Genomic DNA, 114,022 nt, shown 5'->3' on the forward strand with positions numbered 1-114,022 from the left:
CCGACGTCATCGAGACCAGCAGCACCTGGCTGGCGCTGCGCGAGCAGGAGGATGCCCGTGCCCGCTCGGCAGACTTGGCTGCTGCCGCCGTGCGTCTGGTCACCGCACCGCTGACGGTGCACGACCTGGGGAGCGGCACGGGCTCGATGATGCGCTGGCTGGCACCGCGTCTGCCAGGGCCGCAGACCTGGGTGCTCCACGACTGGAATGAGCAGTTGGTGCAGCGCGCGGGCGAGGCGGGCATCCCCGACGATGCCGACGGCCGGCCGGTCGCAATCCGAACGCGCGTTGCTGAGTTGGTAGAGGTGGGCGCAGGCGAGCTGCGGGGCGCGTCTCTGGTCACGGCATCCGCTCTGCTCGACGTGCTGACATCTCGCGAGCTCCACGCCATGGCGGCGGCCTGTCTGCAGGCAAGAGCACCTGTGCTGCTGAGTCTCAGCGTGACGGGAAGGGTCGACCTGCGGCCGTGGCATCGTCTCGACGAGGCGTTCCAGAACGCGTTCAACGCTCACCAGCGCCGCAGCACCGACGGCAGGAGGTTGCTCGGTCCTCATGCCGTGGCCGTCGCTCGCGGCATCTTCCTCCAGGCGGACTGGCACGTGCGTCCGGAAGAGACGCCGTGGCGACTTGGGCCGCACGACGCGGAGCTCCTGACCGAGTGGTTCGAAGGCTGGGTGCACGCCGCGTTCGAGCAGGACACCGCGTTGCGATCCGAGGCCCGTGCCTATCTGAAGATGCGACGAGAGCAGATGCGGGACGGCATCCTCTCGGTCGCCGTGCACCACAAGGACCTACTGGCATGGCCGAGATGAGGACGGCGGCCCACGGCACGGCGCGAGGCTGGAGAACCCTCGTCGCCCCGAGGCGCGTGCGCGCATGGGCGAGGCCGTTGATCGGACTTGTGGTACTGGTCGCCGTGGTGGTGCGCGTCGGACCCGCTCCGTTCGCCGAAGGACTGCTCGGCATCGACCCCGTGACGGTGTCATCCGCGGTGGCGATCTGCGCCGTGTCCACCGCGGCTTCGGCGTGGCGGTGGCGCGTCGTGGCCAACCGTCTCGGCGTGCGCATCGGGTTTCGGAACGCGATCGCGATGTACTACCGATCGCAGTTCCTCAACGCCGTGCTTCCTGGCGGAGTGCTCGGCGACGTGCACAGGGCCGTCGCTCATGGGGTCGACGTGCACGATGTGCCACAGGCGTCACGTGCGGTCGCGATCGAACGCGTTGCTGGACAGGCGGTGCAGGCCGTAGTGACGCTCGTCGTGCTCGGCTGGGCCGGAGCGGAGTTCGCCGGCTGGGCGCTCGCGCAATTGGGCATCGGGCTCGCTCTCCTCCTGGCAGCGCTGGCGGCGGCCGCGGCGAGCCGCAAGCTGCGGCGCATCGTCGTTCGGGAACTCGTCGAGCTGCGGGTCGGCCTCGGCGCTCCACGTGCCGCCGTTCAGGTGCTGGCGGCGTCGCTGGTCGCCGTGAGCTGCCACGTCGCACTCTTCGCCATCGCCGTCGCGGGCATCGGCGTGCACCTGCCGCCCCTGCGCCTCGTCGCTCTTGCCCTCGTGGTACTGCTCGGCGCCTCGATCCCGGTGAACGTCGGCGGATGGGGGCCAAGGGAAGGCGTTGCAGCATGGGCATTTGCAATGGCCGGCCTCGGTTCGGCCGCCGGTGTCGCGGCATCCACGGCCTTCGGGGTGCTGGTGATGATCGCTGTGCTTCCCGGAGCGGTCGTCGCCCTCGTGGCGGCCATCCGGCCGGCATCCGTCCGCCCGTCCGTCGTCTCCGTCTCGCATGCCGTTGTACCGGTCACCGGAACTATCGCTTCGATCCCAGCGACCGTGCCGGCCGGCCCGACAGGAGGCCGACCGTGACGACGCCACAACGAGAACTGCCGTATGTGACCGTCAGCTGCGCCATGTCCATCGACGGCTACCTCGACTCGGCATTGCCCCCGCGGCTCGCGCTGTCCAACACCGCCGATCTCGACCGTGTCGACGAACTGCGCGCCGCGCACGACGCGATCCTGGTCGGTGCCGGCACCGTACGCAAGGATGACCCGCGCCTGCTCGTGCGCAGCGAGCGCAGGTGCGCGGCCAGGGTGGCCGCCGGCCTGCCCCGTCAGCCCTGGAAGGTGACGCTCACGCAGACCGGCGATCTCGATGCCGGAGCCCGGTTCTTCACGACCGGTGACACATGCCGGCTGGTCTACTGCCCGGCCGGAGTGCGAACGCCGCTGGCGGAGCGGCTCGGCTCGCTCTCCACGGTGGTGGGACTGGGCGAGCGGGTGGACATCGGCGCCGTTCTGGCCGATCTGGGCGCCCGCGGCGCACGCACCGTCATGGTCGAGGGCGGCCGAGCAGTACTCACCCAGCTGCTGGCATCCGGTCTCGCCGACGAACTGCAGCTCGTGGTCGCCCCGCTGTTCGTGGGCGACGGGCGCGCTCCCCGTCTCGTGCACGACGCGGTGTTCCCCTGGACGGCCGATCATCGCGCCCGGCTGCTCGACGTGCGGCCGATCGGCGACGTGGCCCTGTTGCGGTACGGCCTGTCCGAACGCTGCCGCGGCGACGCACCTGCGCCGTCGGCCGGCACGTCACCTGCTGCAGACCGGGGGAGCACAGAATGACCGACCAGGTGAACGCCCGACGCACGACGCGTGGTGCGGTCGCGACCGGCGTGACCACGCTTGCAGCCCTCGTGCTCGTCGCGACCGCGCTGGCACCCGGTCTCATCGCCTCGGGCTCCGGAGGCGCACTGCTACGGGTGCCGGCCGAGGCCGTCATCGGGCTGCTCGTGCTCGCGCTGCTGCCTTCGCGGCTCGCTCGACGCATCGTCGCCGCGCCGGTGGCCGTGCTGCTCGTCGCCGCGACGGCGCTGGCGGCGCTCGACAGGGGCTTCGAGACCACCCTCTCGCGCGCCTTCAACGTCGTCACCGACTGGTCGGAACTGGGGGATGCCTACGGCGTGCTCCGCGATTCCGCGGGCACGGTCGGGGCTGCGGCACTGCTTGTCCTGCTGCTGATCGCCGCGTGCGGAGCCCTGCTCGCGGTGTACTGGGCGCTGTTGCGGCTCGACCGGGCGCTGCGTGCGCACCGCCGCGCCGCCCTCGCCGCGGGATCGACCGTGACGGCCGTCTGGCTCGTCGCCGCGCTCGTCGGCGTGCAACTCGTACCGGGGGAGCCGGTCGCGGCATCCGATGCGATCGGCCTCGCGGTCTCGACGGCGTCGCAGGTGCGTGTGACCGAAGAGGAACAGGCGGCGTTCGCGAAGGCATCCGCGGGTGATGCGTACGCCCAACTGCCGGCATCCGATTTGCTGAACGGCCTCAAGGGCAAAGACGTGATCGTCGCGTTCATCGAGAGCTACGGCCAGGTCGCCGTGCAGAACACCTCGTTCTCGTCCGGCGTCGACACCGTGCTGCGCGACGGCAACACTGCGCTGGCACGTGCCGGATACACCGAGCGCAGCGCGTTCCTCACCTCGCCGACCTTCGGCGGCGTCAGCTGGCTGGCGCATTCCACCCTGCAGTCCGGGCTGTGGATCGACTCGCAGCAGAAGTACGACAGGGTGACCGCGGGCGATCGCTTCACGCTGAGCGGCGCCTTCAAGAAGGCCGGGTGGCGCACCGTTTCCGACGTGCCATCGGATTCAGGCCCGTGGCCGGTCGGCACGTCGTTCTACCACTACGACACTCTGCTGAACTCGCAGAACGTCGGCTATCACGGTCCGAGGTTCAGCTATGCGCGCATTCCCGATCAGTACACCTGGAACTATCTGCAGCAGCACGAGCTGAGCGCACCGCACAAGCCCGTCATGGCCGAGATCGACTTCGTCTCATCCCACACTCCCTGGACTCCGCTGCCGCACCTCGTGCCGTGGCCATCGCTCGGAGACGGCTCGGTCTACGCGCCGCAGCCTGGCCAGGGGCTGCCTCCGAGCGTGGTCTGGCAGGACCCTCGCCGCGTGCAACAGCTCTACGGGGAATCCGTGCAGTACTCGATGGGCGCCTTGTTCTCCTTCCTGACCACCTTCGGCGATCCGAACCTGGTGCTCGTCGTGCTCGGCGATCACCAGCCGGCCTCCGTCGTCAGCGGTCCGGCCGCGAACCACGACGTGCCGGTGAGCATCATCTCGAAGGACCGCGGCGTCATGTCGCGAATCGACGACTGGCACTGGCAATCGGGAATGCTTCCCTCGCCGTCCGCGCCCGTCTGGCGAATGGATGCCTTCCGCAACCGGTTCCTCTCGGCCTACGGCCCGCAATGAGCCAGCAGTGAAGCGATCGAACGCGGTGGGTTGCGACCCGACGTGAACGTTTGGCTCGGCTGAGCCGTGTCATCCATGAGGGTCTCCGTGCGGGAGACCGTATCGGAAAGCGGGTGAGACCGAATGGCAGCCAGCAACCCAGGCATCCTGAGGGTCGTGCGTATCGTCAGCGCGATAGTCCTGCTCGCGATAGCGGGCATCCATCTGTTCCTCGTCTTCGACGGGGTCCGCGGCCTGCTCGGCGTGATGTTCGTGCTCAACGCCATTGCCGGCGTCGTCCTGGCCATCGCCGTGCTGGCACTGCACGGCACGCTGCTCAAGATCGCGACTGTCCTCGGCCTGCTGTTCATCGCGGCATCGCTGATCGCACTGCTGCTTGCGCTCACTGTCGGGCTGTTCGGCATCCGCGAAGTCTGGACCTTCACGCTCGTGCCAGAGACGGTGATCGTCGAGGTGATCGGCATCGTCGTGCTCGCTGTGGCGAGCGGAGTGGTGCTGCGCAGGCAGGTCGCCGCCTGAACCCACTCGGCTCGTCGAGCCGGAATGAGGTGGCGGCCTCGCAAGAAGCGCGCATCTGACACGAGCCGCCGGTCACCCGAAAAGGGTCACCGGCGGCTCGCAGTGCGTTGCGGTCAGGCCGCTACGGGCATCCTTTGACCGGCGGTGACGCGCAGCTCACCGTCAGCGGCATCCACGTGCACCGTTCCGCCGTCGTCGATCGACCCGTCGACCAGCAGGTCGGCGATGCGGTCATCGACCTCGCGCTGGATGACGCGGCGCAGCGGACGCGCCCCGAACTCCGGCTCGTAGCCGTGCTCGGCGATCCACTCGACGGCCGCATCGGACACGGTGAAGGCGATCTCGCGCTGGGCCAGTCGTGAGCTGGTGGCGGTCAGCAGCAGGCGAACGATGTCACGCAGCTGCTCGCGGTCCAGCTTGCGGAACAGCACGATCTCGTCGATGCGGTTGATGAACTCCGGCCGCATGCTCTCGCGCAGCTTGCCCATCACCCTGTCACGCAGCGCCTTCTCGTCGCCGAAGCCGTCGGCGCCGGGAGCCACGAACCCGAGCGCACCGCTCTTGGACGCCAGGAACTCGCTGCCCAGGTTCGACGTCATGATGACGACGGTGTTGCGGAAGTCCACCGTGCGACCCTGGCCGTCGGTAAGGCGACCGTCGTCGAGCACCTGCAGCAACAGGTTGAAGATGTCGGGATGCGCCTTCTCGATCTCGTCGAACAGCAGCACCGAGTAGGGGTTGCGGCGCACGCGCTCGGTCAGCTGGCCGGCCTCGTCGTAGCCGACGTATCCCGGAGGCGCTCCGACCAGGCGAGCCGCCGTGTGCCGCTCACCGAACTCGCTCATGTCGAAGCGGATCATCGACCGCTCAGACCCGAACAGCGACGCGGCGAGTGCCTTCGCCAGCTCCGTCTTTCCGACGCCGGTCGGACCGAGGAACAGGAAGCTGCCCACCGGCCTGTGCTCGTCGCCCATGCCCGTGCGATTGCGGCGCACCGACTTGGCCACCGCAGTCACGGCGTCATCCTGCCCGATCACGCGCTGGTGCAGCTCGCTCTCCAGCTTTGCCAACCGTTCGCGATCGGCCTCGCCGATGCGAGTGACGGGGATGCCCGTCGCGCGCGAGATCACGTCGGCGATCTGCGTCTCGTCCACCAGTGCGTCTTCGCCGTCACCGCTGCGCACGCCCACTGCCGCCGCCTCGGCCAGTTTGGCCTCCACCGCAGTGATCTCATCGCGCAGCCGCGAGGCTTCCTCGTAACGCTCGGCCGAGACCGCCGCGTTCTTCTCCGCCTCCAGGTCGGCAAGGCGCTGCATGAGCGCCGACGTGTCCACCTGCTTGCCCAGTCGCAGACGCAGCCGAGCGCCCGCCTGGTCGATCAGGTCGATGGCCTTGTCGGGCAGGTAGCGGTCGGCGACATAACGCGCGCTCAACTCGACCGCGGCGCGGATGGCGTCGTCGGTGTACGTCACTCCGTGGTGCTCTTCATACGCATGCCGAAGGCCGGCGAGAATGGCCACAGCGTCGTCGATCGACGGTTCTGCCACGGTCACAGGCTGGAAGCGCCGCTCCAGCGCAGGGTCCTTCTCGATCTGCCGGTACTCCTTGAGCGTGGTCGCACCGACCAGGTGCAACTCGCCCTTCGCGAGCCGCGGCTTCAGGATGTTCGCGGCATCCATTCCGCCGTCGCCGGCGCCACCCGCGCCGATCACGGTGTGCACCTCATCGATGAACACGATGAGCTCGCCCTTCTTGGCCGAGATCTCGTCCATCAGCTTGGTGAGGCGCTCCTCGAAATCGCCACGGTACCGGGTTCCGGCGAGCATGCCTGGCAGGTCGAGCGAGATGACACGCTTGTCGCGCAGCTGCTCGGGAACCACTCCGTCCACGATCGCCTGGGCCAGGCCCTCGACGATCGCGGTCTTGCCGACGCCGGCCTCTCCGACCAGCACAGGGTTGTTCTTGGTGCGCCTGGAGAGGATCTCAACGGTCTGCTCGATCTCATCGACGCGGCCGATCACCGGGTCGAGCCGGCCCTCGTGAGCGGCGAGCGTAAGGTCGGTGCCGAAGCGGTCGAGCATGGGCGTCTCGGATGTCTGCTCACCGGCATCCGTTTCGCTCGCCGCCTCGGCCCCCATGGTCGCAGCCTCACGCATGGCGCCGGCAAGGGCGTCTGGCGTGACGCCTGCCGACTGCAGCACCTGCCCGGCGGGGGAGTCCTGGGCGATGACGAGCGCGTAGAACAGGTGCTCGGGATCGATGTAGGTCGAACCCGACGCGCGGGCGACTTGGTACGCGTGGAACAGCGCGCGCTGTGCGGACGGCGTGAGCGCCGGGGCGTCGGTGTTCGCCTCACCGGTCTGCGGCAGGCGCTGCTCGGCCGCGCGAACGATGCGGGCGGGATCGACGCCGATGCGGCGCATTGCCTCGGCGGCCGGGTCTTCGCCCGACATGACGCGCAGAATGTGCAGCGCGTCCAGCTCGTTGTGGCCGTGCTCGAGCGCGAACCGTCCGGCTCGCTGCAGCACCTCCTGGGTGCGGCGGCTGAGGAAGCGGCTGATGTCGATCGAGCGGGCCGCGCGGGCGCGCTCGCCGGCGAGGTAACGCGCGAGGAACTCGTCGAACGAGCTTCCCTCGTCGCCTGGCTCGGCACCGCCGGGGATGAAGTTCTCAGGCACTGAATCTCCTGTTGTTCCGGTTATATCCGTCTGTCTCACTCGAACTTGAGCCGAGTGTTATCAACTTCAACATTTACCACCGGTGGATATTCCCGGCGAAGCGGAAGACGCGTCAGGATCGAGAATCCAGGCGACACGAAGGGGCGCCGGCACATGCCGACGCCCCTTGTCCTGTGCTCGGGCCGCTAGGGCAGCTTCGCGATCAGATTCAGTACCCGAGTGGTCTGTGATGCGCTGAAATTGTCATCGCTGATGAGCGAGATGCCTGCCGCGTGGCCGGTGGAGAAGGTCACCGCCATGCCCTCGTAGTTGTCGAGCAGCGGGTTGGCCTGCGCCTCCTTGGCTGTCGCGCCAAGGGTCGGGCACTGCACCACGTCGGCAACGAGCGTCTTCTGCAGCGCCAGCCCGGGAGACGCGGCTCCGAGGTTCGTGACGGAGGTCACATCGTGGGCGCCGTGCAGTCCCTTGATGCCGTACAGCTTGACCGAGTTGCCGATGGCGGCGGACCATGCGGCCTCCTCGACCACCAACGAGTCGTTGCCGGTTGCGGCGACCTCGGGGATGCGCATGCCCGGTTCGGTGCGATACTCCACCTGCTTCGACAGCGTCCAGGCCCCCTTCTTGGCCTGCGTGTACACCAGGAGCCGGTGTGCCGTGGCATCCCCGTCGGTCGAGACATCACCGGAGAGGGCAGCCTCCATGGCGGCCACGATGGTCTTGCCGTCAGGGGTGATCGTCAGGCCCTCCAGCGTCGCGTTCGAGGTTGCTTCTCCTGCCTGCGTGCTTCCCGTCACGGCGAATCGGGCGGGCACGGGCAGCGATGCCTTCTGGATGCCGTCGCGCCCGAAGATGCGCACGGATGGCTCCGTCTCGCTGCTGACGACGAAGTCGCCGTTCGGCAGCACTGCCAGACCCTCGTTGTCGCTGTCCTGACCGTTGTACGGGGTGCCGTCAGGTTGCTTGAGCACGAGGGGATCCCTGGTGACGTGGGGATTCGCGACGCCGGAGAGGAACCAGATGCGAGCGGGGTCGGAACCGTGGTTGTCGACGGCAGACACGTAACCCCCGCTGCGCACGTCGCGGGCGAGCGAGGACAAGCCGCCCACCTGGGTGCCGTTGTAGGTGATCTTGTCGAGGGCATCCGAGTAGCCGGCTGCGGCAGCGGACGGTCCGCATCGCCTCGACTCCAGGCCCGGCAGCGCCCACGACCTGGCCCCCGCGGTGATGGCGACCTCCTGCGGGTCGTGATCGCTGACCTGGTTCGCGAACTCGGAGTTGACGTGCACCACCTGGTACTCCGGCTTGCCCACCCCGGCCGTGACCAGTATGTGGTCGAGCACCTGCGAAATCCCGTCGTACACATAGGTGTACTGCTGGCTCTCCGGCAGGGTCGTGATGAGGTCACGCAGGATCGGCTTCCCGGATGCCGCTCCCGTGAGCGTCTGCAGCGCCGGGCTGAACTGGTAGTCGTTCAGGTCGCCGGCCACGACCACCTTCGCCTTCTTGTCCGCCTTCAGCAGGGATGCCACGAAGTCGTGCACCTGAATCGCCTGCTTCGCGCGCTGCACGGCCGAGGACTGTTGCGGGTACTGGAAGCGCCCGTCCGCGTTCTGGTCGCCGAGCTTGGAATCGAAGTGGTTGCCGATGACGAAGACGTTCTCGCCTCGGAACAGGAACTCGCCCACGAGAGGCTTGCGGCTGGAATCCCACGCGTCGCTGCCGGGGTCGATGCGGCCGGGGGAGAGCGTCAGGTCGGGTTCTCCGTGCACCTTCACGACTGACGTTCCTGTGATGGATCGGTCGACGGCCGAGCCGCCGCGATCCACGAACGAGACGCGGGTCGGGTCGAACAGGAAAGCCACCCTGATGTTGCCGCCGGGCTGCCCGCCGTCCTGGTCGTTGACCGGGTCGATCTCGCGCCAGTCGTAGAGCGGGCCGCCGGCCGCACGGATCGCCTGCGTCAACCGGGTGAGCGTCTGATCGGCGGCAACCGTCCCTGAGTCGGCGGCGCCGTCGTTGTCCTGCACCTCCTCGAGCGCCACGATGTCGGGCGATGCGAGGTTCGTCACGACCCCCTGCGCAAGCCGGCTGTACTTGTCGGCCGCGTCGCCGGGAGCGAGGTTCTCGACGTTGTAGGTCGCGACAGAAAGCTGGCCGGCGCCGGCCTTCTTCGCTACGACGGGCTGAAGCCCGCTCGAGACGACCTGGCCGAGCTGGGTCGCCGCAATCAGATAGCCGCCGTACATGGAATAATCCACCGGTCCGACCGTCGCTCCCGTGAAGACGTCGCCGACGGAGACGTTCGGGTTCGAGCCGTCGGCGGGAACAACCTCGAGCCTTCCCGACGGAGTCTCGTTCTCGCCCGTGAGCACGGTGCCGCCTCGGTAGCTGACGTTCTGCGCCGGCTTCGTCGTGACGTACTGCTCGCCGTACTGGTCGCTCGGACCGATCACACGAGCGTCATCCACCTCGACGCGCATTCCCTCCACCGACTCGTAAAAGTCCAGGGCGGAACGAGACGGCGTGATGGGAGTGTTCTCGATGTTCCCGCCACCCAGGTCGGGGGCGTATGCGTCGGGAACCGTGGTGGACCCGAGCACGATGGGAGCCGGAAGAGGGTTGCCGTGCGACACCGTGTAGATCTTCGGACTCTGCAGTTCGGTGATCGAGAGGTTCGACGTGGTGCCGGGGCTATCGCCGCTGGCGAGCGGGTAGTAGTCCTTCACGGTGGCCGACACGAGCACGGAGTCGCCCGCGGTGACCGAGGGTGCGGTGCCGGTGTAGACGAAGACTCCCTCGCTCGTGGCGGGGTTGGAGTCGGCATCCGGGTCCTGCATCCAGAAGCCACGGCTGGATCCGGATGCCCGCACTCCCGTCACCACACCCGGAACCGCCGTCACCTTCTGGCCGTTCAGGGGGGAGACGAAGCTCGTGCCCTGGATGTCGTGGATGCGAGTCGTGCCAGGCGTCGGGGGCGTCGATCCGCCGTCGTCGCCGCCCGCGGTGTTCGCGGCGCCCGGTGTCGGAGGAGCCGCCGCGAAGTCTGCGGCGTTGTCGTCGCTGTCTGCGGCATCCTTGCGCTGCACAGAAGCGGTGTTGGATGCACCAGTTGCCGGCGAGCCCTCAGAGATCGCCGCGGCCCCGAAACCGACCAGGTCGACGGATGCCGTCTCGCACGATGCCGCGTCGGCGCACGTGAGCGCGGCGCTGTTCGAGACGAGTGCGACGGTTCCGTCGGTGGCCGACATTGCGATCGTGCCCGAGGCGTCAGCCTGCGGCAGGGGAGACGTGCCCCCGTTGCCCTTCGCCTCGGCCACCACGTACCGGGCGCCGGGGGCGATGCTGCCGCTCAGCGGCGTGGTCTGCCACGTGCCCGTTGCGGCCTTCGAGTGGTACTGGACCGACCATCCCGTCAGGTCGACGGCGGAGATTCCGCGGTTCGCCACCTCGATGAAGTCGTTCGTGTACGCGGCACCGGAGTTACCACCTCCGCCGTACACCTCGTTGATCACCAAGCCGTTCGACGGCTCGGCTGCAGCCGCCGTTGCTGTGGCGAGTGATGCCGCAAGCATCCCGAGCACGGCCACCGCTGTCGCCGCGCCTCTCCCGATGCGTGCCCGGCCGCTGGGCGCCCCGCCGCTGCCTGCCCCGTCACTGCGTGTGAGCTGTGTGCGCATACCATTCCCCTTCGACACATGTCACCCGATCAGGTGCCAGTGAACCGTGGGTGACGGTCAGGCGAAACCTCATGGCGGTTCTTCGCTCATTCGCGCAGCCTCGGTCGCGGCAGCTCCCTCGTCACCTCCGCCCTCGAGTTCCGTGCGGTGGTCGTGCTCACCGCCGGCAGGGCGCTCCAGGCTCCCGCAGCGGCACCGCAGCTGCACCTCGGCGTGCTTGACCTTCCCCTTAACGGCAACGTTTAGCGTGGGATTACTGCCACCGGGAGGTACGCATGAAGATAGGCGAGGTCGCGCGACTTGCGGGCGTGAGCGTGAAGACGGTTCGGCACTACGAAGCGCTCGGTCTGGTGCGCTCGAGCAGGCTTTCGAACGGCTACCGTGACTACGACGACGACGCGCCGCGTCTGGTCGGCGAGGCTCACGCACTTGGCCGGGCGGGCATCCGTCTCGAGCAGACGAGGCCCTTTCTGGACTGCCTGGCCTCTGGCAGCGACAACGCCGACGATTGCCTGGCGACACGTCCGGCCTATCGCGCGGCCATCGCCGACCTCTCCGAGCGCATCGACGAGCTCGAGCGCAGGCGCACCGCGCTGCAGAATCTGCTCGCCGAGGCGGAGGCGCGAGACGAGCCCGGATGCTCGCTCTCACCGCACACAGGCGAACTCGAGCACGAGAACACGCTGTCCTAGAACCCTGCCAAGCGACACTGCCGCGCACGAGATCGCGGCCGAGACCCAAGGAGCAAGACGATGATCATCGCCGACGAGACGACGTTCGAGAAGACGGTGGACGAGGCAGGCATACCTGTCCTCGTCTACTTCTGGGCCACCTGGTGCGGCCCCTGCCGCGTGCTCGGGCCGCTCCTCGAGCAGATCGAGGCGGACAACGAGGGCGCGTTCACGATCGTCAAGGTCAACGCAGACGACAGCCCCGCCCTCGCCGCAAGGTACTCGGTCATGGCCGTGCCGACCATGAAGCTGCTCGTGGATGGGGAGGTGACGCGAACCATCGTCGGCTCGAAACCGCGAGGTGCCCTCGTCGCGGAACTGGCCCCGGTGCTGGCGGCCTGAACAAAGCGTCTCGGCAGAGGCTAACGCGGCCGCACCACGACGGGACGCCCCGTGAAACGGACCCGAACAACGGAATCCGGAACGGGCCGCTCACCCACGTCGTGCTGAACGGCCATGATCGTGCCGTCGGCAAGACGCACCGTCGTGCGCCGGAACGAGCCGAGGAAGCTCGACCCCACGACGACCGCGGAGAGCCAGCCAGGGGCCCCAGAGGGTTCTTGCGAGTCGTCGAGCTCGATGTCCTCCGGACGAACCGATACGGTCACGTCGCCGCTCGTCGCGTCAGCCGTCGCCGTCTCGGCGAGGACGGGGAGACGGCAGTCGAACACCACGACGTCGGCACCGTCGAACATGCCGGGCAGCCTGTTGCTCTGCCCCACGAAATCGGCGACGAACGCGGTCGCGGGCTGCAGGTAGAGCTGCTCCGGCGTTCCGATCTGCTCGATCCTGCCGCCGTTCATCACCGCGACCCGGTCGGCAACGGCCAGGGCTTCCTCTTGATCGTGCGTCACGAACACGGTCGTGATCCCCAGCTCACGCTGGATACCTCTGATCTGCTCGCGCAACTGCACGCGCACCTTCGCATCCAACGCAGACAGTGGCTCGTCGAGGAGGAGCACGCGAGGTCGTGTGACGAGCGCCCTCGCGAGCGCCACGCGCTGCTGTTGCCCACCTGAGAGTTCGTGCGCGTACCGTTCGCCGTGATCGGCGAGGCCGACGAGTTCAAGCGCTTCGCCCGACCGCGTGGCGCGCCTGCGAGCATCGACCTTGCGCATCCGCAGCCCGAATTCCACGTTCTGCCTCGCCGTCAGGTGCGGGAACAACGAGTACGACTGGAAGACCATTCCGATGTCGCGGCGGTTCACGGGCATGTCGGCGACGTCCGCGCCGTCGATGAGGATGCTGCCGGCATCCACGTGCTCCAGCCCGGACAGGGCCCTCAGCATCGTCGTCTTGCCACACCCGGAAGGGCCGAGCAGCGCGACGAACTCGCCCGGGTGGATCTCGAGGCTGACGCCCCGCAGCGCTTGGTGCGAACCGTAGGACTTCGTGATTCCCACGAGCTCGACGGCGGTTCCTTTGATCGCCAGAGGTCCCGTTGAGTCGTTCGGGGTCGGCCGCTCTGGTGCTTTCGTTGCTGCGATGGTCATCGGCTTGTCCTCCTGGCGCGGCGGAATGAACCGACCCGGCCGATCACGAGCAGCAGCACGAACGCGAACACCAGAGCGAACACGGCGAAGATCGCCGCGACGTACGGGTCGGTCTGCTGCAGCAGGAAGAGTGCGGTCTGGAAGGTCGTCTGGTTGAGGAACGATGCGATCGTGAACTCGCCGAGCACGACCGCGATGGTGAGAAAGCAGGCGGAGAGGATGCCCCGCTTCAGGTTGGGCAGGATGACCCGGCCGAGCACCGACATCCAGCCCGCACCCAACGACCTCGCCGCCTCGCTCAGCACGACGATGTCGAAAGACGCGATGTTCGCCTGGATCGGCCGGTACGCGTATGGCAGCACGATGACGCCGATCGCGAACGACAGGGTCCACGGAACACTTCCGAACGCGCCCGCCACCACTTGGTAGACGGGAACGAATCCGACGACGAGCACCACGGTTGGCACGGTGATGGGCAGAAGACACACGAACTCGATGGCGCGACGAAGACGCGCATAGCGCAGCTCGACGAGCACCATCGTCGGCAGGAGCACCAGCAGCACGATGGCCACCGTGATCAGGCAGATGACGAGCGAGTTGCCGATCCCTTCGAAGAGCTGGTCATACGTGAGTTCCTGGTTGGGGTCGAAGATCGCTTCGTAATGCACCAGCGTGAACGAAGCCGGGTCGCCCGACACCCGGAAGGTGAAGAGCAGCATGGCGCCGATGGGCAGGAGGAACAGAACGGCCGAGACCGCCAGAATGATCGAGCTCGTGGTGCGGCCTGGCATGGCGCCGACACGTCCCCCGCGAGGGGCGCCGCGTCCTCGGCGGGCTCCCGTAGCGGCCCCGGGCTCGGCGAGGATGCCTGTCGTCACCGCTGCCACCTCCGCGCGCGTCGCTGCAACGCCGAGTACGCACTCATGACGACGACCATCACGACGATCATGCCGAGCGCGAGAACGCCGGCCGTGTTGGAGACGCCGACGACCGTTTCGCTGGTGAGTTGTTGCTTGATGGCGAGCGGAACGATGCCGCCCTGGTCGATGAGCGCCGCCGCGGTGGCGAACGACGAGAACGCGTTGGCGAACAACAGGATGGTGCTTCCCCAGAATGCAGGAGCGAGCACCGGGAACGCGATGCGCCACCAGTACGAGAAGCGGGAGGCGCCGAGCGTGGCTGCCGCTTCTCCCCACTCCTTCTTGAGCCCCTCCATCGCCGGCATGAACGTGATGACCATGAGCGGAACGGAGAAGTAGAGGTAGGGGAACACGAGTCCGCCCACCTGGTAGAGGAGTGGCCCGTGCGCGGAGAGGGAGTTCAGGTCGAACCCGAACGTCTGTTTCAGGAAGAGCGTGAGCACGCCCTGGATGCCCATCAGCGCGATGAACGCGAACGCCAGCATGATGCCGCCGAACTGGGCGAGCACGCTGGAGGCGGAGTCGACCACGGTGCGGAGTGCGCCTCCCGGCTTCGCCCCCAGGAGCGCGAAGCAGATGAGAGCACCGACCACGGCCCCGACGAGGGCCACGACCGCCGAGACCCAGAACGAGCCGACGAAGTCCGCGACGATCGTGGGGTTGCCGAAAGCCGCAAGGTTGGCGAGCGTCAGCTGCCCCGAGTCCGTGAAGAATCCGCTCCCGACGGCATAAACCGTCGGTATGGCGAGGAAGAGCAACACGTAGAGCGCAAACGGTGTGAACCCGAGCCACCCTGTGCCGCGGTGCCGGGATCGTACGATCCCGGCACCGCGGGCGGAGGTGGCCGTCGCGATCTCAGTGGAGGCGGCGGTCATGCTGTGCCTTTCGTGGCCGGAGGCCCAGGATCAACCGACGGTCGCCGACCACTTGGAGGCCAGGAGCGCGCCGGCGGCCGTCGCCTGGTCGGCCGTGAGCTGAACGAAGCTCTTCGGCGGCTGTCCCACCGACTTCAGCACGTTCTCATCCACGGTCTTCTTCGTGATCATCGCCTGCAGGGTGGCCGGATACGCGCCGGAGGCCAGATACAGGTTCTGCACCTCGGGGCTGTAGATGTACTCCTCCCACAGGCGTGCGGCCGCCGGGTTGGGCGCGGAGGCGTTGATCGCCTGGTTGTAGTAGCTGCCAAGCGCGGTACCCGGAAGCACGACCGTCTTCCAGTTCGGGTTCCCCGCCGAGCCGCCGGCCGCGCCCCATGCCAGGTTGTTGTAGCTCCACTGGATCACCACCGGCGTCTCGCCCGAGTTCACCGTCGCCTGCGTGGGCAGCACGGAGAGGAAGTTGCCGGCCTGCTTGAGCTTGCCGAAGAAGTCGATCCCGGGCTGGACGTCATCCGCCTTTCCGCCGGACTGGAGGTCAGCCCAGTAGACGGCGCTCGCCGCCTCGTTCGCCTGCGTCGGGTCGCCCTTGATCGCGACCTTGCCCTTGTAGTCGGCTCCGAGCAGGTCGCCGATCTTCTTCGGCGGCGTCTTGATCACCTTCGAGTCGTACCCGATCGACATCAAGCCGGTGTAGTCGTAGTACCACTTACCGGCCGGGTCCTTGTAGTCGGCGGGCAGGTCGGCCCAGTTCTGCACCTTGTAGTCGGCCATCAGGTCGAGGTTCTGGTCGAGCACCGCGGTTCCGATGTCGAAGACGTCGGGGGCGGTGCTCTGGCCCTTCTGCGACTTCGCCGCCGCGACCTCGTCTGCGCTCGATCCGTTCGGATTCTCCGAATTGATCTTGATCTTCGGATACTTCTTCTCGAAGCCGGCGATGATCTTGCCGTAGTTCGCCCACGAGGGCGGAAGTGTGATCACGTTGAGGTGACCCTCTGCGTTGGCTGCGGCCACTAACCCAGCCATGCCGCCGAAGTCCTTGGCACTCGCGGCCTTCTGCGCCTGCGACTGGGTCAGCGACTTGGCGGTGGCGGCGTCTGCAGCTCCGGGGCCGGCAGAGCAAGCGGTCAGCGACACGGCGACGGCCGTGGCCATCGCCGCCGTGACCACAACGCGCCGCAGGGCACGCGAGCCTCTGAGTCGGGCGATCGCGCGTTCTTCCATGGGAATGTCCTTCCAGGTTTCCATTCGGGTTTCTCTTGGTCGTCTGTCGAGCAGCTGGTGGGGCGGCGCGCCGGCCGCGGTTACCGTTCCCGGGTGGCGAGCACAAGCTCGTCGAGCACGGCGCGGGCGAGGCCGAAGCCCGTCGTCATCCCGATCCCGCTCGTGACGGATGCCACGGCCACGCCCGCCTCCGGGCTGGACATCAGGAACGGGGCCGTGTCCGCCGCGGCGTACACGCCTCGCCAGCGTCGTCGCACGCGCAATCGGCTCGCTCCGAGAAGCCGCCGGAACTGCGCGAGCAACAGCTCGTCGAGGTCTTCTTCCTCGAACGGCGACAGCGTGGTCGCGTAGTGGTGAGTGTCGCCGATCACGAGCCGGCCGTTCGGCCGTTGCGTGAACATCAGATTGACGGTGTTCTCGAGCAGTTCAGGTGCGGAGCCTGCAATCTCGGCTCGCAGCGTCGTGGCGGCTGCGGTCGAGGCGAAGCCCTCGTAGCGCAGCAGCGACGTTCCCGTGAACACCGCGGGCGCAGTCCGCATCGAGTTCGGCGGATCGATCTCCATCATCCGGAGGGCGCAGCGCCGAACGCCTGCCTTCTCCGAAACGGCGGGATAGTGCCTGTCCACGTCGTGGCCGACGGCGAGCACGACGGCGTCGGCGGTGTACTCGCCGCGACTGGTGCGCACGAACCCGCCGGTGAGTTCCAGCACGTTCTCGCCGTAGCGGAACACCACGCCGTGGGCCGAAAGCCACCCGGCGATGGCGGGTACCGCATGCGGGGAGTCGATCCGCAGGTCTTGGGGCAGGTGGGCGCCGGCGACGATGCCAGGTGCGCGGAACCCGGTCAGGCCCTCGGCCTCAGCGGCAGTCAGCATCCGCACGGCTTCGCCTCGAGACGAAGCGAACTCCTCGAGCACGGAGACCTCCGCACTCGTCCTCGCAATGACCACCGTTCCGTCGGTGCGCACCGCGAATCCGGCTTGTTCTCCGGCTTCGATCCAGGTCTCCCGTGCGTCGAGCGCGTAGTCCAATGCCACGCCGGATTGCGCCGTCGTGCAGATGTGGCCGAAATTCCGGATGCTCGCCCCGACGGCGCGCTCGTCGCGCTCGATCACGAGCACCGACATCCCTCGTCGTGTCGCATGCCAGGCGTGCGCCAGTCCGACCATTCCCGCGCCGACGACGATGAGGTCGACGTGGGGCGGGACGACGGGGGAGTCAGCAGGGGTCACGCAACCACTGTGCATGGCCGATCGAGCTCAATCCGGCGATTCCATGCACTTGTCATGAGATGTTCACTGAGCAGTGTTGGCGCGGATCTACGGCAGAACACCGGGTGAACATTCGGTGCACAGCGCCCCATGCTCTGGCGTCGCACGAACTTCTATAGTCAAGTTATGAGGGTGCCATTGCATGAACTCGTTCGCACGGCCATCCGGGACCGCATCGTCAGCGGAGAACTCGCAGCCGGTGATCCTCTCCCGAGCGAGGCCGACCTCTGCGCACAGTTCGGTGCGTCTCGAGGGCCGGTGAGGCAAGCATTGTCCGCGTTGAGCGCAGAAGGACTCATCGAGACCAGCCAGGGACGCGTGCCGACGGTCAGTCGAGTCCCTCTAGCGCAGTCCATCGACGACTTCTTCTCGTTCTCGTCCTGGGTCACGGCCATGGGGCATGAGCCTGGCCAGCGCACGGTCGAGATCGTCATGCGCCATGCCGGCGCGGGGCTCGCCACGCTGCTCGGAGTCGAGGAAGCCGATCAGGTCGTTCAGCTGCTGAGGGTGAGATCGATCGACGGCGAACCCGCCATGCTCGAGCGCACTGCTTTCGTCTCTTCCGTCGGCCGCATGCTTTTCGACTTCGACACCGACTCCGGGTCGGTGTTCGACTACCTGATCGCGCACGGTGTGCCCCTCGATTATGGCGACCACGCGATCGACGCGGTGGCTGCCGATGGCGTCGATGCCGAGCACCTCCTCGTGCCCATCGGCACGCCGCTGCTCAGGGTGCGGCGTACGACCAGCTCGAGCACCGGCGAGGTCCTGGAGTACTCCGACGACCGTTATCGCACCGACCGCGCAGACCTCGTCGTTCACAATGCTCGCTCCGGGCGGCGGCCGCGACCGTACGTGGCTCGGCAACTCCCAGGAGCTCCGGCATCAAGGAGAATCACATGACCATCAGACTCGTCTCGCTCGACATGGCGGGAACCACGATCGATGAGGGAGGCATCGTCTACGACGTGTTGGAGAGCACCGTCGCACAGGCGACCGGCCGGGAAGGGGTTCCGGCCGAGGTGCTGGCCCGTTGGACAGGCACCGACAAGCGGGAGGCGATCGCGGGCCTATTGTCGGAACTCGGCGACGACCCGGGCCGAACCGATGATGTTTTCGCCGAGTTCTCGCGCCGCCTCGAGGTCGCCTATTCCGCATCCGCCCCTGCGCTCTTTCCCGGCGTGGCCGGGGCGGTTCGCGAGCTGCGGGCGAATGGTGTGCGCGTGGCCCTTCAGACCGGATACGCGCGCGATGTCGCCGAGTCGCTGCTCGGCGCCGTGGGGTGGAGCGTCGGCCGCGACGTCGATGCGCTCGTGACGGCAGAGGATGTCGTCGCCTCCCGCCCCGCTCCCTATCTGATCTTCCGCACCATGGAGGCAACCGGGGTGTACAGCACGAGGGAGGTGCTCGTTGCCGGCGATACGCCGAACGACCTCGGCGCGGGAACGAACTCGGGTGTTCGCTACGTGGTCGGTGTTCTCACCGGCGCCGCGGATGCCTCAACGCTGGGCAGGCACGAGCACACGAACATCCTCGCCAGCGTTGCTGCCATTCCGGCGATGCTCGGCGAAGCCGACGAGTTCCCGCCCAAAGGATGACGCGGCCCCTGGGCGCGGGTAGCGTGATCGGCATCAGCGTATTTCGCAAGCGGCCGATGGTACATGCCGCGGTTCGGACCTAGTGCGTCGCGGCACGGCGTGGAATCCGGGGGCCGCCGGCTACGAACTACCAGGCGCAATGGGCTGGTCGGCAGACGAAGGAGAACAACGATGTCCGTCATCCTGAACCCTTATCTCAGCTTCTGCGACAATGCGCGCGAGGCCATGGAGTTCTACCAGACCGTCTTCGGCGGCGAGCTCACCGTCAGCACGTTCCGCGACTTCCAGATGACGCAAGACGAGAGCGATCTCGACAAGGTCATGCACTCGCAACTCAACGGGGAAGCCGGCATCGTGCTCATGGCTGCCGACACACCAAGCCACATGGAGTACACGCCCGGCAGCTCGATCACCGTCTCCTTGAGCGGCGACGACGAGTCCACCCTCCGCAGGCACTGGGACGGCCTGTCCGAAGGCGCCAGCATCGTCGAGCCGCTCGAGAAGGCGCCGTGGGGCGATTCGTTCGGCATGCTCGTCGACAGGTTCGGCGTGGGCTGGATGGTCAACATCTCCGGTCAGGGCTGAGACGGGCAGGCATGGCAGACGAAACGACCATCGAGGTCGAGGGGCCGGACGGCACTCGCCCGGTGCGCATCAGTCATCCCGACCGGGTCGTCTTCCCGCAGGACGGCATCACGAAGCTGGATCTCGCTCGCTACCTCCAGGCAGTGGCCGAGCCCTTCCTCAAGGCCAACGGCGACCGCCCGATCTCGCTCCAGAGGTTCAGGGAGACGATCGACGGCGAGCAGTTCTTCTCGAAGAATCCTCCGCGTGGCGCGCCCGAGTACATCCGCACGGTGAAGGTGGTGTACCCGAGCGCGCGTACGCATCCGCAGCTCGTGCTCGACGAGCCCGCATCGGCCGTCTGGGCGGTGCAGATGGGCACCGTGGTGTTCCACCCGTGGCCGTCGAGGGCGGAGAACACCGACAATCCCGACCAGCTGCGCATCGACCTCGACCCACAGCCGGGCACCGATTTCGACGACGCCGTCCCAGCGGCGCTCGAGTTGCGATCGGTGCTTGCGGAGGCCGGCCTGGATGCCTACATCAAGACCTCGGGCAACCGCGGCCTGCACGTGTTCGCACCCATCGCCCCTGACCACGAGTTCCTGGATGTGCGACACGCCGTCATCGCCGCGGCTCGCGAACTGGAGCGCCGCATGCCGGATGCCGTGACGACGGCGTGGTGGAAGGAGGAGCGCGGCCGCAAGGTGTTCGTGGACTTCAACCAGGCCAACCGCGACCGAACGATGGCCGGAGCGTACAGCCCGCGAGCGCTGCCGCACGCTCCCGTGTCGTGTCCGGTGACGTGGGAGGAACTCGAGTCGGTGGACCCGCGGACCTTCACCGTGCTGAGCATGCCGCAGCGGCTCGCCGAGACCGGCGACCCGTGGTCGGACTTCGGTGAGCGGCCCGGCAGCATCGATGTGCTGCTCTCCTGGTGGCAGCGTGACCTCGACAACGGGCTGGGGGAGCTGCCGTTCCCGCCCGACTACCCGAAGATGCCAGGCGAGCCGCCGCGAGTCCAGCCGAGCAAGAAGGTCGCAGAGAACTGGGACGAGGAGGGCAACCGGACGGCTGCCGAATGACGGCTGCCAACGCCACCGGTCAGCGGATGACGTCCGACAGGTCGTAGGCGACGGGGCGCTCCAACTGGTCGAACGTGCACGACCGCGGCTCACGGTCGTCGCGCCACCGTTCGAACTGCACGGTGTGCCTGAAGCGCGCTCCCTCCAGCTGGTCGTACCGCACTTCGATCACGCGCTCGGGGCGCAGGCGCACGAACGAGACATCCTTGCTCGCAGAGAACCGGCTGCGATCGGTCTCGCCCTTGACGATCTCGCCGTTCTCGTCCCGCTCGACGAGCGGCTCGAGCTCGTCCACGAGCTCCAGCCTCCGTTGAGCGGTGAACGCAGAGGCGCCGCCCACGCTCCGGAGCACACCTTCCTCGTCGTAGAGGCCGAGTAACAGCGACCCGACGCCCCTGCCGCTCGTGTGTACTCGGTAGCCGAGCACCACGACGTCCGCGGTGCGATGGTGCTTCACCTTGAGCATCGTGCGTTTTCCGGGTGCGTACGCCGCGTCGAGCGGCTTGGCGACGACGCCGTCCAGGCCGGCGCCCTCGAACTCGACCAGCCACCGGCGGGCGAGCTCGACATCCGTTGTGGTCTGGCACAGATGGAGCGGATGCCGCCAGCCGGCCGCGATCCCTTCCAGCGCGGCCCTGCGCTCGGCGAAGGGTCGATTCATCAGGTCGTCGCCGTCGAGGGAGAGCAGATCGAAGGCCACGAACATCGCGGGCGTGGTCTCCGAGAGCATTGCAATGCGACTCGCCGCGGGGTGGATGCGCTGCGAAAGCGCCTCCCAGTCCAGCCGCTCGGCACCCGGCTTGCCGGTGCGCACGACGATCTCGCCGTCCACCACGCAACGCGGAAGCTGCTGCGCGAACGCAGCCACCAGCTCAGGGAAGTACCTGGTCAGCGGCTTCGACCCCCGGCTGCCGATCTCGACGTCGGCCGTGCCATCGCCCGTAGGCTCGACACCCACGATTCCGCGAAAGCCGTCCCACTTCGGCTCGTACGAAAGACTCCCTGGCACGGCGTCGGGCTCCGGCACGGCGTCGACGGCGCGGGCGAGCATGGGAGCGGGGAGTGAGGCGACCATGCTCCGATCTTGCCCTGATCAGGCCCCGGGCGACAGAGCGGCGCCCGTCGACCCAGCAGCGTCGGCCGTCCAGAGATGCATGGTCGCGTAGGAACGCCATGGCCGCCAGGCCTCACCGAGCGCCAGGGCCTCGGCCGGCGATACCCCGCCGAGCGCGCGGCGGAGCACGAGATCGCCTACCGGGAAGGCGTCGGCATCTCTCAGCACCCGAAGCGCGAGGTAATCCACCGTCCATGGTCCGATACCCGGGAGTGCGAGCAACCGCGCACGTACCTCGGCGTGGTCCGCATCGCGTTCCACTTTCAGGCCGGATGCGAAGGCCTCCGCCAGTGCGATCACCGTTCGAGCCCGTGCGACGGGTATACCCACCGCCGACCTGAGCTCCTCGAGCTCGGCCGCGGCCACGACGGCGGGAGGAGGAAACGCGATCAGGCCGTCCGATCCGGCGCTGCCGTAGGCCGCGGCGAGGCGGCCGGTGAAAGTGCGACAGGCGGCGAGTGAGACCTGCTGACCGAGCACGGTCTGCGCGGCCGCCTCGAAGGCATCCGGATGCCCGATCACGCGCAGGGCCGGACGCTCCCGCACCAGGGCACCCAGCACGGCATCTTCGCGGAAGTCGGAGTTGATCTGGTCGAGATCGGTGTCGAGGTCGAACCATTCGCGGACGGCTTCGACGACGTCGGAAGAAGCCAGACCACGCACCTCGACTCCGTCGTCGCGCACTGCGACGGTGATGGCGGCGGCGGCGTGCTCCGAGCCAATCAACCGCGTGACAGTGCTGTTCTCGGCGTCGACGCGCTCGACGCCCGGCACGCTGTGCCGTACGAGGGAACCGAGCACCACGTCGCGTTCCAGCCGACCCGATAGGAAGACGCCTTCCGGTGCCGCAGCCGTCATGCAGCGGCCTCGAGAGAGAGGAGTGCGCGCTTGGCGTCGAGACCGCCGACGTAACCGCCGAGCGAACCGTCGCCGCGCAACACGCGGTGGCACGGCACGACGAGGGGCAGCGGATTCGTCGCGCACGCCGACCCAACGGCTCTGAACGCCCGGGGCCGGCCGACGGCGTCGGCGAGCCGGGCGTAGCTCGTCGTACGCCCGTACGAGATCGTCGGAAGCATGCGCTGCACCTCCCCGCGGAAGCCGTGGGAGAGTGCGAAGTCGAGCGGAAGATCGAACTCCGTGCGCCGCCGTTCGAAGTATTCGCCCAGCTCGGCGGCCGCCCGCTCGAGGCGAGCCGGGGACTCGAGGATGCGCGGACTCACCCGCTCGGCGAGCACCTGCAGCACATCGTCGAAGCCCTCACGCTCGAATGCGACCCGCACGATACCGCGCTCGGTCGCCGCGATGAGCAACCCGCCGACCGGACTGTCGACGAGCCGGTACGCCACGTCGAGGAGTCCACGCTCGGCCGCGTCGCGCTCGAGCCGGGCATGCAGGGCTCGCAGGTGCTCCCTCGTCGCGTCCGCCCGGGGTGGGGTGGCCCGGTCATCCTGGGCGTTCGTCGGCGTAATGCCCGTTCGTTCGGTGTTCGTCTCGTTCATCGCTCAGCTCCCATCGTGCGCCGCAGGGAACGGATGCCATCCGCCGCTGCCCGCCGCGCCGCCTCCGTCGTTCCACCGATGATGTCTGCGACCTCGCGGTAGCCCAGGCCGCCGAGGTAGTGATAGGTGACCGCCTGGCGCTGTCTCTGAGGCAGCACCGCGACCGCCCGCGCGACCCGGTCGGCATCGGCACGCGTCTCGACGGCCTCCTCAGGAATGCCGAGCGTTCCGGCCTCCTCGGGCAGCCGCTCAACTGTGACGGCCCGCCGCCCCCTCGAACGCAGCAGGTCGAGGCACTTGCGGCGCGCGATCGTGACCAGCCACGCCTCGACGTTCGCGTCGCCCGTGAGGCGAGGGTATGCATCCAGGGCTGCGAGGAAGGTCTCGGACCACGCGTCGTCTGCGTCGTGCACCGCGAGCATCGACCGGCACACGCGCAGCACGACCGAGCCGTGTTCGCGAACGACCGATTCGAAAGGCGCGAGCATCATCACACGGTAGACGCCACGGACGACGGAAACGTGAGATCGAATGGAGTGCTGCCGCGAAGCTACGCCAGCAGCTCGCGCACCATGGGGATCACCCTGGTCGCGTATAGCTCGATGGAGTGCATCAGCAGCTCGTGCGGCATGGGGCCGTTCGCGTACTTCAGATCGAACCGGTCGACGCCCAGCACCTTGATGGCCTCGGCGATCCGCCTGGCCACCGTCTCGGGTGAGCCGACGTAGAGCGAACCGTGCCGCACCTCGCTGATGTACTGTTCCCTGCTCTGCGGGGCCCAGCCGCGCTCCGCGCCGATGCGGTCCATCGTCGTCTTCTGGAACGGGTAGAGCTGCTCCATGGCCAGCTCATCGGTGTCGGCTACGTAGCCGGGTGAGTGCATGGACAACGGCATGTTCTGCCTGCCCATCTGCTCCTGGGCGCGCTTGTAGAGGTCGACGTAAGGGGCGAACCGGCCGGGGTTGCCGCCGATGATCGCCAGTGCCATGGGGATGCCGTACCGCACAGACCGGATGACGCTCTCCGGACTGCCGCCCACGCCCACCCATGCCTTGAGGCGGCCCGATTCCGTCTTCGGGTAGACGTTCTGGTCGGTCAGGGGAGCCCGAACGGTGCCCACCCAGGACACAGGGCCCTCGTCCAGGAGAATGCTGAACAGTTCGAGCTTCTCCTCGAAGAGCTTCTCGTACTGCGACAGGTCGTAGCCGAACAACGGGAACGACTCTGTGAAGGAACCGCGGCCCAGCGTGACCTCGGCTCGTCCGTTCGACACGGCGTCGAGTGTGGCGAAGCGCTCGTACACCCGCACCGGGTCGTCGGAGCTCAGCACCGTGACGGCAGTGCCGAGGGTCATGTGCCTCGTCCTGGAGGCGATGGCCGACAACACGATGTCCGGTGCGCTGACGGCGAAGTCGGCACGATGGTGCTCGCCGATGCCGAAGGCGTCCACGCCCAGCTCGTCGGCGAGCACGGCCTGCTCCACGACGTCGCGGATGGTGGGTGCGGCCGTTCGCTGCGCTCCATCGTCATCGAGCGGGACGTCCCCGAACGTGTCCAATCCGAACTGTACGGCCACAGCAGACCCTTTCGTCATGTATGCAAATGCATGCTTCTCAACACCGTCGCCCAGTTCATCATTCCGCGCTCTTCAGCCGGCGCCGCCAGCGAGGCGGATCCTTCGCACGCGCGCAAGGGGTGGGTGCGCCTGCGCCGAAGTCGTACCTTGGCCGGCATGGACGCGCTCGAACTGGCCAAGAAGCACACCGACCGTGCCGCCAAACGCACCAAGAAGCTCGTCGAAGCGCATGAGGAGCACGAAGACCGGCCGCTCAGCAAGGCGGAGAAGGAGCTCGCGGAGCGTGAGGCGAAGGCTGCGGCGTCCACGCGATACGGGCGCATGCCATGGAAGTACGTGCTGGGGCGCACGATGCGCGAATACGGCAGAGACGGATGCTCCGACATAGCCGCAGCGCTCACCTACTTCTCGATTCTCTCCGCACTGCCGGCCTTGCTGGCGCTCGTGTCGGTGCTCGGCGTCGTGGGTGCGGACCGAACAGGCTCGAAGAAGATGCTCGAGATCGTGGACACGCTGGCGCCCGCACAGGTGCAACCGGCGCTGTCCGGCCTGCTGTCACAGCTCACCTCGTCGACGGCGGCAGGCATCGGGCTCGCCATCGGAATCATCGGTGCGATCTGGTCGGCGTCCGGCTACGTCGGAGCCTTCACGAGGGCCGTGAACCGCATCTACGGCGTGAATGAGGGCCGAACGGCCATCGTGCTGCGGTCGCAACAGGTGCTGATCACCGTCGTCGTGCTGGCCCTGGCCGTGCTCGTCGTGCTGTCCCTTGTGCTGAGCGGACCCTTCGCGCGCACCGTCGGGCAGGCGTTCGGGCTCGGGGATGCGGTTCTGGCCACCTGGGATGTTGTGAAATGGCCCGTCATCGGGGCTGCGGTCATCCTTTCGGTCGCCGTGCTCTTCTTCGGCGCACCGAACCTGCGGCATCAGCGTGTGCGCTATGTCGCGGGCGGGGCAGCCGTCGCAGTCGCGATCATGGTGCTCGGCTCACTCGTCTTCGGCTTCTACGTGTCCAACTTCGCCAGCTACAACCGGGTATACGGCACCGTCGGCGGTCTGCTGGTCGCACTGTTGTGGGTGTGGCTCGCGAACCTCGGGCTCGTCGTGGGGGCCGAGCTCGGATCCGAGCTTGAACGCGGACACGAGCTCTCGCTGGGCGAAGCCGCCGAAGGGCGCGTGAAACTGCGCGTGCGCGGCGACAAGGCATCCCTCAAGGCGAAGGAGAAGCTTCGCGCCGACGAACGCATGGCCGCAGCCATCGCCAGGTCGGCGGCGGCGCAGACCCGATGATGTCGTTCGCGTCGCGGATCGCAATCGCCGTGGCTTCGGTTCCTTCACCATCCGTCCTAGCGGCGATAGCCTGGCAAGGTTCGTCCTGCACCACCCGCCGCACAGGCATCCGCCCACCGGCAAGCTAGAGAGAGGGAGACAGACGATGATCGCGTCCATCCTCGAGAACGACGACGTGCACTTCGAGCACCGCGGCTCCGGTTACGTGGTCCACCGCCTTGGGCCGGCCGATTGGGTCGTGCGTGCCGACGACGGGCGCACGATCGGCTCACTCATCGTTGTCTCGCCCGAGGGCGAGGAACACGAACCGGTGTATGGCGGCATCATCGTCGGCGAGACGGAGACTGACTACGAGGGATCCGACTGGGAGTCGATCGTCAGGGGCCTGGTCAACGAGGTGCTCGACGCCGACGACGGGTCGATGACCGCTATCGGAACGCAGCACTGAGCGCAGCCTTCACCCGGCTAGCTCTCGCGTACGACGTCGTTCGGTTCCTTGTCGGTGCGCCAGCCGCGCCATGAAGGCTGACGCAGCCTTCCGCCACGAGTCCACTCCGCGAATTCCACCTCGCCCACCAGATCGGGCCGCACCCAGCGCACTCCACGTGCATCGACCGAGGGGATATCGGCGAACGGGTTCGCCGAGGCATCCAACTCCTCGAGCCGTCTCCCGATCTCGTCGAGGTCCGCGTCGTCGAAACCGGTGCCCACCTTGCCGACGTACTTGAGCCGCTCGCCGTCCGGGATGCCGAGGAGCAGCGACCCGATGCCGTTGGCACGCCTGCCTTCTCCCGGCTTCCACCCGCCGACCACGACCTCCTGAGTCGAATGGTGCTTGACCTTGATCCATGCCGTGGAGCGCCTGCCAGGGGAGTAGGTGGAGCGTCTGTCCTTCGCGACAATGCCCTCGAGTCCCTCACGCCGACTCTGAGCCATCGCCCTCTCGATAGGGCCATCGACGGCATCCGGCACCTGGAGCACGCCGCGATGACGGTCGGTGACCACGTGCTCGAGGGCGGCGCGGCGCACCTCGTATTCCTCGCCGGTCACCTGGTGTCCGTCGAGTTCCAGGATGTCGAACGCGTAGTACCGAACAGGCACACGTGACGCCGTGCGCGAGATCTCGGACTCGTTCTGCAGGTTCATGCGCTGCTGCAGCAGGCCGAAGTCGGGATGGCCGTCGTTCAGGGCGACGATCTCGCCGTCGAGCACTGCCGGGGAGCGGACGCTCTCCGCGATGGCGGTCAGCTCGGGGTACTGGGCGGTCACGTCGTGACCGTTCCTCGTCATCAGGCGAACCGTGTCGTCCTGCACGTAGGCGATGGCGCGGATGCCGTCCCACTTGCCCTCGAACGCCCACCGCTCGTCGTCGTGCTCGAGCTGCGACTGCTTGCCGAGCGTCGCGAGCATGGGGGAGTAGTCCTTACGGTGGGCGTCAAGGCTCATGCGGTGGATCAGCCAGTTCTTCTCATCGCCCGAGCCCCCGCGCGCGGACTGCCCGGTGTGAATGAGTGCCACCTTCACTGGCTTTCCGCCCAGGCCCCCGTCCTGAGAGGGGTGCAGCGTAACGATGACCTCCTGTCCGTCCCGCCATTTCTCCAGGTCGTACACCCCCGAGTCCCAGATGTCCACGTGGCCGGCGCCGTATTCCCCGCGCGGAATGTCTCCCTCGAACCCCCCGTAGTCCAGTGGGTGGTCTTCCGTCTGCACCGCGAGATGGTTCTCCTTGGCATCGGTGGGCACACCCTTGGGGAGAGCCCAGCTCACCAGCACGCCGTCGCGCTCCAGTCGGAAGTCGTAGTGCAAGCGTCTGGCCGCGTGCTTCTGGATCACGAAAGACCGCCCGTTCGTGGTCTTCGGCGTGCCCTTCGGCACCGGCTCAGGCGTCTTGGCGGCGTCCCGCTTGCTGCGGTAGACCGTGAGGCGATCGCGCTCCCGCGCTGCGTCGCCCTCCTTCGAGGGCTCGCCAGCACGCGTGGAACCGTGCGCGGACGCGTGCTCACCCGTTTCGACGATGTGGTCCACCGTTCCGGACGACGCCTCGGTCAAGGGATCGCCTTTGGTCGCGACCCTCTTCAGCACCTCGTGGAAATCGAGCTGCCTGAGCTTCGGCGAGGCCAGTTCGCGCCAGGTACGCGGAACGGCGACCATCGGATGCGATCGGCCACGCAGCGAATACGGTGCGATCGTCGTCTTGTTGCCGTTGTTCTGACTCCAGTCGATGAAGACCTTGCCCGGCCGGTCCGCACGCTTCATCGTGCTGATCACCTCGTCTTTGTGATCGGCCTCCAGCGCCCGGGCCAATTCATGGGCCACCTGCGAGACCTGGTCGGAGGTCTGCCGCCCGTCGAGCCTGGCGTAGAGATGGATGCCCTTGCTGCCGCTGGTCACGGGAACCGGCTCCAGCCCCATGCCCGTAAGAATGTTCCTCGCCCACCCGGCTACTTCGGCACACTCGGCGAGCCCGACGCCCTCGCCAGGGTCCAGGTCGAGCACGAGTCTGTCGGGGTTCTGTCGTGCTCCACGAGGCCCCGCCTGCCATTGCGGCACGTGGATCTCCAGCGCGGCGACCTGCCCGCACCAGGCGAGAACGGCTGGTTCGTTCACGAGCGGATAGACGTTCGCGTGGTCGCTGTGCTCGATCGTCACGCGCGGTACCCAGTCGGGCGTTCCCTCGTCGAGGTTCTTCTGGAAGAACGGCGGCTCGGGATGCTCGGCTGTGCCGACCCCGTTCGGCCACCTTTTACGCGTGGCCGGCCTGCCATGCGCATGCTCGATCAGGTACGGCGCTATGCGCGCGTAGTAGTCCACCACCTCGCCCTTGATGGTGCCGGTCTCCGGGTACAACACCTTGTCGAGGTTGGTCAGCTTGAGCCGGTGCCCGTCGATCTCGACCATCTGCGAACCACCTGCGCCGCCGGCATCCGTGCCGCGCCGTGCCTTCGTCGTCGCCCTGCTCACCGCCATGCGAGAGACGTTACGCCCGGCTCGCGCGCCAGGCCCACGGCTTGACGGATGCCTCCCTGCAGCCCTGTCCGCCGGGCTCGAGTCGTCCAGCCCTTGTCGTTCCGCGTTCTGCGCTGTGCAATAGGGGTATGCGAGCAATCGGAAAGCGGGTGATCGCGTTCGGACTGGTGAACGTGCCGGTCAAGATCTACAGCGCGACAGAAGACCACGACGTGTCGCTGCACCAGGTGCACGACAAAGACGGCGGTCGCATTCGCTACCAGCGCCGTTGCGAGATCGACGGCGAGATCGTGCCGTACGAGCACATCGCGAAGGCGTACGACGACGGAGACCGCACCGTGATCCTCACAGACGAAGATCTCGCATCGCTTCCAGAGGAGCGCAGCAACGAGATCGAGGTCGTCGAGTTCGTGCCTGACGACCAGGTCGACCCCCTCATGCTGGAGCGCAGTTACTACCTCGAACCCGATTCCAAGTCGGCGAAGGCATATGTGCTGCTGCGCAAGACGCTCGAGGCCACCAACCGCACGGCGATCGTCCAGTTCGCTCTGCGGCAGAAGACGAGGCTCGGGGCGCTCAGGGTGCGCGACGGCGTGCTCGTGCTGCAGGGCCTGCTCTGGGCCGACGAAGTACGCAAACCGGAGTTCCCGAGTCTGTCCGACGATGTGCGAGTCACCGACAAGGAACTCGACATGTCGGCCAGGCTCGTCGCCAGCTACGAGAGCGACTTCACGCCGGAGAAGTTCGAGGACGACTACCAGATCCAGCTGCAGAAGCTCATCGACGCCAAGCTCGAGCAGGGCGAGACGATCGACACGGAGGCCACCTTCGGCGAAGAGGGTGAAGGCGAGAAGGGTGAGGTGCTCGACCTCATGGAGGCTCTCCGACGCAGCGTCGAGAAGAGCAGAGGTACGAAGAAGGGCAAGTCGGCCGACGGTAAATCGGGAGGCAAGTCGCGCAAAGCGGGCGACGACGGCGAGGAGCGAACGACGAGCCGCACCCGCAAGAAGGCGGGCTGAGAAGCATCCGGATGCTGTCAAGCCCCTTGAGTCGGTATCGGGCCGTTTCTAGCGTTGCGAGGTGTTCCGATCGAAGGGGGAGACCATGCCGCGCGGAGCGAAGTCCAGGTTGAAGGATCCCGAGTTGTACGAGGAGTTGCGCGAAGACGGCGCCTCGAAACAGAAGGCAGCGCGCATCTCGAATGCGGCGGGAACGCGCAAGGGCGGCCGCTCGGCCGTCGGGCGCAAGGGCGGTGAGTCGGGCAGCTACGACGACTGGACCGTGCCTGAGCTGAAGAAGCGCGCCAAAGAGCTCGGTCTGTCCGGGTACTCGAAGAAGAACAAGGGCCAGCTGATCGACGACCTGCGCAACCACTGAGCGCACCTTCCTGTCCGCCGGCATGGCGATGCCTGCCGCTCAGGGGCACGCGCGCGCAAGGGGTCGACGTCGCGGGCCGGCGTGCTGCGATGATGGATGAATGGGATACCTCATCTACGGCTCAGGCGCCGAGTACGAGATCGACGACCGCACTCTGGCTCATCTCAAGATCGCGATCATCGTCAAGCTCCGTTTGCAGGAGAGCTTCCTGATCAACTGGACCGTGCCGGCAGAAGAGGGATCCGGCCGTGTGAGCCTATGGGTGTCGCCTGCCGTCCCATTGCAGTTCCGGTTCTCGGGCAGCCGCCCGCCGGAGCTCAACAGAGTCTGGCTCGAGGCGATGGCACTTTCGTCTCACGGGACGCGCGGCATGGTCGTGATGCCCGAGACCGAGGCCGAGGCGTTCGTGGCATCCGCTCCCGGCGCTGGATAGGCGTGTCCGCCGAATCGGAGGCAGGCGGTCGAGGCCACCTGCAGCGCCGTCCGCTGGGGAGCGGCGACGAATGGGTCGTGGGGCCCGACGGTCGCCGGTTCTGGGGAGCGTTCGGAGCGGCCGGACTGCTCGTGGCTCGCGAAGAGGCCGGCGTGCTGTTGCAGCACCGCGCCGAGTGGAGCCATTTCGGTGGAACCTGGGGCCTTCCGGGCGGGGCCCGTCATCAAGGCGAGAGTGCGCGGGACGGCGCTGTGCGGGAGGCGACCGAGGAGGCGGGAGTACCGCCGGAGGTGGTACACCCGAGTTTCCTATCGCTCCTCGACCTCGGCTGGTGGACGTACTCCACCGTCGTTGCGCGTGCCGACTCCGCGTTTCCGCCCGTCATCGGCGATGCCGAGAGCATCGAGGTGCGCTGGGTTCCCGTCGACGAGGTGGCGGCGCTGCCCCTGCACCCGGGGTTCGCCGCCAGCTGGCCGGTTCTTCGCACCGATCTCTTCCGCAACCCGGTCGTCGTGGTCGATGCCGCGAACGTCGTCGGCTCACGGCCCAACGGCTGGTGGCGAGACAGGGCGGGGGCCGCTGAGCGTCTCGTACAACGCCTCGCCGCGCTGGATGACCGTGGGTGGCCGGCCGACGTGCTCGGCCTTGCGCACGACCTGTGGTGGCCGACCACGGTCGTGGTGCTGGAGGGCGAGGCGAACAGCATGTCCGACCCGGGTTATGAGCACCCGCCAGTCATCGTGCGCGCCGGTTCCGACGGCGACTCCGCGATCGTCGCGCACGTGGAGTCGCTTTCCGACCCCACGCAGGCCATCGTGATCACCGCCGACCGAGGGCTCGCAGGCCGGGTCGAGAACCTGGGCGGCAGCACGGCGTCACCTGGCGCGCTCTGGCGCGCGATGGATGCCCTCGGCTGAAACCTCGTCGCGTCTCACTCGCTCAGGCGGTCGCGCCGTTCCTCGTTTCGTGCGCATCGACCTGTTCGGCACCGTCGTTCGAGAGCGACACCTTCCACTTGACGAGCGAGCGCACGGTGGCGCTGCTGTCCTCGGCCAGGCGCGCCATGGCATCCTCTGGCACGAAGTAGTTCACCGCGACCCAACCGCGCACCATCTCAGAGCGGTCGCCGGCGAGCTCACGCAGCACGTCGCACGGGGTGGCCTCGTTGCGCGCGACGCAGGCCCGCACGCCTTCGTCCGGGTCGTGAGCCAGGGTTTCGAAGAGGTCGTGGGGCGTGTTGTAGCTGCTGGCGACGCTCTGACGGATCTTCGGATTATCGTCGCGAGCCAGAAGGCGCAGGCGTCTGATCTTGCTTTCCGTGACCGGCGGCATGGGGTGCAGCGCGGCGACCTCTTCCGACGTCAGCATCGCGGGCGCGGCGCGCCGCATGGCTTCGCGCTGGGCAGGTGTATTGAACCGGATGCACGACATACGCCAAGGCTAGCCGCGGCCTACGACGTCCAGAGGGATCGGAGCGCGCGTGTGCTCAGCCCGCTGCGACGCCTCGGCGTCGTCGCGGCAGCCAGGGCACGACGGCAGAGGTCCGAGCCTGGTAGTCGGCGTACTCCGGATAGCGAGTGCGGGAGATGCTCTCGGTGAAGATGGTCGACCCGACGAACGTCGCCGTGAGCAGTACGGCGCCGATCACGGTCCACTGCAGCACGGAGCGAGCGGCGATCGCTCCGAAGAAGAAGATCACCCACCACTGCCCGAGCTCGAAGAAGAAGTTCGGATGCCGGGAGAAGCGGAACAGGCCCGACTGCAGAAAACGGGGCTGCGGCTTGCGGCCGGAGGCGAGCTCTGCGGCCTTCCAACGGTGGAAGTCCCACTGCTGCTGATCCGCGGCAGTCTCGCCGAACAGGAACGCGAGGAACACGACAACCGCCACGACGTCGAGCACGGTGAACGGCGTCTGATGCTCGTACGCCGTCCAAGCGGGAGTCGTGAACAAGAAGATGAGCACGTTCTGGTACACGACGATGAACAGCAGGTTGAAGAGGAACCACTTCCAGCCCGCGATGCGGCTGCGCAGGTGCGCCCACCGGTAGTCCTCTCCGCCGGGGGCATACCCGCCCTTCCTGGCGAAGTTGAACGTGAGGCGTGCACCCCAGAGCGTGACAAGGGCGGCCATCACATCCAAGCGCACGTCCGACAGGTGCGCCGCGATCGCGTACACCCACACGTAGAAAACGGGGACGACCGACCAGATGCGGTCCACCCATGAGTACTCCGCGGTGAGTAGCGAGAGCACCCAGGTCGTCACGCAGACGACGGCGAGGATCCACAGGCAGACGATCACGGGGGACATGTACCGAATTCTAGGGCCGCACTCAGGTAACAAAGGGTCGCACTAAGATTGCGAGGCGTGGCACAGGCATCCGGCGCGGTCTCCTCTCGGGTGCTCACCATCCCCAACGTGCTGAGCTTCTTCCGGCTCGCCCTTGTTCCCATCTTCCTGTGGTTCGTCATCGCAGGATGGGATGCCGTCGCCCTCCTGGTGCTCGTCGTCGCGAGCGTCACCGACTTCTTCGACGGTTTCCTGGCGAGGCGGCTGCGGCAGGTCTCTCGCCTAGGTCAGCTGCTCGACCCGGCAGCCGACCGCCTGTACATCTTCGCTGCGCTCATCGGTCTCGCCTGGCGCGAGCTTCTGCCCTGGTGGCTGGTCGCGGCCATCGTCGCCCGCGACGTGATGCTGCTGGTGCTCGGCATCGTGCTCGCGAACCACGGTCACGGCCCGCTTCCCGTGCACCATCTCGGCAAGATCGCGACGTTCGCGCTGCTCGTAGCGCTTCCCGTTCTCATGCTCGGCGAGGCTTTTCCGGTCATCGCCTGGGCCTCCCAGCCGGTCGGCTGGGCCATCGCGCTGTGGGGTGCCTTCTTGTACTGGTGGGCAGGCATCCTCTACCTCAGGGAAACGGGCCGCGTCGTTCGGGGTACGCCTGTCCCCGCGGGTGCGGCATCCGATACGCTTTCGGGAGAGGAGGTCGACGGTGGCTGAGCTGAACAACCCGAACCGCGAACCACACGACTCGGGCGACACGACCGCCGGTTTCGGTGAGGACTTCGCCACGGCGATGAACGCCCAGGCGGCCGGTGTGACCCCCGAAGAGCGCGAGGCGATCAAAGCCCTGCCGAGCGGGTCGGCGCTGCTCGTCGTTCGGCGCGGACCGAACACCGGTGCGCGCTTCCTGCTCGACGCGGATGTGACGACTGCTGGCAGACATCCAGACGCTGACATCTTCCTCGACGACGTCACCGTCTCGCGGCGTCACGCCGAGTTCATCAGGCACGGCAAAGCGTTTGAGGTGAAAGACCTCGGGTCGCTCAACGGGACCTACTTCGACGGCGTCCGCGTCGAGAGTGCGGTGCTGACCGACGGGGCGGAGGTTCAGGTCGGAAAGTTCCGGCTCACCTTCTACGCGGCCCGTTCCGATCTGGACGCGTCGGCGTCGGCCTGATGGCTCGCGAGTCCCAGGCGCGCGGTTCCGCGGTCGCCCGCGGACCCGCCCTGCTGAGCATCGGGCAGGTGCTGGCGCAGCTCACACCCGACTTCCCCGACCTTGCACCTTCGAAGCTGCGCTTCCTCGAGGAGCAGGGTCTTGTGACGCCCGCGCGTACCGCGTCGGGTTACCGAAAGTTCGGTGCAGACGACGTGGAGCGGCTTCGCACCATCCTCACCCTGCAGCGTGATCATTACCTGCCGTTGAAGGTAATCCGCTCCTATCTCGCCGAGCAGGATGCCGGCCGCACGCCCATCCTGTCCGGCACGGTCGGCCCGACCCGTCCGACCATGCTCTCCACCGGCAGGCGGTTCAGCCGCGACGAACTGCTCAGTGAAGCGGATGCTTCGCCCGCACTTCTGCAAGAGGCCGTTGCGGCCTCGCTCATCGTGCCGTCAGAGGTGTACGGCGAGGATCAGCTCACCGTGCTCAAGGCTCTTGTCGAGCTACACCGGTCCGGCATCGAGCCGCGCCACCTTCGGGGCCTGAGGGCGTCCGCCGAGCGCGACATCGGACTCATCGAGACGGCGCTGGCACCAGTGCTTCGGCGTCGCGACGCCAGCGCGCGGGCTCGTGCCGGCGAACTGGGACGCGAACTCGCCGACGATCTCGAGACCGTGCGATCGAGCATCGTGCGCGCCGCGATCGCGCGGCTCGCCCCGTGATCGGAAACTGGCGACGACACGCCGGTCCATTCGGGCGGATGTCATTGATCGCCTCAGCCGGCACGGTTACCGTGGAACGTGCGCCGCTCGTCAGAGAGGTGCTGCCGGGTGAGAGGGAAAGCGCATGACTGAAGTCCGTCGGAACGACGACTCTCGCTACGACCTCGGCCTGCTGTTCACAGACGGTCTCCCGGAGATGGACGATGTCGCCGGCTACCGCGGTGCGGTCGCGGCCCGTGCTGCGGGCATCAGCTACCGGCAACTGGACTACTGGGCGCGCACTGGACTCGTCGAGCCGACGGTACGCGGCGCGGCTGGAAGCGGATCGCAGCGGCTGTACGGGTTCAGAGACATCCTCGTGCTCAAGCTCGTCAAGCGACTGCTCGACACCGGCATCTCACTGCAACAGATCCGTACTGCCGTCGAGCAGTTGCGTAAAGAAGGCGTCAACGACCTGGCCCAAACCACGCTCATGAGCGATGGTGCCAGCGTCTACCTGTGCACCTCGGATGACGAGGTCATCGACCTGGTCGGTAGAGGCCAGGGTGTGTTCGGCATCGCGGTCGGCAAGGTGCTGCGTGAGGTCGAGACGAGCCTCGTCGAGCTGGATGTGCAGGCATCCGATGCCATGGACGAGCTCGCCCTCCGTCGAGCCGCCAAGAAGATCTCCTAGCGGCGAAGCGCGCCTCACCGTGGGTTGAGTAGCGCGAAGCGCAGGTTCCACCGTGGGTTGAGTAGCACGCGAAGCGCGCGTACCGAAACCCCCGCACCCGACCCGGTTTCGATACGCGACTTCGTCGCTACTCGACCACCGGTATCGAGAGCCTCGGCCAGTTGTGCTCGCGGCCGCGCGCTCAACAACATTCCCTCGCCTGGGTCGAGCGAGCAAGCTCGCTCGGCTCTCGGCTCAGTCAGTTGTCTGCGTACTCGCCCATGCGTGCTGTGCGCAGAACGCGCTCGAGCAGCATGTCGAAGTTGTGCGCCATCTCCTGTGCGCTCTCGCCCGGCCACACGTGCAGCGGCTTCGCTGCTCCCTGCGCCTGCTGCAGCGAGGTGCGCTCCGGCAGCTGCGGCGAGAGCACGAGTGGGCCGAACATGTCGCGGAGCTCCTTGATGCGGAACTGATGCTCCAGAGACTGGATGCGCGCGCGGTTGACGATGATGCCGAGTGGCTGCAGCCTGGGGGAGAGGCCGCGCCTGATCTCTTCGATGGCGCGCAGGGCACGATCCGCGGCCGCCACGGAGAACAACCCGGGCTCGGTGACCACGGATACGCGGTCGCTCGCGGCCCATGCAGTGCGGGTGAGTGCGTTGAGGGAAGGGGCGCAGTCGATGAGCACGAGATCGTAGTCGTGTTCGACGTTCGCGAGCGCCTCTTCGAGCTTCCAGATGTCGCGAATGGAGGGATGCGGACCATCGAAGTTGATCGCAGAAGGGCTGCCGATCATGACATCGACCTTGCCCGGCCGTCCACGCGTCCAGCCACTGGGCGCGATCGCGGCCCGCACGACCTTCTCTTTAGGGGATGCCAGTACATCGGCCACATTGAGGTGGCCGGCGATCGCGATATCCATGCCGGTGGAGACATCCGACTGCGGGTCGAGATCCACGACGAGGGTGCGCAGCCCCTTGGCGAAAGCGGCAGAGGCCAGCCCCAAAGTCACGGTCGTCTTGCCGACACCGCCTTTGAGGGAACTGACGCTGAGCACATGCACAAGAGGCAACGTTACCGTCAGTAGTCTTGGAGAACCTAACCGTTCGCTGAGCGGCGCGTGCCCCGCCAGAGAGGCTCTCATGTTCACGAAGATCCTGGTCGCCAACCGCGGGGAGATTGCCATCAGGGCGTTCCGTGCGGCTTACGAACTCGGTGCCCGAACGGTCGCGGTGTTCCCCTACGAGGACCGCAACTCGATGCACCGGCTCAAGGCGGACGAGGCGTACGAGATCGGCGAGGCCGGGCATCCGGTGCGGGCATATCTCGATGTCGACGAGATCATCCGGGTCGCCAAGCAGGCCGGCGCCGATGCGATCTATCCCGGCTACGGGTTCCTCTCCGAGAACCCCGAATTGGCCGAGGCCGCTGCCGCTGCAGGCATCACCTTCATCGGCCCGAATGCCGATGTGCTGCGCATGGCGGGCAACAAGGTCACGGCCAAGGAGCACGCCATCGCAGCCGGCGTGCCGGTGCTCGCCTCGACGCCGCCGTCGCGAGACGTCGACGAACTCCTCGCGGGCGCGGAAGCGATCGGCTTTCCCATCTTCGCCAAGGCGGTGGCAGGCGGAGGCGGGCGCGGAATGCGCCGCGTGAACACCATGTCGGAGCTCCGTCCCGCGCTCGAGGAGGCCATGCGTGAGGCGGACAGCGCGTTCGGCGATCCGACCATGTTCCTCGAGCAGGCGGTGCTGCGCCCCAGGCACATCGAGGTGCAGGTCCTCGCCGATGCCACCGGCCACACAGTGCACCTCTTCGAACGCGACTGCTCCGTGCAGCGACGACACCAGAAGGTGCTCGAGATCGCGCCGGCGCCCAACCTGCCAGACGACATCCGTCGGTCGCTCTATCGGGATGCCATCGCGTTCGCCGAGTCCATCGGCTACGTGAACGCGGGAACCGTCGAATTCCTGCTGGACACAGCGGGGGAGCGCGCAGGACAGCACGTGTTCATCGAGATGAACCCGCGCATCCAGGTGGAGCACACGGTCACGGAAGAGGTGACCGATGTGGACCTGGTGCAGTCGCAGATGCGCATAGCCGCAGGGGAGACCCTTGCCGACCTCGGTTTGCACCAGGAGAAGATCCAGCTGCACGGCGCCGCCATCCAGTGCCGCATCACGACAGAGGATCCCACCCAGGGGTTCCGGCCGGACACGGGCACAATCACGACCTACCGCTCGCCCGGTGGCGGCGGCATCCGGCTGGACGGCGGCACGGTTGCCGCCGGTGCGCAGATCAGTCCGCACTTCGACTCCATGCTCGCGAAGCTCACCTGCAGGGGACGCGACTTCGGCGCGGCTGTGCTGCGCGCACGACGGGCCCTCGCCGAGTTCCGCATTCGCGGAGTGGCCACCAACATCCCGTTCCTCCAGGCCGTGCTCGACGACCAGTCGTTCGTCGAAGGCGACCTGAGCACGTCGTTCATCGAGGAGCGACCGCAGCTGCTGCGCGGACGCGTGTCGAAAGACCGCGGCACGAAGCTGCTGAACTGGCTCGTCGACGTGACGGTGAACCAGCCGAACGGATCGAGGCCGCTGGGCCCGGACCCCGTCGCGAAGCTGCCGGACGTCGACCTCACCGAGCCTGCCCCCGACGGCTACAGGCAGCGGCTCCTCGCGCTCGGCCCGGCCGCGTTCGCGGCGGACCTGCGCGCGCAGACCGCACTCGCGGTCACAGAGACGACGTTCCGCGACGCCCATCAGTCGTTGCTCGCCACTCGCGTGCGCACCAAAGATCTGCTCGCCGCCGCGCCATATGTCGCCAGGCTGACCCCGCAACTGCTCTCGGTCGAGGCATGGGGAGGCGCCACCTACGATGTGGCCCTTCGGTTCCTCGGCGAAGACCCATGGGAGCGGCTCGCCGCGCTCCGAACGGCGCTCCCGAACATCAACATCCAGATGCTGCTGCGCGGACGTAACACGGTGGGCTACACCCCGTATCCCACCGAGGTGACGGATGCCTTCGTGCGCGAGGCCGCATCGACGGGCGTGGACATCTTCCGCATCTTCGACGCGCTCAACGACGTGAGCCAGATGCGGCCGGCCATCGACGCCGTCCTGGAGACCGGAACGGCTGTCGCGGAAGTGGCCGTCTGCTACACGGGCGATGTTCTCGACCCGGCCGAAGACCTGTACACGCTCGACTACTACCTCCGCCTGGCGGAGAGCATCGTCGCCTCCGGCGCGCACGTGCTCGCCATCAAAGACATGGCCGGCCTGCTGCGCCCAGGCGCCGCCGAGTTGCTCGTTCGATCGTTCCGGCAGAACTTCGACCTTCCGGTGCATGTGCACACACACGACACGGCGGGTGGTCAGCTCGCCACGCTCCTGGCGGCCAGCGCGGCAGGCGCCGATGCGGTAGACGTCGCGAGCGCACCCATGGCGGGCACCACCAGCCAGCCGTCGGCATCCGCTCTCGTCGCGGCCCTTGCGCACACCGAGCGGGACACGGGCATTCCGCTGAAGAACGTGACGGACCTCGAGCCGTACTGGGCGGCGGTGCGCGGCCTTTATGCACCATTTGAATCCGGCCTGCCCGGCCCGACCGGACGCGTTTACACGCACGAGATCCCTGGCGGGCAGCTCTCCAACCTGAGGCAGCAGGCAAAAGCCCTTGGCCTGGCCGACGACTTCGAACTCATCGAGGACATGTACGCGGCGGCCGACCGCATCCTCGGCCGCATTCCGAAGGTCACCCCGTCATCGAAGGTCGTCGGCGACCTGGCTCTGCACCTGGCGGCGGTGCACGCCGATCCGGACGACTTCGAGAAGAACCCCCAGAAGTACGACGTGCCCGACTCGGTCGTCGGTTTCATGGCCGGTGAGCTCGGCGACCTTCCGGGCGGTTGGCCCGAGCCGTTCCGCAGCAGGGTCCTTGATGGCAAGAACGTGCGCATCGGGGTGGCCGACCTGTCTGAAGACGACAGGGCCGGCCTCTCGGGCGATTCGGGCATACGGCGGACCACGTTGAACCGTCTGCTGTTCCCGGGCCCCGCCAGGCAGTTCGAGCAGGTGCGGGAGCTCTTCGGCGACGTGTCCGTTCTCGACACGGCCGACTACCTCTACGGACTCACCCGCGGACGCGAGCACATCATCCGGCTCGGTCCTGGCGTGCGTCTGTATGCGGGGCTCGAGGCGATCGGCGAGGCGGACGACAAGGGCATTCGCACCGTTATGACGACGCTGAACGGGCAGCTTCGCCCCGTCTTCGTTCGGGACCGCTCCATCACGGTCGAGACGAAGGCCGCCGAGAAGGCGGATGCCTCCATCCCCGGCCACATCGCTGCACCGTTCTCGGGAGTGATCACGCTGCAGGTGCAGGTGGGCGAGCGCGTCTCGGCCGGCGCGCCAGTGGCATCCATCGAGGCGATGAAGATGGAGGCCGCCATCGCGTCTCCCATCTCCGGAACCGTGGCGCGGCTGGCCGTACCGAAGACGCAACAGGTCGACGCCGGTGACCTCCTGGTCGTGGTGAGCCCGGACTAGCGGTCGATGGCGGGCGAACAAGTGCCGACCGTCCGTCCCTATAAAATGTGCGGATGCCCGATCGCCCGATCCGCCTCTACGGCGACCCTGTGCTGCGCACGGTGTCCGAGCCCATCACGAACGTCGACGGGGGTGTGCGCGCTCTGGTCACCGATCTCCTGGACAGCGTCAAGGTGGAGGGACGTGCCGGGGTGGCCGCGTGCCAGATCGGCGTCGGACTTCGGGCGTTCAGCTACAACGTCGACGGACAGGTGGGCTACCTGATCAACCCCGAGATCGTCGAACTGGGAGACGAGGTCGAGGAGATCGACGAGGGATGCCTGTCGGTTCCCGGCCTCTGGTTCCCCACCCCACGACACACCTACGCGAAGGCCAGAGGAACCGATCTCGACGGCAACGAGGTGGTTGTCGAGGGCACCGGCGTGCTTGCGCAGGCGCTGCAGCACGAGACCGATCACCTCGACGGCATCGTGTACCTCAAGCGACTCGCACCCGAGCGGCGACGCGAGGCCATGCGCAAGGTGCGCGAGAGCGACTGGTTCTGAGGCCCGGGTGCGGCATGCGGGCCGCACCCCGCGAGCTCAGCTCAACGCAGTGAGAAGCCCTCTGTAGCGGGCGAGTTCGAGTACAGAGACTCGATCTCGCCCGCGAAGTCCTTGAGGATCTCGTTGCGCTTGATGCTGAGCTTCGGCGTCAGGTGCCCGCTCTGCTCGCTGAACTCGGTGGGCAGCACCACGAACTTGCGGATCGACTCGGCGCGCGACACATGACTGTTCGCCACATCGATCGCCTTCTGCAATTCCGCGAGAACAGCAGGATGCTTGGCCGCCACCTCGAGCGGCATCGCGGCATCCTCGCCGTTGTTGTGCAGCCACACGGGGAGCATCTCCGGGTCGAGCGTGATCAGGCAGCCGATGAACGGCTTCTGATCGCCGACGACCACGACCTGCCCCACCAAGGGGTTGGCGCGGATGGGATCCTCGAGCACCGCTGGAGCGACGTTCTTGCCGCCCGCCGTCACGATGATCTCCTTCTTACGACCGGTGATGGTGAGGTAGCCGTCTTCGTCGAGGCTGCCGAGGTCGCCGGTCTTGAACCAGCCGTCTTCGAATGCCTCGGCGGTCTGGACCGGGTTGTTCCAGTACTCCTTGAACACGTCGACGCCCCTGACGAGAATCTCGCCGTCGTCCTCGATCCGGATCGCCACGCCCGGCAGAGGAAGGCCGACCGTGCCGATCTTCGACCGCTGCGGCAGGTTCACGGTCGCCGGCGCCGTGGTCTCGGTGAGGCCGTAGCCCTCGAGAACCTTGATGCCCATGCTGTGGAAGAAGTGCCCGAGCCGGGCGCCGAGCGGCGCGGATCCCGAGACCGCGTACCGCACGTTGCCACCCATCGCGGCGCGGAGCTTGGCGAACACGAGCCGGTTGTAGAGGGCGTACTGCAACCTGAGACCGAGCGGAACGGGATTTCCGGAGTCCCGCGCCTTGGAATACTCGACGGCGGTATCGGCCGCCTTGCGGAAGATGGCGCCCCTGCCGCTGGACTCGGCCTTCTGCTCGGCGGAGTTGTACACCTTCTCGAAGACGCGAGGCACCGCGAGAAGGAAGCTGGGCTTGAAGGTGCCGAGCGAGGGCAGAAGGTTGCGGGTGTCTGGCTGGTGTCCCACGCGCACACCGCCGTGCACGGACAACACTGAGATGAACCTCGCGAACACGTGCGCGAGCGGGATGAACAGCAGCGTGGATGCTCCCTGAACGTCGTCGACGACCTCGTGCAGCGCCACGGCCGAATTGCGCGACAGCTCGACGAAGTTCGAGTGCGTTATCACGCACCCCTTCGGCCGGCCCATGGAACCCGATGTGTAGATGATGGTGGCGAGGTCTGCACCCTTCGCCAGGCCGCGGCGTCGGATGATCTCCTCGTCAGGTACATCCCGACCCGCCGCGACGATCTTGTCCAGGTCGCCCAGCTCGATCTGCCACACGTTGCGGATCTTCGGCAGGTCGGCGGCTACCTCGTCGAAGCGCGCGAAGTGGTCGGCCGTCTCGAGGAAGAGCGCGCTCGCACCCGAGTCGCTGAGGTTCCACTGCACCTGGAGGGGAGAACTCGTGTCATAGATGGGCACGAGCACGGCTCCGGCATACCAGGTAGCGAAGTCGATGAGCGACCATTCGTAGCGAGTGCGGCACATGATGCCGATCTTCTCGGCGGGCTGCACGCCGGCGGCGACGAGCCCCTTGGCCAGGGCAATCACCTCTGCCTCGAATTCGGCCGCCGTTACATCGGTCCAGCCATCGCCCGCCGGCTTTGCGAAAAGCGCCTTGTCCGGGGTCTCGGCGACACGGCCGACCAGCAGGTCAGCGGCGTTCGCGTCCGGGTCGGCGGGCACAACGGCGGGCGTTTCGGCATGGTTCACTGGTAGCTCCTTCGGCACCGATACAACCACTACACTCTATGCTGCATGGCTGCCTGCTGACGGCCCGAGCTCCTCCGACGAAAGGCGACCTCAAGCGTGCACGCGATCGGAATCGACATCGGCGGCACGAAGATCGCCGGGGCGCTCGTGGACGAGTTGGGGACCATCATCCGTGAGGATCGGGTGCCCACGCCAAAGGATGCAAAGGGCATCGAAGACGCCGTCGTTTCGATGATCACGAGGCTCGGAGTCGACGCGGAGCCGGTCGCCGCCGGCGTTGCGGCGGCGGGCTTCATCGACGCCGCTCAGTCCACCGTCTACTACGCGCCCAACATCGCGTGGCGCAACGAACCGCTTCGGCAGAAGATCGAGACGAGGGTCGACGTTCCGGTCGTGATCGAGAACGACGCCAACGCCGCCGGATGGGCCGAGTTCAGGTTCGGAGCCGGCCGGCTGGTGAGCGACATGGTCATCCTCACGATCGGAACCGGTGTGGGCGGTGCGATCGTCAGCGAGGACAGGCTGTTCCGCGGCGGGTTCGGCGCGGGCGCCGAACTCGGCCACATGCGCGTCGTGCCCGGCGGACTGTTGTGCGGGTGCGGCGCGCGCGGATGCATAGAGCAGTACGGCTCCGGCCGCGCTCTGCAGAGGTACGCGAACGAGTTGGCCGATCAGGGCGGAATCGGGCAGGCTCTCGCCGACTCAAGGGCGAGAACTGGGGTGCTGACCGGCAACGACATCAGCGCCCTCATTCAGCAAGGGGATCCAGGGGCGCTTGCCGCGCTCCGACAGCTCGGTGACTGGCTCGGACAGGCCAGTGCGAGCCTCGGTGCGGTGCTCGATCCGCAGATGTTCGTGTTCGGCGGCGGAGTGGCGCAAGCAGGAGACCTGCTGCTGGAACCCATCCGCAGTGCCTATCTCGAGAACCTTCCAGCCCGCGGCTTCCACCCAGAACCGGAGTTCCGCATCGCAGAGCTCGTGAATGACGCTGGAGTCGTCGGAGCTGCCGACCTGGCAAGGGTCTACGCAACCAACCATTGAGGGGTCGAGAAAGGATCCGCGGCTCTCGGCTCAGTCGCGGCTAGGCTGCACCTGCACGCTACGGAAGGGTTGCCCGAGAAGTGTTCTACTGGCTGTTGAAGTACGTGGTCGCGGGCCCCGCGCTTTGCGCGATCTTCCGGCCATGGGTGATCGGTCTCGAGAATGTGCCGAAAGACGGCGCCGTCATCCTCGCCAGCAACCATCTCTCGTTCATCGACTCCCTCTTCCTCCCGCTCGTCGTGAACAGGCACGTGTCGTTTCTGGCGAAGAGCGACTACTTCACACGCCGTGGCCCGATCGGCTGGCTGATGAAGACCTTCATGAAGGCCACCGGCCAGCTGCCCATCGACCGGGGCGGCGGGCCGGCATCCGAAGCCTCGTTGAACACCGGGCTCGGCGTGCTGGCGAGGGGAGAGATCCTCGGCATCTACCCGGAAGGCACCAGGAGCCCGGACGGGCGCCTCTACCGTGGGCGCACGGGTGTGGCCCGCATGATCCTGGAGGGACACGTTCCCGTGGTCCCGGTGGTCATGATCGGAACGCAAGAGATCATGCCGATCGGCTCACGGCTTCCGCGCGTCAGACGTGTCGGCGTCGTGTTCGGTGACCCGCTCGACTTCTCCCGGTTCGAGGGCCTCGAGGGCGACCGCTTCATCCTGCGCTCGATCACCGACGAGATCATCTACTCGCTGCACGGGCTCGGTGGGCAGGAATACGAAGACGTGTACGCCTCGACCGTCAAGGAGCGGCGCAGCGCGCTGGCCAGGTAGGCTGAACGTCGTCTGACGGCGGGCAACCCGCCTCCGGTCCCGGTCCTATGCCGCCTCGACCGCCCGGCCTCGCCATTCGTGGCGAACGACCGCCGCCGTCCCGAGTCAGTCTAAACCGTGTGCGTAGGCCCGCGCCGATCCGTGAGAGGTGGAACAGCCGCCCGTGCTGCTCGACAACGACCCCGTCATCCCCGCCGATGAATCAGTGATCGCCGGTCTCGACCACTGGCGAACGCTCGAGGCCCACCAGCAGCCGGCCTGGCCCGATACGGATGCCGCGCGCGCCGTCTCCGAAGAAATTGCGACCCTGCCGCCGCTCGTGTTCGCCGGCGAGGTGGACCAGCTGCGAACGAGGCTCGCGGCGGCGGCCAACGGGGGAGCGTTCTTGCTGCAGGGCGGCGACTGCGCCGAGACTTTTGCGGGCGCGACTGCCGACCAGATCCGCAACCGGGTCAAGACGGTTCTGCAGATGGCGGTCGTGCTCACCTACGGTGCGTCGGTCCCCGTCATCAAGATGGGTCGAATGGCCGGGCAGTTCGCCAAGCCGCGTTCCAGCGACAGCGAGACCCGCGGCGGGGTGACCCTTCCCGCCTACCGCGGAGACATGGTCAACGGCTACGACTTCACCGTCGAGTCGCGCACGGCCGAGCCGCGGCGGCTGGTGCAGGGCTATCACACGGCGGCATCCACGCTGAACCTCATCCGAGCATTCACGCAGGGCGGTTTCGCGGATCTTCGCGAGGTCCACAGCTGGAACCGCGGGTTCGCAGCGAACCCCGCCAACCAGCGTTACGAGGGGCTCGCCAGAGAGATCGACCGCGCCATCAAGTTCATGGAGGCGGCGGGCGCCGACTTCGACGAGATCAAGCGGGTCGAGTTCTACTCCAGCCACGAAGCCCTTCTCATGGACTACGAGCGCCCGATGACGCGCATCGACTCCCGCACGGGCACTCCGTACAACACGTCAGCGCACTTCGTCTGGATCGGCGAGCGCACGAGGCAGATCGACGGAGCCCATGTCGACTTTCTCTCGCGTGTGCGCAATCCCATCGGCGTAAAGCTGGGGCCCTCGACATCGCCAGACGACATGTTCCGTCTGATCGACAAACTCGATCCCGCACGCGAGCCGGGTCGCCTCACGTTCATCACGCGCATGGGCGCCGGCAAGATCAGGGATGCCCTCCCGCCGCTTCTCGAAGCCATCAAGCGTCACGGCGCGACCCCGCTCTGGGTGACCGACCCCATGCACGGCAACGGCCTGACAACGCCGACCGGCTACAAGACGAGGCGCTTCGACGACGTTGTCGACGAGGTGAAGGGCTTCTTCGAGGCTCACCGCGAGGCGGGAACCATCCCCGGCGGCATCCACATCGAGCTCACGGGGGACGACGTCACCGAATGCCTCGGCGGCTCCGAGCACATCGACGAGGCGACCCTGGCCACGAGGTACGAGTCACTCTGCGACCCGCGCCTGAACCACTCGCAATCGCTCGAGCTCGCGTTCCTCGTGGCCGAGGAGCTGGCCAACAACTGATCCGCCGGCGCTGGCGACGACTCGGTCGTGCGCGCACAGGCTTGGAGGATCAGAAGTTGGGAGCCAGGCTCACCGTGATGGTGCTGCCCTTCGGCTGCATCGTGGTCGCACCGGGATCGATCGCCGTCACCTTGAAGGCCGCGGGGAACTGGTCGACAGGTATCGGGCCGACCGTGGCCGGGTAGTTGACCTTGAACCCGGCGTCCGTGAGGTCCTTCTTCGCCTTGTCCCAGGTTTCGCCGACCACGTTGGGCACGGCGACGGGCGCCGGTCCGAGCGAGATGTCGAGCACGATCGTGTCGCTCTGACGAACGGGTCCCTGGTTCTGCGGCGCTTGAGAGAGCACGGCTCCCTTCGGTACGTCGTCGCTGTAGTCCTTCTTGCCTTCGACGGACTTCAGGCCGACCGCCGCCAGCTCGGATTGCGCGTCCGCCTCGGCCTTGCCTGTCACGTCGGGCACGGCACCGAGCGACACGACGAGCGACACCTTCTCGCCCTTGAGGTAACCACCGCCCTTCGAGAGGTCGGCCTTATCGCCTTCCGCCTGCGCCGCGGAGACCACGACGCCCTTCGCGACATCCGCGACGAACTGCTGATCGACCTCGCCAACCACGGCGCCTGCGTCTTTGATCGCCTTCTCCGCCTGCGCCCTGCTCAGACCGGCGAGCGGCGGGATCGTGATGGGTTCTCTGCCCTTCGAGACGTGCAACTGAACCGTCGACCCCTTCGTGGCCTTGGTTCCCTGCGCGGGCTCCGATGACACGACCGAGCCGGCCGGCACCGCAGAGGAGTAGACCTCATCCGACGTGACCTTGAAGGCTGCAGCGACGAGCGAACTCCTGGCCGCATCGAGCGAGGTGCCGTTCACCGGTGGAACCGTCACCTGCGACCCTGGGCCCCCGCCGAAGTACCATCCGGTGCCGGCCGAGAGGGCTGCCAGCACGAGAACCAGTGCCAGCAACCACCAGCCCCTTGCCTGACGACCGTGCGCCGTCTTCGCGAGCGCGGCCACGGCATCCGTTGCCGATGCCTCGGGCCGCACTTGTGCGGCGGGTCCGATGAGTTGCGTGTCTGACTCGGATGCCTCGAAGCCGCCGCCCGGCAGCACGAGCGTCGGCTGCGCGGTCGTTTCGCCGTTCGGCGTGTGCAGCTCCCGCTCTACCTCGAGCAGCCGATCGAGCATGACGGAGGCGTCCGCCGGGCGCGCTGCGGGATTCTTGGCCGTGGCCCACAGCACGAGTTCGTCGAGCTGCGGAGGCACGTCGGGGTTCAGCCTGCTCGGCCTTGGCACCGCATCGTTGGCGTGCTGATACGCCACCTGCATGGGCTGCTCGCCTTTGAACGGCTGCTCCCCGGTGAGCATCTCGAACATCATGATGCCCAGTGCGTAGATATCGCTGCGGGCGTCGGCCACGCCCCTTGTGACCAACTCGGGCGAGAGGTATGCGATCGTCCCAAGCAGTGCCTGACCGGTTCCGGTGCTATTGGTCACGGCCCTGGCCAGGCCGAAATCGCCGATCTTGATCCGGCCGTCATCGGCCAGCAGAACGTTCTCCGGCTTGAGGTCTCGATGCACGATCCCTGCCCGATGGGCGGCGGTGAGGCCCGACAGCACGGCGTCGGTGATGTCGATCGTCTGCTCGGGCGTCAGCTTGCCGTAGTCGCGCAAGAGGTCGCGCAGCGTGATGCCGGGAAGGTACTCCATGACGAGGTAGGCCATGTCGGCGTCCTGGCCTTGATCGAACACGCTGACCACGTTGGGATGCGCCAGCCGGGCCGCCGATCGCGCCTCCTGCACGAAGCGGTTCTTGAACTGGGCATCGTCGGCGAGATGGCCGTGCATCACCTTGATGGCGACCCGTCGCTCGAGGCGCAGATCGGTGGCGAGATACACGGTCGCCATCCCACCCCTGGCTATGCGCGAACGCACCTGATACCGGCCGTCGATGAGACGGCCGAGCATCGGGTCGGGCTGGCTCGCTGTCACCCGTCGAGTCTACGGACGACCTGCTTGGCGTCCGGGTAGAACACGGTAACGAATGGGGCACGCGAAGCAAGCTCCGATCGCGCTCGGCTCAGTCGCTTGTGATCGGGGCTGCGCCCCTCAACAAGCTCCATCGCCTCGGCCATCGGAGCAAGCTCCGATGGCCCTCGGCTCAGTCGCTTGTGGCACGCTAGTCGGGTGGCGAAACCGAGTTCCGCATCCGATCAGATCCGAGTAGAGAGAACCTGGCTCACCGTCCCCGAGCTCGTCGACGTGCTCGGCGTGGGCGTTGGGCGTGTGCACCGCTTGTTCGAAGACAAGCACCTGCTGGCGACCCGCATCGACGGCGTGCTCAAGGTGCCGTCCGACTTCATCGTCGAAGGCGAGCCCCTCAGCGAGCTGCGGGGCACTTTGATGGTGCTGGCCGACGCCGGGTTCAGCGACGAAGAGGCGATGTCCTGGCTGCTCGAGCCGGAGGACAGCCTCGGAGTTGCGCCCATCGATGCGCTGTTGGCCGGACGCAAGGCCGAGGTGCGTCGTATCGCACAGGCGCTGGGCTGAGCCTGCGCGCCGGCTTCGCTCCCTGAGCACGCGAAGCGAGTCGAAGGGCGTGAGCTCAGCCCGTCAGGCGACGCGTTCGCTGACCGATCTCGTGAGTTCGCGCAGCTGCTCGGCAGCGGCATCCCCGAGGGGTGCGTCATCAAGGGCGCGCGCCGCACGCTCGACGTTGAGCCGGATCATCTGCTCGACCTCCGCCGTCGCCCCTGACGAGTTGATCGTGTTCTGCAGCATCCTGATCTGCTCGTCGCCGAGGCCGGGATCGCCGAGGAGCTCGTCGAGCACGCGTCGCGCCGACGGTGGCAGGGCCCTCCTGGTCAAAGCGACGAGCACCGTGCGCTTGCCTTCTCTCAGGTCGTCGCCGCTCGGCTTGCCGGTCACCTCAGCATCGCCGAACACCCCGAGCAGGTCGTCGCGGAGCTGGAACGCGATCCCGAGGGGTAGGCCGAAATCACGCAACGCCTCGAGCTGAGCCGCAGTACCGCCGGCCAGAATGCCCCCGATGACAAGAGGCGCCTGCACGCTGTACTTCGCAGATTTGTAGACGATCACCCGTTCGGCTCTTGGCAGCAGCTCCTCTTCGCGTTCGGAGCGCCATGAACGCTCCTCCAGGATGTCGAGGTACTGACCGGCGATCACCTCGGCCCTCATACGCCCGAATTCGCGGCGCACCCCGAGTGCCCGGTACGCAGGCACTCCGTCCGCGAGTGCTTCGCCCAGCAGGTCGTCGCTGAATCCGAGCAGGAGGTCGCCGAGCAGCACAGCCGCGCCCTCGCCGAACTGCGCTGCCGATCCCTCCCAGCCGTTCTCGTCATGCAGAGCCGCGAAACGCCGATGGGCGGACGGGGCGCCGCGGCGGGTATCGGACCGGTCGATGATGTCGTCGTGCACGAGCGCTGCGGCATGGAACAGCTCGAGCGCTGCCGCCGTGCCGACGACCGGGTCGAGGTGGCCGGGCTCCTGCCCTTGCAATGCATCGTGGACGGCCCGGTAGCCCCAGTAGCAGAACAGAGCCCTGAATCTCTTGCCGCCACTGAGAAACTGCCGGGAGAACGCGGCAAGCGGCCCCACGTCTGGGGCGATGGACAACAAAATGGAATCGCGCGTTTCGAGAAAGTGTCCGATACGGTCGTCTACAAGGTCGATCAATCCGTTGCTTTCCGGCACGCGCCTAGCCTAGCTGCGGCAGCAAGACTAGAATCAGAAGTCACAATATGGTCGTTCTCGAAGCCTGAGGGGGACAAGGATGCCGCTTTCGGAGCACGAGCAGCGCCTCCTCGATGAGATGGAGCGCAGTCTCTATCAGAATGATGCCGACTTTGTCGCGAAGGTCGGTGGTGCGCGCGTTCGCCCCACCTACCGTGCAGTGGTGCTCGGCATCCTGCTGGCAGTCGTCGGTGTCGCCGTCTTACTGACCGGGGTTTTCCTTCAGGTCGTGGTCGTCGGCATCCTGGGTTTCGCGCTCATGCTTGCGGGCGTGCTCGTCGCCATAACCCCGAGTCGAGCCAAGCGGGCCGCCACCATCGCGGGGGAGCACCCCGAGACGACTGCCGCCAAATCGACACAGCCTGGCTTCATGGACAAGCTCAACGAGCGCTGGGACAAGCGCCAAGAGGGTGACCACTGAGACATCGACCACCGGGCCACTTCTAGCCCTGAACCACCATCGCGCGCCCTAGGGCGCGCGATTCGTGCTTAACGCTGCCTAGCGCAGCCCACTTCGGCGTGCCGTGCAGGCCGCCCTCCCTTCGGCCTCGTTCGCGGCCGAAACCAGGTTGTTGTCCTCCACCACCCTCCACCCGAGGATTTCCGCGTGTTCTCGCGGCACGGGGAGGGCCTATTCTGTGAATTCCGCCGCATTTCCGCGATTCGTGGATGGTTGTGGAGTAAAGTGGAGGAGTCGCAGGCTCGCGGCGTGATCGACGGGGGAGGGGCCGATGTTTCTTGGCACCTACGCCCCCAAGCTCGATGAGAAAGGGCGCATCATTCTTCCCGCCAAGTTCCGCGACGAGTTCGAGTCAGGACTCGTGATGACGCGTGGGCAGGAACGGTGCGTCTACGTCTTCTCGCGTCGTGAGTTCGAGTCGCTGAACGAGAAGATCCGACAGGCACCGGTCACGAGCAAGCAGGCTCGTGACTACCTGCGCGTGTTCCTTTCGGGAGCCAGCGACGAGGTCCCCGACAAGCAGCACCGCGTCACGGTCCCACCGCTTCTGCGGTCGTACGCGGGCCTGCAAAGAGACCTCACGGTCATCGGCGCGGGTAACCGTGCGGAGATCTGGGACTCATCTGCGTGGGATGCCTACCTTGCCGAGAACGAGGCTTCGTTCGCCGAGACGGCCGAGGAGGTGATCCCGGGGCTGTTCTAGCGCCTGGCGCCGGACTCCCAGCCACAGCAACGCACCCTGATGCACTTCCCCGGTGTCAGGTGGCGTGTGGATGGGGATCCGGCGTCAGGAGCAAGGCCCCTTGAGAGCCATGACCGACGCAATCGATCCTCGCGACATCCACACACCGGTCATGCTCGAGCGCTGCATCGAACTCCTGGCGCCTGCGCTCCAGGGCGAGAGCCCGGTGCTCGTGGATGCCACTCTCGGCCTCGGCGGACACACTGAGGCGTTCCTGCAGCGCTTCCCGCACCTCACCGTCATCGCCCTCGACCGCGACACCGAAGCGATCGCGCTGGCGTCGGAGCGGTTGTCTGTATTCGCCGATCGGCTGAACGTGGTGCACACCGTGTACGACGGGATCACGGATGCCGTCGCATCCCTCGGTCATCCCACCGTCGACGCCGTGCTGTTCGACCTCGGAGTCTCGTCGTTACAGCTCGACCGCGTGGAGCGCGGCTTCTCGTACTCGAAGGACGCGCCTCTGGACATGCGCATGGATGCGACGTCCGAACTGACCGCCCGGACGGTGATCGGCGAATACGACGAGGCGGACCTGCGGCGCATCTTCCTCGACTACGGGGAAGAGAAGCTGGCCGCCCGGTACGCCCGGGCGATCGTGAGGGCTAGGGCTGAATCGCCGATCACTCGGTCGGCACAACTCGTTTCGGTCATCCAGGCTGCAACACCTGCGGCGCTGCAGCGGGCTGGTCATCCGGCAAAACGCGTGTTCCAGGCGCTGCGCATCGAGGTGAACCACGAGCTCGACGTGCTCGAGCGGGCCATTCCGCGCGCGGTCGACGTGCTCAGAGTGGGCGGTCGGATCGCCGTCATGTCGTTCCAGTCCCTGGAGGACCGGATCGTCAAACGCGCTCTCCAGGCGAGGGCGACGTCGACGGCTCCGGCCGGACTACCGGTGGAGCTTCCGCAGCATCGGCCGGAACTGAACTTGCTGACCAGGGGGGCCGAGCTGGCCGACGACGAGGAGAGGGCGCGCAACCCGCGTTCCATCCCCGTTCGGCTCCGCGCGGCGGAACGTATCAGGGGGAAGTCATGAGCCAAGCGACGGCGTCGCTCCCATCGACGCGAGCACCGGCGCGCCGCACAGGGCCGCATCTTCAGGCACTGCCTCGCGCAGAGCGGCGGGCACGACCCAAGCTGTTCTACGCGGCCGTGGCCGTGCTGACGGTCATGGTCGTCGTCGTCGCCCAGTTGCTGTTGTCGATCGGTGTTTCGCAGGGTGCGTATCGCATCGAGTCGCTGCAGGCGGACAAGGCCCAGTTGTCGCGTTCGTACCAAGAGGCATCCGAGAAGGTGCAGAAGCTTTCGTCGCCTCAGTACCTCGCGGCGAATGCTGTGGCACTCGGCATGGTGAACAACGGGACGCCCGTTTACCTGCGGCTCTCCGATGGCGCTGTCATCGGCTCGCCCGCGCCGTCCTCCGCTTCGGCCGGCTCCACGGGTCAGCTGGTGGGGAACGCCCTGACCCAGGACATCCCGCTCGTCACCGCCCCGAAGTCGAGTTCGAAGTCGTCGGCGTCGAACTCGGCGGCGAAGAGCTCGAACGGGACGCAGGCGACGGGCGATCAGACATCCTCTGGCGCTGGATCCACCACACCGAACGGGAATCAGCAGCAGGCGAGCCAGGGGCCCGTACCGTGGACAGGGGCCCTCCCGGCGCCTTCGACACACTGACGACGGCACCGATCAACCAAGTCGGCGGCCTCGCCCGACGCGGCGGGCCGCCATAGCCAGAGGGAGTTCATGACGACGACCGTGAAGAGCCATCGTCGGCGGGTCGCCGTGGCCATCGTGGCCGTCTTGGCCATCGTCATCGTCTTCGTCGTGCGGCTCGTCGATGTGCAGGTGGTTCGAGCGGACTCCCTCGACCGCCAGGCCGCGGAGCGTCGCGGAAACGTCTCCACCATCGAGGGCACGAGGGGATCGATCGTCGCCGCCGACGGCACGGTCCTGGCACGCACCGTGCTGCGTTATGACTTCATCGCGACTCCCAAGTTCACGACGAAGCCGAGCAACATCACTATCGACGGCAAGTCGAAGAAGGTGTCCCTCGATCAAGCGGCCGTCGAGATCGCGAAGATCACGCGGCAGAAGCCCACCGACATCACCGGGCCGATCCAAGCTGCACTCGCGCAGAACAAGGACTCCATGTACGCGCCCATCGTGCAGGGCGTGGATGTCGCCACGTACCAGAAGCTGAAGGCGCTGCAGATTCCGTGGCTCGATTCCACGAGTCATCAGGTGCGCGTGTATCCGAACGGCGCTGTTGCGGGGAACATCCTCGGTTTCCTGAACGGAGACGGCGTTGCGCAAGCCGGTCTCGAGACCGGCGAGAACAAGTGCCTAGCCGGAAACAACGGCGAGGAGACCTACCAGGTCGGTGCCGACGGGGTGACCATTCCCGGCAGCACCAAGGTGCAGAAGCCTGCGAAGGACGGCGGCGAGGTCGTCACGAGCATCGATCCCGACCTGCAGTGGTTCGCGCAAGACGAGCTCGCCAAGGTGGTGCCGCAACTCGGCGCCCAATTCGGCATGGTGAGCGTGGTCAGCGTGAAAGACGGGAAGATCCGCGTCGCCGCCCAATATCCGTCGGCAGATCCCAACAACCTCGACGCGACGCCCACCCAGTACTGGAAGGCCATGATGTTCCAGGACCAGTACGAGCCGGGGTCGATCTTCAAACCACTCACCGCGGCCGCCCTGATCGACTCGGGCAAGGCATCCCCGACGAGCCAACTCCTCGTGCCCGACTCGCTTTCGCCGCAGAAGGGTGTGTTCGTGGCTGACAACGAGACGCACCCGGTGCAGCACCTCACCCTCACCGGGGTGCTCACCGAGTCGTCGAACGTCGGCATGTCGGAGCTCGGCACGAGCATGGATGATCAGGCACGCTACGACTTCATGAAGAAGTTCGGCATCGGCAGCAAGACCGCGGTCGACTTCCCTGGGGAGCTGTCTGGGGACTTCACCAACCCGTCCAAGTGGGACGAGCAGACGCGCTACGCCACTACATTCGGCCAGGGCCTCTCGATCACTCAGGCGCAGATGCTCAGCGCCTACCAGGCCATCGCGAACGGCGGAGTCAAAGTGCCGCTTTCCATCGTCGACGGCTGCAAGCAGGCGGACGGCACCATGACCGACGTCCCCTCCAAGAAGGGCACTCGCGTGGTGTCGACCCAGACCTCGCAGGAGATTCTCGGGATGCTCGAGAACGTGCTCAAGGGCGGTCCCATCTCCACCCTCCCGAACACCCAGATCCCCGGCTATCTCGTGGCCGCCAAGACCGGAACGGCGCAGGAGCCGGACGGAAACGGCGGGTACATGAAGAGCTATTACGTGTCGGTGATGGGCGTCGCCCCGGTGGACGATCCGCAGTATCTCGTTTCGGTCAACATCGGCTTCCCGACTACGATTACATCGTCCCTGGCGGCGGGACCGCTGTTCAAGACGATGATGAGCCAGGTGCTCAAGGCGTTCCGGGTTCAGCCGTCGACCGCTCCGCCGGCCAACTACCCAGACACCTATTGAAAGTGAGCCACGTGACCGGAACGGGCACTGCGATGCTGCGCCCCGAGCACCCCGTCTCCCGGTCCCTCTCGCAACTGGTGGCCGATTTCGGGTTCGAGGCACTCGAACGGGTCGACTCGGTCGAGGTGAGTGGCGTCACGGTCGCATCCGGCACCGTCGAGCCGGGCGATCTGTATGTCGGACTTCCCGGAAAACGGGCGCACGGCGCATCCTTCGCCGCTGATGCTGCTGCAGCCGGCGCAACGGCCGTGCTCACGGACGAGGCCGGTGCGCCCTTGGCATCGGCCGCTGGCGTTCCCGTGATCGTCACCGACGACCCGCGGGCCGTGCTCGGAGAGGTGGCTGCCTGGGTCTATCGCACAGACGAGAACCCCGCCACGCTCTACGCCGTCACGGGCACGAACGGCAAGACGAGCGTCGTCTACGTCATCACGGCGGTGCTCGAGCAGATCGGCGTGCGTTCTGGCCTCAGCTCGACGGCCGAGCGACGCGTAGGCGATCTCGCCGTGACCAGCTCGCTGACGACGCCAGAGGCAAGCGAGCTACACGCCCTGCTCGCACGCATGCGGGAGGCCGGCGTGCGCGGCGCGGCCGTTGAGGTCTCGGCACAGGCGCTGACCAGGCACCGGGTGGACGGCATCGTGTTCGACGTTGCCGGATTCACCAACCTCAGCCACGACCACCTCGACGACTACGAGTCGATGAACGAGTACTACAGCGCCAAGCTCGCGCTCTTCTCACCCGACCGTGCGCGACGGGGCGTTGTAACGGTCGACTCGGAGTGGGGCAGAAGGGCGGCCGACGAGTCGCGCATTCCGGTCACCACGCTCGCCACGGCTGCCGGTGTGGAGGCGGATTGGCGAGTCGAGCTCGGCGAGCAGACCATCGATCGCACGGCGTTCACCCTCGTCGGGCCGGACGGGCGCGCGCTCAGCACGAGCATCCCGGTTCTCGGCTCGTTCATGGCGGGCAACGCCGCTCTCGCCATCGTCATGCTCGTGGAGTCAGGGTTCGACCTCGAGGCGATCGGACAGGTGCTGGATCGCGACGGCGGCATCCTCGCCTACATTCCCGGCCGTGCTGAGCGCGTCTCGGGTGAGTCGGGACCCGTGGTGTTCGTCGACTACGGGCACACCCCGGACGCATTCGCGCGCATTCTTTCGTCACTTCGCGCCGTCACCCCCGGCCGCATCATCATGGTGTTCGGCGCCGACGGAGACCGCGACGCCACCAAACGGGCCGAGATGGGCGCCATCGCCGCGCGCGGCGCAGACGAGGTCATCATCACCGATTTCCACCCAAGGTTCGAAGACCCCGCAGCCATCCGTGCTGCGTTGATCGCCGGGGCGTTGGATGCCGTTCCCGACGCTCACGTGGAGGAGATCGCGGACCAGCGGGTCGCCATCCGCACCGCCATTGCCCACGCGGGCGAGGGCGACGTGGTCTTCTACGCGGGCCCTGGGCACGAGGACTATCAGGAGGTCGCAGGAGTGCACTTGCCCTATTCGGCACGTGAAGACGCGAAGCTTGCGCTTCGCGAGGCGGGCTGGCTTTCGTGATCGCCATGACGATAGGCGAGATCGCTGAGGCGGTCGGCGGGCGCATCGTCGCCGGCCCGGACGCGGCGTCGTCGGTGATCGATGGGCTGTCGTACACCGACTCGCGGGAAGTGCTGCCGGGCGGCGTCTTCTTCGCCAAGCCGGGCGAGTTCACCGACGGGCACCTCTTCGCACCTCAGGCGGTCGAGCGTGGGGCCGCACTCGTCGTCGTCGACCACGAACTCGGACTCGAAGTACCGCAGATTGTCGTGCCCGACGTCGTCGACGCGCTCGGAGCGCTCGCGCGCACCGTGATCGCCCGAGTGCGCGAGGCGGGCATCCTCCGGATCGTCGGGATCACGGGATCGAACGGCAAGACGACGACAAAGAACCTGTTGGCTGCGATCCTCGGCCGTGTCGGCGAGACGGTCGCACCACGGGCATCATTCAACAACGAGGTCGGTGCGCCGCTCACGATGCTCGAGGTCGGCGACAGCACCAGGTTCCTCGTCGCCGAGATGGGCGCGAGCCGCGAGGGCGACATCGCACGCCTCATCCGCATGGCCAAGCCCGACGTCGGAGTCGTGCTGAAGGTCGGCCTCGCGCACGCTGGAGAGTTCGGCGGGATCGAACACACACAGCGCGCGAAGTCCGAGATGGTGACGGACCTCGAGGCAGACGACACGGCGGTGCTCAACGCCGACGACCCGCGTGTCGCAGCGATGGCCCAGGTCACCAGGGCGCAGGTGCTGTGGTTCGGGCTCGAAGGAGACGCGGCGCCAGACCGCGTACGCGCGACCGAGGTGCGCTCCTCGCGCTCGGGCACGACCTTCACACTGCGGCTTCCAGACGACACGAGCGCGGATGTGACGTTCCGCGTGCTCGGCGAGCATCACGTGGCGAACGCTCTGGCCGCGGCATCTGCCGCGCACGCGCTGGGCGTCGGCATTGACCACATCGTCGCCGGACTCGAGTCGGTCACGCGAGCCGAGCGGTGGCGCATGGAGGTCATGGGCGGTGCGGGCGGCATCACCGTCATCAACGATGCGTACAACGCGAGTCCCGACTCCATGGCTGCGGCACTCAAAACGCTCGTGCAGCTGCGCGAACCAGGCGGCCGCGCGGTTGCCGTGCTCGGCGAGATGACCGAACTCGGTGAGTCGGCGGGGGAGGAGCACGACAGGGTCGGGCTTCTCGCGGTGCGCCTCGGCGTGGACCAGGTCGTCGTGGTCGGGGCCGGCGCCAGGCGCATGCACATCTCCACGATTAATGAGGGTTCCTGGGACGGGGAATCCGTCTTCGTCGAGACACAGGACGACGCCCTCGAACTGCTGAAGTCGATGCTGCGCGAGGGCGACACGGTTCTGGTGAAGTCGTCGAATGCAGCCGGCCTGCGTCACCTCGGCGATCGGCTGGGGGAGTTGTTCTCGTGAGAGCTCTATTGACCTCAGGGGCGCTCTCGCTCGCCTTCTCGCTGTTCCTCACACCGGTCTTCGTCCGGCTGTTCCGCCGCTTGGGCTGGGGACAGTTCATCCGAGACGACGGTCCGCAGTCGCACCACGCCAAGCGCGGAACCGCGACCATGGGCGGCATCGTCATCATTCTCGCGACGCTCGTCGGCTACTTCGTGGCGGTGCTGCTGAACGGCGGTGACGGGCTTTCGATGTCGCCCCTGCTCGTTCTGCTCATGATGGTCGGCCTCGGCGTCGTCGGCTTCATCGACGACTTCCTCAAGACCCGCAAGCAACGCAGTCTCGGGCTGGGCGGATGGTCGAAGGTCGCAGGGCAGGTCATCGTCGCGACAGTGTTCGGCATCCTTGCCATCAACTTCCCGAGCAACGAGGGCGTGACGCCCGCCTCGACCGAGATCTCCTTCATCAGGGACCTGCCGCTCGACCTGATGGTCGTCGGAGGCATCCCGATCATCGGCATCCTGCTCTACCTGATCTGGGTCAACCTCATCACCACGGCCGCCTCCAACGGGGTCAACGTGACGGACGGCCTCGACGGCCTCGCCACCGGGGCATCCATCCTGGCGATCGGGTCGTACATCATCATCGGCTTCTGGCAGTTCAACCAGTCCTGCTTCAGCGAGACGATCGACACCGACAACCTCTTCAAGTGCTACACGGTGCGGGATCCGCTCGACCTGGCCGTCGTGGCGGCGGCGATCGTGGGAGCGCTCGTCGGGTTCCTGTGGTGGAACACGTCGCCCGCCCAGATCTTCCTCGGCGACACCGGTTCGCTTGGCCTCGGCGGAGCTCTCGCGGCGCTCGCGATCCTGAGCCACACCGAACTGCTGCTCGTGCTCATCGGCGGGCTGTTCGTCATCGAGACGGGATCGGTGATCCTGCAGCGGGCCTACTTCAAGCTGACGCACGGCAAACGCATCTTCCGCATGAGTCCCATCCACCATCACTTCGAGCTCAAGGGCTGGGCGGAGGTCACCGTGGTGGTGCGGTTCTGGATCATCGCCGGCCTCCTCGTCGCGGCGGGCGTGGGCTCGTTCTATCTCGAGTGGTTGTCGAGGACGTCGTGACGACACCCGAGCTGCAGGGGCGGCTCGCAAGCCTGACCAGCTGGCGCTCGGAGTGGGATGGCCTGCGCGTCGTGGTGCTCGGGCTCGGCGTCGCCGCATTCTCCAGCGCCGACACGCTCACCGAACTCGGTGCCGACGTGCTTGTCGTTGCGGATGCCTACCACGAGGAGCGCGCGCGGCTCCTCGACGTGATCGGCGCACGCCTGCATGTCGGCGATCTGTCTGTGGTCCCTGGCGCCGTCACAGAGTTCGCCCCAGAGGTCGTCGTCGTCTCATCCGGCAGGTTCCACCCGGATCACCCTGTTCTCGCATGGGCGGAGCAGGCGGGCGTTGCCGTGTGGAGCGATGTCGAGCTCGCGTGGCGAGTGCGCGACAAGATCGAGCCTGCGGCGGAGTGGATCTGCATCACCGGCACGAACGGCAAGACCACAACCGTCGAGCTGACCGCCACGTTCCTGGTCGCCTCGGGCGTGCGCGCTGCGCCCTGCGGCAACATCGGCATCCCCGTGCTCGACGCCGTTCGCGACCCGGAGGGGTTCGACGTGCTCGTCGTCGAGCTGTCCAGCTATCAGCTGCACTGGCTGAACCGCAACGCGGGTGGGGAGGTCTTCCCGTTCTCCAGCGCGTGCCTGAACCTCGCAGAGGACCACCTGGACTTCCACGGGTCGATGCAGGCGTACGGGGCAGCCAAGGCCAAGGTGTACGAGAACACGAAGATCGCATGCGTCTACAACAAGGCCGATCTGGCAACCCTTCGCATGGTGGAGGAGGCCGAGGTCGTTGAGGGTGCACGTGCCGTGGGGTTCGGACTCGATTCCCCCGGGCCGAGCGAATTCGGCATCGTCGACGGCATCCTGTGCGACAGGGCGTTCCTCGAGGACCGCGCGACCACGGCCCTGGAGCTCACCACGATCGACGAGCTGCGTGCGGCCGGACTGGCGGCACCGCATGTGGTGGCGAACATCCTCGCCGCGGCGGCGCTCTCGCGTTCGTACGGGGTGCCTGCCGGCGTCATCCACGACGCCCTGGCAACCTTCCGTCTCGATCCGCATCGCATCGAGACGGTCGCCGCGCACGACGGCGTGCTCTGGGTCGACGACTCGAAGGCCACGAATCCGCACGCGGCCGATGCTTCGCTGCGCGCGTTCGAGAACGTCGTCTGGATCGTGGGCGGAGATCTCAAGGGTGTCGCGATCGATGATCTTGTGCGCAGGCACGCCGACCGGCTCTCCGGAGCCGTGGTCATCGGGCTCGACCAGGAGCCCGTTCTGGCGGCGTTCCGTCGACACGCGCCGCAGGTTCGGGTGCTGGCCGTGGCCTCCGGCGAGACTGAGACCGTGATGCCGCAAGCGGTCCGGTTTGCGGCGCGACTGGCCAAGGAGGGCGACACCGTCCTCCTCGCTCCGGCCGCGGCGTCGCTGGACCAGTTCGCCGACTTCGCGGATCGGGGCGACCGGTTCGCCAAGGCGGTGCACGACCTGCTGGCCGACGACCAGGGGCCAGACGCCTCCTGAGATCACTGACGCGGGAAGACACGCGCCGACAAGCGCAGCAGGGAAGGCAGGGGAACCGGTGACAGCTCCCACGCAGGCCGCGTCACGTGGCGCGAGACGTCTCCCGCCTGCTCAGGATGCCGCGCCGACCGCCCAGGAGACGAGAGGGTCGCTTCTCAGCGCACGCATCTCCATGGGAAGGGTTTTCGCGGGGGAATCCGCAAACTACTTCCTGCTGCTGGGCGTGACTCTCTTCATGGTTGTCTTCGGCCTCGTGATGGTGTTGTCCTCCTCTGCGGTCGACTCGCATTCCAACGGGGACAGCTTCTTCGCCAGGTTCCTCAACCAGGGGCTCTACGCCTTGATCGGCGTTCCGATCATGTTGCTGGCCTCGCGCATCCCGTCATCGTTCTGGAAGCGCATCGCCTGGCCCGCCCTGATGGTTGCTGCAGCACTTCAGCTCCTCGTGGTGGCGACCCCGCTCGGTTCGGACAACGGCACCGGCTACAACCAGAACTGGCTCAAGGTGGGCCCCGTCGTCTTCCAGCCTTCCGAGGCGATCAAGATCGCGATGATCCTGTGGATGGGGATGTTCATCGCGCGCAAGCAGGACCGTCTCGCCCAATGGAAGTACGGGCTTCTGCCCGTCGTGCTCGTGATGGCCATTGCCATCGGGCTGGTTCTGGCCGGCGGCGACCTGGGCACGACCTCGATCATGGTCGCCATCGTGCTCGGCGCACTCTTCTTCGCCGGCATCCCCCTGCGACAGCTGATCGTCACGGGCGTGATCGCGGTCGGCGCCGCCCTGCTGTTCGCGGTCACCCGCGCCAACCGTCTCGAGCGCATCCTCGGCTTCCTGCACCCGTCTACCACCGATCCGATGAGCACGGGCTGGCAGATCGAGCAGAGCAACTTCGCGCTCGCGCACGGCGGCTTCTTCGGGGTGGGGCTCGGCAACTCGGAGTCGAAGTGGAACTGGCTTCCCGCTGCGAGCACCGACTTCATCTTCTCGATCATCGGCGAGGAGCTGGGACTCCTCGGCGCTATCGTCGTGCTCCTGCTGTTCGTGCTCCTGGCCATCTGCTTCGTGCGCATCATGAGCGCGACGACCGATCCGTTCGCGCGCGTCGTCACAGGATCCGTGATGTTCTGGCTCGTCGGACAGGGCCTCGTCAACATCGGCGTCGTGCTCGGCCTGCTGCCGGTGCTTGGCGTGCCGCTGCCGCTCATATCGGCGGGAGGCACAGCCCTGATCAGTTCTCTGTTCGCCATCGGGGTCGTGCTCTCGTTCACTCGCACGCCTTCGAACTCGCTCGTCGCGTCGCCGTTCGGGAGACTGGGGCGGTGACCACCTACCTAATGGCCGGCGGGGGCACCGCCGGCCACGTCAACCCGCTGCTCGCCGTCTCTGACGCCCTTCGGGGCTCAGAGCCGGATGCCGAGATCATCGTTCTGGGCACGGCGGAGGGCCTCGAGTCGCGTCTGGTGCCCGCGCGCGGCTACGAGCTCGCAACCATCCCAAAACTGCCGTTCCCGCGCCGACCGGATGCCGCGGCGCTGCGTTTTCCCGGCAGGTTCCGCGCGAGCGTCGCGCTGGTGCGTGCCCTCATCCGAGAGCGCGAAGTGGATGTGGTCGCTGGCTTCGGGGGGTACGCGGCGGCTCCCGCGTACCGGGCGGCCCACCTGCAAGGCGTTCCTCTCGCGTTGCACGAGGCCAACGCGAAGCCTGGGCTGGCGAACCGCCTCGGCGCCAGATATACGCCTCAGGTGGGGGTTGCGTTCCAGAACACGCCGATCGCACACGCTCGGTTCGTCGGAATGCCGCTGAGGCACGAGATCGAGGTGCTCGACCGAGCAGAGGCACGCCCGACGGCCATCGAGTACTTCGGTCTCGGGGATCGCCCGACGGTTCTCGTCACGGGCGGTTCCCTCGGGGCCAGAAGCGTGAATGCCAGCGCCATCGCCTCCGCCTCCGCCTTGACGGGCGCCGGATACCAGGTGCTGCACATCCAAGGAGGCGCTGCGGAGTTCCAAGACCCGGGCGTGTCCGGATATCACCTCATCGACTACTGCGACCGCATGGACCTCGCCCTGGCGGTCGCGGATGTGGCGATCTCCCGCGCCGGCGCGGCCACCGTCAGCGAACTCTCAGCCCTCGGCATCCCCGCCGTCTACGTGCCATACCCGGTAGGCAACGGAGAACAGCGATTCAATGCAGCGGGCGTCGTGGAGGCGGGAGGCGCGGTTCTCGTCGCAGATGCGGCGTTCACGCCCGAGTGGGTGCAGGCATCCGTTGTGCCGTTGCTGCAGGATCGCGAACGGCTCAGTGCCATGTCGGCGGCAGCAGCGAAGGTGGGGGTCCGCGACGGCGCGGAGCGCATGGTCGCCCTCATCCGCGAGGCGCAGGCGACTCTGCCCAGAGCGGGTCGCGGCCGTCCATCAGGCCGCTGACGGCATACTGGAAAAGCAGCTCGCAGTAGACGCCGAACGTGGAGACGATTCCGCGGCATGACAGACAGGACACCCGAAGCACAGTGATCAAGCCCGATGTGAACCTGAGGCTTCCTGACACGATCAGGCGGGTCCACTTCGTCGGAATCGGCGGTTCGGGCATGAGCGGCATAGCCCGCCTCTTCCTCAAGGCGGGCATCCCCGTTACGGGGTCCGACCGAGTCGAGAGCGACTACACGCGCGCTCTGCAGGAGCTCGGCGCAGGCATCCGGATCGGGCACGACGCAGCGAACGTGGGCGACGCCGACACCCTCGTCGTGACGGGCGCGCTGTGGCAAGACAATCCCGAGTACCTGTATGCCCTCGAGCACGGCATTCCCGTGCTGCACCGGTCCCAGGCGCTCGCCTGGCTCACCCGGGAGAGCAGGCTCGTCGCCGTCGCGGGCGCGCACGGCAAGTCGGGCACGACCGGCATGATCGCGACGGCTCTCGTCGAGCTCCGCGCCGACCCCAGCTTCGTGAACGGAGCCGTCATCGAGGGGCTGGAGACCAACGCGAGGCATGGCGACTCGGGGCTGTTCGTCATCGAGGCCGACGAGTCCGACGGTTCGTTCCTCCTCTACGACACGGCCATCGCCCTCATCCTCAACATCGACGACGACCACCTCGACCACTACGGCTCGTACGAAGCGGTAGAAGACGCCTTCGTGACCTTCGCGGATCGTGCTCGCGAGCTCGTCGTCATCTCGGCCGATGATGAGGGAGCGGGCGAAGTCACCCCACGCATATCGAACCAGCGGGTCGTCACGTTCGGCGAGTCGGAGGGGGCTGACGTGCGCGTGAGCGAGGTAACGACCGATGGCCCCGTGTCGTTCACACTCAGTTGGAACGGACACGACTACCGGGGCCGGCTTCGAGTACCGGGCAGGCATCACGCGCACAACGCTGCAGGGGCTTTCGCCGTGCTGACCCACCTCGGCGTGGCTCCGGAGGCCGCGATCTCTGCGCTCCAGTCCTACGGCGGCACGCACCGGCGGTTCGAGCTGCACGGAACCATCGGGGGCGTGAGCGTGTACGACGACTACGCGCACCACCCCACGGAGGTGCGTGCGGTGCTGGAAGCGGCTCGCACCGTCGTCGGCGACGGGCGGCTCATCGCGGTGCATCAGCCACACACGTACAGCCGCACGCAGCGGCTGGCCGGAGAGTTCGCCGAGACCCTCGAGCAGTACGCAGACGAGACGGTCGTACTCGACGTGTTCGGAGCTCGCGAGGACCCGGTACCCGGCGTGACGGGGGAACTCGTCTCGGAACGGTTCCATGACCCGACGAAGGTGGAGTACATCCCGGACTGGCAGCGAGCAGCGGATTTCACGGCGGATTTCGCACGTGAAGGCGACTTCGTCATCACGCTCGGGTGCGGGAACGTGAATCTGATCGTGCCGCAGCTGCTCGAATCCCTGCGACGGTCGAACGGCTGACGCGTGAAGCGTCCTCAAGGATTCGAGAACGCGAGCGCGCGCGTCACGCCTCGCGTCCCACGAGCGCGAGGCGACGAACGCCAGAAGCGCGCCGCCGAGGAGCAGTCGAGCACGGCGGCGCCGGATGCCGTCTCCTCGCCTTCTCGTGCGCCCCGCCGGTCCGGCGGGTCGTCGGTGGATGGCCCGAGCCGATCGGACCCTGCAGTCGCGACCCTGGAGCCGGATGCCGACACCGCGCCGATCGCTATCGTCCCGCTGGCGCCCACGCGGTCCGGCCGCACGGAAGCGAAGGATCCGCCCGCTGCCTCGTCTCTTGGTTCGCCACCAGTGCGGTCGCTCGTGGGCGACAGCGATTCCCCGAGTGTGCGAGCTGCCGCGCGGAGGCGACGCAGATACGAACGAGCCGAGATCAAGCGGTTCACGAGGGCGACCAGGCGCCGCAGGCTGGCCTGGCTGATCGGAGTCGGGTCGCTCGTGCTCGTACTGCTGGCAGCCGTGCTCGTGTCGCTCTCACCCGCCATGGCGCTCCGCTCGGTACAGGTGGTCGGTGCGCAGCGCATCGACGCTGCTGCGGTGCGACGCGCGCTGAGCCCTCAGCTCGGCACGCCCCTTCCGCTCATCGACTACTCGAAGGTGCGCAAGGAGCTCGAAGGGTTCCCGCTCATACGCAGCTACAGCACAGAGGCGGATCCGCCGGGCACCTTGGTCGTGCGCATCGTCGAGCGCGTGCCGATCGCGCTCCTCAAGGTGCCTTCCGGATTCCAGCTCGTCGACCAGGCCGGGGTTGTGATGCAGACGACGGCGGAACGGCCGGGCGGGTACCCCGTCATCGCAATACCGGACGACGCATCCGAGACGTCCAAGCACGACGAATTCCGCGCTGCCGCCGACGTGCTCGCCGCACTCCCCACCGGCATGCTCAGCCAGGTCGACAGTGCGAGCGCGACGGGCGCACAAGACGTGACCCTGAAGCTCACCTCTGGCGTCACCGTGGTCTGGGGCGGCCCGGACGAGGCAGGGCAGAAGGCCTCAGTGCTGAGCGCGCTCATCAAAGCCGCGCCAGGGGCATCCGTGTACGACGTGTCGGCTCCCGAGAGCCCCGTCACGCGCTGATCGCCCGCGATCGAGCCGCCGTCCGGGCTCCCGGCATCGACATCGGTGCCCGGCGTCGGCGACACGCGGAGGATCTGCAGCCCAGGGGAGCCTGCGCCGCTTAGCGTCAGGCCTAGTAAATGCATACCGAGCATAACTTTAAGCCTCGACTTGAAGTTGAAGGTTGCCAGCGGAGGGCCATCGTGAGCGCAAACCAGAACTACCTCGCCGTGATCAAGGTCGTCGGCATCGGCGGTGGCGGCGTCAACGCCGTGAACCGCATGATCGAGCTCGGCCTGCGTGGCGTCGAGTTCATCGCCATCAATACCGACGCGCAGGCGCTGCTCATGAGCGACGCTGACGTGAAGCTCGACGTGGGTCGCGAGATCACTCGTGGGCTCGGGGCCGGCGCAGACCCCGAGGTCGGCAGGAGAGCGGCCGAAGACCACGCCGAGGAGATCGAAGAGGCCCTCACCGGCGCCGACATGGTCTTCGTCACCGCGGGTGAAGGCGGCGGCACGGGCACCGGCGGTGCACCCGTCGTGGCAAGGATCGCCAAGTCGATCGGAGCACTCACCATCGGTGTGGTGACCAAGCCGTTCGGCTTCGAGGGCAAGCGCAGGGCCGATCAGGCGGAGTCTGGCGTCGCGCGCCTGAAAGAAGAGGTCGACACCCTCATCGTGGTGCCCAACGACCGGCTGCTGGAGATCAGCGACCGCGGCATCAGCATGCTCGAGGCCTTCGCAACCGCCGACCAGGTGCTTCTCGCCGGTGTTCAGGGCATCACCGACCTCATCACGACCCCCGGTCTCATCAACCTCGACTTCGCCGACGTCAAGTCGGTCATGCACGGGGCCGGGTCCGCCCTCATGGGCATCGGCTCGTCCCGGGGCGCCGACAGAGCCATCAAGGCGGCCGAGCTCGCCGTCGCGTCACCGTTGCTCGAGGCGAGCATCGAGGGCGCGCGAGGCGTGCTGCTGTCCATTCAGGGCGGTTCGAACCTCGGAATCTTCGAGATCAACGACGCGGCTCGCCTCGTGCAGGAGGCCGTGCACCCGGAGGCGAACATCATCTTCGGTGCGGTCATCGACGACACCCTCGGCGACGAGGTGCGCGTCACGGTCATCGCTGCGGGATTCGATGGCGGCGAGCCCCAGGCGCAGAAGGCCGACGTGCGCCGTGCCACGTTCGTGTCGTCGACCTCGGCCACGGGCGGCGAGCTCACGGACACGCAGGCGCTGGAGGAGGAAGACATCCCCACTCAGGGCACCTGGTCGGATGCCGACTCCAAGCTCGTCGAGGCCGCGGTGAACGATCCGGCATTCGATGACGACGATGTGCTGGATGTGCCCGACTTCCTGAAGTGACAGACGGGATCGACGGCGTCGGCCTGCCCCTCGCCCAGCGGCTGGCGCACGTGCAGCAGAACGTGTCGGATGCCGCGCGCGCGGCGGGCAGGGATCCTGCGGAGATCACGACCATCGTGGTGACCAAGTTCCAGCCGGCATCGCTCGTGCGGGAACTCGTGGAGTTGGGTGTGCGCGATGTGGGTGAGAACCGGGCGCAGGAGGCGGCGATGAAGGCATCCGAATTGGCCGGCGCGAGCGGACCGCAAGATGTGCTGCGCTGGCACTTCATCGGCCAGTTGCAGAGAAACAAGGCGAAGCTCGTGCGCAGCTTCGCAAGCTCGGTGCACTCCGTCGACCGTCCCGCGGCGGTCGAGGCCCTGAGTGCGGTGGAGGACGGCTCCGACGAGGTTCGAGGGGACGGCGTGCTGGACTGCTTCATCCAGCTTGCCCTGAGTGACGAGCCGGGCAGGGGCGGCGTCGCGCCCGACGGGATGCTCGCCCTCGCTGAGCGCGTGCTGGCAGAGCCTCGCCTGCGGCTACGCGGCGTCATGGCCGTCGCGCCGCTGGGGGAGGAGCCGCGACGTGCGTTCGCCCGGGTGCGCGAGGCATCCGATCTGCTGCGTTCGGTGGCGCCGGATGCGCGCGCGATCTCGGCCGGAATGTCCGGCGATTATGTCGAAGCGATCGCAGAAGGGGCGACACACCTTCGCATCGGCACGGCAATAACGGGAAAGCGGCCCGAGCGTGCTTAGCCTGGCTTTGGAATGCGCCGGCGACCGGCCAGACCGCAAGACCTCAAGCAGCACACGGAGGACCCAATGGCTAACCCGCTCAAGAAGACGATGGCCTACCTCGGCCTCGTGGAAGACGAGCTCGAGTACGAAGAAGAACCGGTCGCCCCTGCGCATCCGGCACCTGTCGCGCCGGTCCAGCATGCTGCACCGGCCAAGGCGCCAGTCACGCCACTGCGCAAGCCGACCCCGGCCAGGAATGTGACGGTGCAAGAAGTGAATGAGATCCTGACAGTTCATCCCAGGCAGTACAGTGACGCGAAGATGATCGCGGAGTCCTTCCGCGACGGCATCCCGGTCATCCTGAACCTGTCCCAGATGAGCGAATCCGAAGCCCAGCGCATGATCGACTTCTCCAGCGGTCTCACTCAGGGCCTTCGCGGAAAGATCGAGAAGGTGACGAGCAAGGTCTTCCTGCTCTCGCCCGAGCACGTCATGGTGTCTGGGCCGACGGCGAGCGTCGGCAGCGACGCTGAGGCGTCGTTCTTCGCCGGCGCCTGACGCCTGGCGCTAAGGCACAGCTGACGTCACGCATACTTGATCTGTGCCCCTCGCCGTCTCGATCATCGCGACCGTCGCGTACTACGTGTTCCTGCTGTTCTTCGTGGTGCTCTGGGTGCGATTCGTACTCGACCTCGTGCGCACATTCGCGAGAAGCTGGCGGCCTCGGGGGGTCGGACTCGTGCTCGCCGAGGCGGCGTTCGCGGTCACGGATCCCCCTATCAAATTCTTCAGGCGGCTCCTGCCGCCACTGTCGTTGGGACCTGTCGCGCTCGACTTCGGTTGGACGTTGACGATGTTCGCGTGCATCATCGGCATGTACGTCGCGTCGTCCTTCGTCTGATGTCGCACGACGCGGCTCGACGATGGCAGGGTCCCAGCCGACTTTGCTAGCGTTAGCTGAACGTTATCCACTGTTCGAAATCAAGCTCTAAGGGTGGTAGGCCATGGCGCTAACTCCGGAAGATGTCGTCAACAAGCGGTTCCAACCGACCAAATTCCGTGAGGGCTACGACCAGGACGAGGTCGACGACTTTCTCGACGAGGTCGTGGTCGAGCTCCGCCGCCTTGGCCAGGAGAACGACGAGCTGAAACAGCGTCTGGCGGCTTCCGAGTCCCGCATTGCGGAGCTGCAGCGCAACGGCTCGTCCGAACAGACTCAGGCGATCCCCGCGCCCGCAGTTGCTCAGGCCGCGCCTCAGCCTGTTTCGACCGTCGACGAGACAGAGAGCACGAACAACCTGCTCCAGCTCGCTCGTCGTCTGCACGAGGAGCACGTGCGGGAGGGCGTCGAGAAGCGCGACGCGTTGATCGCAGAGGGCCACGCCACCGCCGCACGAGTGGTCGCGGAGGCCGAGGCCAAGCAGCGCGCGCAGATCACAGCCCTCGAGTCGGAGCGGTCCGGGATCGAGCGCCAGATCGAGGAGCTCCGCAACTTCGAGCGCGACTACCGCGCAAAGCTGAAGAGCTACATCGAGGGCCAGTTGCGCGACCTCGACAACGCAGGAGTGGGTACGGGCGGCTTCAAGCCGGCAGGTGCCGCGGCAGCGTCCGGCCAGTTCGCCGCCGTCAGCTCTGGCGACGGCGATCGTCAGAACCCTCCGACGTTCCAGAGCTTTGGAGGCTGAGAACCCTAGGGGGGTCAGCGTCCGCGCGATCGTCCTACTCGTCGCGGTCGCACTCTTCGTACTCGTCGTCGACCAGCTCGCCAAATGGTGGGTGGTCACGACGCTCCCGTATCGTGTCCCTCGCGAGGTGGTCGGGAATCTGCTGATCTTCGAGTACGACCGCAACCCGGGTGCAGCGTTCTCCATAGGCACGGGCTCGACGTGGATCTTCTCCATCGTGGGCATCGCCGTGCTCGTGTTCGTGATCTGGTACGCAAGGCGCATCCGGTCGGTCGTGTGGGCCATCGTGTTCGGGCTTGTGCTCGGCGGTCTGCTTGGCAACCTCAGCGACCGTCTGTTCCGGCCGCCGTCCTTCGGAGTGGGGGAGGTCGTCGACTTCCTGCGCATTCCACTGCTGCCCGCGATCTTCAACCTGGCGGACTCCGCGATCGTGGGGGCGATGATCCTCTTCCTGGTCCTCACGGTGCTGGGAATCGGGCTCGACGGCAAACGGGCCGGCAACCGAGCGGATGCCGCTTCCGTAGATGCGGATGCATCTGAGCCGGCCCCAGATACGGCGCCCGCCGCCGACGAGCGCCCCGGCGACGATGAGGCCTCTGGGGATGCCTCATCGAGCGACGACGAACGCCGCAGGGATGCACCGGACGGTCGAGAGCGCGCGGAATCGCGAGCGGTTCGCGCTGGTGAGACGGGACATCCTGCTCCCGGACATGTCTGAGCCGCTGGCACCCGGCTCGCCCACAGAGCACGCCGTCGCGCACTGCTCGGGCCGCCCCAGGTCGCTGCAGCCTCTGACGTCGGCGGCTTGCGCTGAGGGGCGTATCCGATGAGCGAGTATCGAAGCCTCCCGGTTCCAGACGGGCTGGAGGGGACGCGGGTCGACGCAGGGGTGGCCAAACTGCTCGGGTTCTCGCGCAGCTTCGCCGCGGACGTGGCAGAGGCCGGCGGAGTCCTCCTCGACGGTCGGGTGCTCGAGAAGTCGGACCGACTCACAGCAGGCGCGTGGCTCGAGATCAGCTGGACGCCGAAGCCCACGGTAGAGGTCGTGCCGGTTTCCGTGCCAGGCCTCGGAATCGTGTATGACGACGACGACATTGTGGTGGTCGACAAGCCGGCAGGGGTCGCGGCACATCCGTCCATCGGGTGGGAGGGGCCCACGGTGCTCGGAGCTCTCGCCGGCGCCGGCTATCGCATCTCCACATCTGGCGCGGCCGAACGAGCGGGGATCGTGCACCGCCTCGATGCGGGCACGAGCGGTCTGATGGTCGTGGCCAAGAGCGAGTCCGCTTACACGGCACTCAAGCGTGCCTTCCATGATCGAACGGTGGAAAAGATCTACCACGCGGTAGTGCAGGGCCATCCGGATCCCCTTGCGGGCACCATCGACGCGCCGATCGGCCGCCACCCTCGCGCAGATTGGAAGTTCGCCGTGACGGCCGCGGGCAAGCCCTCGGTCACCCACTACGAGACGCTCGAGGCGTTCCCCGCTGCCAGCCTTCTCGAGATCCACCTGGAGACGGGCCGCACCCACCAGATCCGGGTGCACATGGCCGCGCAACGGCATCCGTGCGTCGGGGACACGATGTACGGCGCCGACCCCACCCTGTCTACGCGCCTCGGGCTGACGCGTCAGTGGCTGCACGCTCGGCAACTGGCGTTCGACCATCCGAGCTCAGGGGAATGGGTCACGTTCGTCTCGGGATACCCGGCAGACCTGCAGGAAGCGCTCCACGTGTTGGAGCAGGGCTGAGGTCGAGCCCGACGGCCTTCTGCCGTCAGAAGCGTCGTGACATCTGGCGCGACGCGCCGAGGCTCTGCGCGACGGCGAATTAGGCTTGGTGATGTCGCAACCGGCCGGGAGGGTGACCACGCGTGTCCAGTGATTCCTTCGTGCACCTGCATGTTCACAGCGAGTACTCGATGCTTGACGGGGCAGCGAAGATCGGGCCGCTGATGGATGCCGCGGTGTCGCACGGAATGCCTGCGATAGCTGTGACCGACCACGGCAACATGTTCGCCGCGTTCGAGTTCTGGCGCGCGGCAACGGCAGCGGGCATCAAGCCGATCATCGGCACGGAGGCGTACATCACGCCTGGCACTCACCGCACCGATCGCACCCGTGTGCGGTGGGGAAACGGCGGCGAGGACGACGTGTCGGGCAGCGGCGCGTATACGCACATGACGATGCTCGCCGAGACGACGGAGGGCATGCACAACCTGTTCCGCATGTCCAGCTACGCGTCGATCGAGGGGTACTACTTCAAGCCGCGCATGGACCGCGAGCTGCTCGAGACGTACTCGAAGGGAATCATCGCCACCACTGGGTGTCCCAGCGGGGAGGTGCAGACCAGGCTGCGGCTGGGGCAGTACGACGAGGCGGTCAAGGCTGCGGCCGAATACCGGGACATCTTCGGCAAAGACAACTATTTCGTCGAGCTGATGGAGCACGGCCTCGGTCTCGAGTCGAGAGTGCGCCAGGACCTGCTCAGGCTCGCCAAGCAGCTCGGGCTGCGCACCGTGGCCACGAACGACCTGCACTACACGCACGCCGAGGATGCCAAGGCTCACGCAGCCCTGCTGTGCGTGCAGTCCGGCTCGACCCTGAGCGATCCGAAGCGCTTCCAGTTGGAACCGGAGGGCGAGTATTACCTCAAGTCGCCTCAGCAGATGCGCGACCTCTTCCGGGAGATCCCCGAGGCGTGCGACACGACTCTTGATATCGCGGAACGCTGCAACGTCGAGTTCGAGCTCAGCACGGGCAAGTACATGCCCAAGTTCCCCGTGCCGGAGGGCGAGAGCGAGGAGAGCTGGTTCATCAAGGAGGTCAACAGAGGCCTCCATCACCGGTACCCGGATGGCGTGCCTGAGAAGGCGCGGGCGCAGGCCGACTACGAGATCGGCATCATCACGCAGATGGGGTTCCCCGGCTACTTCCTGGTGGTGGCGGACTTCATCAACTGGTCGAAGAACAACGGAATCCGTGTCGGTCCCGGCCGCGGCTCTGGCGCAGGATCGATGGCCGCCTATGCCATGCGCATCACCGATCTCGACCCGCTCGAGCACGGTCTGATCTTCGAGCGCTTCCTCAACCCCGACCGGGTGTCGATGCCCGACTTCGACGTCGACTTCGACGACCGCCGGCGGCTCGAGGCCGTCAAGTACGTCACCGAGAAGTACGGGGCCGAACGCGTCTCGCAGATCGTGACCTACGGCACCATCAAGGCCAAGCAGGCGCTGAAGGATGCCGGCCGTGTGCTCGGCTTCCCGTTCTCCATGGGCGAGAAGCTGACGAAGGCGATGCCACCGGCCGTCATGGGGAAGGACATCCCCCTCTACCAGGTCTTCGACAGGGACAGCCCGAGGTACAAGGAAGCCGTCGAACTGCGCGCCGTGGTCGAAAGCGACCCCGAGGCGAAGACCGTCTTCGACACCGCGCTGGGGCTGGAGGGTCTGAAGCGGCAGTGGGGCGTGCACGCGGCGGGCGTGATCATGTCGTCGGACCCCATCATCGACGTCCTCCCGATCATGAAGCGGGAGCAGGACGGCCAGATCGTCACCCAGTTCGACTATCCGGCAGCCGAGTCGCTCGGCCTCATCAAGATGGACTTCCTGGGGCTGCGCAACCTGACGATCATCAGCGACGCGCTCGACAACATCAAGGCCAATCAGGGCTTCGAGCTCGATCTCGAAGGTCTTCCGCTCGACGATCGTCCCGCGTACGACCTGCTCTCCCGAGGAGACACACTCGGCGTCTTCCAGCTCGACGGCGGCCCCATGCGTTCGCTGCTCCGGCAGATGAGGCCCGACAACTTCGAGGACATCTCGGCGCTCATCGCCCTCTACCGGCCTGGTCCGATGGGCGCCAACTCGCACATCAACTACGCGTTGCGCAAGAACGGGCTGCAGCCCATCACGCCGATCCACCCCGAGCTCGAGGAGCCGCTCAAAGACATCCTCGACACCACCTACGGCCTGATCATCTATCAGGAGCAGGTGATGGCCATCGCGCAGAAGGTGGCGGGGTTCACGCTCGGTCAGGCAGACATCCTGCGTCGCGCGATGGGCAAGAAGAAGAAGTCGGAGCTCGACAAGCAGCAGGCCGGCTTCGTCGCCGGGATGCTCGAGCGCGGCTACTCCCAGCAAGCGATCGACATGCTGTGGGCGATTCTGCTGCCGTTCTCCGACTACGCGTTCAACAAGGCGCACTCCGCCGCGTACGGCGTCGTCTCGTACTGGACCGCTTACCTGAAGGCGCATTTCCCGGCCGAGTACATGGCGGCGCTGCTGACAAGCGTCGGTGACTCCAAAGACAAGATGGCCGTCTACCTCAATGAATGCCGGCGCATGGGCATCAAGGTGCTGCCGCCCGACGTGAACGAGTCCATCGGGTTCTTCGCGGCTGTCGGAAACGATGTTCGATTCGGCCTGGGCGCGGTGCGCAACGTCGGCGGGAACGTCGTCGACGGCATCCGCCAGGCACGTGAGCAGAAGGGACGCTTCGACTCGTTCCACGACTTTCTCAAGAAGGTTCCGCTGCACGTGGCGAACAAACGCACCATCGAGTCGTTGATCAAGGCCGGTGCATTCGACTCCTTCGGAAACTCCAGAAGGGCGCTGCTCGAGGTGCACGAGGCAGCCGTGGAATCGGTGGTGAACGACAAACGCGTCGAGGCAACGGGTCAGGCGGGATTCGACTTCGACACGCTGCTTGCCGATGCTCCAGACACCGGTCCGGTATCGCTCGTGCCCGACAAACCGGAGTGGGACAAGAGACAGAAGCTCGCATTCGAACGCGAGATGCTCGGTCTCTACGTCTCGGATCACCCGCTCGCCGGTCTTGAGCTGGAGCTGGCGAAGCAGGCGAGCACGTCCATCGCCGATCTCACGGGTTCCGAATCGACTCAAGACGGCGACACGGTCACGATCGCCGGTCTCGTGACGAGCGTGCAGCACCGGGTGGCGAAGGCGTCCGGCAACCAATACGGCATGATCACCGTCGAGGACTTCGGCGGCGAGATCACCGTGATGTTCATGGGCAAGGCGTATCAGGAGTTCGGGCCGGCGCTCACGCCGGACTCCATCGTCGTGGTGCGCGGACGGGTGAGCATGCGCGACGACGGCATGAACCTGCACGCCTACAGCCTCTTCTCTCCAGACTTCGGCTCAGCCGTGTCGGGACCGAGCGGGCCCCTCGTCATCACGATGCCCGACCAGCGCGCCACCACCGACGTGGTTCAGAGTCTTGGCGACATGCTGATCAGGCATGCGGGGGATGGCGAAGTGCGGTTGCGTCTGGTGAAGGGAAGCACGGCGAGGGTTTTCGAGCTGCCGTACCGGGTCTCCGTCTCGGCCGACCTCTACGGTGAGCTCAAGAGCCTGCTCGGGCCGGCCTGCCTCGTCTGACGAGGCCGAGCAAGCTCGGACTGCTCTCCCCTCAATCGTCAGTATCGCGATGCTCGCTCACTGACTCAATCGGGTCGGCAGCCCGAGCAAGCTCGGGCTGCTCTCCCCTCAATCGTCAGTATCGCGATGCTCGCTCACTGACTCAATCGGGTCGGCAGCCCGAGCAAGCTCGGGCTGCTCTCCCCTCAATCGTCAGTAGGCTTGCCGGGTGCGAATACTGGACCTGAGACGACAGCGGCTCGACGCGGCCGAGCTGCGTCGCGTCATGCCGCGCGCCGAGGTGGACGTGAGCGTTGCGACGGGCGCGGCCGCAGGGCTGATCTCGGATGTTCGCGAGCGCGGCGCCCGAGCCTTGCTCGACCAGGCGGAGCGCTTCGATCACGTGCGTCCGGCATCGTTGCGCGTCCCGGAGTCTGCCATCGCGGCGGCGATCGCCTCACTTCCCGCCGACGTACGCGCGGCACTGGAGCTCGCGATCAACCGCGTGCGCGAGGTGAGCTCCGCGCAAGTGCCTGCACCGGCATCCACAAGGCTGGGCGACGGCGCAATCGTGGAGCAGCGCTGGGAGCCCGTGGCACGCGCCGGACTTTATGTGCCCGGCGGTAAGGCCGTCTATCCCTCCAGCGTGATCATGAACGCCGTACCCGCCCAGGTGGCCGGGGTGGGCTCGATCGCACTGGCGAGCCCCGCCCAGCGAGACTTCGGCGGCTCGGTTCACCCGCTCATCCTCGGAGCGGCCGGCCTCGTCGGGGTCGACGAGGTGTACGCCATGGGCGGTGCCGGAGCTATCGGTGCCCTGGCATACGGAGTACGGGACATCCCGTTGCTTCCCGTGGACATCGTCACCGGGCCGGGCAACATCTATGTCGCCGCGGCCAAGCGCCTCGTACACGGTGTCGTCGGCATCGACGCTGAAGCAGGGACGACGGAGATCCTGATCATCGCGGACGCCGGCGCGGACCCCCGGCTCGTGGCATCCGACCTGCTCAGCCAGGCGGAGCACGACGAAGCGGCGGCCGCACTGCTCGTCACCGACTCCAAGCACCTTGCCGCCGACGTGGCACGGGAGCTTGAGGTGCTGGTCGAAGTGACTCAGAACGGCGCGAGAGCCGCCACCGCGCTCAACGGCCCGCAGTCCGCGATCGTCCTGGTGGACGACCAGGAGACCGCCGCGCGCTTCAGCGACGCGTACGCGCCCGAGCATCTCGAGGTGCACACCGCCGATCCGGGTGCCATGCTCGCGCGGCTCACGAACGCCGGCGCCATTTTCCTCGGCCAGTACTCACCCGTGAGCCTCGGCGACTACCTCGCCGGCTCCAACCACGTTCTGCCCACAGCCGGCACCGCGCGGTACTCGTCGGGGCTCGGCGCACACACGTTCCTGAGGGCGCAGCAGATCATCAGGTACGGAGAACAGGGACTGAGCGCGGTCGCCGAGCAGGTCGTGACCCTGTCTCGAGCCGAGCAACTGCCGGCCCACGGGGAGGCGGTCGCCGCCCGCTACGCCGTCCGCGAGGCACCGACAACCTAATCTGGAGCCACCATGTTCTGCCCGTTCTGCCGCCATCCAGACTCGCGCGTCGTCGATTCCCGCACATCGGACGACGGACTGTCCATCCGACGCCGTCGGCAGTGCCCGGAGTGCGGGCGACGGTTCTCGACGATCGAGACCGCAAGCCTCAACGTGATCAAACGAAGCGGCGTCGTCGAACCGTTCAGCCGGGAGAAGATCATGGCAGGCGTCCGCAAGGCCTGCCAGGGAAGACCGGTGACGGACTCGGACCTCGCGCTGCTCGCCCAGAAGGTGGAGGAGTCCGTGCGGGCCACTGGCGTGTCGCAGATCGACGCGAATGAGATCGGGCTCGCCGTGCTCCCTCCGCTGCGCGAACTCGACGAGGTGGCGTACCTGCGGTTCGCGAGCGTCTATCAGGCGTTCGACTCACTCGACGACTTCGATGCGGCGATCGGCGCGCTGCGCGAGGAGCACCACACTCGCCCGGCACCCGCCGAATGACGGCACCATCGGTGCGCGCCGCCCGGCATCCTCGCGACCGATAGGGTGACACAGGCATGTATCGCATCCTGTTCTCGCTCGTCTTCAGGCACATGGACCCTGAGCGCGCCCACCATCTCGCCTTCGCCGTGATACGGATGATCTCGGCACTCGGCCTGCGTCGCCTCGTTTCGAGATTCACGCTCCCGAAGACGAACCGGTCGGTGCGGGCGCTCGGTCTCGAGTTCCCTACTCCGTTCGGAGTCGCCGCCGGTTTCGACAAGAACGCGACGGCCATCCTCGGCCTCGGTTCGCTCGGATTCGGACACGTGGAGGTGGGAACCGTGACCGCCATCCCGCAGCCCGGAAACCCGAGACCGAGACTGTTCCGCCTCATCCCGGACCGGGCGATCGTCAACCGCATGGGCTTCAACAACGAGGGAGCGGCAGCCGCAGCCACGAGGGTCGCCAAAATCCGTTCGGCGCGTCGGCGACCCGTGGTGGGCGTGAACATCGGCAAGTCCCGTGTCGTCGAGGTGGCGGATGCCATCGCCGACTACCGCACGTCGGCTCGCGCTGCTGCCGCGGTCGCCGACTACCTCGTCGTCAACGTCAGCTCTCCGAACACCCCGGGTCTTCGCGATCTGCAGGCGGTTGACTCGCTGCGGCCACTGTTGCGCGCCGTCAAGGAGGAGGCCGGCGCAACACCGCTCCTCGTCAAGATCGCCCCCGACCTCGCCGACGCCGATGTGCTGGCCGTTGCCGAACTCGTCGGGGAACTCGGCCTGGACGGGATCATCGCCACCAACACGACCACCTCCCGGGAAGGTCTGCGTACGCCGCCAGAGGTCGTGCAAGCGGCAGGAGCCGGTGGTCTCTCCGGCGCACCGCTTGCGCCTCGTTCGCTCGAGGTACTGCGACTGCTGCGCGCGAACGTACCGCACGAGCTGTGCATCATCTCGGTGGGTGGAGTCGCGACAGCCAAGGACGTGACCGAGCGTCTGGCCGCCGGGGCCACCCTTGTCCAGGGCTATTCCGAGTTCATCTACCGCGGTCCGCTCTGGGCCAGGTCGATCAATCGCGGCCTCGACCGGATGCCTGTGCCAAGCACCGAAGGCGGCCGCGGCTGACGCGGCCGGGCTCCCGCTCAGTCCGCCGGCGTTCCCTGGTGGAATCTAAGCCGCCACCGACCGCCGTCGCGCACCCACAGCGAGCTGCGCAGAGTCGCACCGCGCTCGTCCCTGGTGCGGAACACCAGCAGGATGCTGTCGGCAGCGAGCCTGTCGAGCGTGATCACCTCATCGAAGATGCCGCCGTCGACCGTGGGGGAGAGGGCCACGTCGTCTCGGCTCCACGCCCGACCTGAGCGGCCGATCTCGAGGAATTCCGGGTGCAGCAGAGCGCCGAGAGCCGCGACGTCGCCACGCACGCGCGGCGTGAGCAGCGACCTTTCCTGGCGCAGCACGACCTCTTCGTCCGGCTCCTCGGCGGCGAGATCGTCGAAGAGGGAGAGTTGCGGCGCCGGCGCAGCAGGCTCCGCCGTCCGGGCCTCCAGTCCGCTTGCTCGTCCCGCCTCCGCTGTCTGCGTCGCAGGCGAAGCGGATGCCTGGGCAGCCGTGTCGCGCTCCGTTCCGGCACTCCGCCAGCCCGGTCCGCTGTCGACGCGTGAGCCGTTCTGAAACGCGGTCGCCACGGCCCGCGCCCGCGCGTCCGCTGCCTCGTTCAGCGCGTGGCCGTTGTGTCCGCGCACCCACTCGAACGCGTAGCTGCGCCCGCTCAGAGCCGCGTCGAGCCGCTTGAGCAGATCCTGGTTCTGAACAGGCGCACCGTCGGCCTTGCGCCAGCCTTTGCGCTTCCAGCCAGGCATCCACTTCGTTACCGCGTTGATGACGTACTGGCTATCGCACAGGATGCGAAGGTCGTCCGGTTCGCCTGCCGTGGACTCGAGCAGGTCGATGACGGCCATGAGCTCGCCCTGGTTGTTGGTGCCGTGCGGCCAGCCGCCGGCAGCCCACGTATCGTCGTCGACGTACCAGGCCCAGCCGGCAGGTCCTGGGTTGCCGAGGGCCGAGCCGTCCGCGGCAGCGGTGATCGTCATTGCGGCGCTGCTAGGCGGGGTACTGGCCGCGTCTGGTCTGCGGCTTGGGAACCCGGATCATACGGAACTGCAACGCACGCATGACGGCATACCAGGTCAGACCGCGCTCCAGAGTGTCGAACTTGGTGCGCAACCGGCGCTTCATGCTGAACACCATGATCGCCGAGTCGACGATGGCGAGCGCGAAGAAGGCCCAGAGAACGATGATGCCGTAGTACTGCAGCGCAGGCACCGGCACGAACGTGAAGACGATGATCACGAGCATGACCGGCATCAAGAACTCGGCGATGGTGTACCTGGCATCCACGTAGTCGCGCACGAACCTGCGCTGCGGACCGCGGTCACGCTGCGTCAGATAGCGTTCGTCGCCAGCCGCCATTCCGAGCCTTGCACGCTCCCTGGCCTCGGCGTTCTTCTGCCGTGCCTCGCGTGCCGCCGCCTTGCGGTCCGCGGGCACGAGCGGACGCTTGCGCGCTGCCTCGCGCTCTGCACGACTAGGAGTAGCTCGCCCCTTGCCGCTCTGGTGCGCCTCCTCTTCGGGAGCCGGCTGCGCGGTGGGTTCTGCTCGTCTGGCCACGGAAAGTCCTCGATCTCGGTCCCGTTAAGATTACCCGCATGAGCGACGCCGATCAGCCACGCGATGACCTGACAACCGCACTACGCGACACCGTTCAGGCGGGTGTGCCGCAAGCGGTAGCCGAACTGACCGAGCTCGTGCGCATCCCTTCGGTCTCGTGGTCGGCTTTCGAGCCCGCGAACGTCCAGCGGAGCGCGGAGGCGGTCGCCGGTCTGCTGCGGGGACTCGGCGTCTTCGAAACGGTCGAGGTGGCACGCGCCGCGATCGGCGAAAGCGGGGAGCAGGGCCAGCCCGCCGTGATAGCAAGGCGGTCGGCTCGCGGGGGAGCGCCGACCGTGCTGCTCTACGCACACCACGACGTGCAACCGCCTGGCAAAGACGAGGATTGGCAGTCCTCGCCGTTCGAGCCGGTCGTGCGAGGGGATCGCCTCTACGCAAGGGGTGCAGCGGACGACAAGGCGGGCGTCATGACGCACGTGGCGGCCATTCGCGCCGTCACGGAACTGCTCGGACAAGACTTCGACCTCGGCATCGCCGTCTTCATCGAGGGTGAGGAGGAGTACGGGTCGCGTTCGTTCGCGAACTTTCTCGCCGAGCACAGGGATGCCCTGGCGGCCGACGCGATCGTGGTGGCGGACTCCGACAACTGGAGCATCGACGTTCCTTCGCTCACGGTGGGTCTCAGAGGCAACGTCACCTTCCGGCTCACGGTCTCGACCTTGGAGCACGCTTCGCACTCCGGCATGTACGGAGGCGGGGTTCCCGACGCCATGATGCCGCTCGTGAGACTGCTCGCGTCGCTGCACGACGAATCGGGAGCCGTGGCGGTCGAGGGCATGACGAGCCACGAGGCACAGGTTCCCGAGTCCTCGGAAGGCGACCTGCGCCGCGACGCTGCCGTGCTCGACGGCGTCTCGCTGGTCGGTAGGGGTCCCGTGCTCTCCAGGCTCTGGAACCAGCCCACCATCACAGTGACCGGCATCGATGCGCCCAGCGTTGCGAATGCATCCAACACACTCCTACCGTCCGCAGCGGTGCGCATCAGCGCTCGCGTCGCGCCTGGCCAGCGGGCGGCCGATGCGTACGCAGCGCTCGAAGGGCACCTGCGCGCGCACGTTCCGTTCGGAGCGCACCTGCAGATCGACGACGTCGACCTCGGCGACCCGTTCCTCGTCGATACGAGCGGCTGGGCGGCCGTGGAGGCGAAAGCGGCCATGAGGGATGCGTGGGGCGCCGAACCAGTGGAAGCCGGTATCGGCGGCAGCATCCCCTTCATAGCCGACCTCGTTCGGGAGTTCCCGGAGGCGCAGATTCTCGTGACGGGAGTGGAAGACCCGGACACCAGGGCGCACAGCCCCAACGAATCGCTGCATCTCGGCGTCTTCCGGCGGGCCATCCTCACCGAGGCTCTGCTGCTCGCCAGACTGAATGCGCGGGCATCCTGACGGCCCTCACTCATCTCCAGGGCGCCTGACCTACACTGGTGCAACGTACGACTTGACAAGGAATGAGGCACTCGATGAGCGACACGATTCTCACCGGCGCCGGCACGCTGGCCGAGCCGAAGGCACACGGTGTGCTCCTGACGGATGCCGCCGCCGACAAGGTGCGCAGCCTGCTCGAACAGGAGGGCCGTGATGACCTCCGCCTGCGCCTCGCGGTGCAGCCCGGCGGATGCTCCGGTCTGATCTATCAGCTCTACTTCGACGAGCGGTATATGGACGGCGATGCCACGGTCGATTTCGACGGCGTCGAGGTCATCGTCGACAAGATGAGCGCCCCGTACCTCGACGGCGCGACGATCGATTTCGAAGACACGATCCAGAAGCAGGGCTTCACGATCGACAACCCGAATGCGACGGGAAGCTGCGCCTGCGGCGACAGCTTCCACTGACTCTTCCCCTCATCTGGGAATGAGAAGGACCGGCCGATCAGCCGGTCCTTTTCGCATTTCCGAAGGCTGGTTTCGGGCGTCGCGGGGGCGCGTGCGGCATACGAAGCACCGTTTGATGGCAGTAGGCTAGGACTGGTCATCGCAGGGGCGGACGCCGCTGCGCCCACGAATCATCGAAAGGTCACCGGTGCGTCACAATCGCCGTTTCCGATGGGCTGCAGTTCCGATCGCAGCAATGGTTGCGCTGGTATTGGCCGGTTGCACGCAGTCCCAGTTGAACGGATTCCTACCGGGATTCGACGGCAAGACACCGGTCACGAACCACACCGAACGGGTCTCCGGCCTGTGGGTGACCTCGTGGATCGTTCTTCTCCTCGTCGGGCTCGTGGTGTGGGGCCTGATCATCTGGTGCGTCATCGTCTACCGCCGCCGCAAGGGGCAGACGGGCATCCCGGCACAGCTGCGGTACAACATGCCGATCGAGATCTTCTACACGATCGTGCCGTTCGTGCTGATCATCGGCTTCTTCGCCTTCACGACTCGTGATCAGGATGCGATCGAGAAGCCGTATGCGCACCCGGACCTGACCGTGCAGGTCTACGGCAAGCAGTGGTCCTGGGACTTCAACTACCTCAGCGACGGTGTCTACGACCCAGGCATCCAGGCGCAGCCCGACGACAAGTCCGGGGCGCCGTCCGGGTCGGTCGTCGAGAGCCAGATTCCCACGCTGTACCTGCCCGTCGACAAGAAGGTGACGATCAAGCTCGACTCGCGCGACGTCATCCACTCGTTCTGGGTTCCGGCCTTCCTCTACAAGAAGGACGTCTTCCCCGGACACACGAATTACATGTACCTCGAGCCGACACGCGAGGGGACCTACGCGGGCAAGTGCGCGGAGCTCTGCGGCGAGTATCACTCGGCGATGCTCTTCAATGTGAAGGTCGTCTCCGAAGACGAGTACAAGCAGCACATCCAGGATCTGAAGGATCGCGGCTACACCGGACAGTTGGGATCCGGCGTCGACCGCAATAGAAACCTTCCTGGTACGAGCGCACCCAAGAACCCGGAGAAAGGGACCGGAGAATGAGCACGACCACAGCACCGGCTCCCGCCGCGGCGACGCCGTCGGCGACCGCCCAGATCCTCGGTGCCACGAACGTGCACCGCAAGGGCAACGTCCTGGTGAACTGGATCACGTCCACCGACCACAAGACCATCGGGTATCTGTACCTGATCACCTCGTTCGTGTACTTCTGCATCGGCGGGGTGATGGCCCTCATCATCCGCGCCCAGCTGTTCGAGCCGGGCCTCGAGGTGGTGCAGACCCGTGAGCAGTACAACCAGCTCTTCACGATGCACGGCACGATCATGCTGCTCATGTTCGCGACACCGCTCTTCGCCGGATTCACGAACGTGATCATGCCTCTGCAGATCGGCGCGCCCGATGTGGCGTTCCCGCGTCTGAACGCCTTGGCGTACTGGCTCTTCAACTTCGGTTCGCTGATCGCGGTGGCCGGCTTCCTCACGCCGCAGGGCGCGGCGTCCTTCGGTTGGTTCGCCTACCAGCCCCTGGCGTCGACTACGTTCTCGCCAGGTCTCGGCGGGAATATGTGGATGCTCGGTCTCGGCATCTCCGGTTTCGGCACGATCCTCGGCGGTGTCAACTTCATCACCACGATCATCACGCTGCGCGCCCCTGGCATGACCATGTTCCGCATGCCGATCTTCACCTGGAACGCGCTCGTCACCTCGATCCTGGTCTTGATGGCGTTCCCGGTGCTGGCCGCGGCCATCTTCGGGGCCTCGGCCGACCGCATTCTGGATGCGCACATCTTCGATGCCAGCACGGGCGGCGCGATTCTGTGGCAGCACCTGTTCTGGTTCTTCGGGCATCCCGAGGTGTACATCATCGCGTTGCCGTTCTTCGGCATCGTGAGCGAGGTGTTCCCGGTCTTCAGCCGAAAACCCATCTTCGGTTACAAGACGCTCATCTATGCGACGATCTCGATCGCGGCGCTGTCGGTGACCGTGTGGGCGCACCACATGTATGTCACGGGCATGGTTCTGTTGCCGTTCTTCTCGCTGATGACGATGCTGATCGCGGTACCGACCGGCGTGAAGATCTTCAACTGGATCGGCACCATGTGGCGCGGCTCGATCACGTTCGAGTCGCCGATGCTGTGGGCCATCGGCTTTCTGATCACGTTCACCTTCGGCGGGCTGACCGGTATCATCCTGGCCTCCCCTCCACTGGACTTCCATGTCTCCGACTCGTACTTCGTGGTGGCGCACTTCCACTACGTGGTGTTCGGAACGGTCGTGTTCGCCATGTTCTCCGGCTTCTACTTCTGGTGGCCGAAGTGGACGGGCAAGATGCTCAACGACCGGCTGGGCAAGTGGCATTTCTGGTTGTTGTTCATCGGCTTCCACACCACCTTCCTGATCCAGCACTGGCTGGGAGTTGTGGGTATGCCGCGCCGGTACTACACGTACCTTCCTCAGGACGGCTTCACCTGGATGAACCAGGTGTCCACGATCGGTGCCGGCATTCTGGCGATCTCGATGATCCCGTTCTTCCTCAACGTGTACATCACGGCCCGGTCGGGTGCGAGGGTGACCGTGAACGACCCGTGGGGCTACGGCAGGTCGCTGGAGTGGGCGACAAGCTGCCCGCCGCCGCGGCACAACTTCACGTCCATCCCGCGCATCCGCAGCGAGTCGCCCGCCTTCGACCTCAACCACCCCGAGGTCGGCATCCCGATCGGGGTGGGACCAGGCAAGGACGCTCCTGACGCCCCCGTCGTCGACGCCGATTCTGCAAAGGTGAAGTGACATGCGCACGAGTGCAACGCTGTTCTGGGTCATCACGGTCTTCTTCTTCGCGTCCGCGATCGCGTACACCGTGTGGTCCTGGTATTACTACCCGCACCACGCGCTCGAGCCGGTGGGCACGGTTGCGCTGACACTGACCGGCGTGCTCGGCGCTTTCATCGCCTTCTTCCTGGCGAGAACGCACGCCACGCAGAACGGCGTGGAGCTGCCCGAGGACCGTCTTGACGCGAACATCGATGATGGCGACCCTGAGCTCGGGCACTTCAGCCCGTGGAGCTGGTGGCCCTTCATGCTCGGGCTCTCCATTGCGATCGGTGCCCTCGGCATCGCCGTGGGATGGTGGATCGTCCCGATCGGCGGAGCGCTTGCGGCCGTGAGTCTTGTCGGTTGGGTCTACGAGTACTACCGGGGCTACTTCGCCCGCTGATAGCTCGACTGAGTCAGAGGAGCGGCTCCCACGGAACACTTCTTCCGGGGGAGCCGCTTTCTCGTGTGCTTCGATGCGTCACGCGCGTGGCGTAGACGAGTCGACGTCCACTGGCGCTGCGTGGGTGCGCGAACGGAACCTCAGCACGTCGACGGCCACGGTTACCTCGGGTGGCATCGCGGCGGGGGAGAGGACCGCTCCGTGGTGTGCGGACGGTCCCATCGAGCGCAGAGCCATCGCCGTCTCGTGTGAGACGGCCAGCGTGTAGCGCACGGGAGTCGACTGTTCGAGCACGAAATCGTCCGCGAAGTCTTCTGTGATGCGGAGCGACTTGTCTGCCGGTACGTCGAGCATGGGCAGGGCACGGCGCAGCTCGAGAAGGTGATCCTGCTGCGGCGTGACGATGACGAGGCATCCATCGGGTGCCAGGACCCGGCGGAACTCTCCCACGTTCCGGGGAGCGAACACGTTGATGATGGCGTCGGCGGCTCCGTCCCTGATGGGCAGAGGGCGCCAGGTATCGGCGACCAGCCCGTCCGCGCGTTCTCGTCCGAGCCGCCGCACGCTCCTGTGGACGGCGTCGGGCGCGATGTCCGTCGCCAGGGCTCGCCCGGTCATCTGTGTGCGACCAAGGATGGCTGAGGAGTAGTGCCCGGTGCCGCTGCCAGCATCCAATAGGCGCTGGGGGATGCCCGTGGACAGCACGCTGTCGGCCACGACTCGAACCACCGGGTCGTAGGCGCCGCCGCTGAGAAGCGCGCTGCGGGCGTCGAGCATGTCCGGGGTGTCGCCCGCGATGCGCGGTTGCGACGACAACAGGTTGACGTAGCCGTGCTTCTTGGCGTCGAACCGGTGGCCGGCGTCGCACCCCAAGACAAGAGGAGGAATGGGGGAGAGCGCGCCGGTACAGATCGGGCACCGAAGCCACTCCGACAGTGTCGTGAGTGTCATCGGTGCCCGATCGAGCGTCTACTGTGCAGACTCAGTGGTGACCGTGTCCTGATTCGAGTTCGTTCCTGGTAACCGGCTCGAGACGGTCCTCGAAGAACCAGCGCGACATACCGGCCCTGACCCGACTCCCGATCGTGATCTTGCCCCGCGCGTTGGGGCGAAGCATGAGCGGCTGGTAGGTGTCGTAGCTGATGAGGCGCCAGCGCTCGTATTCGTCGAGTGGCTGGTGAACCTCGATGTACTCACCACCAGGCAACTTCACGATGCGGCCGGACTCGTATCCGTGCAGGGCGATCGAGCGGTCCTTCTTCTGCAGTGCGATGCAGACGCGCTTCGTGATGAAGTACGCGATGATCGGTCCGAGAATCAGGGTCACCTGAAGTGCGTAGATGACCCCCTCCATCGTGAGCTTGAAGTGAGTCGCTATGAGGTCGGAACTCGCCGACGCCCACATGACCGCGTAGAACGTGACCCCCGCGGCACCGATCGCGGTGCGCGTCGCCTGGTTGCGCGGACGGTCGAGAATGTGGTGCTCACGCTTGTCTCCAGTGACCCATGCCTCGATGAAGGGGTAGATGGCCACCAGCACGATGAACACCACGAGCACGACCACCGGGATGAAGACGTTCAACGACCAGGTGCGGTCGAGCCACACGAACTCCCAGTGCGACGGCATGAGTCGAAGCATGCCGTCGGCGAAGCCGATGTACCAGTCGGGTTGCGTGCCCGCAGACACCGGTGATGGATCGTAAGGCCCGTACAGCCAGATCGGGTTGATCGTGAACAGCGAAGCGATCAGCGCGACGACACCGAAGACGATGAAGAAGAACCCACCGGCCTTCGCAGCGTAGACCGGCAGGATCGGGAAGCCGGAGACGTTCTGCTGGGTGCGCCCAGGCCCGGCGTACTGAGTGTGCTTGTGCACGACGACGAACACCAGGTGCAGTGCGATGAAGGCGACCACGAGCGCCGGCAGCAGGAGGATGTGCAGCGTGTAGAGCCGCCCCACGATGGCGGTCCCAGGGAACTCGCCGCCGAACAGCAGGAACGAGGTCCAGGTGCCGATCACAGGGACACCCTTGATCAGGCCATCGATGATCCGCAGGCCATTGCCGGAGAGCAGGTCGTCGGGGAGCGAGTATCCGGTGAATCCCTCGGCCATGGCGAGCACGAAGAGGGTGAAGCCGATCACCCAGTTCAGCTCGCGCGGCTTGCGGAACGCGCCCGTGAAGAAGATGCGCAGCATGTGCAGCCCGATCGAGGCCACGAACAGCAGAGCCGCCCAGTGGTGGATCTGGCGCACGAGGAGCCCGCCCCGTACGTCGAACGAGATGTTCAGTGTCGAGTTCATCGCTGCTGACATCTGGATGCCCTTCAGCGGCACCCATGAACCGTGGTAGATGACGTCGGCCTGCGAAGCCTGGAAGAAGAACGTCAGGAACGTTCCCGTGATCAGGATGACGATGAAGCTGTAGAGAGCGATCTCGCCGAGCAGGAACGACCAGTGGTCGGGGAAGATCTTGCGGCCGAACTCCTTGACGACACCGGAGATCGACGTGCGCTCGTCGATGTAGTTCGAAGCAACGGCGGTGAAACTACGCTTTTTGGCCGTGGTGTCAGCGGCGATCGTGGTGGTCAATGACGCTCCCAGAAACTCGGGCCCACGGGCTCATGGAAATCGCTCTGCGCGACGAGGTATCCGTCGGCATCCACGGTGATGGGCAGCTGCGGCAACGGCCGACTCGCCGGTCCGAAGATGACCCTCGCCTCGTGAGTGATGTCGAACTGGGATTGGTGGCACGGGCACAGCAGGTGGTGCGTCTGCTGCTCGTAGAGTGCCACGGGGCATCCGACGTGGGTGCAGATCTTGGAGTAGGCGACGATGCCGTCGTATGCCCAGCTCTCGCGGCCGTGGGTCGGGTGGAGGTCCTGAGGGTCGAGGCGCATCAGGAGCACGGCGGCCTTGGCCTTCTCGTTGAGCGCGTCCTCCTTGTCGTTGAGGCCCTCGGGAATGACGTGGAATACGGAACCGATGGTCACATCGGTCGCCTTGATCGGCGTCCCAGACGGGTCGCGCGTCAGGCGCGAGCCCTTCTTCCACATGGTGTGGGAGAGCGCCTTCACCGGGTCTTCGTTCATCGGCCCCAGGCCGCGGAACAGCACGATCGCGGGAAGCGGGAACGCCACGAGGGCGCCGATCAACGAGTTGCGGATCAGCGTGCGACGGCCGAACCCGGACTCCTCGTTCGCTTCCTTGAAGATCTCGACGGCGCGGTCACGGGTCTCGTCTGAACCCTGAACCGGGTGCCGCAGGTCGATGCCCTCCTTGTCCACCATGAGGGCCTTCGCCCAGTGGACGGCGCCGAAACCGATGGCGAGGAGCGCCAGCGCGATGCCGAGCCCGATCGCGAGCGTCGAGATGCGGAGGTCGGAGATCTTTCCCGACTCGATGGGGAACGCGACGTACGCCGCGATCGCCCAGATGCTGCCCACGATCGACAGGTAGAAGAGCGTGTAGACAGTGCGCTCGGCACGCCGCTGCTTGCGGGGATCCTTGTCGGTGATCCGCGCACGGTGCGGCGGGAAGCCGGGGTTCTCCACGGCGTCCTGCACGATGACCGCCGCTCCAGGGTCGCCCGGGCGGTGGTCGACGGCCGACGAGGCGGCAGGCGTGATCTCCGTGCCGCCGTTATCGTCCTGTGCCATTGCTCTCCTTCTTGCGCTCGTCCGCGATCCGCGCGCGCATCAGTTCGACTTAGCCGTGATCCAGACCGTCAGAGCGACGATCGAACCGAGGCCGAAGATCCAGATGAACAGGCCCTCGGCGACCGGGCCGAGTGAGCCCAGTTCGAATCCGCCGGGGGAAGGGTTGTCCTGGATGAATTTCAGGTAGGTGATGATGTCGCGCTTGCCCTCGGGCGAGATGTTCCGATCGTTGAACACGGGCATGTTCTGCGGGCCGGTGACCATCGCCTCGTAGACGTGCGTCGGAGTAACTCCACGCAGCGGCGGAGCGTACTTGCCCTCGGTCAGGGCGCCGCCGGCGCCGGCCACGTTGTGGCACATGGCGCAGTTCACGCGGAACAGCTCAGCGCCCTTGGCCGCGTCGCCGTTTCCGTCGGTGTACTCCGAATCGGGGATGCCAGGTCCGGGAGCCAGCGAGGCCACGTAGGCGGCGAGCTGGTCGATCTCGGCCTGCGTGAACTGCGGCGGCTTCTCCTGAGCCTGCGGTCCCTGCATCGCCATCGGCATGCGACCGGTGCCGACCTGGAAGTCGACCGCCGCTGCACCGACGCCGATCAGGCTGGGTGCAGCATCCGTTCCCTGCGCCTCGAGGCCGTGGCAGCTTGCGCAGTTGGCCTGGAACAGCTTCTTGCCCGACGCGACGTCGCTCTGGCTGGATGCCGCAGCGTCGGCACTGGAGCCCGTCGCGTTGAACGCGGCGTATGCGCCACCCGTGAGGCCGAGTCCGATCGCGATGAGCGCGACGGTTGCCAGGGGATGCCTGCGGCCGGCCTTGCGCTTGCGAGCGGTCTTGTGCGTTGTCTCGCGCATTGAGGTGCTCTGCTCCTGATTTCTATTTGAGGACGTAGATGACCAGGAAGAGCCCGATCCAGACGACGTCGACGAAGTGCCAGTAGTACGAGACGACGATGGAGCTGGTCGCCTCCTTGTCTCCGAACCTCCGCACCGCGAACGCGCGACCGATGACGAAGAGCATCGCGATGAGTCCGCCGGTGACGTGGAGCGCGTGGAACCCGGTGGTCAGGTAGAACGCCGAGCCGTATGCGTTTGCATTGATCGACACACCCTCGCCGATGAGGGTGGCGTACTCGACGACCTGGCCGGCGACGAAGATCGCGCCGAGGGCGTAGCTCAGGGTGAACCACTCGACCATGCCCCACTCGCGAGGACGCCAGCCCGTCGAGCGCGCCTGCAGGCGTTCGGCCGCGAATACTCCGAACTGGCAGGTGAAGGAGCTGGCGACCAGCACGAGCGTGTTCGTCAACGCGTATGGCACGTTCAGGTGTGCGGTCTCCGCCGCCCACAGCTGCGGCGACGTCGAACGCAGCGTGAAGTACATGGCGAAAAGGCCGGCGAAGAACATCACCTCGCTTCCCAGCCAGACGATGGTTCCGACGGCAACGACGTTCGGTCGGTTGATCGTCGGCGCCGGAGCCGATGGAGAAATCGAGGTGCTCGTCACGTGTCCCATTATGGCCGATTTCGTGGGTTCGTTTGCGCATTCGGGCTCCCGATGGGGCCGATAGGATCCCTCATATGGCGGAATCCCGGACCTGGCCGACGATCATCTCGACCGTGCTCGAGGGGGAACACCTCAGCGTGGCCGATGCGGCCTGGGCCATGGAACAGGTGATGACCGGCAAGGCGACGGATGCCCAGCTGGCCGCCTTCCTGGTCGCGTTGCGGTCCAAAGGCGAGACCGTCGACGAGATCGTGGGCTTCCGCGACGCGATCCTGGAGCACGCCGTGCCGCTCCCGCTCGACCCGATGGCCCTGGACATCGTGGGAACGGGTGGGGACCGCTTCGGAACGGTCAACGTCTCAACGACGGCATCGATAGTGGCCGCGGCATCCGGTGTTCCCGTCATCAAGCACGGCAACCGGGCGGCCAGCTCCCAGTCCGGTTCCTCGGATGTGCTCGCTGCGCTCGGGCTCGACCTCTCGATGCCGGCCGAGCGGGTCGCCGACGTGTTCGCGCGGGCGGGGATCACGTTCGCATTCGCCTCGCTTTTCCATCCCGGCTACGGGAACGCGGCCGCGGTGCGACGCGAGTTGGGCATCCCGACCGTCTTCAACATCCTGGGACCCCTCATCAACCCTGCCCGTCCGGAGGCGTCTGCGGTGGGCGTCGCCCAGCTGGATCGCGTGCCGCTCATCGTCGGCGTCTTCCAGACCCGTGGGGCCACCGCCCTCGTCTTCCGGGGTGACGATGGGCTCGATGAGCTCTCCACGACAGGGCACAGCCACGTGTGGGAGATCTCACGGGGCCTCGTGACCGAGCACGACATCGACCCGCGGGAGCTGGGCATCAAACGTGCCGACATCGCCGACCTCAAAGGTGGTGACGCGGCGCACAATGCGCAGATCTTGCGGGCCGTTCTGGCCGGCGAGAAGGGGCCGGTACGAGACATCGTGCTGCTCAACGCCGCTGCAGGCCTCGTGTCGTTCCAGCTGGCATCCGAGCCAGGGAGCGGACTGCGTTCCATCCTCGAACGGTTCGAAGAGAAGCTCGCGGTGGCGGCAGAGGCGATCGACTCCGGGGCGGCTGCCGCGAAGCTCGACGAATGGATCGCGGCCTCGCGATGACGTACGCCGCCCGCAGCTAGCGATTCAAGCCTGAGAGGCCGAGCATGAAGAAACTGGTGAACGACCCGCGGCGCTTCGTCGCCGAGTCGCTCGCGGGGTTCGCTAGGGCGCACGGCGATCTTGTGCGGGTGAGCACGTCTCCCGCCTTCGTGACACGAACCACTCTGGTCCCGGGAAAGGTGGGGATCGTCTCGGGCGGCGGAAGCGGACACGAACCGTTGCATGGCGGTTTCGTCGGCGTCGGGATGCTTGACGCCGCGGTGCCCGGGGAGGTCTTCACCTCGCCGACTCCCGACCGTATCCTCGCCGCCACACGTGAGGTGGACCAGGGTGCGGGCGTGCTGTACCTAGTGAAGAACTACACGGGCGACGTGCTCAACTTCGAGACGGCGGCCGAGTTCGCGGCCGCAGAAGGCATCCTGGTGCGCACGGTCGTCATCGACGACGATGTCGCAGTTCAGAACTCCGAGTTCACGGCGGGCAGGCGCGGGGTGGCGGGCACCGTTCTCATCGAGAAGATGGTGGGTGCCGCGGCCGAGCGTGGGGACGACATCGATTCGCTCGGGGCACTCGCAACGCGACTTGTGGCTTCCGCTCGGTCGATGGGTGTCGCGATCGGTGCCCCGACTGTTCCGCACTCCGGCAAGCAGAGCTTCGAGCTCGGGCCCGACGAGATCGAATTCGGGATCGGCATCCACGGTGAACCGGGACGGGCACGTGGCAGCATGCTGCAGGCCGACGAGCTGGCGGATCTGGTCCTCGATGCGGTGCTGCACGACCTCCAGCGCAGGCCAGGAGAGCGGGTGATCGCCATGGTCAACGGCATGGGCGCAACGCCGATCGCCGAGCTCTACGTCGTGTATCGGCGCGTCGCCGAGCGCATGGACGCGATCGGCGTCGAGATAGCGAGGTCACTGGTCGGTTCCTACGTGACATCACTCGACATGGCAGGGTTCTCGGTGACCCTGCTCACGGTCGACGATGAGCTCGTCGGGCTCTGGGATGCGCCCGTGCGCACGCCCGCCCTTCGCTGGGGCATGTGAAGCACCGGAACCGGTCGAACGGAAGTGAGTGAGGACGAGATGACTCTGGACACGAAGTGGGCCGTCGGCTGGCTCACCACGGCCGCGGATTCGATAGCGGCGCAGGCCGCTGCGCTGAGCGAGCTGGATCGCGCGATCGGCGACGGCGATCACGGCGAGAACATGAATCGCGGCTTCACAGCAGTGCGTGAGGCGCTGGTGGATGCACAGGGGACGACGCCGTCCGACGTGCTGCGCCTGGCCGCGATGAAGCTCATCTCGTCGGTCGGGGGAGCGGCGGGGCCCCTCTACGGCACAGCATTTCTGAGGGCTTCCGATGCAGTCACCGGTCGGAGCAGCCTCGGTCCGTCGGATGTCGCCGAACTGGTGCAGGCCGCGCTCGGTGGCATCGAGGAACGCGGCCACGCCGAGCCGGGCGACAAGACGATGGTGGATGCCTGGGCTGCTGCCGCACGGGCGGCACGCGACGCTGCTGCCCGGGGCGACGATGCGGCGGCAGTGCTGGCCGCGTCCGCAGACGGCGCCGAGGCCGGCGCAGAGTCCACGGACGAGCTCTTCCCCAGGAAGGGACGGGCGAGCTATCTGGGCGAGCGAGCGGTAGGTCATCGCGATCCGGGCGCAGCGTCGACGGCCCTCATCCTGCGGGCCGCGGTGGAGGCTGCGGCGTGAACGACGGACTCCAGAATCCCCGCGTCGGCATCGTCGTGGTCTCGCACAGCGATCTGATCGCGCGCGGAGTGGTCGAGCTGGTCGGAGAGATGGGCCCCGACGTGCGCGTCATCCCCGCCGGAGGTACCGCCGACGGGCGACTCGGTACCGACGTCGAGCGCGTGATGGCGGGCATCCAGCAGGCCGACGGCGGTGCAGGCGTCGTGGTGTTGTCCGACCTGGGATCGGCCGTGCTGAGCGCCGAGACCGCCGTAGAGCTTCTCGGCGCGGCCTGGAGCGGAAAGGCGATCGTCGCCCAGGGGCCCCTGGTGGAGGGAGCGGTGGCCGCGGCAGTCCTGGCCCAGACCGGGGCCGGTCTGCGCGATGTAGCCAGAGCGGCGACCGGCACCACGCCGGCGACCGGAGCCTTTCCCGCGGTTCGGGGTTACGCCCGCACGGCGACGCTGACCAACCCGGACGGACTGCACGCACGCCCCGCAGCCGAGTTCGTGAAGCTGGCTGTCAGCCTGGGGCACAAGGTGACCGTGAACGGCAAGGATGCCCGCAGCCTGCTGAGCATCCTCTCGCTCGGGCTTGCACAGGGCGCGACGGTGGAGATCGCGGCTGAGGACCCGATGGGCAAGGACGCCGTCGACCGACTCGTGGAGCTCGTCGAGTCGGGGTTCTCCAGCGGAGGTTCAGGTTCGGGCGGTGCCGGCTGAGAGGCGACCTCCGAGCGGGCATCAGAGTTCGATGACCTCGATAACGCGCCGCATGCCGGACCGGGCGTTTGGGCGCCTGTCGACGATCGCAACGTGATCGAGCACGACCGAGGTTCCGATCGGAAGAAGCTCACCGTGCCGGGCAGTGACGTGTGGCCGGTAGCCCTCTCGCACATGTCGTGAGTCGCCGGCGAATACTGCACCCGGTCCTAGCGGTTCGAGCAGTGCGTCCACCAATCGGAGGTGCAGCCCTAGGAGCTCAGGAGTGCGTTGCAGCGTCGCGACACTGACATCCTTCCTGCGACCGAAGCGGTCGTGGCCGGAGACCTGGGTCGGGATCCGGGCGACGTGGCCACAGGCATGCGCAACCGCCTCGACTATGTTCTCCAGACGCGCGGTTGTATCGAAGGGCGGCACGAGCGTGACGTGGGCGGGCCAGGAATCGGTGCGGAACTCGTGTCCCCGCTCGAGCGGCGACAGGAATGCGACGACGACGAGAGAAGCGACCTCGACATCGGCCGAGCGCCCGAGCGGTTCGCGTCCTGGCGCAATCACCGAGGGTGGGCTCCTCTCACGCTTTTGCTCGGATACTCTCACTCTCGCACGGAGGCGCTTGCCGTGGCGTTCCGAAAACGTGCAGGAGATGGCATCTCATGGGCGCCGCGAGGAGGCGCAGATAGCAGCCCGGAGGTGAACGTCGCCCCTTCGGTCCTTGCCGACAATCACCTCGACTTCTTGCCCGCTCGACGACGCGCGGCGCGATTCGGCAGGTCAGTCCTGAAGAGCCATTCGGGTGTCATGTGCTTGAACACAGTGTGATAGACGGGCGCAAGGGAGTTGTTGGGGGCGAGGCGCCGTGTCTCGACGATCATCTCGTGAGCGGCGCTCGAGAGACCGCGTGCCCACTGCACCCAGGCGTAAGCGCACCTGACCCATGCCACATCGGGGAGTGGGCAGTGCGCGATCGCTCGCCCGAGGAGGACGGCACCCGCGTGCAGCCGTTCGGGCGAGGGGATCTCGCGTGTCTGTCCGGTCAGGAGGTCTGACAGTCGCTCGTTGAGCTTGCTGTCGACTCCGCGAGCGTCCTGTTCCATCAGTATGTCGTTGGGTTCACAGCCGGCCTTGGCTGCCGCTTCACGCACCGCCAGTGTGCTGGACCAGGAGAGAGCACCCGTGGCAGGGCCGAATGCGATCTGCAGTATGGTCCGGTCCACGGCGCCCTCGGAGTCGATCTGGGCGATGAGCCGTGCCAATGTGCGTGCCGGTGTCTGCACCTGGTCGCGTTCCAGCGCCGTCTCGAGGAATTCCACTGGGTCAGGTGGTGCGACTTGTCGCAGGCGGCCGAACGAATCGCGCTCGGACTGATCGAAGCGTCGGGCGAGCACGAATTCGGTGACGCGTCGAGCGAGTCTCGGATCGGGCTCCGGCAACGTCACTGCCGGGTCGATGCGAGCCTCGTCTGGGATCTGTTTCGTGTGCGCCTCGATCTCGGATAACGAACGCGGAGTTGCGAGGTTGCCCTCGAAATACTGCATCCAGCCGTCACCGGCGACGATCGCAGCATCCTTGATGTGGTACCCGGATTGGTGCAGCCGCTCGAGAACGAGTCCGAAGGCGTCGTACCACTGCGGGCCGACTTCGCCGAACGGCTCATCTCGGTAGATGGCCACCGACACGCTCGTGCAATCGTCGAGCCGCGAGAGCGTTCCGAGCGCCGCCGTTGCGAGCAACCGTGCAGTGTCTGGCGAGGGCGACCGCTCTGTGCCGATTCGCAGTGCACGCGACGCTTGGTTACCAACGAATGGTGCGATGACGAGGCGATTGCGAACAGGCGCACCCGCTAGAACCGGCAGAAATGCGAGCAGCTCGGCCGTGGACAAGAGCTTGACGATGGGAATCGTGCTGGTGGACATGCGACCAATGGTGTGGCCGACGATGACCGCCGAGGAACGTGAGCACGCGATCTGGGGATAACTCCACCTGTGGATGATTCGACGCGCATATTGTCGTGCTCCGAGTCGGCGAAGGGCGCCGTCCAGGACAGCCCGCGGATGCTCGATTTGTTCAAGCGCTGGCCGGGCGGCATTTTGTACTTTCGCTCCATGGCTTCTCGGGAGCCCGGCTCCATGCACGGCTTCATCCGATTTCGTCCTCGACAGATCGCCTGCCGCCTACCGAGGAAACCTTGCTCGGCTGTCGGCGGCTAAGCCCAAGTACGACCCGGCCGGGTTCTTCCGCTTCCGGCAGCCGAGACCACCGGGCCTGTCCGACAGGCCCGACCGACTACCGACAGGGCGAAACGAAAGAGGTTCAAGCATGAGTAGTGTCATCTGCGGACTGGCCGTCTCCGTCGACGGCTTCATCACGGGCTGCGATACCGGCCCGGGACGCGGCCTCGGCGACGGCGGCGCTCTCTTCGACTGGTACGGCAGCGGGGACGTGCCCAGCAAGGTCTTCGACGGGTTCCACCTCACTGAGCCGAGCGCGCGGATCTTCGACGCGCTCGCCTCTCGAATCGGCGCATCGCTCGCCGGCCACACCACCTACACCGATTCGGAGAACTTCGCAGGAGGGGCGCCGCATCCCACGGCACCACTGGTCGTTCTGAGTCATAGTGCGTTCGCCCCGGCGAACGGTCGGCAGACGATTGTCACCACCGGCATCGGCGACGCCATCGAGGAGGCCAAACGGCTTGCAGCAGACAAGGACGTCGGTCTTATGGGCGGTGTCCCGGTGACAGAGGCGCTCAAAGCCGGGCTTGTGGACGAGCTGATCCTGCACCAGGTGCCGATTCTGCTTGGGGCGGGCAGGCGATTCTTCAACGCGCGTCCCGAACACATCCGGCTGCGCATCCGCGAAGTGGTCAGCGCGCCGGACGTCACTCACCTCCACTATGAGGTGCAGCGATGATCCTCGTCACCGGCGGCCTCGGCATGATCGGTGCACACACCGCAGGCGCCCTCGCCGATCGAGGTGAAGAGGTTGTCGTCACCGCCCACCGGAGCATGCAGGTGCCGTCGTTCCTCGTCGGCCGCGTCACGGTCGAAACCCTCGATCTCACCGACCGGGAAGCAATCCTTACCCTCGCCGACAGGTACGAGATCCGCGACATCGTGCACCTGGCCGGCAGCATCCCCGAGGCGAACCCCGTCGAATTCTTCCGCAGGGACCTCTCCGCACTGCTGAATGTGCTGGAAGCCGCCCGCGCCTGGGACGTGCGCCGGTTCGCCGTTGCGAGCAGTATCAGCGTCTACACCGGCCGACCAGAAGTCTCCTGGCGCGAGGAGATGGACTTGCCGCTTGCCAACCTCCCACACGCGATCGGCGCCTTCAAGAAGGCCGTCGAACCCCTCACAATGTCTGCGCTTGCTGGCACGCGAGTGCAGCCGCTCCTGCTCCGGATCGGGAGCACTTGGGGCCCACTGATGGATCCAGAATCGCCCTTCAACATCATCCCGCCTTACGTCGGAGCCCTGCGGCGCGGCGACGTGCCACCGGCCCTGCACGCCGACGACGGCGGCGACTTCGGCTACGCCCCCGACACCGGTCGTGCCATCGCGCTCCTGATGACCGCTGACCGGTTGTTCCACACTGCTTACAACGTCTCTAGCGGTCACCGTTACACGCATCGAGAGCTTGCGGATGCCCTGGCCGCGGCGGTCCCCGGCTGGCGCGTGGACGTGCTCGATGGCCGATCCGCTGGCCCGGGGGAGGACCCATACCTGGACATCTCCCGCTTGACTGCGGAAACCGGGTTCGCCCCTCACTTCGATGTCGCCGGTGCTGTTGGCCACTATGTCGCCTGGCGCACCGCCAATCCCCGCTGAGCACGCTCCGACGTGGCTGCAATCTCGTTCGCCCGCATCCGTCCGGGAGGAATCCGTATGGCATCATCCACAGCCGGCCGCTCGATGTCGGTTCGACTCTGCAGACCCTCAGACGCTTGTGGCTGTTGTGCGCTGCGGTCTCGCTGGTCGCTCTCGGCACTGCGGCGATCCTGGCCGCGGTCGATCCCAGCGACGTGAACTGGGTGGCTACCCCGTGTGGATGAAGGTCGAACAGGCGGTTGTCGGCATCATCATTGCCATCATCGCGGTGTACTTGCATAGGCGCGTAGTGCGGCTGGCGTTCTCCAGGAACCGCTGACAATCTGGTGCAGTGGGAGCGAACGTGGATTCGTATATCGAGCGGCCGCCGACGCCGGCGCTCGCCCACCTCGTGCGCACCGTCTGGGTCCACAGCACCGGCGCGGCGCCCTACCTGCAACGTCACCTGCCGACCGGCGGTGTCGAGATCGATGTTCCGCTCGGCGGCCGCCCGCGCCTCACTGGGCCGCTGACCGGCCCGCGCCTGGAGGTCATTCCGCCACACAGCACCATCATCGGCGTACGATTTCTGCCCGCGGCTGCGCCTCCGCTGCCCGTCATGCTCGACGAGCTGGTGGACCACCATGTCGACCTGGCGGACCTGTGGGGCGCCATGGCCGATCGACTCGGCGAAGCCATGGCCGAAGCGGACGGGGTCGAGGGCGCTGTGGCCGCCCTGGAGATGATTCTTCTGCGTGAATTCCGTACCGCGCAGAACGTGGACCGGCTTTTCCGGGAGGCGGTCTCCGTGCTCATGCCGTGGCGCCCAATGGAGGTCGGCGCGGTCGCCGCGCACATCTCGCTCTCAGAAAGTCAACTACGACGGCGTTCCCTCCAGGCGGCTGGGCTCAGCCCGAAGGTGCTTCAGCGAACGCTGCGCTTCCAAGGGTTCCTCGCCCTCGCTCAAGCCGGCAGCACGGCGACGGGCAGACGCGGCGCCGATGGAATCGCCGGCATCGCAGTCGATGCCGGGTACGCCGATCAGGCGCACTTGAACCGCGAATGCCTCCGTTTGACCGGCCTTACCCCCAGAGAACTGCTCCATGGCGATGTCGAACGGTGCGCTTGCGGTCACGATCACTCCGCGTCCTACCTGCCGTTTCTCGCCACTCGGACGGCGGGCGCACGGTAAGTGCAGTCGCCGGCGAATAGACGAAATCAGTCCCCGGCAAGGTACGCGTGCACCGAAGCCACCGCGACGGATCCTTCGCCCACGGCTGAGGCAACACGCTTCACGGAACCGGAACGACAGTCACCGACGGCGAAGACCCCGGGTACCGACGTCGCATACCGGCCGTCGGTGTTGACGAATCCACGGGCGTCGAGTTCGACGCCCGCTTCCCGAAGCCAGTCGGTGCGGGGGACAGCCCCGATCATGACAAACAGTCCACTCACCTCGACACGTACGTGGCTCGTTGGGCTCTCGTCGGACCAGACCACCTCGCGCAGGTGGTCATCGCCTTCCGCGGACAGCAGGTGCGACGCCGTATGAACGCTGATTCTGTCGTGGCTCAACAGACGCTGTGCGAGGTAGCTGGACATCGTCTCGGTCAGGCTGTCTCGCCGAACCAGGACATGCACATGCCGAGCATGCTGCGCCAGGAAAAGTGCGGCCTGCCCCGCGGAGTTGGCGCCACCGACCACCACGACGTCGCTGCCGAAGCACTCGCGAACCTCCAGCTCGGTTGCGGCATGGTAGACGCCTCGGCCCTCGAACTCAGGGATGCCCGGCACCTCCAGCTCGCGATACTGCACACCGGCAGCAACGACGACACTGCGCGTCGACACCTCGGTCTCGTCGTCCAACCTCGCCGCGAAGCCGTGCTGTGTGAGCCGGAGGGCGGTCACCGAGCGCGGAGCGACCAGCCGCGCCCCGAACTTCACAGCCTGCAGCGTTGCCGCTCGGGTCAACTCGCGGCCGGATATCCCACGCGCAAACCCGAGGTAGTTCTCGATCCTCGACGACGTACCCGCCTGACCACCGGGCGCCACCTCGTCGACGAGCGCCACCTGGAGCCCCTCGGATGCGCCGTACACCGCCGCTGCGAGCCCGGCCGGTCCAGCCCCGACGATGAGTAGATCAGTCGACTCGTTACCTTTGGGTGCGGCGAGATCGAGGCCAAACGCGATTGCCAGCTCCCGCGCGGTCGGCTGTGGAAGAACGCGCTGCCTGCCGGTCACCACCGCGGGCCCGGCCTCGGGCAGCTGGCAGGTTGCGATCAAAGCACGCCATGCCTCGCGGTCGCTCCGCAGAACCATCCGGTACGGCAGGTCGTTGCGCTCGACGAATGCCCGCATCGTGCGGAAGTCCCGGTCGCCCTCGTCTCCGGCCAGTACCAGTCCACCCTCGCCGCGCTGCACCAACAACCGCCGCCGCGCCTCGAAAGCGGCCATCAGGAAGTCGCCAACGACGATCGAGGAGGCCATCAGGCGTTTCACGTCCGAGGTCCGTACCCGAAGCAGGGCGCTGCCCTTCGCCGCAGCCCCCGCGAGGAACGCGGGCTGCCCCATCAGCATGCCTAGTTCGCCGACGAAGTCGCCGGTCTCGACCACGAATACCACTCGGCCGTCTCTGCGATCGATGAGGTGAATCACGCCGTTCAGCACAAGGTAGAGGTCGTAATCATCTCCGGCATCCCACAGCACCTCGTCCGCATCCAAGTGGAGTACCTCACCGACGGAAGACAAAGACTCCCGCACCTCCGGCTTGAGCTCCGGCCAGGAGTCATCGTCGAGCGGCAGCTCGTGGTGCGAAGAGAAGAACGTGCGGTCGTCTGGGGAAGGGCTAAGACTCACGGCATCCGACGGTAAGCACTGCGCCGTTCGAGGTCTTGAACGGATCGCGCACCGAGCGCGTACCCGGCGGCCCCGGCGACGGGCGGGCCACCTCTTCGCTCACCCAAGCGTCATGCGTGCGGTGTCGAGCTCGTAGGCTGCGCTCGCGAGGCGGGCGACGGCGGGCTTCACCGGGCGTAACGCCGCGGCAACGGCGCGGACCGCGATTCTCGGCACATGTCGCACGGAACCCGTGCGGCCCTGTTCCTGCCTGACGCGCTCGGCGAGCTGATTCATGGTTATGGGATCGCCGCCGAGTTCCGTGACGTGCCCCACAAGGAATGTCGGTGCCACTGCGCGAGTGATCTCGCGGGCGACGACGGCGACGCTGACGAAGCCGATCGGGTTCTCGCCTCGCCCGAGTACCACCGGGCCGCCCCGTCTTCCCGCGGAGGCGCCGAGGATCTCGATCCAGGTCTCCAAAAAGGGCAGCGCCCGCACGATGCTCCAGGGCGATCCGCTGGCCCGCAGGTACTGCTCAGCCGCCCATTTCGCTCTGGCGAGTTCGAGGGGACTGTCTGGATCCGCCCCCACCACGGACATCATCACGATCGATGCGCCGCTCGACTCAACGGCTTTCTGGAGATTCCTGTTGCCGAGCATGTCGACGGATTCAGGCGTCTCGCCATCATGCCCGATGAGTCCGCACGCCGCCGACACGACGACTCGGACCCCTTGGACGGCCGGCACGAGCGATTCTGGAGCTCGAAGGTCGCCAAGGACGTAGTCCGCGCCGTGCACTCGCGGGATGCGATCGGGGCGACGTGTGAGCACGCGGACCGACTCGCCCGTGGAGACAAGGCTCTCCACCAGGGTTGGGCCGAGAAAGCCGGTTCCACCGGTGACGAGGATCATGGGATGGCGGTTTCGCCGGTTGTCACGACACGGGCGGAGGTCGTCGCATCCATGCCGGAGCGATCGACCGGCTCCATGTAGAAGCGGCCAGCGGTGAATACTCCGTCTCGAACGCTGAACAGCACGGGACCGCCCATCTCGAACCGGATGCCGTCCCTGCGGGTGCCCTGCATGGACCACTCCGTCCACACGAGGTTGCCGGCAGGATCACTTCGCAGTACGCGCGCCCGCAAATCGGGTACCGCACCGAATATCTGCCGCCAGTTGCTCTCGACTTGATCGCGGCCCTTGAATCCCCGGGCGGGATGCGCCGGTGTCTCGTTGACGAAATCAGGAGCAAAGCAGGCGACAAGTCCAGCTATGTCGTGTCTGTCGGTCGCGTCGGCGAGCTTCTCGACAAGAGCCGTCGGCGAGGTGTGAGTCGTGGACATCTTCGTCACCTCATATTTGATACAGTCGATTGTATCTAAAATCAGTATGGGACCGAGGATGCCTGCCGTCAATAGCCGCCGACCGTACGACTCGACATCGCGACGTGAACGTGCCGCGCGTGCGCGCGCGAAAGTGCTCGAGGTGGCGCGTGTGCGCTTTCTGCGCGATGGTTACGCGGCCACGACGGTCTCCGCCATCGCAGCCGACGGGGGAGTGTCGCCCGAATTCGTCTACAAGGCATTCGGGAGCAAGGCAGGGCTCGCGCGTTCCCTTGCCGAGAATGCTCTCCTTGGGGAAGGGCCGATACCCGCTGAGCAGCGAAGCGACGAGCTGCAAGCCGCGGTCCACGATCCGCGCAGCATCATCACGGCCTGGGCCGCCCTGACTCTCGAGGTCGCGCCCCGCGTCGCCCCGATCCTTCTCTTACTGAAAGCCGCAGCGGCTTCGGACGATGAGGTGTCCAGGCTGGCCGCGTCCCTTGAGGAGGAACGGCTTGCGCGCATGGCTCACAACGCGATGGCGATCCGCCCCCATCTCCGAGTCGGGATGACGGATGCCGAATGCCGAGACATCCTGTGGACGTACAGTTCCCCCGAGTTGTACGACCTGCTTGTCATCCATAGGCAATGGCCTCTCGAGCGTTATGGGCGGTTCATCGAAGAAGGCATGGCTACGGCGATGCTGGGCTGATTGTCCATTCGGCGTGCGGTTGCCTCAGCCTCCGATCCGCCGCGCTCGAGCGAGGAGGTAATCGCGTTCAGGTTTCGAGCGAGTTCCACGCGCGGCTGCCCGGTACTCCGAGACGGCGGCCTCGATGTCGCCCAACCGCTCGAGAAGGTGCGCACGCACGGCTGCCACGCGTTGCGGGTCGACCGGCTTGCCGCTGCGGAGGAGCCGGTCGATGCTCGCCATTCCGACCTCCGGGCCACGCACCATCGCTTCCGCGACCGCGGCATTGAGCGTCGCCACGGGGTTCCCGGTCTCGCGCTCGAGAAGCCGGTACAGCACCAGGATCTGCCGCCAGTCCGTCGACTCGGTCGTCGGTGCTTCGTCATGGAGCGCGGCGATGGCGGCCTGCAACGCGTAGGGGCCGGCTCCGCCGCGGGGGAGTGTGCGCTCGAGGATGGCGACGCCCTCATCGATGAACTTTCGATTCCAGAGGGAACGGTCCTGCTCGTCAAGCGGCACAAGACGTCCGCTCGGCGTGCTCCGAGCCGGCCGACGAGCGTCCGTCAAAAGGAGCAGCGCCAGCATGCCTGCGACCTCGCCGTCGTCGGGGAGTGCGGCATACAGCATCCGGGCCAGGTGTATGGCTTCGTCCGTCAGCTCGACGTCGTTGATGCTGTCGCCCGAGGCGACCGTGTGGCCCTCCGAGAACATGACGTAAATGACCGCAAGCACGGCGTCGAGCCGGTCCCGTGAGCCGGCTGGCGCCGGGAACGCTGGGCCTGCTTCGCGGATTCGCGCCTTCGCTCTGCTGATGCGCTGTGCGACAGTGGCCTCCGGCAGCAGGTAGGCGTGCGCGATCTGGGCGGTGCTGAGGCCGGCGACCGCGCGCAGCGTGAGGGTTATCTGCGCCGAGACGGTCAGTGCCGGGTGGCAGCAGAGCTGCAGCAATTGCACGCTGTCGTCCGCGTGCGAAACGGATGCTCCGCTGAGCGGCTCATGCAACGTCACCTGCGCCTGTTCACGGTCACGTCTGCTGCTCTCGCTCCGGATCTGATCGATGAGCCGGCGCCGAGCAGCCGTGACAAGCCAGGCTCGTGGGTCGTCGGGCCGACCGGAGCGCGGCCACTGCTTGATTGCAGAGATGAGGGCTTCTTGCACCGCGTCCTCGCAGATGTCGAACTGGCCGGCACCATATCGTCGCAACAACGCCGCGAGGACCTGCGGCGCGAGTCCACGCAGCAGGTCCTCGATCGGTGCTTCGGTCACATGTCCGCCCCGGCGGAGTACATCACCGGCCGGATCTCGAGTGCCAGCCCGTCGATGCCGGCGTCGGGAATCTGCTTCGCGAGCTCGATGGCCCGCTCCTTCGATTCCACGTCGACGAGGTAGTAGCCGCCCATGAACTCTTTGGTCTCGGCGAACGGGCCGTCCACGACCTCCGGAACTCCGCCTCGGCTGCGCACGACCGTCGATTGGCTGGGATCGCCGAGAGCGTTGGTGCTCAACATCTCGCCCGTCTCGCTGATCGCGGAGATGAAGTTCTGGTGGCCCTCGCCGACTGCGGCCATCTGTTCCTCGCTCAGGGCGGCGAGCACATCAGGGTCGACCTGCATAAGGATGAGGTATTTCATGGCTTTTCCTCTCGTTCGGTCCGCCACCGATCGGGGCGGTCACAGACAGGTCGGAGCCGGTCGTCGATTTTCGACACTCTACTGACCGAAGGCGTCGATGTGACGAAGCCGGATCAGGCAGATCACTCCGAGGACAGCCATGGTCGCAGCGGCAACGAGCGACGCGGTTTGGATGCCCGAGCAGAACGCGTCCCCTGCTGCCGCCTGGAGCCGCAGGGCAATGGCGGGGGAGAGGTGCCGAGCGACGAGGTGTGCTCCGGACAGGCTCTCGCGCGCGGCATCCTGCTGATCCGGTGTCAGGAGTGCATCGACGGGAAGGCGCAGCCGGTACACGAACGTCACAAGGCTCCCGAGCACGGCGATGCCGAGCGCGTAGCCTAACTGACCACTCGTCTCAGAGGTCGATGCAGCTGAGGACGCCTTTTCGAGCGGCACCGACCCGACGATGATGGTCGTGCCCAACGTCGGGAGCGGCGCGGCGCCCAGGCTTACGAGTGCGAAGCCGACGACGAGAGGCCAGGGCCCCGTGTGCGGCGTCACCTGTGCGACGACGACGAGTGCGACGGCGACGAGCAGCAGGCCGGCGCCGATGATGACTCCCGGCCGCACGTACCGGCCGATCAGGGGCATCACGACGAACCCCAGCACGCTGACCAGTGCAGCGGGCACGGTGAGCAGTCCGGCTTGCAGCGGATCGGCGCCGGCGACCAGCTGGAAGTACTGGGCATTGAGCATCATGAGCGGACCGGTGAGGAGCGTCATCAACATCAGGCTGAGGAGCACGAGAGCGAAGCCGCGACTGCGGAACATGGTGAGGTCGAGGAGCGGGCGACGGCGAGCATCCACCATGAGGAGACGCTGGCGGCGAACGAACACGACCGCGCACGCGATGCCCACGGCGATTGCGCTGATCGAGGCGGCTTGGATGCCCGTGCGCGCGATCTCCTTCACGCCGTATACGAACGGCAGGATCGCGGCAAGCGAAAGGATGACGCTCCACCAGTCGGTGGAGCCGGCTCCGGTCGTGCCCGGCGTCTCGGGAAGCAGGATCGGGCACAGAACGAGGAGCACGACCATGACAGGCACACCGAGGAGGAAGATCGAACCCCAGGGGAGGCGGTCCAGGAGGACTCCGCCAACGAGCGGGCCGATGATCATCCCGCCCATGAAGCACGCCATGAACACGCCGATCGCGACGGAGCGCTGGCGGTTGCTTCGGAAGAGCCCGCTGAGCATGCCGTACAGGGCCGGGGTGAGGGCTGCAGCGCCGATGCCGCACAAGGCCCTCGCGAGGATGAGCGTTCCCGACGTGGGAGCGAACGCGGCCAGAAGGGAGGCTGCCCCGAAGACGGATGCCCCGACCATGACCATGCGCCGTCGCCCGAACCGATCGGCGAAGGATCCGAACGTGATCAGGAGTCCCGAGAGGAGGAAGCCGTACAGGTCGATGATCCAGAGTTGCTCGCTGCTGTTCGCACCCAAGTCCTGGGCGATGCGGGGGAGTGCGAGAAGCACCACTGATCCGTCGATCGATGTGATCAGGGCGCCGAGCGCCAGGACCGCGAGGCCGAGCCATTCACGGGGTCCCGCACGGTGCTCCGTGACCGGTTGTTCCGGTGCGGTTGAAACGGTGACGCTCATGGTCGGCCCCTTCGTGTCGATTGCGTTGACATAAAGGGGTCGGAGCCGGCGGCGGATTCTCTACACTGCGGGACTCGATCGGCGTGGAATGAAGTGAGTTGACATAATGTGCATTATCGGCCAACTACTGACCCGCTCGGATGGGTGGCCGGCAACGGCACTTTCTCTCATGCATCCTCTCGTCGGCCAGCGTTCTGCTGTCCCGGTTGATCGGAAGCTGGTACATACGATGGCGTCCGAGCCGCAGGGTCGCTGATGCCGAGGTCGTCGTTACGACATTGCGTCGTGAGCGTTCCTGTTGTGCGTCGGCTGAGCCTGCCTGCACGGGTCCGGGTGCCACATCGTCTGGACGCACCGCCTGTGTCGAGATGATCAGCGCAGTTCTGGCCGCGCTCCTGCGCCGCGTGGCACACCGGGAACACCACGCCGAGAAGCTGACATAACGTGTACGGCCCTGCTTCGATCGACGGAAAACGGCCCCATCGTCGCGTCACCGCCGCTGTGCGCCAATTCGTGAGTTTCAGTGCGATGAGTGCCGATATGCGACCGTCCGGCGTTAGGCTCAGCCGAAAGCACCCAGCTTTTTCACAGGAAAGGTTGCGTCATGTCCTCTGATACACCTGCAGCGAAGATGGCGGTGAACGGTATCCGCACGGCGCTCGGCCTTGGCGGCCTGATCGCCCTCATCGTCGGCATCATCATCCTCGCCTGGCCAGGCCACGCCGCCGTCGCGCTCACCGCGGTCGTCGCGGCGTACGCCATCGTCGGAGGCCTGGTCTACGCCGGTCTCGGCATCTTCTCGAAGTCGATGGGCGGGTGGGCGCGGGTGGGCCACATCGTTCTGGGCGTCCTGTTCGTGATCGCAGGCATCATCGCCTTCGCGGAGCTCGCCGTGGCCGCGGTGTCCCTCGCCGTGTTCATCGGCATCCTCGTCGGCATCATGTGGATCGTCGAAGGTGTTGTGGCTCTCACCACGATCGGCCTGTCCGGCTCGAAGGGATGGTCTGTCTTCTTCGCGATCCTGAGCATCGTCGCAGGCATCGTCCTGCTGTTCTCGCCGCTGTGGGGTGCGATCGTGCTGTGGTGGCTGCTCGGAATCTGGCTGGTGGTGCTCGGCATCATCCAGATCGTGCGGGCGTTCACCTTCAAGAACTAACGGCCTGAACTCAGATGGCGCCGGGCACAGTGATTGGTCCGGCGCCTTCTTGTTTCAGGGCAAGAACGACAAAACCCCGTTCACTCCGAAGCGGTATTGCGATCACTCGGCAGCTTGCGCGCCCACCAGTCGAGGATGATTTCGAAGCGCTGCACCCTGTGCCGAGGCCGGCCGGAGCGGCTCAACTCGTGATCCTCTCCGGGGAACACGACCAGTTCGGTGTCCACTCCCCCGCGCTTGAGCGACGAGTAGTACCGCTCGGCCTGAGAGAGCGGGCAGCGCAGGTCGTTCTCGGAGTGCATCACGAGCGTGGGCGTGCGCACGTTGTCCACGTGAGCCTGTGGGCTCTGCGTTGTGATCTGCTCCCGGTCGAGGCCGGTGTAGCCCTCGGAGAAGAACGAACCGATGTCGCTCGTACCTACGAAGAATTCGGGATCGAGAAAACCGCGCTCGACAATGGCGCCTGCGAAACGGTGATCGTGCGCGATCGTCCATGCCGTGAGGTACCCACCGTATGAGCCCCCGAGGATGCCCACGCGTGAACCGTCGAGCTGCTCGTGCGATGCCACAGCGGCATCCAGGAAGTCCAGCACGTCGTGCATGTCGACGGTGCCCATGCTGCCCTTGATCACGCGGCCGTGTTGCTGGCCGTACCCGGCAGATCCTCGCGGATTGCAGTAGACGACGGCGTAGCCGGCGTTCGCGTACACCTGCGATTCGTCGAAGAGATGCACGGAGTACTGCGCGTACGGACCTCCGTGGATGTTGAGCAGCACCGGATGCGGCCCGCTGCCCTCCGGCAGCACAACCCAGCCGTGCACGGGGTAGCCGTCGCGCCCCTGGGTCTCGAACTCGGTGGGGGTGCGGATGCCCGTTGCGCGCACGTCTGCGGAGAAATCGGTGAGCACGCGCGCGGCATCCTTCACGGCAAGGATGTCTTCGGCCTCGTCGTCGTCCGCAAGCGGCTCGTGTGTCTCGGCTCGCACCTCGAGCTTCGCGAGATCGACCACTGCGAGGTCGCCGAACGTCGACGGGGACTGGAACGAAAACGCCACGGTGTCGCCGGCAGCGGCGACGCCCGTCACCTCGCGGTCGCCGACGAGCACGGATGCCTCGCCTTGCTCGTTCACGCACAGCAGCGTCACCCGGCCGCGCTCGGTGTTCTGCACGAGGACACCTCGCGCCGACAGCGTCACGGTGCTGCCCGTCAGATCGACGGTCTCGGGGTCTGTGAGTCGTCGCGGAGCATCCCCGATCTCCTCGATCACGTACAGGCTCGAGTTGCGCGCGACGAAATCGAGCCCCGACTCCCCCATGTCCTGACCGAGGAAATACAGCGCACCGTCTGCTGCGAGCGCGACCGCACCCGGATTGCTGGAGATGGAGAGGTTGGCATCGGGCCCGATGACGCTCACGGCCTCCCCCTCCCCTACGGGAACCAGCGTGAGGATGTTGCGCAGATCCGAATCAGCGCTCGAGTGGCCGTCCGAAACCAGCGCCACGTAAGTGCCATCCGCCGTGAATGCGATGGCGCCGTGCTCGGCAACGTCGCTCGTGAGCTGTCGTGGCTCCGTCACGATGGGGCGAGCCTCGGCCGGCCCGTTCTCGGACGCGACAGGTTGCACGACGGGCGCTGCGGACAGATCAGGAGCCGCAACGATGTACACCTGCGCGTGCCGGTCGTGCAGCCAACCCAACCCGTTCGCCTTGTAATTGAACGTGGTGATCCGGCGTGGCGGCTCCGCCCCCGCGTCCACTCCATCCACGCTCCCGTAGCGGCCCCGTTCAGGTTTCCTGGATACGAAGGCCAGTGAGGCGCCGTCTGGCGACCACGCGAAGCTCGAGACGCCCAGCTTCCGGTCCGTCACCCTGATCGGTTCGCCCCCGGCCGTCGCCATCGCATACAGCTGCGCGGGTTTGCCCGGCTCGCTTCTGAGGAACGCGATGGCCGAGCCATCCGGCGAGAATTGCGGGTCCGTGTCATTGAAACCACGCGTGATGCGCCGCGGGGCCGTGCTCCCCTTCACATCGGCGGACCAGAGTTGTCCCACGTAGGCATCGGCGTCCAAGTCGGGGTTCGAGGCGGCCACGACCGCCGTTCCGCCGTCGGGGCTCAGCGTCGGCGACGAGAGGGAGACGAGGTGGGTGATGTCGGCGGGCCTCACGCGCTCAGGCCTCCACCTCGAAGTCGCTGATGTCGCCGATCAGCCTCGTGTGGTCATCCGGAATGGGGGCAACCACCGCCTGTGCCACCTCGGCCGCGAACTCGCTCACGTTGTAGAGCCGCCCTGCTGACTCTTTGCGGGCCTGGATCGCCCCCGGGTTCGCGCGCTCGAGCAGCGTGGCTGTGATGGTGCCCTCGATCATGTCGCCGGAGACGACGACGAAGCCGATGCCACGGGCATCCAGCTCGGGAATGAGTTCTCTAAGCGCGTCTTCGCCGGCTCTTTTGCTGATCGCGACGGCCTCGTATTCCGGCATGGTCGGCGTCGTGCGGATGAAGTGTGCCTGGTGGCTCGTCACGAACACCACGCGTGCACCATCGCCGAGCAACGGAAGTGCCGCATTCAGCACCCCGACCTGCGCGTCGCGGTTGAGCTTCATGGCGTAGTCCGGTTCCATGCCCGACTCCATGCCTCCCGATGCGTTCAGCACGAGGATGTCGAGCCCGCCCAGCTGTTCCCGCACCGTCTCGAACATTGCGGCCACGGACGCCTCATCGGTGAGATCCGCACCGACCAGCAGTGCAGTTCCGCCGGATGCCTCGATCGAGTCGGCGAGCTTGCGCGCCCTCGCCTCTTTGTTGCGGTAGTTGATCACCACGCTCGCGCCGGCCTCGGCGAGATACCGCACTGTGTCCGCGCCGATCCCTCTGGACGAGCCTGTGACCAGGGCACGCTTTCCGGTCAGCGACGACGGGGCGAGTGGGTTGCTCACGATCAGGTCTCCTTGGGTCTGGAGGGCGGGACTACGGCTGGAAAGGGCACCACGACAGTATCTCAAGGCCCGATCGTGGCTGCGATCTTGCCTGTAGACCGCGCCGTACAGGGGTGCGACCGGCATGCTGGTAGCGTCGGGGTGAGCGCGAAGGGAGCGTGAGCGGCATGGATGCCATATCGGCTTACGCGTGGATCGGCTGGCTCGTCCTCATCCTGGTTTTCGTGATCGTCGAGATGCTCTCGCTCGACTTCGTGTTCCTGATGCTCGCCGTCGGATCGCTCGGCGGTCTGATCAGCGGCCTGTTCGGGCTGCCGTGGTGGGCCCAGCTCATCGTCGCTGCAGTGCTCTCGATCCTGCTGCTCTTCCTACTGCGGCCACGTCTGCTGCACGCATTGCGCCGCGGCGGCGATCCGGCCAGGAGCAATGTCGACGCCCTGCTCGGCCAGGAAGGCCGGGTCGTTCAGTCGTTCGGCGGGCACGACAAGGGTCTGGTGAAGCTCTCGAACGGCGAGGTCTGGACATCCAGACTCGCAGCGGGAGAGGCATCCGCCGATGCTCAGCTCGAACCGGGCACGCGCGTGCTCGTGATGGCGATCGAGGGTGCGACTGCGGTCGTCACTCCAGCTGGAGGTCCGTCCTTGTGAACAATGTGGAGGTTCTGGTCGTGCAGATTGTCGTAGCGATCATCGTGGTGATCGTCGTCATCTTCGTGCTCGTCACGTTGTTCCGGGCGATCAGGATCATCCCGCAGGCCAGGGCCGGGGTCGTCGAGCGCCTGGGCCGCTACCACAAGACGCTCCTCCCTGGCCTGAATCTGCTGGTGCCGTTCGTCGACAGGCTGCGGCCGCTGATCGACCTGCGGGAGCAGGTGGTGAGCTTCCCGCCGCAACCCGTGATCACCGAGGACAACCTCGTGGTCTCCATCGACACGGTGGTGTACTTCCAGGTCACGGATGCCCGTGCCGCCACCTACGAGATCGCGAACTACCTAGGGGCAGTCGAACAGCTCACCACGACCACGTTGCGCAACGTCGTTGGCGGCATGAACCTCGAAGAGGCGCTGACCAGCCGGGACAACATCAACAATCAGCTGCGCGCAGTGCTCGACGAGGCCACGGGCAAGTGGGGAATCCGGGTCAGTCGTGTCGAGCTGAAGGCGATCGACCCGCCAGTGTCCATCCAGGACTCGATGGAGAAGCAGATGCGCGCCGAGCGCGACCGCCGTGCCCTCATCCTGACGGCAGAGGGCACGAAGCAGTCGGCGATCCTGACCGCAGAGGGCACGAAGCAGGCTGCCATCCTGAATGCCGAGGGCTCCGCGCGCGCGGCGGTGCTCGAGGCTGAGGGCCAGGCCAAGGCCATCCAGACCGTGTTCAACGCGATCCACGCCGGGCAGCCGGACAACCTGCTGCTCGCGTACCAGTACCTTCAGACTCTGCCCAAGATCGCGGCCGGCGCGTCGAACAAGCTATGGCTCATCCCCAGCGAGTTCAGCGAGGCGCTGCGTGGCATCGGTGAGGGCTTCGCGAGCAAGGGAGCGAATCCGTTCGGCTCGTTCTTCCCGCCTCCGGACACCGGAGCGTCGCCCTCCGGGGCGGCCGCATCAGGCGGCGCACCGGCAACGGTGGCCGACGGTTCTGTGTCCGACGGGTCCGTGTCCGACGGATCTGTGCCAGACGTAGGAGCGGGCGACTACTCCGGCCTGACCGACGAGTCGGCGGAAGCAGCAGTGGCCGCGGCCGAGAAGGAGGCAACGAGGGCCGAGGATGCCGCCCCCGCCGGAATGCTCTCGACCCCGGTCGCCGAGGCAACGGCACCCGCGCCGGCATCGACCGATCCATCCTCGCCCGGCCCCACGACTCCAGGAAGTGCCTCCGAGCCGGACACGACGCCGTAACCCGACGAATGCCCGGCCCGGTCGGCTTCTTCGATGGCGCTCCCCCTCGTGTCATCGCGCACCGCGGACTGGCATTGGAGTGCTCCGAGAACACGCTCGAGGCCTTCCGGGCCGCGCTCGACGCGGGTGCGGACATCCTCGAGACCGATGTGCAGGCCAGCGCCGACGGCGTCGCCGTGCTCTGCCATGACGACGACCTGCTGAGCCTGGCAGGAATCGACCAGCCGGTCGAAGCGCTGACGGCTAACAGATTGCTGGACGTAGCTCTGGTCGGAGGGGGCCGCTTGGCCACGCTGCGCGAGGCGCTGGAAGCGTTCCCCGAGGTACGGTTCAACATCGATGTGAAGACGGACGCCGCACTGCTGCCCACCATCGCTGCGATCAAGGATGCCCGCGCCGAGCAGCGCGTGCTCGTCAGCTCGTTCCGTCAACGCCGTCGTCGCCGCGCTGTGCGTGCGCTTGCCGGCTGTGCCACCTCGGCCTCCACCCCCGGCGTTGTGCTCTGTCTGGTGGCCGCTCGGCTCCGACTCCCTCCGCTCGTGCGGTTCGCGCTGCGCCGCGTGGACGCCGTACAGGTACCCCGCAGACGATCGGGGCTCACCGTCGTCTCCCCCGCTTTCGTGCGGGCCGTGCATCGGGCCGGCAGGGAGGTGCACGTGTGGACGATCAACGACCCGCACGAGATGCGTGAGCTTCTTTTGAATCTGAGAGTCGACGGCATAGTGACGGACCGTTGCGATCTTCTCCGAGACCTGCTCGAACCGCGTAAACGCGCGTAGCGTGAGGCTCGCACGGGAGAAAATCACCTGAAAGGCGGCTGAATCTCCTGGCGCGCCGGGCAGAGAATGCCCAGCTTGACGGTTTATAAGTGTGGAGGCATCGCGAGAAGGGGACCACACAATGGCAGATCGCAGCTTGCGCGGAATGAGACTCGGCGCTCAAAGCTTACAAAGCGAAGAGGGCGTCACGTTCTCGGCCCGCATCAACTACAACTACAAGTGCTCGAACTGCGACAGAGAGACCTCGGTCGTGTTCGCTGCAGACGCAGAGGCTCCCGAGACGTGGGAGTGCAAGTACTGCGGACACGAGGCCACGCTGCTCGTGAACGACGCACCCGTCGAGGTGGACCGCTCGGACGCCAAGGCTCCGCGCAGCCACTGGGACATGCTGCTCGAGCGCCGCACCCGCGCCGAGCTCGAGGAGTTGCTCGAAGAGCGCCTCGCCTACCTGCGCGCACGACGCGGGGAGCACAAGATCGGCGCCTGACACGCCGCAGGGGCTTTGCCCCGCACTGGTGATCACGCAGCCTGCCGCGGCAGGCTGCGTTTTCGTGTGTATGGGCGGCATGGGCGCAGACGGTGTCCGCTATCGGCGCTAGCCGGTTCGCTTCGCCGCGGCCTCGAGAGCAAGAACTCGGCGCCGCAGGGCGGCCTGCCCGGTCAGCGCCGACGCCGCAACGGGCGGCCCGTGATGCCCGCCACTGCGAGTGCGCCGAGACCGAGGCCGCACGCGAGCACGGTCAACGCGGGGCTCAGCAGGGTCGCGAGCGTCGTGGTGGTGCCGAGCGGCACATCCGCGAGCATGGCTCCCGGCCGGTAGGCGGGGATCTGCGCGATCGTGCGCCCGTCTGGCGCGATGATCTGGCTCGTTCCGACCGTGGAGATGTTGACGAGGCTGCGGCCGGTCTCGATGGCTCTCAGCCTCGCGATGGCCAACTGCTGCATGTTCTCTTTCGTGCGACCGAAGTCGGCGTTGTTGGTCTGCGCCAGGATGACCTGGGCACCGCCGTTCATCATGTCGGTCGTGAGACCGTCGTCGACGATATCGAAGCAGATCGAGATGCCGGCGCGGACTCCGTTCACGTCGAACACGTTGCCGCGTGTTCCCGGCGTGTACTGGCGCTGGATGAGGCCGAGCAGATCGGGCGCGAACGGCAGCCAGAACGATCTGTCGGGTACGTACTCGCCGAACGGCACGGGATGCCTCTTGTCGTACAGGTCGACGGCACCCTTTCCTTCCTTCCACAGCAGGGACGTGTTGAAGTACTCGCCGTGCCGGTGTGTGATCGTGCCGACGATCATCGGAGCGCCCAACTGAGTGCTCAGGTTGTCGAGCACGTCGGCGGATGACCAGTCTCGCGTGGGATCGATGTCGGCGCTTCCCTCCGGCCACACCACCATGTCGGGATGCCTGCCGATCAGGGGCCGGGTGGCTTCGATCTGCGCGTTCATCACGTCGCCAGGCTGTGCCCGGTCGAAGTACCCGGCGGGTCCGTTGCCCTGCACAGCCCCGACGCGGGTCGTGCCAGACGTCGGTGTCGGCCACGCCGGGATCGCCAGCACGAGCGCCACTGCGGCCACGGCGATGCCGGCGCGCACCCGGGGACGCGCGGCCGCGGCATCCTTGCGGTTCAGGGGCACCGGTTCGAAGGACCGCCTGCGGTATCGCACGCACTCGATCGCCAGTGCGACGAGCCACACGACGAGGAACGAGACGCCCGAGATGCCGAACCACGCGACGAGGTGGGCCAGCGGACTCTCGGACTGGGAAAGCGCGGCACGTCCCCAGGCGAAGCCGCCGTACGGCCAGTTGCCCGAGACCCACTCGCGCGCGGTCCACAGACCCGCCACCGACACCGGGAGCATGCCCAACCGGCCAGCGGCCGAGGGGAACGCACGCGGGATCCAGCGGTACGCGAGGGTGATGGAGATCGCGCCTGCTGCGAACAGGAGTGCCTCGAACACCGACAGCGCCAGCCACGGAATCGGTCCCAGATACAGGGCTGTCCACGAGACCTGCGTGAGATAGAACGTGAGTCCCGAGCAGAACCCGACCAGGGCGGCCGCCCCGATCGACCTGCCGACGAGGGCGACGAGCATGAGCGCAATGCCGGCGAACGCGAGCGGCCATACATCGAGCGCAGGGAACGCGCCGTCGTACACCACTCCCCCGCCTGCGCCGAGGATGACCGCGAGCCAGAGCGGGAGCGGTCGACGCGGCGGATTCACGATGTCCGAGCATATCCGTAGCACCGATGAACCTGCCGTGCCGGGTGCGTACGGCGAA

106 protein-coding genes and 1 pseudogene (1 of these 107 cut by a window edge) are annotated in these 114,022 nt (G+C 66.7%); 70 read left to right on the forward strand and 37 right to left on the reverse strand.

Translation table 11 applies throughout. The features are described from left to right. From ACO2Q7_RS00295 to ACO2Q7_RS00315, 5 genes are all read left to right on the forward strand, one after another. Positions 1–812: the 3' portion of an SAM-dependent methyltransferase gene (locus tag ACO2Q7_RS00295; protein ID WP_423353654.1), read on the forward strand. It extends 4 nt beyond the left edge of the window; 812 of the gene's 816 nt are visible here — the last part of the coding sequence; its start codon lies beyond the left edge, outside the window; the stop codon is at positions 810–812. Continuing rightward, positions 800–1,861 (forward strand): lysylphosphatidylglycerol synthase transmembrane domain-containing protein, encoded by a 1,062-nt coding sequence (locus ACO2Q7_RS00300; RefSeq protein ID WP_423353655.1) that lies wholly within the window; start codon positions 800–802, stop codon positions 1,859–1,861. Before ACO2Q7_RS00295 ends, ACO2Q7_RS00300 begins: the two co-directional genes overlap by 13 nt. After that, positions 1,858–2,616, forward strand: coding sequence for a RibD family protein (locus ACO2Q7_RS00305; RefSeq protein WP_423353656.1), 759 nt, complete (start codon positions 1,858–1,860; stop codon positions 2,614–2,616). The genes ACO2Q7_RS00300 and ACO2Q7_RS00305 overlap by 4 nt, the downstream gene beginning before the upstream one ends. Next, the gene (locus tag ACO2Q7_RS00310) at positions 2,613–4,256 is read left to right on the forward strand and encodes a CDP-alcohol phosphatidyltransferase (protein ID WP_423353657.1); all 1,644 of its coding nucleotides are present in this window, start codon (positions 2,613–2,615) and stop codon (positions 4,254–4,256) included. Before ACO2Q7_RS00305 ends, ACO2Q7_RS00310 begins: the two co-directional genes overlap by 4 nt. A gap of 123 nt (positions 4,257–4,379) precedes the next feature. Continuing rightward, entirely contained in the window at positions 4,380–4,775 is a 396-nt protein-coding gene (locus tag ACO2Q7_RS00315) for a hypothetical protein (RefSeq protein WP_423353658.1), read from the forward strand. Positions 4,776–4,888: 113 nt separating this feature from the next. Here ACO2Q7_RS00315 and ACO2Q7_RS00320 read toward each other — a convergent pair whose 3' ends face one another. Next, on the reverse strand, positions 4,889–7,453 hold the full coding sequence (locus ACO2Q7_RS00320) for an ATP-dependent Clp protease ATP-binding subunit (RefSeq protein WP_423353659.1): 2,565 nt from the start codon (positions 7,451–7,453) through the stop codon (positions 4,889–4,891). A gap of 185 nt (positions 7,454–7,638) precedes the next feature. Then, a complete protein-coding gene (locus ACO2Q7_RS00325) occupies positions 7,639–11,130 on the reverse strand; it encodes an esterase-like activity of phytase family protein (RefSeq protein ID WP_423353660.1) in 3,492 nt (1,163 codons plus the stop codon). Positions 11,131–11,405: 275 nt separating this feature from the next. Between ACO2Q7_RS00325 and ACO2Q7_RS00330 the strand changes: the two genes are divergently transcribed. Further along, entirely contained in the window at positions 11,406–11,822 is a 417-nt protein-coding gene (locus tag ACO2Q7_RS00330) for a MerR family DNA-binding transcriptional regulator (RefSeq protein WP_423353661.1), read from the forward strand. A 60-nt stretch (positions 11,823–11,882) separates the two neighbouring features. Further along, complete coding sequence (locus tag ACO2Q7_RS00335) at positions 11,883–12,203, forward strand: thioredoxin family protein (protein ID WP_423353662.1); 321 nt, start codon at positions 11,883–11,885, stop codon at positions 12,201–12,203. 20 nt (positions 12,204–12,223) lie between these two features. Here the strand turns inward: ACO2Q7_RS00335 and ACO2Q7_RS00340 are convergent, their stop codons facing one another. The 5 genes from ACO2Q7_RS00340 to ACO2Q7_RS00360 form a co-directional block, all read right to left on the reverse strand. Next, on the reverse strand, positions 12,224–13,354 hold the full coding sequence (locus ACO2Q7_RS00340; RefSeq protein ID WP_423353663.1) for an ABC transporter ATP-binding protein: 1,131 nt from the start codon (positions 13,352–13,354) through the stop codon (positions 12,224–12,226). Further along, positions 13,351–14,232 (reverse strand): ABC transporter permease, encoded by an 882-nt coding sequence (locus tag ACO2Q7_RS00345; RefSeq protein WP_423353664.1) that lies wholly within the window; start codon positions 14,230–14,232, stop codon positions 13,351–13,353. The genes ACO2Q7_RS00340 and ACO2Q7_RS00345 overlap by 4 nt, the downstream gene beginning before the upstream one ends. Then, on the reverse strand, positions 14,229–15,149 hold the full coding sequence (locus ACO2Q7_RS00350; RefSeq protein WP_423353665.1) for an ABC transporter permease: 921 nt from the start codon (positions 15,147–15,149) through the stop codon (positions 14,229–14,231). The genes ACO2Q7_RS00345 and ACO2Q7_RS00350 overlap by 4 nt, the downstream gene beginning before the upstream one ends. A gap of 30 nt (positions 15,150–15,179) precedes the next feature. Beyond that, positions 15,180–16,373, reverse strand: coding sequence for an ABC transporter substrate-binding protein (locus ACO2Q7_RS00355; protein ID WP_423353666.1), 1,194 nt, complete (start codon positions 16,371–16,373; stop codon positions 15,180–15,182). An 80-nt stretch (positions 16,374–16,453) separates the two neighbouring features. After that, positions 16,454–17,605, reverse strand: a complete 1,152-nt coding sequence (locus ACO2Q7_RS00360) for a TIGR03364 family FAD-dependent oxidoreductase (protein ID WP_423353667.1) — start codon at positions 17,603–17,605, stop codon at positions 16,454–16,456. Between the two features lie 165 nt (positions 17,606–17,770). Here ACO2Q7_RS00360 and ACO2Q7_RS00365 point away from each other — a divergent pair, with 165 nt between their 5' ends. From ACO2Q7_RS00365 to ligD, 4 genes are all read left to right on the forward strand, one after another. Then, a complete protein-coding gene (locus tag ACO2Q7_RS00365; protein ID WP_423353668.1) occupies positions 17,771–18,547 on the forward strand; it encodes a GntR family transcriptional regulator in 777 nt (258 codons plus the stop codon). Continuing rightward, positions 18,544–19,242 carry a phosphonatase-like hydrolase gene (locus ACO2Q7_RS00370; RefSeq protein WP_423353669.1) on the forward strand — a complete coding sequence of 233 codons (699 nt, stop codon included), beginning with the start codon at positions 18,544–18,546 and terminating at the stop codon, positions 19,240–19,242. Before ACO2Q7_RS00365 ends, ACO2Q7_RS00370 begins: the two co-directional genes overlap by 4 nt. Before the next feature lie 171 nt (positions 19,243–19,413). After that, positions 19,414–19,827, forward strand: coding sequence for a VOC family protein (locus tag ACO2Q7_RS00375; protein WP_423353670.1), 414 nt, complete (start codon positions 19,414–19,416; stop codon positions 19,825–19,827). Positions 19,828–19,838: 11 nt separating this feature from the next. After that, entirely contained in the window at positions 19,839–20,891 is a 1,053-nt protein-coding gene (gene ligD, locus ACO2Q7_RS00380; protein WP_423353671.1) for a non-homologous end-joining DNA ligase, read from the forward strand. 19 nt (positions 20,892–20,910) lie between these two features. Here the strand turns inward: ligD and ACO2Q7_RS00385 are convergent, their stop codons facing one another. The 5 genes from ACO2Q7_RS00385 to ACO2Q7_RS00405 form a co-directional block, all read right to left on the reverse strand. Beyond that, positions 20,911–21,966, reverse strand: a complete 1,056-nt coding sequence (locus ACO2Q7_RS00385; protein WP_423353672.1) for an ATP-dependent DNA ligase — start codon at positions 21,964–21,966, stop codon at positions 20,911–20,913. Between the two features lie 18 nt (positions 21,967–21,984). Further along, positions 21,985–22,863 (reverse strand): DNA-3-methyladenine glycosylase family protein, encoded by an 879-nt coding sequence (locus tag ACO2Q7_RS00390; RefSeq protein WP_423353673.1) that lies wholly within the window; start codon positions 22,861–22,863, stop codon positions 21,985–21,987. Beyond that, the gene (locus ACO2Q7_RS00395) at positions 22,860–23,507 is read right to left on the reverse strand and encodes a methylated-DNA--[protein]-cysteine S-methyltransferase (RefSeq protein WP_423353674.1); all 648 of its coding nucleotides are present in this window, start codon (positions 23,505–23,507) and stop codon (positions 22,860–22,862) included. Before ACO2Q7_RS00395 ends, ACO2Q7_RS00390 begins: the two co-directional genes overlap by 4 nt. Beyond that, positions 23,504–23,995: an RNA polymerase sigma factor gene (locus ACO2Q7_RS00400; RefSeq protein ID WP_423353675.1), complete on the reverse strand. Its 492-nt coding sequence runs from the start codon at positions 23,993–23,995 to the stop codon at positions 23,504–23,506. Before ACO2Q7_RS00400 ends, ACO2Q7_RS00395 begins: the two co-directional genes overlap by 4 nt. Before the next feature lie 62 nt (positions 23,996–24,057). Continuing rightward, positions 24,058–25,101 carry an LLM class flavin-dependent oxidoreductase gene (locus ACO2Q7_RS00405; protein ID WP_423353676.1) on the reverse strand — a complete coding sequence of 348 codons (1,044 nt, stop codon included), beginning with the start codon at positions 25,099–25,101 and terminating at the stop codon, positions 24,058–24,060. Positions 25,102–25,113: 12 nt separating this feature from the next. On the opposite strand from ACO2Q7_RS00405, the gene ACO2Q7_RS00410 reads away from it, so the two are divergent. Together ACO2Q7_RS00410 and ACO2Q7_RS00415 are read left to right on the forward strand one after the other, a co-directional pair. Beyond that, positions 25,114–26,373, forward strand: a complete 1,260-nt coding sequence (locus ACO2Q7_RS00410) for a YihY/virulence factor BrkB family protein (protein ID WP_423353677.1) — start codon at positions 25,114–25,116, stop codon at positions 26,371–26,373. Positions 26,374–26,518: 145 nt separating this feature from the next. After that, positions 26,519–26,821 carry a hypothetical protein gene (locus tag ACO2Q7_RS00415; RefSeq protein WP_423353678.1) on the forward strand — a complete coding sequence of 101 codons (303 nt, stop codon included), beginning with the start codon at positions 26,519–26,521 and terminating at the stop codon, positions 26,819–26,821. A 17-nt stretch (positions 26,822–26,838) separates the two neighbouring features. On the opposite strand, the gene ACO2Q7_RS00420 is transcribed toward ACO2Q7_RS00415, so the two are convergent. Continuing rightward, complete coding sequence (locus tag ACO2Q7_RS00420) at positions 26,839–29,340, reverse strand: ATP-dependent DNA ligase (RefSeq protein ID WP_423353679.1); 2,502 nt, start codon at positions 29,338–29,340, stop codon at positions 26,839–26,841. Between the two features lie 128 nt (positions 29,341–29,468). Between ACO2Q7_RS00420 and ACO2Q7_RS00425 the strand changes: the two genes are divergently transcribed. From ACO2Q7_RS00425 to ACO2Q7_RS00440, 4 genes are all read left to right on the forward strand, one after another. Continuing rightward, positions 29,469–30,359: a Ku protein gene (locus tag ACO2Q7_RS00425; protein WP_423353680.1), complete on the forward strand. Its 891-nt coding sequence runs from the start codon at positions 29,469–29,471 to the stop codon at positions 30,357–30,359. An 85-nt stretch (positions 30,360–30,444) separates the two neighbouring features. Further along, positions 30,445–30,717 (forward strand): DUF7218 family protein, encoded by a 273-nt coding sequence (locus ACO2Q7_RS00430; protein WP_423355919.1) that lies wholly within the window; start codon positions 30,445–30,447, stop codon positions 30,715–30,717. 100 nt (positions 30,718–30,817) lie between these two features. Next, the gene (locus ACO2Q7_RS00435; protein WP_423353681.1) at positions 30,818–31,150 is read left to right on the forward strand and encodes a hypothetical protein; all 333 of its coding nucleotides are present in this window, start codon (positions 30,818–30,820) and stop codon (positions 31,148–31,150) included. Positions 31,151–31,152: 2 nt separating this feature from the next. Next, positions 31,153–32,067 (forward strand): NUDIX domain-containing protein, encoded by a 915-nt coding sequence (locus tag ACO2Q7_RS00440; RefSeq protein WP_423353682.1) that lies wholly within the window; start codon positions 31,153–31,155, stop codon positions 32,065–32,067. Positions 32,068–32,089: 22 nt separating this feature from the next. On the opposite strand, the gene ACO2Q7_RS00445 is transcribed toward ACO2Q7_RS00440, so the two are convergent. Further along, positions 32,090–32,581 carry a hypothetical protein gene (locus ACO2Q7_RS00445; protein ID WP_423353683.1) on the reverse strand — a complete coding sequence of 164 codons (492 nt, stop codon included), beginning with the start codon at positions 32,579–32,581 and terminating at the stop codon, positions 32,090–32,092. Positions 32,582–32,636: 55 nt separating this feature from the next. After that, positions 32,637–33,458: a DUF1295 domain-containing protein gene (locus ACO2Q7_RS00450; RefSeq protein WP_423353684.1), complete on the reverse strand. Its 822-nt coding sequence runs from the start codon at positions 33,456–33,458 to the stop codon at positions 32,637–32,639. A gap of 57 nt (positions 33,459–33,515) precedes the next feature. Here ACO2Q7_RS00450 and ACO2Q7_RS00455 point away from each other — a divergent pair, with 57 nt between their 5' ends. From ACO2Q7_RS00455 to ACO2Q7_RS00470, 4 genes are all read left to right on the forward strand, one after another. Continuing rightward, positions 33,516–34,148, forward strand: coding sequence for a CDP-alcohol phosphatidyltransferase family protein (locus ACO2Q7_RS00455; protein WP_423353685.1), 633 nt, complete (start codon positions 33,516–33,518; stop codon positions 34,146–34,148). Then, positions 34,141–34,608 carry an FHA domain-containing protein gene (locus ACO2Q7_RS00460; protein WP_423353686.1) on the forward strand — a complete coding sequence of 156 codons (468 nt, stop codon included), beginning with the start codon at positions 34,141–34,143 and terminating at the stop codon, positions 34,606–34,608. The genes ACO2Q7_RS00455 and ACO2Q7_RS00460 overlap by 8 nt, the downstream gene beginning before the upstream one ends. Then, positions 34,608–35,315: a MerR family transcriptional regulator gene (locus tag ACO2Q7_RS00465; protein ID WP_423353687.1), complete on the forward strand. Its 708-nt coding sequence runs from the start codon at positions 34,608–34,610 to the stop codon at positions 35,313–35,315. Before ACO2Q7_RS00460 ends, ACO2Q7_RS00465 begins: the two co-directional genes overlap by 1 nt. A 124-nt stretch (positions 35,316–35,439) precedes the next feature. Continuing rightward, positions 35,440–35,988 (forward strand): MerR family transcriptional regulator, encoded by a 549-nt coding sequence (locus ACO2Q7_RS00470; RefSeq protein ID WP_423353688.1) that lies wholly within the window; start codon positions 35,440–35,442, stop codon positions 35,986–35,988. 238 nt (positions 35,989–36,226) lie between these two features. Here the strand turns inward: ACO2Q7_RS00470 and ACO2Q7_RS00475 are convergent, their stop codons facing one another. After that, positions 36,227–37,039, reverse strand: coding sequence for a ParA family protein (locus tag ACO2Q7_RS00475; RefSeq protein ID WP_423353689.1), 813 nt, complete (start codon positions 37,037–37,039; stop codon positions 36,227–36,229). 70 nt (positions 37,040–37,109) lie between these two features. On the opposite strand from ACO2Q7_RS00475, the gene ACO2Q7_RS00480 reads away from it, so the two are divergent. Continuing rightward, a complete protein-coding gene (locus tag ACO2Q7_RS00480) occupies positions 37,110–40,514 on the forward strand; it encodes a pyruvate carboxylase (protein WP_423353690.1) in 3,405 nt (1,134 codons plus the stop codon). Positions 40,515–40,567: 53 nt separating this feature from the next. After that, positions 40,568–41,059, forward strand: a complete 492-nt coding sequence (gene def, locus ACO2Q7_RS00485; protein WP_423353691.1) for a peptide deformylase — start codon at positions 40,568–40,570, stop codon at positions 41,057–41,059. A gap of 41 nt (positions 41,060–41,100) precedes the next feature. Here def and ACO2Q7_RS00490 read toward each other — a convergent pair whose 3' ends face one another. After that, entirely contained in the window at positions 41,101–42,930 is a 1,830-nt protein-coding gene (locus ACO2Q7_RS00490) for an AMP-dependent synthetase/ligase (protein WP_423353692.1), read from the reverse strand. A gap of 96 nt (positions 42,931–43,026) precedes the next feature. On the opposite strand from ACO2Q7_RS00490, the gene ACO2Q7_RS00495 reads away from it, so the two are divergent. The 3 genes from ACO2Q7_RS00495 to ACO2Q7_RS00505 all read left to right on the forward strand — a co-directional run bounded on the left by ACO2Q7_RS00495 (position 43,027) and on the right by ACO2Q7_RS00505 (position 46,275). Continuing rightward, entirely contained in the window at positions 43,027–43,971 is a 945-nt protein-coding gene (locus ACO2Q7_RS00495; RefSeq protein WP_423353693.1) for an ROK family glucokinase, read from the forward strand. An 80-nt stretch (positions 43,972–44,051) separates the two neighbouring features. Beyond that, on the forward strand, positions 44,052–44,741 hold the full coding sequence (locus tag ACO2Q7_RS00500; protein WP_423353694.1) for a lysophospholipid acyltransferase family protein: 690 nt from the start codon (positions 44,052–44,054) through the stop codon (positions 44,739–44,741). A 205-nt stretch (positions 44,742–44,946) separates the two neighbouring features. Further along, complete coding sequence (locus ACO2Q7_RS00505; protein ID WP_423355920.1) at positions 44,947–46,275, forward strand: class II 3-deoxy-7-phosphoheptulonate synthase; 1,329 nt, start codon at positions 44,947–44,949, stop codon at positions 46,273–46,275. 49 nt (positions 46,276–46,324) lie between these two features. Here the strand turns inward: ACO2Q7_RS00505 and pknB are convergent, their stop codons facing one another. Next, entirely contained in the window at positions 46,325–48,262 is a 1,938-nt protein-coding gene (gene pknB / locus ACO2Q7_RS00510; protein ID WP_423353695.1) for a Stk1 family PASTA domain-containing Ser/Thr kinase, read from the reverse strand. A 195-nt stretch (positions 48,263–48,457) separates the two neighbouring features. Here pknB and ACO2Q7_RS00515 point away from each other — a divergent pair, with 195 nt between their 5' ends. Further along, positions 48,458–48,820: an Rv2175c family DNA-binding protein gene (locus ACO2Q7_RS00515; RefSeq protein ID WP_423353696.1), complete on the forward strand. Its 363-nt coding sequence runs from the start codon at positions 48,458–48,460 to the stop codon at positions 48,818–48,820. A 63-nt stretch (positions 48,821–48,883) separates the two neighbouring features. On the opposite strand, the gene ACO2Q7_RS00520 is transcribed toward ACO2Q7_RS00515, so the two are convergent. Further along, positions 48,884–49,984 (reverse strand): polyprenyl synthetase family protein, encoded by a 1,101-nt coding sequence (locus ACO2Q7_RS00520; protein WP_423353697.1) that lies wholly within the window; start codon positions 49,982–49,984, stop codon positions 48,884–48,886. 79 nt (positions 49,985–50,063) lie between these two features. On the opposite strand from ACO2Q7_RS00520, the gene ACO2Q7_RS00525 reads away from it, so the two are divergent. The 24 genes from ACO2Q7_RS00525 (at position 50,064) to ACO2Q7_RS00640 (ending at position 77,641) form a co-directional block, all read left to right on the forward strand. Then, on the forward strand, positions 50,064–50,444 hold the full coding sequence (locus tag ACO2Q7_RS00525) for a DUF3040 domain-containing protein (RefSeq protein WP_423353698.1): 381 nt from the start codon (positions 50,064–50,066) through the stop codon (positions 50,442–50,444). A gap of 310 nt (positions 50,445–50,754) precedes the next feature. Next, complete coding sequence (gene mraZ, locus ACO2Q7_RS00530) at positions 50,755–51,186, forward strand: division/cell wall cluster transcriptional repressor MraZ (RefSeq protein WP_423353699.1); 432 nt, start codon at positions 50,755–50,757, stop codon at positions 51,184–51,186. Positions 51,187–51,295: 109 nt separating this feature from the next. Beyond that, positions 51,296–52,261, forward strand: a complete 966-nt coding sequence (gene rsmH, locus ACO2Q7_RS00535; RefSeq protein WP_423353700.1) for a 16S rRNA (cytosine(1402)-N(4))-methyltransferase RsmH — start codon at positions 51,296–51,298, stop codon at positions 52,259–52,261. After that, the gene (locus tag ACO2Q7_RS00540; protein ID WP_423353701.1) at positions 52,258–52,899 is read left to right on the forward strand and encodes a hypothetical protein; all 642 of its coding nucleotides are present in this window, start codon (positions 52,258–52,260) and stop codon (positions 52,897–52,899) included. Before rsmH ends, ACO2Q7_RS00540 begins: the two co-directional genes overlap by 4 nt. A 69-nt stretch (positions 52,900–52,968) precedes the next feature. Then, positions 52,969–54,753: a peptidoglycan D,D-transpeptidase FtsI family protein gene (locus ACO2Q7_RS00545; protein ID WP_423353702.1), complete on the forward strand. Its 1,785-nt coding sequence runs from the start codon at positions 52,969–52,971 to the stop codon at positions 54,751–54,753. Between the two features lie 32 nt (positions 54,754–54,785). Then, positions 54,786–56,312: a UDP-N-acetylmuramoyl-L-alanyl-D-glutamate--2,6-diaminopimelate ligase gene (locus ACO2Q7_RS00550; protein WP_423355921.1), complete on the forward strand. Its 1,527-nt coding sequence runs from the start codon at positions 54,786–54,788 to the stop codon at positions 56,310–56,312. Next, a complete protein-coding gene (locus tag ACO2Q7_RS00555; RefSeq protein ID WP_423353703.1) occupies positions 56,309–57,724 on the forward strand; it encodes a UDP-N-acetylmuramoyl-tripeptide--D-alanyl-D-alanine ligase in 1,416 nt (471 codons plus the stop codon). Before ACO2Q7_RS00550 ends, ACO2Q7_RS00555 begins: the two co-directional genes overlap by 4 nt. Next, positions 57,721–58,830, forward strand: a complete 1,110-nt coding sequence (gene mraY, locus ACO2Q7_RS00560) for a phospho-N-acetylmuramoyl-pentapeptide-transferase (protein ID WP_423353704.1) — start codon at positions 57,721–57,723, stop codon at positions 58,828–58,830. The genes ACO2Q7_RS00555 and mraY overlap by 4 nt, the downstream gene beginning before the upstream one ends. Further along, complete coding sequence (gene murD / locus ACO2Q7_RS00565) at positions 58,827–60,344, forward strand: UDP-N-acetylmuramoyl-L-alanine--D-glutamate ligase (protein WP_423353705.1); 1,518 nt, start codon at positions 58,827–58,829, stop codon at positions 60,342–60,344. Before mraY ends, murD begins: the two co-directional genes overlap by 4 nt. Before the next feature lie 58 nt (positions 60,345–60,402). Then, complete coding sequence (gene ftsW / locus ACO2Q7_RS00570) at positions 60,403–61,671, forward strand: putative lipid II flippase FtsW (protein ID WP_423353706.1); 1,269 nt, start codon at positions 60,403–60,405, stop codon at positions 61,669–61,671. Then, a complete protein-coding gene (locus tag ACO2Q7_RS00575; RefSeq protein WP_423353707.1) occupies positions 61,668–62,774 on the forward strand; it encodes a UDP-N-acetylglucosamine--N-acetylmuramyl-(pentapeptide) pyrophosphoryl-undecaprenol N-acetylglucosamine transferase in 1,107 nt (368 codons plus the stop codon). Before ftsW ends, ACO2Q7_RS00575 begins: the two co-directional genes overlap by 4 nt. Positions 62,775–62,857: 83 nt before the next feature. Next, positions 62,858–64,255, forward strand: coding sequence for a UDP-N-acetylmuramate--L-alanine ligase (gene murC / locus ACO2Q7_RS00580; RefSeq protein ID WP_423355922.1), 1,398 nt, complete (start codon positions 62,858–62,860; stop codon positions 64,253–64,255). A 3-nt stretch (positions 64,256–64,258) separates the two neighbouring features. Then, positions 64,259–65,368: an FtsQ-type POTRA domain-containing protein gene (locus tag ACO2Q7_RS00585; RefSeq protein ID WP_423353708.1), complete on the forward strand. Its 1,110-nt coding sequence runs from the start codon at positions 64,259–64,261 to the stop codon at positions 65,366–65,368. A gap of 182 nt (positions 65,369–65,550) precedes the next feature. After that, positions 65,551–66,714: a cell division protein FtsZ gene (gene ftsZ / locus ACO2Q7_RS00590; RefSeq protein WP_423353709.1), complete on the forward strand. Its 1,164-nt coding sequence runs from the start codon at positions 65,551–65,553 to the stop codon at positions 66,712–66,714. Beyond that, positions 66,711–67,448, forward strand: a complete 738-nt coding sequence (locus ACO2Q7_RS00595; protein ID WP_423353710.1) for a YggS family pyridoxal phosphate-dependent enzyme — start codon at positions 66,711–66,713, stop codon at positions 67,446–67,448. Before ftsZ ends, ACO2Q7_RS00595 begins: the two co-directional genes overlap by 4 nt. Positions 67,449–67,514: 66 nt before the next feature. Continuing rightward, the gene (locus tag ACO2Q7_RS00600) at positions 67,515–67,988 is read left to right on the forward strand and encodes a cell division protein SepF (protein ID WP_423353711.1); all 474 of its coding nucleotides are present in this window, start codon (positions 67,515–67,517) and stop codon (positions 67,986–67,988) included. A gap of 43 nt (positions 67,989–68,031) precedes the next feature. Beyond that, entirely contained in the window at positions 68,032–68,331 is a 300-nt protein-coding gene (locus tag ACO2Q7_RS00605) for a YggT family protein (protein WP_423353712.1), read from the forward strand. Positions 68,332–68,434: 103 nt separating this feature from the next. Further along, positions 68,435–69,115 carry a DivIVA domain-containing protein gene (locus ACO2Q7_RS00610; RefSeq protein ID WP_423353713.1) on the forward strand — a complete coding sequence of 227 codons (681 nt, stop codon included), beginning with the start codon at positions 68,435–68,437 and terminating at the stop codon, positions 69,113–69,115. Next, on the forward strand, positions 69,105–69,833 hold the full coding sequence (gene lspA / locus ACO2Q7_RS00615; protein WP_423353714.1) for a signal peptidase II: 729 nt from the start codon (positions 69,105–69,107) through the stop codon (positions 69,831–69,833). The genes ACO2Q7_RS00610 and lspA overlap by 11 nt, the downstream gene beginning before the upstream one ends. Before the next feature lie 108 nt (positions 69,834–69,941). Next, the gene (locus ACO2Q7_RS00620) at positions 69,942–70,865 is read left to right on the forward strand and encodes an RluA family pseudouridine synthase (RefSeq protein ID WP_423353715.1); all 924 of its coding nucleotides are present in this window, start codon (positions 69,942–69,944) and stop codon (positions 70,863–70,865) included. Positions 70,866–71,035: 170 nt separating this feature from the next. Further along, on the forward strand, positions 71,036–74,518 hold the full coding sequence (gene dnaE / locus ACO2Q7_RS00625) for a DNA polymerase III subunit alpha (protein WP_423355923.1): 3,483 nt from the start codon (positions 71,036–71,038) through the stop codon (positions 74,516–74,518). Between the two features lie 208 nt (positions 74,519–74,726). Next, complete coding sequence (gene hisD / locus ACO2Q7_RS00630; RefSeq protein ID WP_423353716.1) at positions 74,727–76,049, forward strand: histidinol dehydrogenase; 1,323 nt, start codon at positions 74,727–74,729, stop codon at positions 76,047–76,049. Positions 76,050–76,061: 12 nt separating this feature from the next. Beyond that, positions 76,062–76,532 carry a transcriptional regulator NrdR gene (nrdR, locus tag ACO2Q7_RS00635; protein ID WP_423353717.1) on the forward strand — a complete coding sequence of 157 codons (471 nt, stop codon included), beginning with the start codon at positions 76,062–76,064 and terminating at the stop codon, positions 76,530–76,532. A 56-nt stretch (positions 76,533–76,588) separates the two neighbouring features. Continuing rightward, on the forward strand, positions 76,589–77,641 hold the full coding sequence (locus ACO2Q7_RS00640) for a quinone-dependent dihydroorotate dehydrogenase (RefSeq protein WP_423353718.1): 1,053 nt from the start codon (positions 76,589–76,591) through the stop codon (positions 77,639–77,641). A gap of 17 nt (positions 77,642–77,658) precedes the next feature. Here ACO2Q7_RS00640 and ACO2Q7_RS00645 read toward each other — a convergent pair whose 3' ends face one another. After that, the gene (locus ACO2Q7_RS00645; RefSeq protein ID WP_423353719.1) at positions 77,659–78,609 is read right to left on the reverse strand and encodes an RNase H family protein; all 951 of its coding nucleotides are present in this window, start codon (positions 78,607–78,609) and stop codon (positions 77,659–77,661) included. 10 nt (positions 78,610–78,619) lie between these two features. Then, positions 78,620–79,186, reverse strand: a complete 567-nt coding sequence (locus ACO2Q7_RS00650) for a DUF3043 domain-containing protein (protein WP_423353720.1) — start codon at positions 79,184–79,186, stop codon at positions 78,620–78,622. A 38-nt stretch (positions 79,187–79,224) separates the two neighbouring features. On the opposite strand from ACO2Q7_RS00650, the gene ACO2Q7_RS00655 reads away from it, so the two are divergent. From ACO2Q7_RS00655 to ACO2Q7_RS00675, 5 genes are all read left to right on the forward strand, one after another. Beyond that, the gene (locus tag ACO2Q7_RS00655) at positions 79,225–80,631 is read left to right on the forward strand and encodes a dipeptidase (protein ID WP_423353721.1); all 1,407 of its coding nucleotides are present in this window, start codon (positions 79,225–79,227) and stop codon (positions 80,629–80,631) included. Positions 80,632–80,705: 74 nt separating this feature from the next. Next, positions 80,706–81,080: an iron-sulfur cluster insertion protein ErpA gene (gene erpA, locus ACO2Q7_RS00660; RefSeq protein WP_423353722.1), complete on the forward strand. Its 375-nt coding sequence runs from the start codon at positions 80,706–80,708 to the stop codon at positions 81,078–81,080. A 187-nt stretch (positions 81,081–81,267) separates the two neighbouring features. Beyond that, entirely contained in the window at positions 81,268–82,167 is a 900-nt protein-coding gene (gene coxB, locus ACO2Q7_RS00665) for a cytochrome c oxidase subunit II (protein WP_423353723.1), read from the forward strand. Continuing rightward, positions 82,164–83,912: a cytochrome c oxidase subunit I gene (gene ctaD / locus ACO2Q7_RS00670; protein ID WP_423353724.1), complete on the forward strand. Its 1,749-nt coding sequence runs from the start codon at positions 82,164–82,166 to the stop codon at positions 83,910–83,912. Before coxB ends, ctaD begins: the two co-directional genes overlap by 4 nt. A 1-nt stretch (position 83,913) precedes the next feature. Further along, positions 83,914–84,339: a cytochrome c oxidase subunit 4 gene (locus ACO2Q7_RS00675; protein ID WP_423353725.1), complete on the forward strand. Its 426-nt coding sequence runs from the start codon at positions 83,914–83,916 to the stop codon at positions 84,337–84,339. 78 nt (positions 84,340–84,417) lie between these two features. Here the strand turns inward: ACO2Q7_RS00675 and ACO2Q7_RS00680 are convergent, their stop codons facing one another. The 5 genes from ACO2Q7_RS00680 to ACO2Q7_RS00700 are packed head-to-tail and all read right to left on the reverse strand — an operon-like array spanning position 84,418 to position 89,506. Beyond that, on the reverse strand, positions 84,418–85,290 hold the full coding sequence (locus tag ACO2Q7_RS00680) for a putative RNA methyltransferase (RefSeq protein WP_423353726.1): 873 nt from the start codon (positions 85,288–85,290) through the stop codon (positions 84,418–84,420). A 31-nt stretch (positions 85,291–85,321) separates the two neighbouring features. After that, the gene (locus tag ACO2Q7_RS00685; RefSeq protein WP_423353727.1) at positions 85,322–86,929 is read right to left on the reverse strand and encodes a cytochrome b; all 1,608 of its coding nucleotides are present in this window, start codon (positions 86,927–86,929) and stop codon (positions 85,322–85,324) included. Continuing rightward, complete coding sequence (locus ACO2Q7_RS00690) at positions 86,926–87,996, reverse strand: Rieske 2Fe-2S domain-containing protein (protein WP_423353728.1); 1,071 nt, start codon at positions 87,994–87,996, stop codon at positions 86,926–86,928. Before ACO2Q7_RS00690 ends, ACO2Q7_RS00685 begins: the two co-directional genes overlap by 4 nt. 39 nt (positions 87,997–88,035) lie before the next feature. Beyond that, positions 88,036–88,845 carry a c-type cytochrome gene (locus tag ACO2Q7_RS00695; RefSeq protein ID WP_423353729.1) on the reverse strand — a complete coding sequence of 270 codons (810 nt, stop codon included), beginning with the start codon at positions 88,843–88,845 and terminating at the stop codon, positions 88,036–88,038. Positions 88,846–88,867: 22 nt separating this feature from the next. Beyond that, entirely contained in the window at positions 88,868–89,506 is a 639-nt protein-coding gene (locus tag ACO2Q7_RS00700; protein WP_423353730.1) for a cytochrome c oxidase subunit 3, read from the reverse strand. Between the two features lie 65 nt (positions 89,507–89,571). On the opposite strand from ACO2Q7_RS00700, the gene trpD reads away from it, so the two are divergent. Genes trpD through dhaM form a run of 4 tightly spaced genes read left to right on the forward strand, consistent with a single transcriptional unit; the run spans position 89,572 to position 93,034 of the window. After that, positions 89,572–90,621: an anthranilate phosphoribosyltransferase gene (gene trpD, locus ACO2Q7_RS00705; RefSeq protein WP_423353731.1), complete on the forward strand. Its 1,050-nt coding sequence runs from the start codon at positions 89,572–89,574 to the stop codon at positions 90,619–90,621. Positions 90,622–90,665: 44 nt separating this feature from the next. Next, complete coding sequence (gene dhaK / locus ACO2Q7_RS00710) at positions 90,666–91,664, forward strand: dihydroxyacetone kinase subunit DhaK (protein WP_423353732.1); 999 nt, start codon at positions 90,666–90,668, stop codon at positions 91,662–91,664. 39 nt (positions 91,665–91,703) lie between these two features. Further along, complete coding sequence (gene dhaL, locus ACO2Q7_RS00715) at positions 91,704–92,333, forward strand: dihydroxyacetone kinase subunit DhaL (protein WP_423353733.1); 630 nt, start codon at positions 91,704–91,706, stop codon at positions 92,331–92,333. After that, positions 92,330–93,034: a dihydroxyacetone kinase phosphoryl donor subunit DhaM gene (dhaM, locus tag ACO2Q7_RS00720; protein ID WP_423353734.1), complete on the forward strand. Its 705-nt coding sequence runs from the start codon at positions 92,330–92,332 to the stop codon at positions 93,032–93,034. The genes dhaL and dhaM overlap by 4 nt, the downstream gene beginning before the upstream one ends. A 21-nt stretch (positions 93,035–93,055) precedes the next feature. On the opposite strand, the gene ACO2Q7_RS00725 is transcribed toward dhaM, so the two are convergent. After that, positions 93,056–93,589, reverse strand: coding sequence for a 2'-5' RNA ligase family protein (locus ACO2Q7_RS00725; protein ID WP_423353735.1), 534 nt, complete (start codon positions 93,587–93,589; stop codon positions 93,056–93,058). Positions 93,590–93,756: 167 nt separating this feature from the next. After that, the gene (locus ACO2Q7_RS00730; RefSeq protein WP_423353736.1) at positions 93,757–94,947 is read right to left on the reverse strand and encodes a hypothetical protein; all 1,191 of its coding nucleotides are present in this window, start codon (positions 94,945–94,947) and stop codon (positions 93,757–93,759) included. A 73-nt stretch (positions 94,948–95,020) separates the two neighbouring features. Here ACO2Q7_RS00730 and ACO2Q7_RS00735 point away from each other — a divergent pair. From ACO2Q7_RS00735 to ACO2Q7_RS00750, 4 genes and pseudogenes are all read left to right on the forward strand, one after another. Beyond that, positions 95,021–95,269, forward strand: a pseudogene (locus ACO2Q7_RS00735) (BBE domain-containing protein); the annotation flags it as partial. 81 nt (positions 95,270–95,350) lie between these two features. Beyond that, complete coding sequence (locus ACO2Q7_RS00740; RefSeq protein ID WP_423355924.1) at positions 95,351–95,944, forward strand: dihydrofolate reductase family protein; 594 nt, start codon at positions 95,351–95,353, stop codon at positions 95,942–95,944. Then, complete coding sequence (locus ACO2Q7_RS00745; protein ID WP_423353737.1) at positions 95,941–96,861, forward strand: NAD-dependent epimerase/dehydratase family protein; 921 nt, start codon at positions 95,941–95,943, stop codon at positions 96,859–96,861. The genes ACO2Q7_RS00740 and ACO2Q7_RS00745 overlap by 4 nt, the downstream gene beginning before the upstream one ends. Positions 96,862–97,204: 343 nt before the next feature. Beyond that, positions 97,205–98,032: a DUF6597 domain-containing transcriptional factor gene (locus tag ACO2Q7_RS00750; RefSeq protein WP_423353738.1), complete on the forward strand. Its 828-nt coding sequence runs from the start codon at positions 97,205–97,207 to the stop codon at positions 98,030–98,032. 26 nt (positions 98,033–98,058) lie between these two features. On the opposite strand, the gene ACO2Q7_RS00755 is transcribed toward ACO2Q7_RS00750, so the two are convergent. From ACO2Q7_RS00755 to ACO2Q7_RS00765, 3 genes are all read right to left on the reverse strand, one after another. Further along, positions 98,059–99,696 (reverse strand): FAD-dependent oxidoreductase, encoded by a 1,638-nt coding sequence (locus ACO2Q7_RS00755; protein ID WP_423353739.1) that lies wholly within the window; start codon positions 99,694–99,696, stop codon positions 98,059–98,061. 99 nt (positions 99,697–99,795) lie between these two features. Continuing rightward, positions 99,796–100,590: an SDR family oxidoreductase gene (locus tag ACO2Q7_RS00760; protein ID WP_423353740.1), complete on the reverse strand. Its 795-nt coding sequence runs from the start codon at positions 100,588–100,590 to the stop codon at positions 99,796–99,798. Beyond that, positions 100,587–101,093, reverse strand: a complete 507-nt coding sequence (locus tag ACO2Q7_RS00765; protein WP_423353741.1) for a nuclear transport factor 2 family protein — start codon at positions 101,091–101,093, stop codon at positions 100,587–100,589. The genes ACO2Q7_RS00760 and ACO2Q7_RS00765 overlap by 4 nt, the downstream gene beginning before the upstream one ends. Here ACO2Q7_RS00765 and ACO2Q7_RS00770 point away from each other — a divergent pair. After that, positions 101,080–101,712, forward strand: coding sequence for a TetR/AcrR family transcriptional regulator (locus ACO2Q7_RS00770; protein WP_423353742.1), 633 nt, complete (start codon positions 101,080–101,082; stop codon positions 101,710–101,712). The genes ACO2Q7_RS00765 and ACO2Q7_RS00770 overlap by 14 nt on opposite strands. Positions 101,713–101,736: 24 nt before the next feature. On the opposite strand, the gene ACO2Q7_RS00775 is transcribed toward ACO2Q7_RS00770, so the two are convergent. The 3 genes from ACO2Q7_RS00775 to ACO2Q7_RS00785 form a co-directional block, all read right to left on the reverse strand. Then, positions 101,737–102,957 (reverse strand): RNA polymerase sigma factor, encoded by a 1,221-nt coding sequence (locus tag ACO2Q7_RS00775; RefSeq protein WP_423353743.1) that lies wholly within the window; start codon positions 102,955–102,957, stop codon positions 101,737–101,739. Beyond that, positions 102,954–103,322, reverse strand: a complete 369-nt coding sequence (locus ACO2Q7_RS00780) for a YciI family protein (RefSeq protein ID WP_423353744.1) — start codon at positions 103,320–103,322, stop codon at positions 102,954–102,956. The genes ACO2Q7_RS00775 and ACO2Q7_RS00780 overlap by 4 nt, the downstream gene beginning before the upstream one ends. A gap of 78 nt (positions 103,323–103,400) precedes the next feature. Next, positions 103,401–104,963: an MFS transporter gene (locus ACO2Q7_RS00785; protein ID WP_423353745.1), complete on the reverse strand. Its 1,563-nt coding sequence runs from the start codon at positions 104,961–104,963 to the stop codon at positions 103,401–103,403. Between the two features lie 604 nt (positions 104,964–105,567). Here ACO2Q7_RS00785 and ACO2Q7_RS00790 point away from each other — a divergent pair. After that, positions 105,568–106,119 carry an HdeD family acid-resistance protein gene (locus ACO2Q7_RS00790; protein ID WP_423353746.1) on the forward strand — a complete coding sequence of 184 codons (552 nt, stop codon included), beginning with the start codon at positions 105,568–105,570 and terminating at the stop codon, positions 106,117–106,119. A gap of 80 nt (positions 106,120–106,199) precedes the next feature. On the opposite strand, the gene ACO2Q7_RS00795 is transcribed toward ACO2Q7_RS00790, so the two are convergent. Next, entirely contained in the window at positions 106,200–108,284 is a 2,085-nt protein-coding gene (locus tag ACO2Q7_RS00795) for a S9 family peptidase (protein WP_423353747.1), read from the reverse strand. A 4-nt stretch (positions 108,285–108,288) separates the two neighbouring features. Further along, entirely contained in the window at positions 108,289–109,056 is a 768-nt protein-coding gene (locus tag ACO2Q7_RS00800) for an SDR family oxidoreductase (RefSeq protein WP_423353748.1), read from the reverse strand. A gap of 167 nt (positions 109,057–109,223) precedes the next feature. Between ACO2Q7_RS00800 and ACO2Q7_RS00805 the strand changes: the two genes are divergently transcribed. From ACO2Q7_RS00805 to ACO2Q7_RS00820, 4 genes are all read left to right on the forward strand, one after another. Continuing rightward, positions 109,224–109,703 carry an NfeD family protein gene (locus ACO2Q7_RS00805; protein ID WP_423353749.1) on the forward strand — a complete coding sequence of 160 codons (480 nt, stop codon included), beginning with the start codon at positions 109,224–109,226 and terminating at the stop codon, positions 109,701–109,703. 20 nt (positions 109,704–109,723) lie between these two features. Beyond that, complete coding sequence (locus ACO2Q7_RS00810) at positions 109,724–110,956, forward strand: SPFH domain-containing protein (protein ID WP_423353750.1); 1,233 nt, start codon at positions 109,724–109,726, stop codon at positions 110,954–110,956. An 8-nt stretch (positions 110,957–110,964) separates the two neighbouring features. Beyond that, positions 110,965–111,735: a glycerophosphodiester phosphodiesterase family protein gene (locus ACO2Q7_RS00815; protein WP_423353751.1), complete on the forward strand. Its 771-nt coding sequence runs from the start codon at positions 110,965–110,967 to the stop codon at positions 111,733–111,735. Between the two features lie 121 nt (positions 111,736–111,856). After that, entirely contained in the window at positions 111,857–112,222 is a 366-nt protein-coding gene (locus ACO2Q7_RS00820) for an RNA polymerase-binding protein RbpA (RefSeq protein ID WP_423353752.1), read from the forward strand. 173 nt (positions 112,223–112,395) lie between these two features. Here the strand turns inward: ACO2Q7_RS00820 and lnt are convergent, their stop codons facing one another. After that, complete coding sequence (lnt, locus tag ACO2Q7_RS00825; protein ID WP_423353753.1) at positions 112,396–113,964, reverse strand: apolipoprotein N-acyltransferase; 1,569 nt, start codon at positions 113,962–113,964, stop codon at positions 112,396–112,398. Between the last annotated feature and the right edge of the window lie 58 nt (positions 113,965–114,022).

It is taken from the genome of Rathayibacter sp. KR2-224, from assembly GCF_049446075.1.
Lineage (GTDB): Bacteria > Actinomycetota > Actinomycetes > Actinomycetales > Microbacteriaceae > Humibacter.

Excerpts from the sequence above, each read along its gene's own strand:
- ACO2Q7_RS00300 (WP_423353655.1), top strand. The coding sequence starts at position 800 with ATGGCCGAGATGAGGACGGCGGCCCACGGCACGGCGCGAGGCTGGAGA.
- ACO2Q7_RS00310 (WP_423353657.1), top strand. The coding sequence starts at position 2,613 with ATGACCGACCAGGTGAACGCCCGACGCACGACGCGTGGTGCGGTCGCG.
- ACO2Q7_RS00315 (WP_423353658.1), top strand. The coding sequence starts at position 4,380 with ATGGCAGCCAGCAACCCAGGCATCCTGAGGGTCGTGCGTATCGTCAGC.
- ACO2Q7_RS00325 (WP_423353660.1), bottom strand. The coding sequence starts at position 11,130 with ATGCGCACACAGCTCACACGCAGTGACGGGGCAGGCAGCGGCGGGGCG.
- ACO2Q7_RS00330 (WP_423353661.1), top strand. The coding sequence starts at position 11,406 with ATGAAGATAGGCGAGGTCGCGCGACTTGCGGGCGTGAGCGTGAAGACG.
- ACO2Q7_RS00335 (WP_423353662.1), top strand. The coding sequence starts at position 11,883 with ATGATCATCGCCGACGAGACGACGTTCGAGAAGACGGTGGACGAGGCA.
- ACO2Q7_RS00340 (WP_423353663.1), bottom strand. The coding sequence starts at position 13,354 with ATGACCATCGCAGCAACGAAAGCACCAGAGCGGCCGACCCCGAACGAC.
- ACO2Q7_RS00350 (WP_423353665.1), bottom strand. The coding sequence starts at position 15,149 with ATGACCGCCGCCTCCACTGAGATCGCGACGGCCACCTCCGCCCGCGGT.
- ACO2Q7_RS00355 (WP_423353666.1), bottom strand. The coding sequence starts at position 16,373 with ATGGAAGAACGCGCGATCGCCCGACTCAGAGGCTCGCGTGCCCTGCGG.
- ACO2Q7_RS00365 (WP_423353668.1), top strand. The coding sequence starts at position 17,771 with ATGAGGGTGCCATTGCATGAACTCGTTCGCACGGCCATCCGGGACCGC.
- ACO2Q7_RS00370 (WP_423353669.1), top strand. The coding sequence starts at position 18,544 with ATGACCATCAGACTCGTCTCGCTCGACATGGCGGGAACCACGATCGAT.
- ACO2Q7_RS00375 (WP_423353670.1), top strand. The coding sequence starts at position 19,414 with ATGTCCGTCATCCTGAACCCTTATCTCAGCTTCTGCGACAATGCGCGC.
- ligD (WP_423353671.1), top strand. The coding sequence starts at position 19,839 with ATGGCAGACGAAACGACCATCGAGGTCGAGGGGCCGGACGGCACTCGC.
- ACO2Q7_RS00385 (WP_423353672.1), bottom strand. The coding sequence starts at position 21,966 with ATGGTCGCCTCACTCCCCGCTCCCATGCTCGCCCGCGCCGTCGACGCC.
- ACO2Q7_RS00390 (WP_423353673.1), bottom strand. The coding sequence starts at position 22,863 with ATGACGGCTGCGGCACCGGAAGGCGTCTTCCTATCGGGTCGGCTGGAA.
- ACO2Q7_RS00395 (WP_423353674.1), bottom strand. The coding sequence starts at position 23,507 with ATGAACGAGACGAACACCGAACGAACGGGCATTACGCCGACGAACGCC.
- ACO2Q7_RS00400 (WP_423353675.1), bottom strand. The coding sequence starts at position 23,995 with ATGCTCGCGCCTTTCGAATCGGTCGTTCGCGAACACGGCTCGGTCGTG.
- ACO2Q7_RS00405 (WP_423353676.1), bottom strand. The coding sequence starts at position 25,101 with ATGACGAAAGGGTCTGCTGTGGCCGTACAGTTCGGATTGGACACGTTC.
- ACO2Q7_RS00410 (WP_423353677.1), top strand. The coding sequence starts at position 25,114 with ATGCTTCTCAACACCGTCGCCCAGTTCATCATTCCGCGCTCTTCAGCC.
- ACO2Q7_RS00415 (WP_423353678.1), top strand. The coding sequence starts at position 26,519 with ATGATCGCGTCCATCCTCGAGAACGACGACGTGCACTTCGAGCACCGC.
- ACO2Q7_RS00420 (WP_423353679.1), bottom strand. The coding sequence starts at position 29,340 with ATGGCGGTGAGCAGGGCGACGACGAAGGCACGGCGCGGCACGGATGCC.
- ACO2Q7_RS00425 (WP_423353680.1), top strand. The coding sequence starts at position 29,469 with ATGCGAGCAATCGGAAAGCGGGTGATCGCGTTCGGACTGGTGAACGTG.
- ACO2Q7_RS00430 (WP_423355919.1), top strand. The coding sequence starts at position 30,445 with ATGCCGCGCGGAGCGAAGTCCAGGTTGAAGGATCCCGAGTTGTACGAG.
- ACO2Q7_RS00435 (WP_423353681.1), top strand. The coding sequence starts at position 30,818 with ATGGGATACCTCATCTACGGCTCAGGCGCCGAGTACGAGATCGACGAC.
- ACO2Q7_RS00445 (WP_423353683.1), bottom strand. The coding sequence starts at position 32,581 with ATGTCGTGCATCCGGTTCAATACACCTGCCCAGCGCGAAGCCATGCGG.
- ACO2Q7_RS00450 (WP_423353684.1), bottom strand. The coding sequence starts at position 33,458 with ATGTCCCCCGTGATCGTCTGCCTGTGGATCCTCGCCGTCGTCTGCGTG.
- ACO2Q7_RS00465 (WP_423353687.1), top strand. The coding sequence starts at position 34,608 with ATGGCTCGCGAGTCCCAGGCGCGCGGTTCCGCGGTCGCCCGCGGACCC.
- ACO2Q7_RS00470 (WP_423353688.1), top strand. The coding sequence starts at position 35,440 with ATGACTGAAGTCCGTCGGAACGACGACTCTCGCTACGACCTCGGCCTG.
- ACO2Q7_RS00480 (WP_423353690.1), top strand. The coding sequence starts at position 37,110 with ATGTTCACGAAGATCCTGGTCGCCAACCGCGGGGAGATTGCCATCAGG.
- def (WP_423353691.1), top strand. The coding sequence starts at position 40,568 with ATGCCCGATCGCCCGATCCGCCTCTACGGCGACCCTGTGCTGCGCACG.
- ACO2Q7_RS00525 (WP_423353698.1), top strand. The coding sequence starts at position 50,064 with ATGCCGCTTTCGGAGCACGAGCAGCGCCTCCTCGATGAGATGGAGCGC.
- mraZ (WP_423353699.1), top strand. The coding sequence starts at position 50,755 with ATGTTTCTTGGCACCTACGCCCCCAAGCTCGATGAGAAAGGGCGCATC.
- rsmH (WP_423353700.1), top strand. The coding sequence starts at position 51,296 with ATGACCGACGCAATCGATCCTCGCGACATCCACACACCGGTCATGCTC.
- ACO2Q7_RS00540 (WP_423353701.1), top strand. The coding sequence starts at position 52,258 with ATGAGCCAAGCGACGGCGTCGCTCCCATCGACGCGAGCACCGGCGCGC.
- ACO2Q7_RS00545 (WP_423353702.1), top strand. The coding sequence starts at position 52,969 with ATGACGACGACCGTGAAGAGCCATCGTCGGCGGGTCGCCGTGGCCATC.
- ACO2Q7_RS00550 (WP_423355921.1), top strand. The coding sequence starts at position 54,786 with ATGCTGCGCCCCGAGCACCCCGTCTCCCGGTCCCTCTCGCAACTGGTG.
- ACO2Q7_RS00600 (WP_423353711.1), top strand. The coding sequence starts at position 67,515 with ATGGCTAACCCGCTCAAGAAGACGATGGCCTACCTCGGCCTCGTGGAA.
- ACO2Q7_RS00610 (WP_423353713.1), top strand. The coding sequence starts at position 68,435 with ATGGCGCTAACTCCGGAAGATGTCGTCAACAAGCGGTTCCAACCGACC.
- ACO2Q7_RS00620 (WP_423353715.1), top strand. The coding sequence starts at position 69,942 with ATGAGCGAGTATCGAAGCCTCCCGGTTCCAGACGGGCTGGAGGGGACG.
- dnaE (WP_423355923.1), top strand. The coding sequence starts at position 71,036 with ATGCTTGACGGGGCAGCGAAGATCGGGCCGCTGATGGATGCCGCGGTG.
- nrdR (WP_423353717.1), top strand. The coding sequence starts at position 76,062 with ATGTTCTGCCCGTTCTGCCGCCATCCAGACTCGCGCGTCGTCGATTCC.
- ACO2Q7_RS00640 (WP_423353718.1), top strand. The coding sequence starts at position 76,589 with ATGTATCGCATCCTGTTCTCGCTCGTCTTCAGGCACATGGACCCTGAG.
- ACO2Q7_RS00645 (WP_423353719.1), bottom strand. The coding sequence starts at position 78,609 with ATGACGATCACCGCTGCCGCGGACGGCTCGGCCCTCGGCAACCCAGGA.
- ACO2Q7_RS00655 (WP_423353721.1), top strand. The coding sequence starts at position 79,225 with ATGAGCGACGCCGATCAGCCACGCGATGACCTGACAACCGCACTACGC.
- erpA (WP_423353722.1), top strand. The coding sequence starts at position 80,706 with ATGAGCGACACGATTCTCACCGGCGCCGGCACGCTGGCCGAGCCGAAG.
- ctaD (WP_423353724.1), top strand. The coding sequence starts at position 82,164 with ATGAGCACGACCACAGCACCGGCTCCCGCCGCGGCGACGCCGTCGGCG.
- ACO2Q7_RS00675 (WP_423353725.1), top strand. The coding sequence starts at position 83,914 with ATGCGCACGAGTGCAACGCTGTTCTGGGTCATCACGGTCTTCTTCTTC.
- ACO2Q7_RS00680 (WP_423353726.1), bottom strand. The coding sequence starts at position 85,290 with ATGACACTCACGACACTGTCGGAGTGGCTTCGGTGCCCGATCTGTACC.
- ACO2Q7_RS00690 (WP_423353728.1), bottom strand. The coding sequence starts at position 87,996 with ATGGCACAGGACGATAACGGCGGCACGGAGATCACGCCTGCCGCCTCG.
- ACO2Q7_RS00695 (WP_423353729.1), bottom strand. The coding sequence starts at position 88,845 with ATGCGCGAGACAACGCACAAGACCGCTCGCAAGCGCAAGGCCGGCCGC.
- ACO2Q7_RS00700 (WP_423353730.1), bottom strand. The coding sequence starts at position 89,506 with ATGGGACACGTGACGAGCACCTCGATTTCTCCATCGGCTCCGGCGCCG.
- trpD (WP_423353731.1), top strand. The coding sequence starts at position 89,572 with ATGGCGGAATCCCGGACCTGGCCGACGATCATCTCGACCGTGCTCGAG.
- dhaK (WP_423353732.1), top strand. The coding sequence starts at position 90,666 with ATGAAGAAACTGGTGAACGACCCGCGGCGCTTCGTCGCCGAGTCGCTC.
- dhaL (WP_423353733.1), top strand. The coding sequence starts at position 91,704 with ATGACTCTGGACACGAAGTGGGCCGTCGGCTGGCTCACCACGGCCGCG.
- ACO2Q7_RS00730 (WP_423353736.1), bottom strand. The coding sequence starts at position 94,947 with ATGTCCACCAGCACGATTCCCATCGTCAAGCTCTTGTCCACGGCCGAG.
- ACO2Q7_RS00740 (WP_423355924.1), top strand. The coding sequence starts at position 95,351 with ATGAGTAGTGTCATCTGCGGACTGGCCGTCTCCGTCGACGGCTTCATC.
- ACO2Q7_RS00745 (WP_423353737.1), top strand. The coding sequence starts at position 95,941 with ATGATCCTCGTCACCGGCGGCCTCGGCATGATCGGTGCACACACCGCA.
- ACO2Q7_RS00760 (WP_423353740.1), bottom strand. The coding sequence starts at position 100,590 with ATGATCCTCGTCACCGGTGGAACCGGCTTTCTCGGCCCAACCCTGGTG.
- ACO2Q7_RS00770 (WP_423353742.1), top strand. The coding sequence starts at position 101,080 with ATGCCTGCCGTCAATAGCCGCCGACCGTACGACTCGACATCGCGACGT.
- ACO2Q7_RS00780 (WP_423353744.1), bottom strand. The coding sequence starts at position 103,322 with ATGAAATACCTCATCCTTATGCAGGTCGACCCTGATGTGCTCGCCGCC.
- ACO2Q7_RS00785 (WP_423353745.1), bottom strand. The coding sequence starts at position 104,963 with ATGAGCGTCACCGTTTCAACCGCACCGGAACAACCGGTCACGGAGCAC.
- ACO2Q7_RS00790 (WP_423353746.1), top strand. The coding sequence starts at position 105,568 with ATGTCCTCTGATACACCTGCAGCGAAGATGGCGGTGAACGGTATCCGC.
- ACO2Q7_RS00805 (WP_423353749.1), top strand. The coding sequence starts at position 109,224 with ATGGATGCCATATCGGCTTACGCGTGGATCGGCTGGCTCGTCCTCATC.
- ACO2Q7_RS00815 (WP_423353751.1), top strand. The coding sequence starts at position 110,965 with ATGCCCGGCCCGGTCGGCTTCTTCGATGGCGCTCCCCCTCGTGTCATC.
- ACO2Q7_RS00820 (WP_423353752.1), top strand. The coding sequence starts at position 111,857 with ATGGCAGATCGCAGCTTGCGCGGAATGAGACTCGGCGCTCAAAGCTTA.